The following is a 113552-nucleotide window of genomic DNA, read 5'->3' on the forward strand; positions in this document are numbered from 1 at the left end:
TCGAGGTGCAGCTCGTCTCGCTCTCTTGCGTCGATTTCGACGAGCGCTCGGTGGTCGACCAGCAGATCAAGGGCTTCTTCGTCGATACCGACGGCAAGAAAGGCCTTTCGGGCAAGGTCGTCACCCGGGCCGGCGCGGCGCTTGCCCGCAGCTTCATAGCGGGAACTGTCAGCGGCATCACGCAGAGCGTCGAGAACACGTTCGGCGACACCTCGACCTCGGCGCTCGGGACCATCAGGACTCTCGACGCCGGGGACGCCGCAAAAGCGGGCATCGCCGGTGGCCTCTCCAAATCGTCCGACAAGCTCACCGATTTCTATCTCGATCTCGCCCGCCAGGCCGGCCCTGTCGTCGAGGTGGGCGCCGCCAAGGATGTCGTCGTGGTCATCCAGGAAGGCGTCGCACTCGAGATCAAGCCGACCGCCGGCGCCAAATTCTGACGCCTTGAACCTCCCGTCAAAGGAGTTTGCATCATGCCCTCTCCCGATTTTATCCAGCGTTCCGGTGCCCGCAGCGCGATCGCGCTGACCCTTCTTGCCCTGCTCCCCGCCTGCACGGCCATCGGTTCGGCCATGTCCCCCTATCCCGAGAAGTTCAGCTGCAAGAATAGCGACCATGGCCAGTGCATCCATCCCGATCGCGCCTATGCCGACGCAGTTGCAGGGCGATCGTCCAGGTCCGATCCACAGGTGACCAACAGCAAAAGGCAAGCGACCACGGGCGGCACAGGTTCCGGGCAAAAGGCAAAGACGAGCCCCACGCCCTATCTTGGCTATCGCGCGAGCGTCTATCAGGAGCTGCAGGGGCTGGTCGAAGCGCCCGTCACCCCGATGCTGCGGCCTGGGCGCACGATCCGCACGCTCATCCTACCCTATGCCGATCGCGAGCGGCCAGATCGCCTCTACATGCCACGCTATGTCTATTCGATCCTCGACAAGCCTCAATGGGTCGTGGGCGACTATCTCGTTACCCCGGCGAGCGCTGACACGCGGATGCCAGTTCTCGAGCAAAGTCGGGACAAGCCAGGCCTCGTTCCCGAGAGCGACATTCCCGCCCCGCCCCAGGGAGAGGGCCAATGAGAGTGCCCGGAACACGCCATGGCGGCGGCATGACGCGCACGCGCCTGCGTCAGAGCGTTGCACGCGACGCCTATTCCGACTTCCTGCCGATGGTCGCATGGGTCGAGGAGGAAGAGGCGTTCCTCTGCATTGATGATGGCTGGGGTCAGGCCTGGGAACTCGTACCGAGCGCCTATCTCTTTGCCCATGTTCACCAGGCGCTACTGGGTCTCTTCAACATCCACTTCGCGCCCGGCACGGTCGTCCAGCTCCATTGTTTTGCCGATCCGCTGATCGATGCGGCCCTCGACGCCTATCTCGATCTCAAGACCCGCCCCGATCCGCTGATCCAGGCCTCCGCCAGGCGGACCAGCGAATATCTGCGCGAAGGGACGCAAGGGCTTGCCGCCCTCCACGGCATACCGATCCGCAATTTCCGCGTTCTTCTGTCGATCAAGACGCGGCAACCTCTGGGAGCAGATCTTCGCCGGCAGATCGAGGAGCAGCTCTCCAAACTCGGCATCATACGCTTGTCGCCTGAGGCACTGACGAGCTTCTACCGCCGCATTTTCAACGGCGTCTTTAGTGCAGCACCTGGCGTCTTCGCTAAAGGTGATGCTGAGCACCCCGCGCGCCCGGTCCGGAAGCAGATCATCGATGCAGGGCCGGACCTTCTGTTCGAAGGCCCCGAGCTTTTCCTTGGCAATCAGGTCGCCCGCTGCCTGACGCCCAAGTCGCCACCACGGCGTCTCACCGCCGAGCGCTGCAACCGCCTGCTTGGCGGCATGCGGGGCGCTGCCGAGGATAGCGACCAGATTGGCGGCCCCTTCCTCTACACATTGAACATCCTGTTCGACCATTCGGCCTTCGAAATTCACAAGCGTGCGCAGATTCTCTCCGCGCAGAAGGCCGCCGGCAGCTTCGCGGTCGAGGTAGGCAAGCAGATCGAGGAGATAGGCTGGGTACTGGATGAAGCGGGCAACAGCCGCTTCGTCTCGGTGGTCCCGATTGTCTGGGTCTTCGGCCGCGACAGTGCGCAAGCCCGCGAAATGGCGGCACGGGCCAAGCGGCTCTGGGAGAGCGAGCCGCTTCCCTGGATGATGCAGGAGGAAAGCTATCTTAACCCCATCCTGCTGCCGATGGCGCTTCCCTTCGGTTTCTATCCTGACAGGCGCACGACCCGGATGCTCGAACGCGATCTCCCGATGCCGGCCAAGGCCGCTTCCCTTCTCGCGCCCGTTCAGACCGACTTTCGCGGCGGCGGGCGCCCTGCCCTCCTCTATGCCGGACGCAAGGGACAGCTCATCACACTCGATCTCTTCGACCCGCGCATCAACAATTATAATTTCATCGTCTCGGCCGAAAGCGGGGCAGGCAAAAGCTTCCTCCTCAACAATCTTTGCCAGCAATATTATGCGCAAGGCGCGCTCATCCGCATCATCGATATCGGCGGCAGCTACAGGAAACTCTGCACGCTGTGTTCAGGGCGCTATATCGACATTGGCGAGGAGGCGCTGGTCCTCAACCCCTTCGACATGGGCTTTGCATTGGATGGCGACGATCGCCAGTCGGCGATCAGCATGGCGGTCGCGATCGTCGCCGAAATGGCCAATGCCGCGACCCGCAGGGGCGTTTCGACCTCGGAATGGAATCTCCTCAAATCCGCCGTTCAGTGGACCGTCGACAGCGGTCGGGCGGAGGCCGGGATCGATGCGGTCCGCAAATGGCTGGGCGCCTATCCCGCCTTTGCGACAAGTGATCTCGACCGGGTCGATCATCTGGTGCCGATGGCGCGTGAGCTCGCATTCAACCTGCGGGATTTTGCCAGTTCGGGCGCCTACGGCCATTATTTCAACGGCCCCTCGACCTTCGACATCTCCTCTGACGAGTTCGTGGTGCTGGAGCTTGAGCGCCTGAAAGCCATGCCCGACCTCTTCAATGTCATCGTCATGGTGGTCGTAAATGCGGTCAGCCAGGAGCTCTATCTCTCCGCGCGCGACAAGCCCCGGTTTGTCCTGTGCGATGAAGCCGCCCAGTTCATGACCCGCACCGATGGCCAGGATCTTTCACGCCTCGCCGAGGTCTTTGGCCAGGGCTACAGGCGCGCGCGCAAATATCAGGGAAGCTTTGGAGTTGTTCTCCAGTCGATGAACGACCTGCTGCTTTTCGGCGGCACCGGCCAGGTCATCCTTGAAAATGCCGCGACCCGCTTCCTGCTCCAGGGATCGACCTACGACCGGGCCGTCGAGAGCAAGATTCTCGATTATTCCGGCTTCGTCCTCGATCTCCTGAAGTCGGTCCGGAACAACAAGCCGCATTATTCGGAAGTTTTCATCGACTCGCCGCTTGGCCTCGGCATCGCGCGCCTAGTCGTCGATCCCTTCTCCTATTGGATCAATACCAGCGCACCGCAGGAAGTGGCCGCCTTCGAGGCGCGCATGAGGGCGGGCCGCACGCCGCTGGAGGCCGTCTGCAATCTGGCTGGCGTCGATGCGGCCGAAATATTGGGCGCGCCACGCTCGCCTTTGCCGTCTCGGGAGGATCGGTGATGAGCCAGCAACGCGCACCCGGCAGCCAGCCGCAGTTCGATTTCGAGCATGATCCTGCACTGGAGGCCTTCATCGAAGACCGGGCGGAACGCATCGCCCGGGAGCAGGCTTTCGTCTGGCGTTTCCGCCTCGTCACGATCGAGACGCTGATGATGGGCGCCCTTGTGCTGGCAGCTGGCCTGGCGTTGGGCCAGCCCGCCTTTCTCGTCCTGCGAGCGTCCGTCATGGTAGCAGCGGGCTGTTTTGCCAGTGGTATCCTCCTGCTCAGCCTCAGCGGTGTAGCCGACCGCGGTGTGACCCACATTCGTCGGTGGAGGGACCGCAAATGAAGGGTCTTCTCTCTGCAACGCCTGCTCCAGGGCCCATCCGCCTGCTTGTGGGAACGCAGCTCATGCTCCTGATCCAAACGCTACTGGTGTTCGAAGCGTCCGAGAATTTGCCTGGCGGGCTTCAGGCACTGCTGGTCATGAGCGGAGTCCTTGGCCTTTCGGCCCTGATCGTCGCCATGCGGGGACCAGCCGGGGAACAGACTGATGAACAGGGCAAGGAATGGTGGAGGCGCCGCCATGGACGCTGATCCACGCTTTCCCCATCGCGCCAGGCACGCGCTTATCGGCGCGCTGATGCTTGGCCTGGCCGTCCAGCCAGCAGCAGCAGCCAGTTCCACAATCGGGCGGACCTGGCCGATAGCCGAACCCGACGCCTTGGCAGAGATCGAGGCCCGCGTGGCGCGGGTGCCAGATATGGCCTCGCAATTCGGTCCGCGCTCCACCTGGACCGCGATGCAAGCGGCAGAGCTTGGCTCAGCCACAGCCGATCGGGTGCGAAGCCTTGTTCCCTTCTATACGGTCGAAGAGGATATCCGGCTCCCCGATGGGCGGACGCTTTACCCCAAGGGCTTTACTTTCAATCCCCTCGACTATGTGTCGCTGCCCCAGCGGCTTGTCATCGTCCACCCGCGCGACCTCGGCTGGGCTTTGGTCAAGGCGCGCTTTACCGACTTCATCCTGCTGACCGCGGGCGACGCGCTCGACCTGTCCGAGAAGACCGGACGCGCGCTCTTCATTTTGGAGGAGCGGGTCAAGGAGCGCCTTGGGCTCACTGTTGCGCCGGTCATCGTCGCGCAGGAAGGCAAGAAGCTGGTCCTCAGCGAATATGCGCTGCCTCTCTCCTCTCACGGGAGCGGAAAGCCATGAAGCGGTCACGCCTCCTTCGCGCCGCCGCCCTTTCCCCGGCATTGGCGCTGGCATTGGCGCTGGGCGGCACAGCAGCGCCCGCCAAGGCCTCCAAATGCGAGGCCGGCACCATTTTCAATCCGATGACGAAGGTGCGCTGGACCTGCATCTTCCCGATCACGATCGGCGGCGTGCGCGTGGGTTCCTTCGACAAACTCGACAAGGAACTGGACGCGCAATCGGCTTCCAAACCCCTGTGCGCCTGCCGCAACGGCGCAACCTTCTGGTTTGGCGTCAAGGTCAGCTTCTGGTCGCCCAACCGCATGATCGATGTCGTGACCGAGCCTGGCTGCATGATGGCGCTGGGCGCCGATCTCCTGCCCACCGGGGGAAAGCTGCAGGGCAGCCAGAGCAGCATTGCCGACGGCACCAGCAGCCAGAAAATGTTCGCGCAGATGCATTATTACATCGCGCCTGTCTGGGCGATGCTCGACATGTTCACTGATTTGCCCTGCGTCCAGGATGACGGCTTTGACGTCGCAATGATGACCGAGCTGCTCCCCACCTGGCAGTCAGGGACGCTCGGCGCGATCATCCAGCCTGAAGCGATCCTTTTCGGCAATCCGGCAGCAGGCCTTGCCTGCATGGCTGATAGCGCGGCAGCCGCGGCCGGCAAGGTCATCGACCCGCTCTTCTGGTGCATGGGTAGCTGGGGTGCGACCTATCCTGTCGCGGGCGACATTCATTTTGGCGACAGCGTAGAGGCGTGGGCGGGTCTTGCCGCACGCGGCACATTCATGATGGGAAGGCTTGGCGCGCTCACCATCAGTTCCGCCGACGGCTGCTCGTTCAAGGCACAGCCGATCTGGACCAAGAGCCGTTACAAGCTCCAGATCATGGAGCCCGTCAAGGGCGGCAAATGCGTCAATATCGGGCGGCCGGGGGCACTTTGGTCCAGCGGCAAACACGCGCCGGGCAAGGACAATGCCCAGTTCATGCTGTTCGAAAAGGCGATCTGCTGCGCGGGGGTCTTGACCCCATGAGCCAATCCCTCTCCCCATGCCCCCCAGCGATCCGGCATCGTAAATGGTCTGCCCGCCAGGACCATAGTGGCCTGACTGGACGCTGCGAGGCCGGAGCGATGCCGGTGCGCCCCGGCGTCGCTCCAACCCCCAAGTCCCAGGATCGAACTCCTCGAGATTTTAGTTTCTCCCAAAGCGCAGCCTGTTTGGCAGGCGGCGCCAAGGGGGAAGGTCAGCACGGCCGGAAGATACCCCCGGTCGGAATGGGTCAGCCCCTCTCCACGCCACATCCCGGCTTCGGCCGTGCTGACCATAATAAGCGGACGCGGTGCCTTCCTGTGCCTGCATCGCGTCCCGCAAGGCGCTGGCTTTCGATTCTGCTTCCGCCTTCAGACGACCGCCCCCACCCGGCCGCGGGAGCCGGAGTCATGAGACGTTCCTTTTGCCTGCCTCTCTGCGGCCTGTCTCTCTGCGGTTTGGCGCTGAGCGCCGCGCTGCCGGCACCGGCGCTCGCCCAGGATATGGACGTGCGCGCACGCGCAGCAGCAGCGGCCTCTCGCGCCAGATCAAGCGACAGCGAGGCAATTTCTCAAAACTATCTGACGCCCGGCCTTTCCAATCAACCGATCACCACCGTCGACGGTGGACAGAGTTTTGCCACCAGCCTCTCCTGCCAGAAGAGCGCCACGATGCTGGAGCTCCTGGCGCAGCCCGGCAGCAGCGGCGATATCACCCACCTTACCATCACGCGGGACAAGGATCTGGATGGGAGCTTTGACAGCAGCCTCACTGTCCCCATGCCCATCTCGGGCATCTGCGCGAACGGGATCATCTCCTGCGAGGCAGGCACATGGAAACAGTGCAATGCCTTCAAATGGGATGTGAGCGCCGCGGGAGATCTCAAGCTTACGCAAGCCGATCTGTCCGACCTTTCCGGCTGCTACTGCGTCAACGCCAGCTGCGGGTCCAACCTTGTTTCCGGCAACCTCTCCTCAGTCCTCAAGGATCTGGGCGGCGGGGTCATCGGCGCGCTCACGACCGCCGATCCCAGGATCGGGGTCTCGCAGGCCAGCATCGAGGGCCCGGTCATCCGCTATGTCGGCGCGCAGACCACCGCCTGCACCACCAGTCCCAGCGTTTCGGCAACCGCCTACAGGGCCGAACCGAACGCGATCAGCAGCGACGCCTATGATGCCTCCCAGGCAAGTTCCGTCTTTACCGCGCTGTCCGCTTCAGCCGCGGGAAGTGGCAAGTCCGAGCTGACCAGCAGTTGCACCATCGAGCGGGAGATCACGGTCAAAAGCTGGGACTATGACGACATTCTCGCCGTCAGCGGGTCGATAACATCGGTGACAAGCTGCGGCGCCAACTGCCGACGCTATCAGATCCGCGGGGCCGGATCGTGCGGTGCCACCCCGCCCATCTACACCGCGACCTTCGATCCAGTGGCGCCCGATCGGATCGTCTCTGCCCGCATCGTCGAGATGGGCGCGGACGACTGGGTCCAGGCGCGGGTCAATGGCGAAATCGTCGGCTATGCCGGCAAGCGACAATGGCTAGGCACAGGTCTACCGACTGGCGATTGCCGGATCAGCGACGATCCCTGGTATAATCGCAATCCCATCGACATCACCGCCCAGATGAAGGCGGGTGCGACCACCGTCGGCGCCAGGGTGAGAGGCGGTGGCGGTGGGAACTGGGGGTATGTCACGGTCGAGGTGAACGTCGACACCGCCTGCGAGGTCAGCGAACGGCTGGTCGATCTTTGCGCCGGCTATGGGGCAAACGGCGCCTGCCGGCTGATAGCCGAGGATGTGGACGGCGTCGAAACCGTCCGCAATGGGGTCAATACCGGCCTCAAGCCTCTGCCGCAGACCCGTTTGTTCGGGACAGGTAGCTGCACCTATCAATATGCGCGCGACTTTTTTCTGCGCAGCCGCCGTTATAGCTGCATCACCGACAGAGCGGGCCAGAGCCAGCCTGACCTTTCCCGCGCAGCCTATATCATTGATCATTCGACCGAGACGATGATCGCAGATCGCATCGAGGCTGCCGACGGGTCTGTCAGTGCAACGACGAGGGCTTTTTCCATGCCCGATCGCCCGACCGTCTCGTCCTGCGAGGCAATCTGCAAGACCCGGGCGCCCAAGGCCAACAGCGGTGTGGCGCCCGATGGCGCGGTCGCGCAAAGGCAGAATGACCCGACCGGTTGGGACAGCTTCTATCATATCTGCTCGACCGATTCCGTCTGTCCGCTGGGAGAGGGAGAGGAGATCGTCTCCGGCTGCGGCTGTATCGACGATTTCCCCGAGGCGGTGGTCATGATGCAGACCGTCCGGCTTGCCGGATCGGACCTTGCCTGCACGGCGGCGTCCCAATGAAAGGGCGCGCCTCCATGTGGCTTGGGCTGGCAGCCCTCCTCCTCACGCCTTGCGGGGTCGCCCACGCAGCGCAGATCTGCGCCATCGACCTCAACGGCAATGGCGACGCGGCGGATGAAGGCGAGATGGCGAGATGCGTCGCAATGGCGGACGGCGCTGTTCAATGCCCGATCGAACAGACGAGCTGCGTTGCCGACACCTCCGGTCAATATAGCTGCCCTTTGGGCGCGGCCTATATATGCCTGACGCCCACAGTCGGCGGCACGCCAAGTTGCTCGCCTGCGACCTGCATCAATACCGATGCGACGCCTACTGAGGACGAGACGCTTGTCGATGATCCTGGCCCTGCCAATGACGGGCCGGTTGACGCCGACGGTAATTGCTTGGGGACGATCGAGATATTCGGCGGCCGGGCGCTGCGTTGCCGCCCGCCCGGCGCCAGCGTCACTTTCCAGAATTGCTGCAAGGACAAGGGCGAAATCGTGAAGGACGGGATGGGCGGCTCGCTCTCCTCGATCACCACCAAAATCGCCATCGCCAAGGGCGTCTTCACCGGCATGAAGGCCGCTTACACCGCCTTCAAGGCAGGCGCCACAGCGGCTGAGGCCGCAAGCGCGGGCGCCAACGCCATCATCGTGGGGATCGATCCAACATCCATCGCGATCAGCCTCGCGATCAACTTCATGATGGAGGTGCTGCTCCAGGGCTGCGACAGCCAGGATATGGAAACGGGCATGCTGCGTGGCTCGGGCATGTGTCATGAGGTAGGCAGTTATTGCTCGTCCAGCATTCTGGGGGTCTGCATCCAGAAAGCCAGAGGCCATTGCTGCTTCAACACGAAATTGGGGCGCATCATCCAGGAGCAGGGACGCCCGCAACTCGCGGCCTTCAATGAGATTGGCTGGGGTACGGCTAAAGACCCCTACTGTCGGGGCTTCTCGGCCGAGGAGTTCCAGGCGCTCGACTTCAGCCGGATGAATCTCTCCGAATATTATGCGGACATCCAAGCCCGCGCGCAGTCCGACATCGAGATCGATATGGAGGATAAGGTCGATGCCTATCTCAGCGTCATCAAGCCCTGACCGCAGATCGGCGCTCGCCGGCGCTCTCCTGCTATTGTGTCATGTGTCGGTTACCGCCGCGCAGGAAGCCCCCCTCGACCGTCTGGCCGACGCGATGGAAAAGCGAAAGCCGGCCAAGACCGTCGGCCCTTCCTATCTGCCAGCGCCGACGCCTGCAATGAAGCGACGGGCCTTTGAAGCCATGCGAAGGCGGGTCCAGGCACCCGCCCTCGAAGTCCGGGCAAATGCGGCTCAAGCCGCAGCACGCGAAGGCCTTGCCGTGAGCCAAGAGGCCATGAACGCGCGCATCTATCAGGCCCTCGGCCTCGCGGCCCCGGGGCTTCAGGATGAGGTCGCGCCAATCCCTACAAGGCAACCCAAAATGGGCTTTGTTCCCCTGCTCTTCGCCTCATCGTCCATGCCAGTCGAGACCCTGCGCACCTATGCCGTGCAGCTTGAGCGGGTCGGCGGCGTGATCGCTTTCCGCGGCATGCCCGGCGGCATGAGACAAGTCGCGCCAATGGCCGAGTTGACCGCAAAAATGCTGCGGATCGATCCGGGCTGCGAGGGCCCCGCCTGTGCGATGCGCGACGTTCAGGTCGTGGTCGACCCCATCCTCTTCAGGCAGCACGGCGTTGGGCGCGTTCCTGCCTTCGCCATGGTGCCGGGCGATCCCACCCAACCCTATTGTGAGCGGGAGGATGAGGCAGGTCCACGCGCCTCACACCTCATCTATGGCGATGCAGCGCTTTCAGGGCTCGTCGAGGAATATGCGCGCCTGGGCGGCAAGGAGGAGGTCAGCGATGCTGCGGCTCGTCTTTCTCGGCGCTAAGGGCCTGTGGCCTCGCATCAAGGCACTCCCGCGCGAAGCGGCCGCGGCACTTGGCGGCAGAACCGGAGATCAACCCGCCAATCCGCGTCGTTTCCTCGCCTCCCTCGCTATCGTGGTGCCGATCGCCTGCCTCACCTGGACCGCCATACCAGCCGTCACCATCGTCATGAGCCCATCGATCGACGCATGGGCGGTCCGCGAGGCACCGGGGCCAATCCGCAAGGGCGATCTCGTGATGTTCGAACTCTCCCATCCGATCGCGGGTCCGCATGCCGTCAGCGTCACCAAGCGCGCGCTCTGCCTTCCTGGCGAACGCCTCCGCGAGGTCGAACGGCGCTCAATCCATGACGGCGCAGTGACGGGAAGCCTCTATTATTGCGGTGCCCATTATTTAGGAGCCAGCCGTCCCTTCGGGCGAAGAGGCCAGCGGCTCGATCACCTGCGCTGGGGCGACCACCCGTTGCCATCGGGCTATATCTATGTCGGCTCAGATCATCGCGACGGCTTTGACAGCCGCTATTTTGGCCCTGTGCGGATCGAGCGTCTGACGCGGATGGAGCGCGTGCTGTGAAGCACGTCCTCAAGGCATGGGCGTCGCTGGCAGCTTTGCTCATCGGCAGCCCGGCTGCTGCGCAGGCCGACCCGGTGAAGCGTGGCTTCTGGTGGTATGCGCTGCCCAAGCCCACCAACGAGGCAGAGGAGGCGCCCCCCGAGCCGCCGCTCATTCCGCCCATGGCGGAGCTTGCGCGCTGGAGCCCGCCGCGGATCGCCAAGCTCATCACCGAGCAACGCGATTATGCTGCAACCGTCCTCACCGTCGATGCCGTCGCTGACTTCTGGCGTCTCCAGGACTTTGCCCGCCGCAAGGCCCGGGCCTTCGCGGGCGTGACCCAGCTCGCGCTTCTCACCCATCCTGAACTGAGCGCGCGCAGCGCCTATCCGGTGGTGGGCGACGCGCGCGACGCCCAGGGCGCGCAGAAAGATGCGGCGCGGCGCGCCTATCTCCGAGCGAAGGGCAGTGAGTTCGCGCTCGTCATGTTTTCGCGCGCCAGTTGCGGATATTGCCGCGTCCAATGGCCACTCATCCAGCGCTTTCAGGATGAAATGGGCTGGCAGGTCAGTGCCCAGGATCTCGACCGCCGTCCGGACCTCAAGGCGAGGTTCGCGGTCGAGGTGACGCCCACGACCATGATCATTCGTCGCGGCACAAACCAGCGGATGGTGATCGCCAATGGGGTCGAGGCCTATCCCAACCTCATACAGACAGCCTATCAGGCGGTAAAATTGCTCTCTGGCGACATCAGGCCCGAGCAATTCCTGACCGGGGTGAGAACGGCGGAGCAATATTCGACCACGGTAGCGGCGGGATAGTCCTGCTGCGGGCGGCGTAAAAGTCGTCCACCTTGAAGCCTTTCTGCCGAGTCAGGGAGGTGTGGGGATCTACAGCGTGGAACTTTATCTTCAGGTCCGTCTGGCTTGCGCGGATGGCATGAGCCAACGGGCGGCGGCGAAGCGTTTCAATGTGTCGCGCGAAACGGTACGCAAGATGCTGTCGTTTTCATCGCCGCCGGGTTACCGGCGCCAGTCCGTACCGCAGCGCCCGAAGCTGGACGGGTTTGTGGCGATCATTGATGGATGGCTTGAGGGTGACCGCAGTGTCCCGCGCAAGCAACGCCATACGGCGAAGCGGGTATTCGACCGTTTGCGCACCGAGCATGGTTTCACCGGCGGCTATACGATCATCAAGGATTACATCCGGGAGCGCGAACAGCGCAGCCGGGAGATGTTCGTGCCGCTGGCGCACCCTGCGGGAGATGCGCAGGCCGATTTCGGGGAAGCGCTGGTGGAGATCGGCGGGGTGGAGCAGAAGGCCTACTTCTTCGCGCTCGATCTGCCGCACAGTGATGCCTGCTATGTGCGGGCCTATCCGGCGGCGGTGGCGGAGGCCTGGGTGGACGGACACGTGCATGCCTTCGCGTTTTTCGGCGCGGTACCGCGCTCGATCGTCTATGACAACGATCGCTGCCTTGTGACGAAGATCCTGCCCGACGGCACGCGGCAGCGTGCCACGCTGTTCAGCGCTTTCCTGTCACATTACGTGATCCGCGACCGCTATGCTCGCCCGGGCAAGGGGAACGAGAAAGGCAATGTGGAGGGGCTGGTAGGCTATTGCCGGCGCAACTTCATGGTGCCGATCCCGAAGTTCCCGACCTGGGAGGCGTTCAACCTGTGGCTGGAGGAGCAATGCCGCAAGCGCCAGCAGGACAAGGTGCGCGGGCAGAGCGAGACGATCGGTGAGCGGCTGCAGCGCGATCTCGCGGCCATGCAGCCTCTGCCCGCTACACCCTTCGAGGCCTGCGATCAGAAAGGCGGGCGGGTCTCCTCGCAATCCCTGGTGCGCTACAGGACCAACGATTATTCGGTTCCGGTGGCCTGGGGCCATCAGGAGGTCTGGATCAGGGCCTATGTCGATGAGGTGGTGATCGGCTGCCGCAGCGAAGTCATCGCCCGTCATCCTCGTTGCTATGCCCGCGAGGAGGTTGTCTTCGACCCGCTCCATTATCTCCCGCTGATCGAGCAGAAGATCAACGCATTCGACCAGGCTGCGCCTTTGCAGGGCTGGGACCTGCCCGAAGCGTTCACGACACTGCAGCGGTTGATGGAAGGGCGCATGCACAAACATGGCAGGCGCGAATATGTGCAGGTACTGCGCCTGCTGGAAACGTTCACCCTCGCCGATCTCCAGGCGGCGGTCGAACAGGCCATCGATCTTGGCGCCATCGGCTTCGATGCCGTCAAGCACCTCGTCCTGTGCCGGATCGAACGCGTACCGCCCAGGCTGGACCTGGACGTCTATCCCTTCCTGCCACGCACCACGGTCGAGAAGACCTTTGCCAGAGCCTATCTGAGCCTGCTCTCCGACCGGCAGGAGGCCGCATGAGCGATCAGGCCCCGGAGATCCTTCTCGCTCACCATCTCAAGGCGCTCAAGCTGCCTACGTGCCTGCGTGAGCATCACAAGCTCGCGCGGCAATGTGCCGCTGAAGGCGTCGATCATATCCGCTTCCTCGCCCGCCTCGTCGAGATGGAAATGATCGACAGGGAGCGTCGCATGGTCGAGCGGCGCATCAAGGCCGCGCGCTTCCCCGCCGTCAAAAGCCTCGACAGCTTCGACTTCGCCGCCATCCCCAGGCTCAACAAGATGCAGGTGCTCGAGATGGCGCGCTGCGAGTGGATCGAGCGGCGTGAGAACGCCATCGCTCTGGGGCCATCAGGCACCGGAAAGACGCACGTAGCGTTGGGGCTCGGACTGGCAGCATGCCAGAAAGGACTGTCGGTGGGCTTCACCACCGCGGCAGCGCTGGTCAGCGAAATGATGGAGGCCCGCGACGAGCGCCGTCTTCTGCGCTTCCAGAAGCAGATGGCCGGATACAAGCTGCTCATCATCGACGAACTGGGCTTTGTGCCGCTCTCCAAGACCGGCGCCGAACTGTTGTTCGAGCTGATCTCCCAGCGTTACGAACGCGGCTCCACCTTCATCACCAGCAACCTGCCCTTCGACGAATGGACCGAAACCTTCGGATCTGAGCGTCTCACAGGCGCGCTCCTCGATCGCCTGACCCATCACGTCAGCATCCTCGAGATGAACGGCGAAAGCTATCGCCTCGCGCACAGCCGGGCCCGCAAGGCCAAAACCAGACCCTGAAAATTACACCAATGCCGGGGGGAGTGGCCCTCGGGCTACGCCCTCACGCCACTCCCCCCGGCATGTAACACGATGGCCTGGTTTTACGCCGCCGAATGGCCGACTTTTGCTCCGCCGTTGACACCGGGGCCGGTGAAGAAGGTGGATTCTTCGACGCGCTGGCCAATGGCCCGGTGGCTGCGAGCGATCCATCGATCGAGACGGATCGGGGCGCACCATGACATTCCGCGCAGCGCTCGCCCTCTGCGTCATGGCCATCACTGCTGCGCCGCTTGGGGCAGCAAGCCCGAGCCGGGCAGATGCTGCGCGAGCAGCCATACATCCGGTCGCAAGCGAGGCTGCGATGCGCCGATGGCTCGGCCGGGTTCCGCGCACCACCGACTATCCACCCGATTTCGAAGCGACCATGCGCGGTCAGGGATCGGCAATCCTCATCGAGATGAGCAGTTCGCCCGGCTGCCTGCCCTGCGGCGATCTTTGGGGCAAATTCGCCAGATTGAAGGCACGGTACGGGATCTCCGTCCGCACTATCGCTAAGAGCGAAGCCATGCTTCGGTCCGGGCGGCTTGGCCTTCCATGGATTGGCCATCCGGTCGCCTGGCTGCGGCCGGTTGGCGATCCCAACCGTCTAATCCCCATCGCTGTCGGCACCGACCTTGAGGCCAATCTCGCACGCAACATCTACCTTGGCGTCAAGATGCAGACCGGCGTCCGACCGGCCGTTGGCGTGCGTGCCATGGCCAAATTTACCGGGATCGTGGGCGCTGGCGAATCTTCAGGAGCGCAGCCATGAGCCGGGCGATCTGGCCGCTGTCAGTGGCGCGCGAGCAGATCCTGGCCGGCTGCCTGAAGCGGCATGACGGCGATATCGCTCGACATGGGATAGATCTCCGTCCCGGGATAGATAACGAACCGACGCGCAGGCCGCAGATCCTCGCAAGCATGATGAAAGCCGCGCTCGACCTTGGGTGCGAGGCTACGCTTGATCTCATAGACCCACAGTTCGCCGCCAGGCAGGGTGATGAGCAAATCAATCTCTGCGCCTGCCGAGGTCCGGTAAAAATTGGCGACGCTGCCTTCAGGCGCTGCGGCAATAAGAGTCTCGATGGCGAAGCCTTCCCAACTCCCGCCTACCACGGGATGGCCAAGGATCGCCTCCTCATCCCCAAGCCCAAGCAGGGCGTGGACGAGGCCGCTGTCCCTGACATAGATGCGCGGCGATTTGACGAGCCTCTTGGCACTATTGCTGTGCCAGGGTTCAAGGCGGCGGACGAGCAACAGGTCGACGAGAAGGTCAAGATAATTGGCGACGGTCTTGGAATCCAGGCCGAGGCCGCGCGCGAAATCCGCTGCGTTAAGCAAACCCGACTGATGATGCGCAAGCATCGTCCAGAAGCGTCGCAGCGTCTCTGCTGCGATCCTTGGGCCAAGCATCGGAACGTCCCGCTCCAGATAGGTCCGGATGAAGTCCTGCCGCCAGCGCAGGCTCGAACGATCGCTGCGTCCCAGAAAGCTGTCCGGGAATCCGCCCCGGACCCAGAGGCGGTTCATAGCCTGCGCATCGATCTCGAGCGCATCGAGTGGCCCCATTTCAAGATAGCTGACTCGGCCGGCCAGGCTCTCGCCCGACTGGGCCAGCAGATCGATCGATGCGGAGCCCAGGAGGAGGAAACGCCCGGACTTGAAGCCGGCACGCCTGCCCTTGTCGATGAGACCGCGCAATGTCTGGAAGAGACCAGGCAGACGATGAACCTCATCCAGGATCACCAGCTTGTCCTGATGCCCCGAGAGATAAAGTTCGGGATCGCTCAGTTTTGCCCTGTCCGCCTCGGATTCAAGGTCGAGATAGATGGAAGGGACAGTCTCCCCAATCTCCAGGGCAAGGGTGGTCTTGCCCACCTGCCTTGGCCCAAGCAGCGCCACAGCTGGAGATTCGCTCAGGCGTTCAGTCACGCGCGTTGCGATACGACGGTCTATCATCCTAGCATTATTGGAAATCAATTCCTGATTTGCAAGGTTAATTTCTCGAAAAAGTTCCGGGAATGGCGGCCCGGGTCTCCCTTTACCCTTTTGTCCTGGAGACTTCCGCCATGCAACGTCCCAACAACCGCTGCCTGATTTCGGCCTTTTTTCTTCTCGCAGCCTGTAGTGGCAGCGCGCCCGCCTATGCCCAGAGTTGGGCAGAGCATTGGTTCGATAATGTGACCTATACCAGCCCTGGCAGCTTCGAGGACCAGACACGCGGCTATGTCACCGCCGGCGGCATGTCGGGCCGGGTCGACGTCCATGATGACTATCTGATGAGCCTGACACTTCCCAAGGTGAAAGCAGGCTGCGGCGGCATCGACATGTTCCTTGGCGGCATGTCCTTTCTCGACCCCGATTATCTGGTCGAGAAACTCGAAAGCATCCTTCAGGCGGCTCCCGCCGTCGCTTTTCAATATCTGCTCGAAACGCTCGACGAGAAAATGGGAAACATCATTTCGAAGATGGAAGCGGCTACCAATTACCTCAATTCCATCCAGGTCAATGACTGCCGCCTCGCCAACCGCATGGTCCAGATCGCCAAGGGCGATGACAATATGTCAGGCATCATCGAAGAAATGACTGGCTACAAGTCGGTAAAGGCCGGCCTCTCCAAAAGCTACCAGCAGAGCCGCGAGAAGATCCAGTCCAATCGCAATAATCCGACCGAGGATCTGAAGGACGCACTCGCCAACTGCCCAGCCGACGTCACCGACATCTTCAAGACTGGCTCCCTCCTCGCCCATGCCGCCGCCCGGGTCGGCGCCTCGGACTGGGCAGGCGTCATGCGGGCGCGGGTGGGCGACGTCTACATGCGCTGGGACGACAATGACAAGGTCCCGCTCTTCTCGGCCATCCCTGCCTGCGCTGCCCAGGACAGCGATTCACCTGACGATTTCCTGAGCGGCCGCGTGATGCGCCGCGCGCTCAATGTGCCTGCGACCAGTGCCGATTGCACCCAGGACGGTGGCAAGGGCGCGCTCAGCCTGACGCGCGAGCGCATGACAGGGATCGCGGAGAAGATCAGGACCCGCGCGGCCCTGACGGCAGAGGAGCGGCAGTTCGTCGCCAATGTCCGAACCTTGCCCGTTTATCGCATGCTCGAATGGGGCGTGCGGCAGGATGTTGTGGACTCGGTGATTGGTGACACCGACGATCTGGTGGCGCTGACCCTCGCCTATCAGATGCTCAACGACCTGACCCGCAGTATCGACTTCGCGCTCTCCAACGCGGAGCGAGGGACGACGGCAGCCGGCGCGGCTGACAGCAGCAGCGTCAATATCTGCCAGACCCGCATTCTCACCAAGGGTATCGAGCAACTGCGAGAACTCCGCGAAGAGGTGCTGCGCCAGCGCGCGCAGATGCGGCAATCCTACCTCGCCGCCCTCTCCCAGACGAACCTCTCGACCAGCTATGCCGGCCTCATCCGCCAGCGCGACAAGGATGCGCGCGATGCCGCCGGCGCCGCCGCAAACCGCAACCGCTGATCCGAAGGCCTGCTCCATGCGCAAAGCCCTCCGCACTCTTGCTGCCCTCGCTGCCCTTCTCCCCACCGCCCCGGCGCTGGCGCTGGAGGCGAGCTTTCATACCTATGACGGCTTTGCCGAGACGGTGGATGCCTTCCGCCTCGTCTCGATGATCTTCACCGATCCGCGTTACGAGACGCTGGTCCTGATCATAGCGGTGGTCGGCCTGGCGCTGGGCGCGGTCCTCGCCATGATCCGGGGCACCGGCATGGGCCTTGTTGCTTTTGGCCTTCAGATGCTTGCCGGGATCGGCCTCTTCGTCGGTCTCGTCGCGACCACTGGAACCGTCCATGTCTACGACCGGGTCCGCAATGCTTACCAGCCGGTCGGCGATGTCCCCAATCTCATCGTTCTGGTCGCAGGCGTCACCAATATGACGGAGCGCGCGCTCGCCGAGACCATCGACGACAATGTGCTCGATCCCCACGCCAAGCTCGAATTTGGCGCGGGCGGCCATGCGTTTGATCTTTTCCTCAATGCCGTCTCGCCGCGTGGCCCGATGACCGACGCCTTTCTCGACGCGACGATCAAAGATTATGTCCGTCAATGCTATCCGGTCGCGCGGGTGTCGCCCGCCTACGGGATCGACGACGATCAGCTTTTCCGCACCAGTTCCGATCTCCCTGCTGCCTTCGCCGCCATGGCAGGGCCCGCAACGTTCAGCACGGTCTTCACCGCAGCGGACAAGGGCGGCACGACGGTCAGTTGCGAGGAAGCCTGGCAGCATATCTCCGAGCGCCTGTCCGACGCCGCTATGTTCGAGAGCTATTCCGCTCAGGTCTGCACCCGGACCGGCTATGACATTGCTAAGCCGGATCAACTCGCCCGCTGCCGATCAAACCTGGCGGAGATGGGCGACATGATGCTGGGAACGCCACTCACCGCCCAGGCCTTCCTCACCAACATCCTTCTTGGCAACAGCGTGGGGGACGTTCTCTTCGAGGATAGCCCAGCGACTGCCTCCCGGGTCATGGCCAACAGGGCGATGGTCTCGAGCGGCCTTGCGACCATGTCGACGGCCAACGAATGGATGCCGACGATCCGCGCGACGGTGTTCGGGATCATGCTGTTCATGATGCCGATAGCGCTGCTCTTCATCCTGACGCCCATAAACCTGCGAGTTGCGAGTTTTGCTCTCGGTCTATTCGTGTTCGTCGCGCTCTGGGGCGTTATCGATGCCGGCATCTACCAACTGACCCTCGGACGCGCGATGGCGGTTCTGGCCGAGATGCGCTCGAACCATCTCGCCGCCAATGCCTGGATGCTGGCCCCCTCCTCCGCCATGAAGGCCCTTGCCATATTCGGGAGTTTTCGAACCGCCGCTGCGGGGCTGGCCGGTGCCTTCGTGTTCACCGTCTTCCGCTTTTCGGGCAATGTCTTCTCCGCCTTCACCAGCGGTTCGCTTGGGGCGCAGGCCCAAGGTTCCGCCGCTGCCGCCAACGTCTCGACGTCGGAAGGCTACGCCTCCGCGCTGGAAGCGCAGGCATCCGCCATGGGCACAGGCGCCCGCCGTGGCGCGGCCTCGGGTTTTGGCGACTTTGGCGAGCGCTCGAGCTTTGCCGCCAATCGCGGTTTTGGCGCAGCCGGCGCGATCGGCGCAGCCCATGGCGACGGTAGTCCAGGCGGCACCGCAATGGCGCTTGGCGGAATCGACGCGGCACGTGAGCTGGGCGGCCTCGCCCCGGCGCTGACGGGCAAGGATCTCAGCGATCCAGCTACGGCAAGCGCCGTGCGCGCAGCCGCTGCGACAGGCGCGATCCACAGTTTCGCCGAGAAAGATGCCCTGCGAAAACTCGGCACCGGCTATTTTGGCGGCGGGGAAGCGGGGGAAAAGACGTTCGCCGGTTTCACCCAAAATCTGGTCCAGTGGCGGGCCTTCGGCGACACCCGCGCCTATGGCATGATGATGCAGGGCGCGACGCGCCATTTCGAGCGCGCCGGCTACTCAGGCGAGGATGCCCAGTTGAAGGCCAGCGGCGTGATTGCACAAGCCAGCGCCGATCCGACCTTCGCTAAACTGATCGCGAACAGCTTTGCCCAGGAACAGATGTTGCGCAACGACCTGACCCAGGCTCAGGTCCAGGTTGGCGCGATGGAAGGCCGCCGCGATTATGCGGGTGACCAGGTCGCATCGGTCGAACGGGGCAATGTCTCGACCGAACAGGCGCACCGCACCGGAGGCAATGAAGGTCAGCGCCAGGCGGCAGCCATGCTTGGATTGCCGGTCGATGAAATGAGCCGCCGCATCTCCTTCATCAATGCGCTCTCCGGCGAAGCGCGCTCTTCCGCCATCACTCAACTCTCCCGCGAGACGGGTCGCAATGAGGCGCAGGTCGCGCGGGCGCTGGAGACCTATCGAGCGTCCACCGAGCTCGGGACGGCTGATGGCGCCACGGCCGAGGCGGCCCGGGAAGGCACAAGTGTCTACGGTCGCACCCGGGAAGCCGCCGGCTATGATTTTGCGGAACGGTCGGGCAAGCTCGATGCCCAGCGTGAGGTCGGACATGACGGGACGCGGGAGGCGGCACGGATTGGGGAGCAGCGTCGGCAATCTGAAAATTTCGGCTTTGCCGAGGGCGCGGCTGCCGCAGGCGTATCGACGCGAGAAGCCGCACGGCTCGACAGCTTCATCCGGACACTGACCGACACATCGGGCAATCAGGTTGATATGGCCGAAGGCGGCGCGGAAGGCATCGCCGACCGCGCGCGCAACGCCCGCCTCACTGGCATCGTGGACAAGGAGCGCCTCACCCGTATGCAGTCGCTCCTCCGCGCGAACGGTATCGACCTGAGCAAGCGCCAGATCGCGATGGACCAGAATGGCGATTTCAGCCTCAACCTGACACCGGCAGCGGCCGCCCAGATGTGGCAGGCCGGTCTCCTCAATGAAAGCCAGCTAGGCGCTGTGGCCAATGGCGGTCACGCCCGCTTCAGCCTTGCCCATAATGATCTTCTCGTCTCCAGCAGCGCGGGCTTCGAGCAATCGGCACGCAACGACAGCAGCACGCGGTTCGAGGCCGGCAAACAGGCTGGGCCCGATACGATCGAGCATTTCATGGGCGGAGGGGCGGAAGGCCGCGCCGCCATGGCCAACTGGCTGCGCGGTGGGTTCGAGATGGACCGCAAGGGCGATTGGCGGCTCAAGCCCCAGGTCGCCGATACCCTGCAGCGCGACGTTCAGGCTATTATGGCGCAGACCGGCTGGGAGCGGAATATTTCGCGATCGGCACAGGATCAGACGGCATTCGGCATTTCAGTAAAAGGCGAAATCGGCGGCGGTGCCGTGAGCGGCGCCCCCCTTGGCAAAGCGTCAGCCCCGTCTCGAGGCGCTACCGGTCGAAGTGGAGGCTCCATAGGTGCCTCGTCACAGGAAAGCAGCATCACAAGCGAGACAGCCAACTCTCAGCTAAATGTCGTCAATTACGATGTGCGCGAAGCGATAGCGAAGGCAGAGAAAGCAGCATCCCGATCGGCAAATCCAAGCGCAGAATTCGCAGATCAGCTATCATCTGAGATTCTGGGTCCCCAGGGGCTCCGTAACCGGTATCTCGGCGAGGCGGACAGCAGACGAGGGACGACAGACCTGACCGCTCCGATAAACTCGATCGAACAAGCGTCTATCCTCCGTAGTGGCGGCTTTTCGAACGATCTAGATAACGGGCCAGCGGATGGAAACTCCGCCTTTAAGAAGCGCGATTGATATAGGCTGCGTTCAACGGATTGAGGGTATTACCGACCCAAAGTGTTCCAGAGCGGGGATCCAAAGGATCGAATTCGCACGGCATTCCCGACGGCCCGTAGCTGTCAGCGCCGAGAAACATCTCATCTGCGACTTCGGCATCACTGTCGGCATGAGACTGCGCGGCCAACCACTCACGGAAGAAGCCGAAACACAGGATGAATGCGACGAGAGGCGGGAAAAAGAAGATCGTCAAAAACCCGGCTGCCGCTGAGCCGTAGAAATCGCCGAGTCGCTGCACGTGCTCACTGGCAGCCATTCCGCCCCAATAGAGCGGAACAGCGGACCACCAGAGCTTCGCGTAGACTGGACGCCATAACCAGTCGCCGATCCTAAGTGGTCGACTATCGGCTAAACCGGGCCTGTCCTGATCTGCATTCGGCATAAGTTGTTCCTTGTAGACAACATATCACCCTGACCGCCTCACGAAAGCGGAAATGCCTCAATTTTTGTGGGTTTTCCACCGTTTCACCTAGCAACCTCCCCTCAGTCCGCTCATCGCCTCGTCGGAGTAATCGTCACCGGGCGAGCGCCGCAAACATTGAGATCATGACTCAAGCCAGCTTGATACGTGGTGCGAACTGAAGCATAATTTCCGACGGCGGGCAGACCTTCATCAAGAAGGATGCTCAATGACACGTGAACGTTATCCAAACTCAGAGCCAGACCCCTCATATCGGGATCGAAGGCGCCAGACGGATCGGCTTTTGAGGCTGAAGGCGGTCATTTCGAGGACCGGCATGCCGATATCGACGATCTATCGTCGCGAGCTCGCAGGCCGGTTCCCTAGACGCCTGCGCATCGGTGTTCGGGCGGTTGCCTGGTATGAGAGCGAGATCGAGGAGTTCATCGCGAACCCTATGGGATATCGGCCCTCGAACAGTCCTGCGAGGATCGAACTTCGCGGCTATTTGCCACCAAGCCAAGCCTGATCCGGAGGCCGGCGTTGTTGTATCGGTCGCTCCCATACAGCCGATGGGAGCGACCGGCACATTCAGGCCGCCGTGTCTCCCTTCAGGCTCGTCTCCCGCGATAGAAGTTCGTGAGGAGACACCAGTCCCTCGGAAATCATGTCAGCCCACACCTGATGGAGCGAGGTCCGCGGCCTTCGATAACGCGATCGATTATAGGACCATTCCGAAGCAGAAACGCCTTCAGGAACGTGCGCCAGGATCATGTCGATGACCATCCGATCGCCGTCGCGTTCAAGATCGGCGGCCCGTTCATTCATGATCGTCGAGAATGATGAACGCCAACCATGAGGCACCATCTGGCCTTGATACCGTCCCCCTGCCATGCGCTTGTACATTGTGCTGAGCGCTGCATCCGACATGGGTTGCCTCCAGCCTTTCGCGCTCGGAAACAGGATCGGAAGGCTTCCTGTGATCATCCGAATAATTCTGAGCACTTCGACGGCTTGATGGCAGAGAGGGACGTCGTGCCCGAAGGCTGGATTTTCCTTGTCCTCGACGACAAGTTTCATCCGGCTCGCCGGGATACGCCAGATCGGTTGATCTGGCGGTGTATCAGGATCGTCCCAATCTATTCCCTGAAACTCCGACCATGGTGCTGCCCGCAGGACGCCAACGCGCACCAGGGTCAGGCCCAAAAGCCGGGATGCCAGTTTCGTCAAAAGATTCGAGGTTGATCGATCGACACAGCGCTGGAACTCGATGATATCAGCGACCTCGGTCAGCGCGGGCTGACGTCGCCCCCGCCGCGCGGGCTTCAATGCGCTTTTGATCTCATCGATCTCCATGAGGATGGGGAGCTCGACAAGCCTCTCTCCCTTTGCCCGTTTGAAGATGCTATGGACATAGCCGCGCACACGCTTGGCGGTCTCGATCGATCCTCTCGCCTCAATCCTTCGCAGCGCGCGCAAGATCGCCTCGCTTTCTATGTCGCCGACTGGAATGCTTCCAAATTGCGGAAAGAGATCGCGGTCCAGCCGATTCTTGACACGCGTGTAATTCGAAAGCGACCAAGTCGGTTTCATGTCTGCGAGCCATTCGTTGCCGAGCTTGCGGAACGTCGCCTCCGATGCCGCCCGGCGCTGCATCTTCACCTTCTTCTTCTCGATGGCAGGGTTTTTGCCCTGCGCGAGAAGTTCGGCGGCCTTTGTGCGAGCCTCCCGCGCCGCGACCAAACCGAGGTCGGGAAACTTACCCAGGGTCAAAAGTCGCTCACGCTCGCCGAAGCGATATTTAAAGCGCCATGACTTTCCTCCCGCCGGCGAGACGATCAGGAACAAGCCTTTCGAATCAAACAATTTATAATCCCGCGATGTGGGCTTGGCGTTTGCAATCTTATTATGTGTGAGTGCCATCGGAAAAATACCCCAAAATCGGAGCTCCGATACCCCCAAATCTACCCCTCGATTCGTGAACAGTTTCAAACTGCTACGGACTATTCTGAACGCTCATGGCTGTATAATCCTTTGTTTTACAAGGGATTATTGATAGCATGGAATAGTGCTGGATGGTAGTTTTGGTGGGCCCGGCAGGACTTGAACCCGCAACCTATCCGTTATGAGCGGACAGCTCTAACCAATTGAGCTACAGGCCCCACCTGCGCTGCCGATAGGCAGCATCACGCCGCTTGGCAAGCCCGTCCGCGCATAGGGACTGCGGCAATGAATTGATCCAGGCTGGCGGCGGTAACGCCGCGGCGCTCCAGATGGGTCAGCACGCCGTCCCACCAGCGGTAAAAGGTCGTCCGATCGCCTTCAGTACGGACATAAGGCGTATGTCCAGGCTCCAGCGTGGGCGAATGGAAGCTGAAATTCAGCACGCGCACGCCTTCATCGATCAGCGCGTCGATCGCCGATATCGCCTCATGCAGCGGCACACCTTCAGGCGTCAGCGGGATGCGGCTGAGCATCCGGGCGCGCGACAGGGCTCCCGCCAGCGGCCCCATCGCCTGCGCCGCGCGATACAGGCGCTCGCCGCCGCCGCGCAGCAGCCCGGCAAAGGCCGTGGACAGCGGCAATTCGATCAGCGACCGGGTCGGTCCCGCCCAATAAGGATGTTGCGGCAGGCCATGGAAATCGGGGCCATTCTGGTGGCTATAGTCGAACCGGCTGCGGACCGAACTGTCGAGGCGAAAGCCCGCCTCCTCCAGCAAGCGTGCGCTGCTGGCGCCAACGCCATAGCGCCCGGCGCGATAGGCGATGGGGCGACGGCCGAACCGTTCCTCGATGCGCTGGCAGAGCGCCTCCAGCTTGGCGCGCTCGATCGCTTCAGGGAGGAAGCCGACATAGCTGTTGGCCGCGTTCACATCCTCCACATGGGGCGGATTGACCCAGGGGTGGAGGTGCGCGCCGATATCGGCCGCGCCATCATTAACCCATTGTCCCATCATTGCGGCCGCCGCATCGCTGTCGATCACTGGATAATCGGTGACATAGATAGGCTTGACCCCAGCGGCGGCGAAATAGGCCTGACCGCGCGCCATGCCCGGCAGGGCCGTGACGCGATTGCTGGCGCGGCTGAACGGCGCATCCCAGTCAAACTCTTCCTCGGTATCGACGAACAGCATGAAACGGGCGCCGAAGGCGGGATCGAGGGCGATCATGTCCTGCGCCAGCGGCGGCCGGAGCAGATTGCCATCATGAAGTTGAGCAGTCATGTCGCATCTCTATCGCTCAATGGTTGCGATAGGGTTTCCCTGCCCCCTTCAGACTTGGCCTCATGCCTAGCCCTTCAGGCGTGATCGGCCAGACCGCTGGCGACCGCGACCGCGGGGATGGTCAGCAGCAGCCGTCCCGGCTCAATCGTCAGTCCGCCGCCGCACGTGGCGGCCAGGCCGCGGATCAGCCGCAGCGAAAAGCCCAGGCCCAGCAACGGACCATCGACCCAATCGCCGCTGGCGTCATAGCCCGGATCTAGCAGTTGCGCCTCGTCCATGCCGACCAGGGTGGAGGGGCGGTCGATCGCGAAGACAACCCGCCCGGCCGCGCCGTCCGGCTGAAACCAGCAGGCGCCAGTCACCGGTTCGGCGACCGGCGCGACCGAAATGGCGGTGCGCAGCAGATGCTGCACCATCCGTTCGCCCTGCACCGGATCGATCCGCACCTGCGGCAGGCCTGGTGCGATGGCGATGTCGATGCCGACGGCGCCCTGATCGGCAAAGCGCGTCGAGATCTGCGTCACCAACAGCGCCGGGTCGATAAGCTGGGGCATGGTCGCGCCGTCGCCGCGCGACACCCTGGCCGCCAGATCCAGATCGTCGAACGCCGCGAGCAGGTGGCGCGCATCAACCGCGATCTTGCCCGCCATGTCGCGATATTGGATGCCGGCCGCGCCGAACAATTCCTGTTCGATGATCTCGGCAAAGCCCAATATGGCGTTCAGGGGCGTGCGCAATTCATGGACCAATTGCCGCAACGAGTCGGCCGACAGTCCGGCAATGGCCATGGCTGCGGGCTTGGGTTCGCTGGCGACTTCATGCAGGAAAGGACGGCGCGCCTGTCCGCGATAGCCCTGGAAACGGCCTGAGCGGGTGTCGAAAAAGGGCGTTGCGGACAGACGCCACTCGCCCGCCATAGCCCCGCCGACGATAGTATAGCGCCCATTCTGGAAGCCGCTGCGGCGCGCGAAAGCGCCGGCGACATGGGCGTCGGGTCCGCTGCCGCCTTCGAGCGCGACATCGCCCAGCATCAGCCCGATCAACGCCGCGCGCGGTCCCTGATCGATCCACAGGATGATGCCCTCTGCATCGGTTTCGAACGTGAAGTCGCGGGGCGCGGCCTCTCTGTCGGGAAAAGCGTCGCCATTGGCGGCTTCGGGCGGCTTGCGCGCGCTTGTGAAGCGCGCAATCCGATCGACCAGGTTGCGGATCTGACCTTCGTCGCCCGGTTGCGGGCGAAGCGGCGTCACCTTCGCGGATGCCCTTGGCTCGACGGGCGAGGGATCAGGTTTCGCCAGCATCTCCGGCGTCAGGATCATGTCGCTGTTGCCGATCATGTCCTGCCGCGCGGTGGACAGGACCAGATCATGCGCGCCGAAGGCTTCGAGCGCCTGCCGCGTTGCCGGACCGATATCGCGCCGACCGCGCAGCACGCCGCGCGCCGTGGGCGTCAGATGCGGCAGCAGGTCGATCCAGGCCGTTTCCGGCAACTGTGCCCGCGCCGTGGCGGCGGCGGCGATCGAGGGCCGATCATTGGCGAAGAAGGCGACCAGGCTGGGCGAGCGCAGGCGACCGCCCAATTCCACGACCGTCGCGATTCGTTGCGTTTCAGTCAGTTGCGGCCGTAGCGCGGACAGCCGGTCGAGCAGCGCGCCACGCGCCGACGCGGCCATGGCGGGCCGATCCGGCCTATCGCGCTGGGCAAGGAGGTCGACACATTGGCGCCACAACGTCACCGCGCCCAGCCCGCTACGGTCCTGCGCCGCCAGCACTGTCTGCATGAGATCGTCGAAACGCACCAAAATCCCCAAATCATGCGGGTTATCAGCCTGTGCCCCGCAGCGCACGGATACGGCCCCGGTCATCGATAGGCGCTCCACGCGGAAAGGAAAAGGCCCCGATGCCGCGAACGAAAGCGATCGTCGCATAGTGGGACAATTGCATTGCCCTGAAACATTATTATGATGGGTCGCATAAACAGGACAGGAAATAAGCGAAATAATGGCCGGCCCCAATATCGACGACATCGACATGCAGATTCTGGGCGAACTGCAACAGGACGGCAGGATGACCAATGTGGAATTGGCACGCAAAGTCGGCCTGACGGCGCCCCCCTGCCTGCGTCGCGTGCGCGCGCTGGAGGAAGCCGGCGCGATCAAATCCTACCATGCCGTCGTCGATCCGGCGATGCTTGGCTACACCATCACCGTGTTCGCCATGGTCAGCCTGAAAAGCCAGGCGGAGGCCGATCTGAAAGCGTTTCAGGACCATGTCGCATCGCTGCCCGAAGTGCGCGAATGTCACATGCTGAACGGCGAAATCGACTTCATCCTGAAAGTGGTGGCGCGCGACTTGCAAAGCTTCCAGCAGTTCCTGACGTCGAAATTGACGCCAGCGCCCAATGTGGTCAGCGTCAAGACGTCGCTCACCATCCGCACATCAAAGAACCAGCCCGGCGTCCCCCTGCCCGTCTGAACCCGGACGGCGCAGGGGGTCCGGCGCGTCAGCCGACCTTGCGATCCTGATGCTGCGCCCAGGCGGTCCAGAAACCCGCGATTGCGGTCCAGGGACCACTGACCCGCGCCAGGGTCGCCTGGGCGCTGGGCAGGTCGCCGGACCGGGCCAGCGCCACGCCCAGCCGCGCATTGGCGCGCCCTTCGTCGATCCCGCCCTTGCTCAGCGCCAGCCGATATTGTTCGACCGCCTGCGGGAATTGGCCTAGCGAGAAATAGCTGTCCGCGACGGCCAGCGCATCCTTGCCATTGCCTGCCACCGCCGCTTTTTTCGCAATTGCGGGCAGAGCGACGATTTCCTTCGTCGCCTTGGGTGTAACGCTCTTGAGCAACTGGCTGGTCACGCTCTGGGTCGGAGTCAACTTGCCCGCCTTGCGGCCGGATTCGATGATCGCCTTGGCTTCGGAATAATAGCCTGATTTCTCCGCCGCCTGCGCATAGGCCTGATAGTCGCGCTCGCTCGCCATCGCGCCATTGGCCGCCTGCAGACGGTAAAGATCGAGCTGCAGTTGCGGCTCCAGTTCAGCGGCCGATTGGTAATTAACCAGCGCGGATCGCCATTCTTCCTTGCCATCCCGCTGGTTCAGCCGGTCGCGATAGAGTTGCCCGACTTCAGTCCAGTCACCGGCCTGATAGGCCATGGAGATCGCCCGATCGATCCAAGCCAGCGGCACCGGCTGACCCGACGCTTTGTGGCGGGCTATGGCTTCCTGCACGAAGGGGCGGGCGTCCTTGGGCTTGTTGCGGCGCAATGCGATATCAGCGCGCAACATGGTTGCGTCGATGCCGTCATACCCCAGCGTCTTGGCGTAATCGAGCTGCGCGGTGGCGTCCGTATAATTGCCGACCATGTAGGACAAATAGGCCGCGACATAGCGCAACCGCGGCGCTTCGCTGCGCGGCAGGGCCGTGGTCTTGAACAGGTCGGTCAGGGCGATACGTTCGGCCTGCACGTCGCGGCGTTGCGCGGCGAGTTGGAAGCGCATGCCTGCCGCCACATAAGATTCAAAATCATTGGTGGGGATGAGCGATGCGATGCGGGCGCTCGCCGTCGCCACATCACGCGCCTTGAGCGCCGCTTCGGCCGCTTGCGCGCCAGCGCGAAAACCGTCGGACATTTCGATCGGCGGGCCGACCACGGCCGGCGCTTTCTTCTTTGCTGCCACAGGCGTTGCGACGACCGCAATGGCGGCCGCCAGCGCCGCCAGCGGCAGGCGGGAAATCTTGATATCGATGCGCATGGGCCGCCCCGGCTCCCCCGAAAATATAGTCTTCAAAGCCCATGGGCGCGCGGCCAGCACGCGCCCATGGATAATCATCAGGCCCCCTTGGTGCCCAGATAGGCAAGCCACAGGCCAGCGACCTGCTTGCGCGAACCGGCCTGCACCGCTTCAAACGCGGCCTTGGCGCCAGCCGTGTCGCCGCCCAGCGTCTTGGCGATGCCAAGTCGCGAATTAATCTCGTCCGCTTCCACGCCGCCCTTCTGCTTGGCGAGTTCGAACATGGCCGCAGCCTTGGCGTAATCGCCATAGCCAAGATAAGCGTCGCCGGTGGCGGCTGCGATCTTGCCGTTGGCAGCCTTCTGCGCGTCGGCTTCGGCCGCACCCAGCGTGCTCTTGTCGCCTGCGATCTTCGGCACGGCGGTCTGATAGACGTCAGCGCCCTGGGTCGCGTTCAGCACGCCCTTGGACCGGCCAGCGTCAATGGCGGTCTTGACCTCGCCATAAATGCCGGTCTTCGAGGCCATTTCGGCATATTCGGTATAGTCGGCCGCAATGACCAGGCCGCCCGAAACCGACAGAAGACGCAGAACGTCAAGATTTTCGCGGTTCGAAATATTGGGGTTGGCGCGCTGGAACAGGCGCACCAGTGTCCGCAGATTCTGACCGCTCGGTTCAGCCTGATAGGCCATCTTCGCCCATTCGGTCACGTCCGGCAGCTTGGCCGCCTCGGCCCGGCTGACGCCGATCTGATACCATTGGGCCGGAACCTGCTGGCCCGCCGCCTTCATCGCATCAGCCGCGGCCTTCAGCGCCGTCAGACCCTGCTGATTGAAGCCGCGCGCCGGCTCGACCGAACCATTGCCGGTGCCCGCCTTGCCGAAATAGGCCTGGGCGATGGTGGGCTGCACCGATTCCGCTTTGTATCCGGCGGCAAGCGCCGCCTGGCCGCGCTGGATCGCCACGTCGTAATTCTTCGCGGCCATCGCCTGATCGGCGGCGATCGCATTGAACTGGCCTGCCTGTTCAGGCGGGGTCAGGCCGCTATCGAGCATCTGGTTGAGCGCTTCGCTCTGCAAGGCCGTGTCCTTGGCGGCGATCGAGGTGTTCAGCTTGATCGCGCCGATCTGATATTTGTCGTCATTCGACGTGGCCTTGCTGTCCGCTTCGGCCAGTGCGGCTTTGGCGCCCGCAAAATCCTGCGCTTCGGAAGCCTTTTGCGCGGTTTGCAGCGCCTTGATGACGTCAGGCGACACGTTGAGCTTCGGGCCGGCCTTCTTCTCTTCCTTCTTCGCAGCGAAGGCAGGGGCGCTGATCGCGCCACCGGTCATAGCCAAAGCCAGCGCGAGCGCCACCGGGGTAACAAAACGCATGATCCTCATCTCCTTTGCGCGCCTGACGGGGGAACAGCAGGCGACCTTTCGCGGTTGAGCGCCGATTAGGGGACGGCGCGTGAACGGCCATTGAACAAGCCGATATCGTCAGATTTTGCAACCGTTATACAGCCGCTTCGTTCCACTTGCGAACATATCCACTCCCCATAGCGCCCTGGTTGCACATGCGGGCGCGCGGGCGTGGCCAAGGGGTGACAGATTTGTTTCGCTCAGCTAGGGGTTGAGCAACAGAATCCATCCTGAAAAAGAGAATCGCATTGACCGACGAGACCGTCCTCGCCGACCCTTCGGATATCAGCCCCATCTCCATCGTGGACGAGATGAAGGCAAGCTATCTCGACTATGCCATGTCCGTCATCGTGGCCCGCGCCCTACCGGACGTGCGCGACGGGTTGAAGCCGGTTCATCGCCGCATTCTCTTCTCTGCCCAGGAATCGGGCTTCGTCTACAACCGCCCCTATCGCAAGTCGGCCCGTCTGGTCGGTGAGGTGATGGGTAAATATCACCCGCATGGCGACAGTTCGATCTACGACGCCTTGGCACGCATGACTCAGGACTGGTCGATGCGGGTTCCGCTGATCGACGGTCAGGGGAATTTCGGTTCCATGGACCCCGATCCGCCAGCGGCCATGCGCTACACCGAAGCGCGCCTGGCGAAGGTCGCGACGGCGCTGCTGGACGATCTCGACAAGGACACGGTCGACTTCACGCCCAACTATGATGCATCGGAAAGCGAGCCGCAGGTTCTGCCCGCGCGATTCCCCAATTTGCTCGTCAATGGTGCAGGCGGCATCGCGGTCGGCATGGCGACCAATATCCCGCCGCATAATCTGGGCGAAGTGCTGCGCGCCTGCCTCGCCTATATCGACAATCCCGGCATCACGACCGACGAACTGATCGCCATCGTCCCCGGTCCCGATTTCCCCACCGCGCCGCTGATCCTGGGCCAGTCGGGCGCGCGCAGCGCCTATCATACCGGCCGCGGCTCCATCATGATGCGCTCGCGCCATGTGGTCGAGGAAGGGCGCGGCGACCGCCAGTCGATCGTCCTGACCGCCATCCCCTATCAGGTCGGCAAGAACGGCCTGGTTGAAAAGATCGCCGAAGCCGCCAAGGACAAGCGGATCGAAGGCATCAGCGACATTCGCGACGAGTCCAGCCGTGAAGGCGTGCGGATCGTCATGGACCTGAAGCGCGACGCGACCCCCGAAGTCGTGCTGAACCAGTTGTGGCGCAACACGCCGGCCCAGTCGAGTTTCCCGGCCAACATGCTGGCGATCCGCGGCGGTCGCCCCGAATTGCTGGGCCTGCGTGAGATCATCGAAGCCTTCGTCAAGTTCCGCGAAGAGGTCATCACCCGCCGCACCAAGTTCGAACTGAACAAGGCGCGCGACCGGGCGCATATCTTGCTGGGCCTGGTCGTCGCGGTCAGCAATCTTGACGAAATGGTCAAGATCATCCGCGGATCGTCCAGCCCGGCCGAAGCCCGCGAAAGGCTACTGGCGCGCGAATGGCCGATCGGCGAGATCGCCCCCTATCTGCGCCTGGTCGAAGCGATCGAGACGGATGTCCATGGCGACATCTACAAGTTGAGCGACATTCAGGTCCGCGCGATCCTGGACCTGCGCCTGCATCGCCTGACCGCTCTGGGCCGCGACGAAATCGGCAAGGAACTGGCCGAACTGGCCGAGGCGATCGCCGAATATCTCGCCATATTGGGCGACCGGGTGAAACTCTATGCGGTGATGCGCGAAGAGTTGGAGGCGATCGAAAAGGAATTTGCGACCCCGCGCCTGTCGGAGATCACCGCCGCCGCCGACGGCATCGAGGACGAGGATCTGATCGAGCGCGAGGAGATGGTCGTCACCGTCACCGTGCAGGGCTATATCAAGCGCACCCCGCTCGAAAGCTTCCGCGCTCAGGCGCGCGGCGGCAAAGGCCGGTCCGGCATGGCGACCAAAGATGAGGACGCCGTCACCGAAATGTTCGTGACGTCGACCCATACGCCGGTGCTGTTCTTCTCAACCGCCGGCAAGGTCTATCGCATGAAGGTGTGGCGCTTGCCCGAAGGCGGCCCGGCGACGCGCGGTCGGCCGATGGTCAACCTGCTGCCGCTCGGCCCCGGCGAAACCATCCGCACCGTGCTGCCGCTGCCCGAAGACGAGGATAGCTGGAAGGATCTGCACGTCATGTTCGCGACAGCGAACGGGACAGTTCGACGCAACAGCATGGACGCCTTCGCCAATGTGCCAAGCAACGGCAAGCTGGCGATGCGCTTCGATGAGGGTAGCGAAGATCGCCTGATCGGCGTGGCGCTGCTGACCGAAGAGGATGACGTTCTGCTCGCTACCCGCCAGGGCAAGGCGATCCGCTTCGCCGCGACCGACGTGCGCGAATTCCAGAGCCGCACTTCCACCGGCGTGCGTGGCATGACGCTCAAAAATGATGACGAGGTGATCTCGTTGTCGATCCTGCATCGGTCCGGCGCGGAGCAGGAACAGCGCGAGGATTATCTGCGTTTCGCCCCGTGGAAGCCGGAAAAGGAGGGCGAAATGGCCGATCAGGCCATGTTCGTCCATATGCGGGAAAATGAGCAGTTCATTCTGACCGTCTGCGCCAATGGCTATGGCAAGCTGTCGTCCGCCTATGACTATCGCCGCACCGGGCGCGGTGGTCAGGGCATCACCAATATCGACAATATCGGCCGCAACGGCCCCGTGGTCGCCAGCTTCGCCGCTACCCAGGCCGATCAGTTGATGCTGGTCACCGACCAGGCGAAGTTGATCCGTATGGGCCTCGACAGCCTGCGCGTCATCGGCCGCAATTCGGCGGGCGTCCGCCTGTTCGATGTGGCCAAGGACGAACATGTCGTGAGCGCCGCCAAGATCGAGGAAAGCGAGGAGGCCGAACCGACCGAGGCTACGCCGGTAGCATGAGCGACCTGTTCGCCTACAAGGTGCTGACGGCGGAGCAATATGAACAGTTCAAGGCCGACGGCGTGTTCAAAGGCGCGCCGATCGACCTGACGGACGGTTATATCCATATGTCGACCCGCGACCAGGCGGCCGAGACGGTGGCCAAGCATTTTGCCGGGCAGGACCGGCTGGTCATGCTGATGATCGATCTGGCGCCGTTCGGCGATACGATCAAATGGGAGGAATCGCGCGGCGGCGCGCTATTCCCCCATCTCTATGCCGACCTGCCGATCAGCGCGGTTGCGGGCAAGGTCGTGCTGCGCATCGGCGACGATGGGCGGCACCAGTTTCCGGCAGGATTTTGATCCGCCGGCATGTGTTGATCAGGGGACGCGCTGCATCCCCGTTACGCGGCCGCGACTGACCCGATAGTCCCAGCCGCCCCAGCGGATATGGTTGGACATGACGGCCATCGCCTGCACCGCCAGATGCGCCCATGTCACAGCGAAGGGCGCCACCATATCCCATAGCAGCGATCGCCGCGCCTTCACCGCCTGTTTCGGCTCCAGCACCGCGCCGATGATCGATCGCCGCACCAGCGCCCGGCTCCACGCAGCGCCATAGCCGATCGCGACCGCGATCCAGCCGCCCCAGCCCAGCGCCCAGGCCCAAGCGGCCGCCTGCACCGCGACCACGCCGGTTGCCAGGCCCCACATGCCGATGCTGTTGGTGGCGATATGACGGTACTGGCGAACGCCGAAATCCAGCAGGTCGGCGATGCGCCCTTCCAGCGGACTCGCCACCAGCAGGTCGCGCACCGGCCGCAGCCGCAATTGCGCGCGCCAGCCCGCCAGCCCGATCGTCATGTCGTCGGACAGGCGACCGGCCAGCGCCGCGCCCAGGTCCAGCCGATCCGCCACCGCCCGCGTCAAGGCCATGGCCCCGCCCCAGGGCATGGTCGCGCTGGCGAACCGCGGCAGCGTCGCCAACTGCAACTCGACCGCGCCGACCAAGGTCGCCACCGCTCCGCTTTCCGGCAGCAGCAGGCGATAGCCAGTGACGATGTCGGCTTTTCCCCGCACCAGCGGGAAAAGCAGCCGCCCGACCAGCCGCGTCGGCGGCTCGATATCGGCGTCGATGAAGACCAGGTAGCGATCGTCGGCACGCAACGCTCGCAGGGCCGCGCGCAACTTGTGGACCTTGCGTCCTTCATCCTGCGCCATCCCCGCTGCGACGAGTTGCACCCAGTCGCCCTCCCGCGCTCGCAATGCCTCGGCCGCCGGGCAGGCGCCCGACGTCGCCAGCAACAGGCGGAACGGCGCGCTTTGCGCCTTCAACCGCGCGATCAATTCATCGCCGCCATCCCAATCGTCACGGACGCTGAGGATCAGCACGACGCCATCGGGCGCTTCCTCTTTCCGGTCCTTGGGCAGGTTGCGCCCATAATTGACGACGCCCAACACAGTCAGCGCCTGTAACAAGAACCAGACCCACAACATCATCACAACGCCCACGCCTCTTTACCGTCATGCACGCTGCTGTATGACGCTTGGGCGATGCTCTCCAACCCCTTTCTCTTCATCGTGATGCGGTTGCTGCCCGCCCGCCTGGCCTCCTGGTTCGGGGGCTGGCTGTCGGCCCATGTCGCACGCCGCAATATGAAATTGCGCGACGCGCGCGCGCGCGCCAACCTCGCCCTTTTGCGCCCCGACCTACCCGATGCCGATCGGGAAGCCATATTGACACGCCGCTGGACGAATATCGGACGCACCATGGCCGAACTCGCCAATATCGATCGGCTGGTGAACGACGCTCATGTCACCGTAATCGACCGGGTCGGGTACCAGGCGGTTTTGGAAGGTCCCGGTCCCATGGTCGCCTTCACCTGCCATCTGGGCAATTGGGATCTGCTGGCCGCCTATATCAAATGGTCGACCGACCGACCCGGCCTTGGCGTCTATGAAGACCCCGAAGACCCCAGGATCGCCGCCCAACTCAAAAGGGCGCGCTCCAGCTATATGGGCGAAGCGATCGGCGGCGGCGGCGCGGCACGCGGCGTCCTTAAGCACCTGACCCAAAAGGACCGGGCGACCCTCTATATATTGGCCGACGAACGACGCGAGCGTCAGGTCTGGTTCCCCACCTTCGGCCGGTCGATCGAGCCGTCGGGCAACCTGTCGATCGCGCTGCGCCTGGCGCGCAAGGTCGGCGCGCGCTTCCTGCCCTTTTATCTGGTGCGCACAAAAGGCCCGCATTTTGCGCTGCATTGGCATCCGCCGCTCGATCCTCGCGACATGAGCGACGCGGATATCGTCGCGACGCTCGACCGTTTCCTGGGCGCAGCCTGCATCGCCCATGCCGACCAATGGCTGGCGCTGCATGATATGGACCTGACCGCGACCGCCATGTGACTTGCGCGCGCTTCCCCGCTAAAGCCCGCAGCATGTCCCGACTCGCGATCAAGATTTGTGGTCTGTCCACGCCCGAAACGGTGGGCGCGGCGGTCAGCGCCGGGGCGAGCCATATCGGGTTCGTCCATTTCGCCAAAAGCCCGCGCCATGTGGAGGCCGACCAGATTCGCGGCCTGGCCGCCCATGCCCCGGCCCATATCGAAAAGGTCGCGGTCGTCGTCGATCCGACCGACGAGATGCTGGGCGAATTGGTCGGCGCCGGCGCCCTCACCGCGCTGCAATTGCATGGCAAGGAAAGCCCGCAGCGCGTCGCCGCCATCCGCGCGCGGTTCGGCCTGCCGGTGTGGAAGGCGATCGCGGTAAAGACCCGCGCCGACATCGATAGCGCCAGCGCTTATGTGGGCGCGGCCGACCTGTTGCTGTTCGATGCCAAGACGCCCGACGGCGCGGCGCTGCCCGGTGGCATGGGGCTTCGCTTCGACTGGACGCTGCTGCGCGGGTTGGCCATCCCGGCGCCATGGGGGCTTTCAGGGGGGCTTTCGAGCGACAATGTCGTCGAGGCGATCTGCATCAGCGGCGCGCGCCTGATCGATATTTCGTCCGGCGTCGAGAGCGCGCCGGGCATCAAGAGTGTGGACAAGATCATGGCCTTCTGCAAAGCGGTGTCCGCATGTTGACGCAGACATCCCTCGTGATGCGCATTGGACAACGATGGCGCTGATCGCTTCCCTTTCATCGAAGCGAACGCCCTATTTTGTCCCGGAAAGACTGACACCATGACCGACACACTGAGCTTGCCCAACAGCCTGCGATCGCAGCCCGACGCCAGCGGCCATTTCGGCGCGTTCGGCGGCCGCTACGTCGCCGAAACGCTGATGCCACTGATCCTGGAACTGGAGAAGGTCTACAAGACCGCCAAGGCCGATCCCGCCTTCGACGCCGAGTTCGCCGAATTGTTGCGTAGCTATGTCGGCCGCCCCAACCCACTTTATTATGCTGGGCGGCTGACCGAGGCGCTCCGCGCCAAGGCTCCCGCAGGCAAGGGCGCGAAAATCTACCTGAAGCGCGAAGAGTTGAACCATACCGGCGCGCACAAGATCAACAATTGCATCGGCCAGGCGCTGCTCGCCCGCCGCATGGGCAAGAAGAAAGTCATCGCCGAAACCGGTGCAGGCCAACACGGCGTCGCGACCGCGACCGTCGCCGCCCTGTTCGGCATGGAATGCAAGATCTTCATGGGCGCGAAGGATGTCGAGCGGCAGAAGCCCAACGTCTTCCGCATGAAGCTGCTGGGCGCGGAAGTCATCCCGGTTCATTCGGGGTCGTCCACGCTCAAGGATTCGATGAACGACGCCCTGCGCTACTGGGTGTCGAACGTGCATGATACTTTCTACATCATCGGCACGGCGGCCGGCCCGCACCCCTATCCCGAACTGGTCCGCGATTTCCAGTCGATCATCGGCAAGGAAACCCGTGCGCAGATCATGGAGGCTGAAGGTCGCCTGCCCGACATGCTCATCGCGCCGGTCGGTGGCGGCTCCAACGCCATCGGCCTGTTCCACCCCTTTCTGGACGACCCAGAAGTTGCGATGATCGGCGTGGAAGCGGCCGGCGAAGGGCTGGACGGGAAACACGCCGCCTCGCTGGCCGGCGGCGTGTCGGGCATCTTGCACGGCAACCGCACCTATCTGCTCCAGGACGAAGACGGCCAGATCACGGAAGCGCACAGCATTTCTGCTGGCCTAGACTATCCCGGCATCGGGCCGGAACATAGCTGGCTGCACGAGATCGGCCGGGTCCAATATATGCCGATCAAAGATGAAGAGGCGCTGACGAGCTTCCAGACGCTCAGCAAGCTGGAAGGAATCATCCCCGCGCTCGAATCCGCCCATGCGGTTGCCGCCGCCGAACAGATCGCACCGACGCTAAATGCCGACAAGATCATCGTCATCAACCTGTCGGGCCGGGGGGACAAGGATATCTTCACCGTCGCCGACGCGCTGGGAGTGGAGATGTGAATATGGACCGTCTGGCTTCCCGCTTCGCCGCTTGCAAGGCGCAGGGCCGCGCCGCGCTCATCACCTTCGTCACCGCTGGCGACCCTGATGTCGCATCGACCCCCGCCATCCTCGATGCGCTGGTCGCGGGCGGCGCAGACATCATCGAACTGGGGATGCCCTTCACCGATCCGATGGCTGATGGTCCGGCGATCGAACTGGCGAACCTGCGCAGCCTGGGGTCGGGCACGAAGACCAAGCATATCTTCGCCCTCGCCGCCGATTTCCGCGCGCGTCATGCCGACACGCCGATCGTCCTGATGGGCTATGCCAATCCGATGCTGATCCGCGGCGCCGACTGGTTCGCCGATCAGTGCAAGGCGGCTGGCGTCGATGGCGTGATCTGCGTCGATATCCCGCCGGAGGAAGATGCCGAGATCGGCCCTGCCCTGCGCGCAGCCGGCGTTCACCTCATCCGCTTGGCTACCCCCACGACCGACGCGGCGCGTCTGCCCGCGGTGCTCGATGGCGCCAGCGGCTTCCTCTACCATGTCTCGGTCGCGGGCATCACCGGCAAGCAATCGGCGGCGCAGGCCAATATCGAAATCGCCGTCGATAAGCTGAAGGCCGCCACCGACCTGCCGGTCGCGGTCGGCTTTGGCGTACGCGGGCCGGAACAGGCTGCCGCCATCGGCCGGATCGCCGACGGCGTGGTCGTCGGCTCGGCCATCGTCGATATCATCGGGTCGCATGGCGACGCCGCCGCGCCCTTCGTCCAGGACTTCGTCGCCACGCTGCGCGACGCCCTTCATATTCGGGAGACCGCCGCATGAGCTGGATCAACCGCGTTCGCAACGCCCTGCCCTTCACCAAGAAGGAAACCACCGCCGAAACGCTGTGGCACAAATGCCCGTCCTGCAACGAGATGATCTTCATCAAGGAATGGGAAGAAAATCTGTCCGTATGCCCCCGCTGCGATCATCATGGCCGCATCGGCCCGTCGGAACGGTTCGAACATATATTGGACGCCGGCTTCATCCTGCTGCCGACGCCGCATGTGCAGGAAGACCCGCTTAAATTCCGGGATTCCAAACGCTATCCCGACCGGATCAAGGCTGCGCGCGCGGCGACCGGGGACCAGGACGCGCTCATCAACGCGCGCGGCGCGATCGACGATGTGCCGCTGGTGATGGGCGTGCAGAATTTCGCCTTCATGGGCGGCTCCATGGGCATGGGCGTGGGCGCGGCCTTCATCCAGGGCGTCAACGATGCGATCGCCCATAAATGCCCCTATGTCATCTTTACCGCCGCCGGCGGCGCGCGGATGCAGGAGGGTATTCTCTCCCTGATGCAGATGCCGCGCGCGACCGTGGCGATCCAGAAGCTGCACGCGGCTGGCCTGCCCTATATCGTCGTGCTGACCGATCCGACCACCGGCGGCGTGACGGCCAGCTACGCCATGCTGGGCGATATCCAGATTTCCGAACCCAATGCCCTGATCGGCTTCGCGGGCCAGCGCGTGATCGAAAGCACGATCCGCGAAAAGCTGCCCGAAGGCTTCCAGCGCGCCGAATATCTGCTGGACCACGGCATGATCGACATGGTCGTTCATCGCGGCGAACTGCGCGACACGCTGGCGCGTGTGATCGGCTATCTGACGCCCCGCGCGGCGGATTGAACCAGCGCTCGCGCTAAAGGGGGACGGGCGCGCCATGGCCGACCATGCGGTTTCGGACGATGCACAAGTGCAAGCGCAACTCGACCGGCTCTGGTCGCTCTCGCCCGGCGCGGACATATTGGGGCTGGAACGCATCACCCGACTGCTGGAGCGGCTGGGCGATCCGCACCGCGCCCTGCCACCAATCTTCCATGTCGCGGGCACCAACGGCAAGGGATCGACCTGCGCCTTCCTGCGCGCGGCGATGGAAGCGGACGGCAAGACGGTCCATGTCTTCACCTCCCCGCATCTCGTGCGCTTCAACGAACGCATCCGCGTGTCGGGCCAGCTCATTTCCGACGCGCTGCTCGCGCGTTATCTTGAACGGGTTCTTGATATCGCGGAAGGCGTCAACGCCAGCTTCTTCGAGGTAACGACGGCCGCCGCCTTCCTGGCTTTCGCCGAACATCCTGCGGACGCCTGCATCATCGAAGTGGGCCTGGGCGGCCGGCTCGACGCGACCAATGTCATCGTCGACCCGGCGGTATGCGGCATCGCCCAGCTCGGCATCGACCATCAGGCCTTTCTCGGCGACACGCTGGCCCAGATCGCCGCGGAAAAGGCCGGCATCGCCAAGGCCGGCGCAGCGCTGGTGACGCAGCGCTACGCCGAATCGCTCTTCCCGGTGATGATGGACGCAGCCGCCCGCGCGTCCACCCTCTGGGTCGGCCAGGGCGATGGCTGGGACGCCGCCGTCTATCGCGACCGGATGCATTATCGCGACGAGCAGGGCCGATTGGAAACCCCGCTGCCGCGCCTGGCCGGCGCGCATCAGGTGCAAAATGCCGCGCTCGCTTTCGCCATGCTACGCCATCAGGACGCGGTGCCCTTGTCCGAATCTGCGCTCAAGGCCGCGCCGCTCTGGGCGCATTGGCCCGCGCGATTGCAGCGACTGGACCGGGGGCCATTGCTGGACGCCCTGCCGCAGGACGCCACCGCCTGGCTCGATGGCGGGCATAATGCCGGCGCGGGCGAGGCGATCGGTGCCTTCTTCACCACAGACCGGCTGGAGGGGCACAAGCTCCATCTCGTCATCGGCATGTTGGCGAACAAGGAAGTGGACGCCTTCCTCGCCCCCTTCGCGGGCAAGATCGCGCATATCCATGCGCTCCCGGTGCCGGGCCACGACCATCATCCGGCCGATCGCTTCACGGCCATCGCCGCCAAATGGGGCATCGGTTGCACCGCCCATGATGACGCGCGCCAGGCCATCGCTGCAATTGCCACAGAGTGCGCGGCTTCCGGCGACGACGCGCCCAAGCTGCTGATCGGCGGTTCGCTCTATCTGGCCGGCGAAATTTTGCGACTGAACGAGCAATTGCCCGACTGAATAGACTTGCGACTGACTCGCAATAGCGTAGGATAGCCTCTGACCTATGCAGAAGGCGCGATTCTATGACTTATGGAGAGACTTCCCCCCTCGACCTGCCCCGGCCCATTCCGGGCGGCTATGGCAATCGCCTCTTCCTGTTCGTGATGCGCCGGATGGCCACCGCTGGGGTCAATGACGCCCACGCCGCCAATGCGATGCTAGGCGCGTTCGGCCGGAGCTATCGCCGACCGCTGGTGCTGATGCGCGCGATGATGCTGGAACTGGCGCGGGCGTCGAGCCGCAAGATATTGGTCGCGCCCTGCTGCTGCGCGCGCATGACCGCCGACGAAGCGCTGATGATGCAGGCGACGGGCGACGCGCTGCGCGATCCCAACGCCGCCTATGAGCAGGTGAGCACCTTGCTGGGCAATGATCATGCGCTGGGCGCCCTCACCTGCCTGCAGGCGGTGGCGCAGGCGCATTGCGACCTGGGCCGGCCGCTGGACCTTTACGCGGCAGGCTGATCGCCGGGTTCGGTCGTAGCCGCGGTGCCGACGCTGGCGTCGATCAGGCCGGCGCGCATCATCAGCCAGAAGAGCAGGATGCCCGGCACGGCGAGCGCGGTCGTCAGCAGGTAGAAATCGACATAGCCGAAGCGCTCGATCAGGCCGCCCGCAGTCGTGCCGGTCAGGAAACGCCCGACGATACTGGCCGCCGCCGAGATCAGCGCATATTGCGCGGCGGTGAAGCGCAGGTCGCACAAGGCAGAGAAATAGGCGACGACCGTGACGCCGCCGATGCCGCTGGCGATATTTTCGAACCCGATCGCCCCGGCCATGCCCCAATTGCTCTTCCCCAACGCGGCCAGCGCGGCGAAGCTGAAATTGGACACGCCCATCAGGACAAGGCTGAACAGCACGGATCGTTTCATGCCCATGCGGGCATAGAGGATGCCGCCGATGAAGATGCCGATCAGATAGGCCCAGAAGCCGATGCCGACATCGTAGATGACGATCTCGTCATTGGTGTAGCCCATATCGTCGAACAAAAGCCGAAAGGTCAGGTTCGCCAGCGTGTCGCCGATCTTGTGCAGCAGGATGAAGAGCAGGACTAGGAGCGCGCCCTTGCGCCGGAAAAATTCGAGCAGCGGCCCGGTGATCGACGCCATCACCTCCCCCATGCCGCGCCGGACGACAGGATCGCGATGCCGTTCCGGTTCGCCGAGAATGAGGCCAGTCAGCATCGCTGGCAACGCAAAGGCGGCGCAGGCGAGATAGGCGCCTTGCCAGCCGACCCGAGCCGCGAGAATCAGCGCTAGAGAACCGGCCGCCACCGATCCGATGCGCCAGCCATATTGCGACATGCCCGATCCGACGCCCAGTTGTTCGGGCTTGAGCGTTTCGATGCGATAGGCGTCGATCACGATGTCGTAAGTCGCGCCCGCCGCCCCGACAAGAATGGCGGCATAGGCGGTCTGCAACAGGCTGGATGTCGGATCGACCAGCGCCAGATTGGCGACCGCCGCCATGACCAGAGCGCCCGCCAGCAGCAGCCAGGACACGCGCTGCCCCAGCCGCCCGATGATCGGCAGCCGCACGCCATCGACCACCCAGGCCCATAGCCATTTGAGATTATAGACGAGGAACGCCAGGGTGAAGGCGGTAACGGCCTTCTTGTCGATGCCGTCCTGCGCCAGACGCGTGGTCAGCGTCGCGCCGATCATCGCATAAGGAAAGCCTGACGAGACGCCCAGGAAAAAGGCCGCCAGCGGCGCCTTTTCGACATAGGGTTTCACGGCGTCGAGCCAGCTGCTGCGGCCCTCTATGGCGTCGGTCATTTTGGCGTGCGTCCCCGGTGGCGTCGAATTGCGCGCCACCATATGGCCTGATCGCCGCCAGGCAAGCGTCCTGTGCGCCGATCAGCCCGCGCGCGCGAACAGGCTGAGCCCCGGCGGCAGCTTGGGCCGCCTTGCGCCGCGCAACTGCGCATCGACGACGCCGATCGCCGCGACCAGATCGCGCGGCGCATAGGGCTTGGCGAGGCAGCCCACCGCCAGAGCGCGCGCCTCCATCGGGCAGCGGGCGGTGACGAACAGGACCGGCAGGCCCAGCGCTCCAGCGTGACGGGCGACGTCGATGCCGGTCTTCTCGCCATGCAGGGCGACGTCTGCGATCACCAGGTCCACGCCGCCGCCGTCCATGACCCGCACCGCATGGTCATGATCGTCCACCGTCGCCGCTATCCGGTAGCCCGCCTGCTCCAGCGCATGTTCGTTATCGAAGGCGACCAGCGCCTCATCCTCCACCACCAGCACGGTGCGGATCGCCTTACGGCGCGACAGGTGCGCGCCTCCCTCTTTCACCAGCCCGAAAAACATTTGCCGATCCGCCCTGATTCCGCCATGCACCCGATGAAACGCCGCGCCCCCGCACCGGGTTGCCTGCTGGGAGGCATAGCCCCCTCGCCCAAGCGCCGGAGCGGCACATTTCAGCCTGTTGCTGGCTTTGCACCAATATGGGAAGTGCCAGTGCCCATGAAAAGGAACCCGCCCTTGGAACCGCCGAAAAAATCAGGACCGCCCCGCAGGGCAGGACCAGGCGGCCCGAAACGTCCCGCCGGCCCCGGCCGGAGCGGATCGGGCGGGCGTCCCGGCGCGCCCACTGGACGTGGCGCTGCGCCGCGTCAGGGGGATGGGCGACAGGATGACGGGCGGCGGAGCGAGAGCCGCCGGGGCGACGCCAAGCCGCGTTTCGAGAAGAAGGACGATAGCCGGACGGATCGGCCGAGCGGCGGCAGGACTCGCCCCGATCGGGCCAAGGCCGACGGCGCACCATCGCGCCCTGCACGCAGCGCGGGGCCACGCGACACCATCGACAAGCCGCGCTCCCCCCGCAACGAAGGCGAACGGACTGATCGTCCCCGGACGGATCGGGGTCGGCCTGATCGCGCCCGACCCGATCGCGCAGGGGGCGATGCGCCTCGCTTCGGCGCCGCCAAATCCTATCCGCCGCGCAAGCCGCGGGTCAAGGGCGCTGCGCCGGTCCATGCCGCCAATCCGCACCCGGCCCGCGCCGCGGCGGCGAGCGACGGCAAGGGCGAGCCGCAGCGCATCGCCAAGCTGCTGGCCCGCGCCGGGGTCGCTTCCCGCCGCGAAATCGAGCGGATGATCAAGGAAGGGCGCGTTTCCAAGGACGGCGTGGTGATCGATACGCCCGCGACGCTGCTGACATCGCTGCATGGCGTGACCGTCGATGAGGTGGCGATCGCGGCGCCCGCGCCGATGCGCCTGTTCCTGTTCCACAAGCCGACCGGCTTCCTGACCACCGAGCGCGATCCGGCGGGGCGGCCGACCATCTATGACCGGCTGCCGCCGGACCTGCCACGGCTGATGCCGATCGGCCGGCTGGACATGAATACCGAAGGCCTGCTGCTGATGACCACCGATGGCGGTTTCAAGCGCGAGATGGAACTGCCCGCGACCGGCGTGCCGCGCACCTATCGCGCCCGCGCCTTTGGCGAGGTGAGCCAGCAGCAGTTGGAGGATCTGTTCGATGGGCTGGAGATTGACGGCATCCGCTATGGCGCGATCGAGGCCAATCTGGAGCGGCGCACCGGGCGCAACCAGTGGATTGAAATGACCCTGACCGAAGGCAAGAACCGGGAAGTGCGCCGCGTGCTCGAACATCTGAACCTGAAGGTCAACCGGCTGATCCGCACCAGCTATGGCCCTTTCTATCTGGGCGACCTGCCGGTCGGCGCGGTGGAGGAGGTGCGGCAGCATGATCTGGAACTGTTCCGCAAGAGCCTGAAGGACCTGAAATGAGGATCATTTCGGGCCAATGGCGCGGACGACCGCTGACCGCGCCCAAGGGCGACGCCACCCGGCCTACGGCGGACCGAACGCGCGAGGCGCTGTTTTCGATGCTGACCAGCCGGCTGGGATCGTTCGAGGGGCTGGCCGTGGGCGATTTCTTCGCCGGATCGGGTGCGCTGGGTTTTGAGGCGCTGTCGCGCGGCGCGGCCTCCTGCCTGTTCGTCGAGCAGGACAAGCCGGCGCTGGACGCGATCCGCGCCAATGGCGACCGGCTGGGCATCCGTCCTGACATCCGGCCGTCCAGCGTGCTGTCGCTGGGGTCGGCGGCCAAGCCGCTCGACCTCATCTTCATGGACCCGCCCTATGGCACCGGCGCAGGCCAGGTTGCGCTCGACAAGCTGGGACGGCTGGGCTGGACCAATGCCGCGAGCTGGATCAGCATCGAAACCGACAGGCGCGAGGATGTGGTCGTGAAGGGTTTTACCATCGACACGGTCCGCGATTGCGGCAAGGCGCGGATCACGCTGTTGCGGATGGACGACTGACGCGATCGTCCGGCCGGTCAGGCTGTGAGCAGGCCTGACCACCCTTCTTTCGTTTCGAACGAAATGGGATCAGGCCGCCGCTGCATAGGCTTCGGCCTCCTGCGCGATCAATATGTCGGCCAGAAACTGATAGGCTTCGCCCCATGCCGCCAGCACCGCGTCGGTGGCGACCTGCTCGCCCAGCACGTCGCGGATGGCGGGAAGTAGCGCGGCCGCGACCTTGGGATAATGTTCGGGCTTCACGCCGGTATCGACATGACGCGCCACCATGCGCGCCACCGCGCCGCCCAGCACCTCCAGCCGGTCGATATTCTCCGCATAGCCCAGGATCGCCGCAGCCAGCCGCCTGGGCTGCTCGCCGCTATCCTGCGCCGCCTGATCGAACATCGCCTTCACTTCGGCATCCTGGAACAGGCGGGCATACATGGCGGTGGTGATCGCCACGCCGTGCTGGCGCAGCGCCGGGCCGGTGGATTTTACGATGGCGATGGTGTGCGGAGACAGCGAGTTGGACATCTGATTGACCTTTTCCTGAGTCGATAAGATGCATTTAATTTACGCCTTTAAAGGAGTAAATAATATATGTTTGAAGCGCGACCCCGCGCCGGTATCGGATGACGCCATGCAATTGACCCGTCACACCGACTATGCGCTGCGCGTGCTGATCCACCTCGCCGTCGCGCCGACGGGACGGGCGACGATTCCGGAGATCGCCGATGCCTATGGATTGTCGCGCAACCATCTGATGAAGGTGGTGCATCACCTGGCGCAGGGCGGTTTCATCGCCACCCAGCGCGGACGGGGCGGCGGCTTCGCCCTGGCGGACGCACCGGAAGCCATGAGCATCGGTGCGGTGGTCCGGCATAGCGAGCCGGACATGAAAATGGCGGACTGCGCAAATTGCGCGATCCGCCGGGCTTGTGGCCTGACCGCCATATTGGCGGAGGCCACCGGCGCGTTCATGGCCGTGCTCGATCGCTATAGCCTGGCCGATGCGGCGCGCGATCGGGGCGGGCTCGCGGCGTTGATCGCCGCCCTGCCCGCGCCGACGCCGGCGGTCAGCGACGCTTGCGCATCTTCCCGGCCTCGCCCGGATTGACGCAACTGTCCTGGACCGTGCGAGAGCAGCGCGGATAGTCCTTCGCCTCTGTCGGCGGCGGCGTCATGTTGCCGCCGACCGTCACCGGATTGGCGGAGGAGCCGACTGGGGCGGCCGGGTTATTGGGCACGCCCGCGGGCGCGGGGACCATGCCGGGGTCCGCCGGGACCGCGCCTGTCGGCTGGCCGGCATTGGGATCGCTTTGAGGCGGGGTCGCAGGCATGGCGGGGCTGGCCGGTGCGGCAGGCGCGGGCGGGGTCGACATGCCCGGATCGCCGGGCGTCGCGGGGGCTACAGGCTCGGCGGGGGCGGACGGCGGCGTGGCCGTCGGATCGGCGGGTGCGGGCGCATCGGCGGGCGGTGGCGTCATGGCGTCACCGGGCGGTTGGCTGCTTGGCGCTGGCGTGTCCTGCGCGACGGCTATGCCGCCCAAAGTGGTGAAGCTCAGCATCGCGACGCCGGCCAGCATGATGGATTTCATCGGGATCATCCTTTCCTATATTCTTCGACCCGCAGGTCGCCCGCTTCTGAGACGGACAGCCGAAGAACCGGTTTTGGGACATCCCCGTTCCGCAGCCGCGACCAAATGTGGCCCAGGCGCGGCCAGATGAACCGAACGGGGGGTTAGGGACCGTCGGGATAGCGATCATATTTCGGCAGTTCGTGCGCCGTCGCCATCCATGGCACGGCGTCGGCCATCTGGACATGCCCCTCCGGCGGCAGCGCCGCGGCATCGTCCAGCGTAGCACTCTGGATGTCGATCGCGCCGGGGAAGATGACCGGATTGGTATAGAACAGACCAGTGCCGCATGTGCCGCAGAAATGCCGGGTCGCATTGTCGGACGACTGGTAGCGGACGGGATCGCCGATGATCGTCACGGCGTCTTGCGGGAACAGCGCCCAGCCCACCATCGGCGCGCCGGCACTGGCGCGGCAGTCGCTGCAATGGCAGATGGCGCTATAGGCCGGTTCGCCGGTCGCTTCATAGCGTATCGCCCCACATTGGCATCGTCCCGTCACCATCCGCTTGCTCCCTTGCATGATTCGCCTTTTGTTCTCATAGAAGCCCAGTCACCGCAAGAGGCGCGCCCCTTGCCCCCGATCCACCCCATGCCTAGTTGTCCAGCCATGACAGTCCCTGCCCCCTCCCCCAATGATCCGCCCTATCTCGACGGGCTCAATCCGCCCCAGCGGGAGGCGGTGCTGACGACCGAGGGGCCGGTGCTGGTGCTGGCGGGCGCGGGCACCGGCAAGACGGCGGCGCTGACCGCGCGGCTGGCGCATCTGATCGGCACGCGCCGGGCCTGGCCGTCCGAGATATTGGCGGTGACCTTCACCAACAAGGCTGCGCGCGAGATGCGGGCGCGGGTCGGCCGGATGATCGGCGACGCGGTGGAGGGGATGCCCTGGCTCGGCACCTTCCACGCGATCGCGGCGAAGATGCTGCGCCGTCATGCCGAACTGGTCGGGCTGCAATCCAATTTCACCATCCTCGACACCGACGATCAGTTGCGGCTGCTCAAGCAGCTCATCCAGGCCGAGGGCGTCGATGAAAAGCGCTGGCCGGCGCGGCAACTGGCCGGGCTGATCGACCAGTGGAAGAATAAGGGCTGGACCCCGGAGGATGTCGGCGCGGGCGAGGCGGAAAGCTATGCCCATGGCAAGGGGCAGAAGCTCTATGCCGATTATCAGGCGCGCTTACGTCAAGTGAATGCCTGTGATTTCGGTGACTTGCTGCTGCATGTTCTGACGATATTGAAGAAGCATCGCGACGTGCTGGCGCAATATCAGGAGCGGTTCCGCTATATCATGGTGGACGAATATCAGGACACCAATAGCAGCCAGTATCTGTGGCTGCGGCTGCTGGCGCAGACGCGCAAAAATCTGTGCTGCGTGGGCGACGACGACCAGTCCATCTATTCATGGCGCGGCGCGGAAGTCGCCAATATCCTGCGGTTCGAAAAGGATTTTCCGGGCGCGACGATCATCCGGCTGGAGCAGAATTATCGCTCCACGCCGCACATATTGGGCGCGGCGTCCGGGGTGATCGCCGAAAATGGCAATCGCCTCGGCAAGACGCTGTGGACCGACATCGACGTGGGCGAAAAGGTGCAGGTCATCGGCGTGTGGGACGGGCCGGAGGAAGCGCGGCGGGTCGGCGACGAGATCGAAGCGGTCCAGCGGAGCGGCGGATCGCTGGACGAGGTCGCGATCCTGGTCCGCGCCCAGCACCAGACTCGCGAGTTCGAAGATCGCTTCATCCAGATCGGCCTGCCCTATCGCATTGTCGGCGGCTTCCGTTTCTACGAGCGCGCCGAAATTCGCGACGCGCTGGCCTATTTGCGGCTGGTCAACCAGCCCGCCGACGACCTGGCGTTCGAGCGGATCGTCAATGTGCCCAAGCGCGGGCTGGGCGACAAGGCGGTGGAGAAATTGCACCGACTGGCGCGGGCGGAGGGCATACCACTGGCGCTGGCGGCCGCGCGCATCCTCGACACCGACGAACTGACCCCGCAGGCGCGGCGATCGCTGGGCAGTTTCATCGGCGATCTGGCGCGCTGGCGCGACCGGGCGACGCAATTGCCCCATGCCGAACTGGCGCGGCAGATATTGGACGAGAGCGGCTACACCGCGATGCTACAGGCCGAACGTACGACCGAGAGCGCCGGGCGGCTGGAAAATCTGTCCGAACTGGCCCGTGCGATGGAAGAATATGAGACGCTGGGCGCGTTTCTGGAGCATGTCAGCCTTGTCATGGACAATGAGGCGCAGGCGGAGTCCGCCAAGATCACGATCATGACCATCCATGCCGCCAAAGGGCTGGAATATGACACCACATTCCTGGTGGGGTGGGAGGAAGGCGTCTTCCCGTCGCAGCGGGCGCTGGACGAAGGCGGGCTCAACAGTCTGGAGGAGGAACGGCGGCTCGCCTATGTCGCGATCACGCGCGCACGCAAGCGCTGCACCATCATCCATGCCGCCAATCGCCGCATCTATGGCCAGTGGACCAGCAGCATCCCGTCGCGCTTCGTGGGCGAATTGCCGCCCGAACATGTCGAATCGGAAAGCAGCATGAGCGGCGGCGCGTCGCTATGGCGCGCCAACTGGTCGGAACGCGACGACCCCTTCGCCAATGTCGCGCGGGGCAGCGGTCGGGGTCCGGGCTGGCAGCGCGCGCAGACGAGCGGCCAATTCAGCCGGGAGCCGGTGCGGATCGTGGAGGCGCGGTCATCCGCCGTATCTCTGGGCAACAAGGGTCGCGACGACATGCGCGTGGGCCTGCGCATATTTCACCAGAAATTCGGTTACGGCACCGTCGCGGAGATCGAGGGCAACAAGTTGGAGATCGATTTCGAGACGGCCGGGCGCAAGCGCGTGATGGACAGCTTCGTTCAGCCCGCCTGAGGGCGATGGACGTCTGTCGTGGCGGACCTCGTCGGGTGCGCCAGGATGTTGGCGGACAGGAGGGCGCTGACGTCGCGCGCGAAGCCTTCGATGACCGCGACCGTCGCGGGATCGCTGATCAGGCGCGGCATGGGATCGATCGCGCAGAGCGTGCCGTAGAAGCTGCCGTCCGCCAGGATGACCGGGAAGGACACATAGCTTTTGAAGCCGTAGAAGATCGGGACGGGATGCTTCTGCCACGCGATATCGGCATCGACATGGTCGATGACCACATAATTTTCGGTCTGGCGGATTTCCTTGCAGATCGTCATCTGCATATCCAGTTCCGCGCCAGGCTCCAGACCGAAGGCGATCTTGTCGAGCACCTGGCAGGCGATCCAGCGATCCTCGGTCACGCGCGCCACCGCCGCAAAGCCCATATGCGTCACATCGCATAGCTGCGTCAGGATGGCGCGAATCGCGTCGTCGTCGCCCTGTTCGGCGGCCTGGATGGCCAATTCGTCCTTCATGTCGCAGCGATGGCAGGAAAAATCCGCCTTGACGAGTCTCGCGCGCAATGAACGAGCAACATCGGGATATAGGAATGAGGGGACGCCCCTCGCTTGCGCTCAGGCATTTTTCGGGAAAATGTCCCCGGACATTGTCTTGTTCCGAAAAATTGGTGGAGCCTAGCGGGATCGAACCGCTGACCTCCTGCATGCCATGCAGGCGCTCTCCCAGCTGAGCTAAGGCCCCATCATGCGCGGCCTGGCCGCAATCATATGGTCAGACCATGTCCGGCAATGCCGTCGGCCGTCTATATTTCCTGGCAAGTCGGCTGCGCCTCCCGGAGGATGGACGCCCCTCACTTGCGCTCAGGCATTTTTCGGGAAAATGTCCCCATGGGCATTTTCCTGTTCCGAAAAATTGGTGGAGCCTAGCGGGATCGAACCGCTGACCTCCTGCATGCCATGCAGGCGCTCTCCCAGCTGAGCTAAGGCCCCGTCACCAATGAAGCGCCGTTGGGTCCGGCGCCTTGGAGGTCGCTGCCATTAGGTGGCGGCAATCCCATTGGCAAGAACAAATTTCAGTTAATTGTCGTCGCTGTCGTCATCGGTCGCGGCATCGACGCCCAGATCATCGTCGCCGCCCAGATCGACATCATTGTCCGGCGAATCGTCGTCGTCATCGACGTCGATGTCCAGATCGTCGTCGGCCGTTTCCAACTCGCCGTCGGCGGTCTCGATCACCTTCTTGGGCGCCGCTTCCTCATAAGGCAGCGGCTGCTTCGACTTCAGCACAGGCTCAGGTTCCCAGGCGCTGCCGCAATTGATGCAGGTTACCGGATCATCCTTGCCCAGGTCGTAGAAGCGAGTCGCGCATTTCGGGCAAGTCCGCTTCGTGCCCCATTCAGCCTTCACCATGTCCGGCCTGTTCCTTTATTCGATGCTCTAACAGATACTCACACGGCACAACGCTTGTTGCCCGCGAAACGTGGCGCGCCTTGCCATAGCAGGATCGCGCTGTCAAAAGCCGGGCGCATTTTTTCGGTTCCAGGATAATGGATACCCCGTGACCCATATAGACGACCAGCCCACCCCGATGACCTTCGCCGCCGCGCCGCCGCTGGCGGGCAGCGTGACCGTGCCGGGCGACAAGAGCATTTCCCACCGATCGCTGATGCTGTCGGCGCTGGCGATCGGACATAGCCGGGTCGAAGGGCTGCTGGAAGGCGAAGATGTGCTGGCCACCGCCGCTGCGATGCGGGCGATGGGCGCGACCATCGAGCGTGATGCCGATGGCGTCTGGCATATCCATGGCGTGGGCGTTGGCGGGTTGCTCCAGCCGGAGACGGCGCTGGACATGGGCAATAGCGGCACCTCCACGCGCCTGTTGATGGGGCTACTGGCCAGCCATGACCTGACCGCGACCTTCGTGGGCGACGCATCGCTCAGCAAGCGCCCTATGGCGCGCGTGACCGGGCCATTGTCGCGCATGGGGGCGAGCTTCACGTCCGGCCCCGGCGACCGCCTGCCGCTGACGATGAAGGGGGCCTGCCCTGCCGTCCCTCTGGACTATCGGCTGCCCGTAGCTTCGGCGCAGGTCAAGTCGGCGATCCTGCTGGCCGGCCTCAACACGCCGGGCATCACCCGCGTCGTCGAGCCGATCCCGACCCGCGACCATAGCGAACGGATGCTCAAGGGTTTCGGCGCGGACCTGAACGTCGAGGTAGAAGCGGACGGCACGCGGATCATCACCCTGGTCGGCGAGGCGGAATTGCAGCCGCAGCAGATCGTCGTGCCGGGCGACCCCTCCTCCGCCGCCTTCCCGATGGTCGCCGCTTTGCTGGCGCCGGGATCGCGGGTGACGATCGCCAATGTGGGCCTCAATGCGACGCGCGCCGGCCTTATCGACCTGCTGCGCGAAATGGGCGGATCGATCGAGATCATCAATGCGCGCGAAGTCGGCGGCGAGCCGGTCGGCGACCTGATCGTCACCGCATCGACGCTCAAAGGCGTGGAGCCGGACCCGGCGCGCGCGCCCAGCATGATCGACGAATATCCGGTCGCTTTCATCGCCGCCGCCCTGGCGGAAGGGCGCAGCGTCTTCCGCGGGCTGGAGGAACTGCGAGTCAAGGAATCGGACCGCATCGCCACGATGGCGCAGGGGCTGCGCGCGATCGGCGTGCGCGTCGAGGAATTTGAGGACGGCATCGTCATCGAAGGCAGCGGCGGCGCGATGCTGACCGGCGGCGGACCGATCGCGACCCGGCTGGACCATCGCATCGCGATGAGCTTCGCGGTCGCGGGCCTCGTGTCGAAGGATGGCGTCACCATCGACGACATGCGGCCGGTGGCGACCAGCTTCCCGACCTTCGTGCCGCTGCTCAGGCAATTGGGAGTAATCGCATGACATTCGATCTGGCTAACGTCGTCGGGCTGATCGGCAGCGCGCTGATGGTCGTCGCCTATGCCTATAGCAATATGGCGCGCACCCTGAATTTCGTCATTTTCAACCTGATGAACCTGGCAGGCGCGCTGCTGCTTATCTGGTCGTTGACGGTGCATTTCAATCTGGCGTCGATGGCGCTCGAAGTGGTCTGGGCGGCGATCGCGCTGCTCGGACTGGGCAACGCGCTGAGGAAGAAACAGCCATGATCATCGCCGTCGACGGACCCGCTGCATCGGGCAAGGGCACCATCGCCAAAGCGCTGGGCCGCCATTATGGGTTGCCGGTGCTGGACACCGGCCTGCTGTATCGCGCGGTCGGCCTGTCGGTACTGAAAGCCGGCGGCGATCCCGATCAGGAGACGGATGCGCTGGCTGCGGCCGGATTCGATGATGCGATTCTGGCCGATCCTGCGTTGCGGAGCGAAGCGGTCGGCTCCCTCGCCTCGCGCGTGTCCGTGCATCAGAGCGTGCGCGACGCGCTGGTCCAGCGGCAGCGCGATTTCGCCACCCAACCGGGCGGCGCCATCCTGGACGGGCGCGATATCGGCACGGTGATCGCGCCCGACGCCGACGCCAAGATCTTCGTGACGGCCAGCGTCCATGTGCGTGCAGAACGCCGGTTCAAGGACGCGCTCAGCCAGGGCGGGCACCCGGACATGGATAGCCTGATCGCCGACATCCAGGCCCGCGACACGCGCGACATGAGCCGCGACCATGCCCCACTTAAAGTCGCACAAGGCGCAGACTTGCTAGATACGAGCGATTTGACTATAGACGCGGCCGTCCAGCGGGCGATTGCGCTTGTGGACGCCCAGCTTGAAGGTCGCTCCAGAAGTTGACCCGTCAAGGCGCGCGGTTGTTCCGGGCGCCCTTTTCGCTTTTCAAGGCAGCGCGTTCACAATCCTCTAACGCGCGGGATATGTTCAGAATATTCGGTTCTGAACATGTTTTGGCCAAAGACCATCGGATACAACCGGTTGGCCAGCAATGACGAGTGAAGGACTAACCATGGCCTCTACGGCATTTCCCACGCGCGACGATTTCGCCGCGCTTCTCAATGATTCTCTCGGTGGTGAAGACGGCGGCTTTGAAGGCCGCGTCGTCAAGGGCACCGTTACCGCCATCGAAAACGACCTGGCCGTCATCGACGTAGGTCTGAAGTCCGAAGGCCGCGTGCCGCTGCGCGAATTCGCAGCGCCAGGCCAGAAGGCTGACCTGAAGGTCGGCGACGAAGTCGAAGTCTATGTCGACCGCGTCGAAAACGCCCATGGCGAAGCCATGCTGTCGCGTGACCGCGCCCGCCGCGAAGCCGCCTGGGACAAGCTGGAAGCCGAGTTCACCGAAAGCGCGCGCGTCGAAGGCGTCATCTTCGGCCGCGTCAAGGGCGGCTTCACCGTCGACCTGGACGGCGCCGTGGCGTTCCTGCCCGGTTCGCAGGTCGACATCCGCCCGGTGCGCGACGTCACCCCGCTGATGGACATTCCGCAGCCTTTCCAGATCCTCAAAATGGATCGCCGCCGCGGCAACATCGTCGTGTCGCGTCGCGCCATCCTGGAAGAAACCCGCGCTGAACAGCGCAGCGGCCTGATCCAGACGTTGGCCGAAGGCCAGATCATCGAAGGCGTCGTCAAGAACATCACCGACTATGGTGCGTTCGTTGACCTGGGCGGCATCGACGGCCTGCTGCACGTCACCGACCTGTCGTACAAGCGCATTAACCATCCCAATGAGATGATCAACATCGGCGACACCGTTCGCGTGCAGATCATCCGCATCAACCGCGACACGCAGCGCATCTCGCTCGGCATGAAGCAGTTGGAGAGTGATCCGTGGGAAGGCGCCGCCGCCAAATATCCGATCGGCGCCAAGCTGTCGGGCCGGGTCACGAACATCACCGAATATGGCGCGTTCGTCGAACTGGAGCCGGGCATCGAAGGCCTGGTCCATGTCAGCGAAATGTCCTGGACCAAGAAGAACGTCCACCCCGGCAAGATCGTGTCGACCAGCCAGGAAGTCGAAGTTCTGGTTCTGGAAGTCGATCCCGAAAAGCGCCGCATCAGCCTTGGCCTCAAGCAGGCCCAGAGCAATCCGTGGGACAGCTTCGCCGAACGTCACCCGATCGGTTCGACCGTCGAGGGCGAAGTCAAGAATGCGACCGAGTTCGGCCTGTTCATCGGCCTGGACGGCGACGTCGACGGCATGGTCCACATGTCCGACATCGCCTGGGGCATTTCGGGCGAAGACGCGCTGGCGCTGCACCGCAAGGGTGAGGCCGTTTCGGCCGTCGTTCTCGACATCGACGTCGAGAAGGAGCGCATCAGCCTGGGCATGAAGCAGCTTGAGCGTGGCGGCCCGGCCGCTGGCGGCACCGCTGCTGCGGCTGCCGGCCTCAACAAGAACGCGATCGTCACCGTGACCGTTCTGGAAGTCCGCGACGGCGGCCTGGAAGTCCAGGCTGGCGAAGACGGCGCAGCCGGCTTCATCAAGCGCAGCGACCTGGGTCGCGACCGCGACGAGCAGCGTTCGGAACGCTTCCAGATCGGCCAGAAGTTCGACGCCATGGTGACCGGTTTCGACCGCGCCAAGAAGCCGACCTTCTCGGTCAAGGCGATGCAGATCGCCGAAGAGAAGCAGGCAGTCGCACAATATGGTTCGTCCGACAGCGGCGCGTCGCTGGGCGACATCCTGGGCGAAGCGCTCAAGGCGAAGAGCGAAGGCTAAGCCTTCCTGTCCTTCGACAAATGAAAAGCCCGCCGGACCCATGTCCGGCGGGCTTTTTCATGTCCATGATGCCATCGTCCTTTTGGAAACGTAACGATCTTGATGTTGCCCGATTGTCAACGCCTTGCGGAACCTCTATGCAGGACATGGGGCACGGCAGAGGGGCGCTGGAGAACCAATGATCCGTTCGGAACTGATCCAGAAGCTGGCCGAGGAAAATCCGGGGCTCAGCCTGCCGGAAGTGGAAAAGATCGTCGATCTCTTCTTCAGGGAAATTGTCGACCGGCTTTCCACCGGCGGCCGCGTGGAATTGCGCGGATTCGGTGCTTTCACCACGCGCGCACGCGACGCGCGCACCGGGCGCAACCCGCGCACCGGGGAACAGGTGCCGGTATCCGCCAAGCGGGTGCCCTATTTCAAGCCGGGCAAGGAAATGCGCGAACGGTTGAACGGCAAGGACGACGTCTGAGTCCATCCATCGTGTCGATCCATGGCTTGACCTGCCGCGCGCCAGCCGTCAGGGGAGACGCTGTCCAACGGCATTATGGGCGGACGTGGCGAAATCGGTAGACGCAGCGGACTTAAAATCCGCCTTCCCCTGGAAATGCGGGTTCAAGTCCCGCCGTCCGCACCATCCTCGATAATCGGTTTTTTCAACCAAAAGACTGGATATTGCGGCCCGCACCCGTAAGGATGGCGGCATGGCCGGTGCGATCAATCCCAATAGTTTCAGCGACTCTCTCGTCATCCTGGGGGCGGCGGGGCTCGTCATCCCCGGCTTCGCGCGATTGCGCATCAGCCCTGTCATCGGGTTCATCCTGGTCGGCCTGGCGGTCGGTCCGGCGGGGCTGGGATCGCTGGTCAGCCAATATCCCTGGCTCTACCATGTCACCATCTCGGACGGCGAGGCGATCGAGCCTTTCGCCGAACTGGGCGTCATATTATTGCTTTTCTCGATCGGCCTGGAACTGAGTTTCCGGCGATTATGGACGATGCGCGCGCAAGTGTTCGGCGTAGGCGCGACCGAACTGATCGGCGGGGCGCTTTTGATCGCGACCGGCCTCTATCTGCTGGGACAGCCGACCGCCGGCGCGATCGGCCTGGGCCTGGCGCTGGCGCTGTCGTCCACGGCGGTCGTGCTGCCGATGGTCGGTACGCAGAGCGCGGTCGGTCGCGCGGCCTTCTCCATGCTGCTGTTTGAAGATCTGGCGTTGGTCCCGATCATCTTCATGCTGGGCGCGCTCGCCCCATCCGTGGCCGCCAGCCCCGACGGCGCATGGAGCGAGATGGCCAATACGCTGATGAAGGGCGGCATCACCATCGCAGTGATGTTGGTGCTGGGCCGGTTGGTCCTGCCCCATATCTTCAGCCAGGCGGCGCGGACGAAAAGCCCGGAGGTGTTCCTGGCGGCCAGTCTGCTGGTCGTGATCGTCTCCAGCCTCGCCACCTCGATAGCGGGCCTCTCCCCGATCGTCGGCGCGCTGCTCGCCGGCATATTGATCGCCGAAACCGACTATCATAGCGAAGTCGAGGTGATGACCGCCCCCTTCAAGGGCCTGGCGCTGGGCGTGTTCCTGATTACCGTGGGCATGAGCCTCGACATCCGCGTCATCCTGGCCAACTGGCCCAGCCTGCTGCTCGCCGTGATGGGCGTGGTGCTGGCCAAGACGGTGGTGACATCGGCGCTGCTCTATCTGTCCGGCGTGCGCAAGGGCGTGGCGCTGGAGGTCGGGGTGCTGATGTCCAGCCCGTCGGAAACCACGCTGATCGTGTTGTCGACGGCCGCGGCGGCGCAATTGATCCTGCCGTCCACCGCCGCCTTCTGGCAGATCGTGACCGCCATCGGCCTGACCATCACGCCGCTGCTGGCGCGGATCGGCCATGACGTCGCCCGGCGGCTGGAAATGGCGATCGGCGAGGAGCGGATCGAGGCGACCGAGGATCATGTCGAGGCGGCGGCGGTCGTCATCGGCTTCGGCCGTGTGGGCCGCATGGTGTGCGACTTGCTCAAGGCGCACAAGCAGCGTTTCGTCGTGGTCGAATCCGACCCCGATGTGGTCGCGGAGGCGCGGCGGCTGGGCTATCCGATCCTGTTCGGCGACGTGGCGCGGGTGGAGATGCTCGACCGGCTGCGGCTGGGCCATGCCCGCGCGCTGATCCTGACGATGGACGATCCGGTCCTGTCGGTCCGCGTCACCAAGCGAGTGCGCGGATGGGTGCCCGACCTGCCGATCATCGCGCGCGCGCGCGACACCGATCATGCCGCACAACTCTACAAGGCCGGGGCGAGCGACGCGGTGCCCGAAACGCTGGAGAGTTCGCTGCAACTGGCCGAGACGGCGCTGGTTGATCTGGGCGTCGCCATGGGGCCGGTGATCGCATCGATCCACCAGACGCGCGAGGATCTGCGCGTCGGCATCAAGGAAGCGGCGCAGATGGAAACCGCGCCCAAGCTGCGGCGGCTGCGACCGGACGAGGTGGGCTAATCCCCCTCCTCCGGCGGGCTGAAGACCGACCAGCCGGTGCGCCGCGCCAAGAGTTCCAGCGCCTGGGTGCCAAGGCAGCTATTGCCGTTTTCGTTCAGGCCCGGCGACCAGACCGCGATCGATGCGCGGCCCGGCACGATGGCCAGAATACCGCCGCCCACGCCCGATTTTCCTGGGATGCCGACGCGGAAGGCGAAGTCGCCTGATGCATCATAGTGGCCGCAGGTCAGCATCAGCGCGTTGATGCGCCGCGCGCGGCTGGGCGAAACCACCCTGCCCCCGTCCGGGTGTCGGCCGTCGAGCATCAGATAACGGCCCGCCAGCGCCAGTTGACGACAGCTCATCTCGATCGCGCATTGGTGGACATAGCTGCCGAGCACCAGATCGACAGGATGGCGGACATTGGAGAAGGCGCGCATATAGTTGGCGAGCGCCATGTTGCGATAGCCGGTGGCGGTTTCGGACGCCGCGACATCCTCGTTGATGGCGACGGTGTCGTCGCCGCTGAGATAACGCACGAAGCGCAGCATCTCGCCGATGGCGACGCGCGGCTGGTGCCCGCCCAGATTGACGTCGGACACGACGATGGCGCCGGCGTTGATGAAGGGATTGCGCGGGATGCCCTGCTCCCGTTCCAACTGGACGATGGAGTTGAAGGCGTTGCCAGACGGTTCCCGCCCGACCCGTTCCCAGAGCTGGTCGCCGACCTTGCCCAGCGCCAGGGTCAGGGCGAACACCTTAGACACCGACTGGATCGAAAAGCCGGTGTCGGCGTCGCCGCCCGTCAGCAAATCGCCATCCGCAGTGGCGATGGCGATCGCAAATCGGGCGGGATCGACCTTGGCCAGTTCGGGAATATAGTCAGCGACCTTGCCACGATCGGTCGCTTCACCCATCTGTGCGACGATATCTGCGATGATGGTCGAAAGCGCCGGCTTCATGCTTGTCCCCAGTCCAGCCGCAGCGCCTGCGGGCGTTGCGCGCCGGTCAGCCCTTAGCGATCGTCATTCGATCCAGATATCATCATTGCTGACATAAAGGATATTCTTGCCGCAAAAATTGATCGGCCGCGTCGTGCGGCCACCGCCGGCGAAGGTGACGCGAACGGTGTGGGTGCAGGTCGTGCCAGTGGAGAAATTCATCTGGCGGAACAGATTGGCGGCGAGCGGCCCGCTGGTGCGGAACCAGTTGGCGCTGGGCGTGCCCGAAGCGCCCATCATGGCGAATTCGACGATCGATTCGCTGCTGGCGTTGAACAGGCGGAAGGCGAGGTCAGCCTTGACCGCCGCGCTGCGCGCCGCATCGCGGCTCCCGGCCCGCTCTGCCGCGGCGCGGGCGCTGGCGCGGGCATCCCCGCCGGCGGGCATGGGGGCACTACCGGCCACCCGCGCCGACGCAGCGCGGGGCACCCGCGCCATGGACTGGCCGGTATAAGGCGTGCAACTGCCGGAGAAATTCGCCAGCGAGCCGGTGATGCGCAGGGTGCCGGTTTCACGGTTGAGCGACATGACCGGACTGAACAACCAACCGAAATAGACTTTGCCGGCGATCATCGACGGCGTCACTTCCAGCTTCTTGATTTCGTGCCAGCCGCGCTGGTCATCGTCACCCAACATCGCGTCGGGGATCAGCGCTTCGCCGCTATCGCCCGCGACCTTGATCCGAATGGCGTCGTCAAAGGGCACGCGACGGCTGTTGGACTGATTCTTCATCGTGCCGTCGGACTGTCGCACCTTAATCTGGGTGGTGACGAAGCGATCGCCCCGCCCACGGCAGAACAGATCGACGGTCGATACGGACGGCGCGGCTTGCAGCCCGATCGCGGCGACGATCGATGCGCTCAAGATGATGGCAACCACAATAATTCCCCCCCAGACACAAACCCAGGCAGGGTTCATGCGACAGGTCAGGACAATGACAGAAAAAAGCGGACCGGCAAATAATTCAAGAGCATGAGGCCATGATATTCGGCGGCCTCACCCTTCATTTGATGTACGACGTCATTGGGATGACGAATTGGGATAAAGTCGCCACCGGCCCCGGATCAGGCCGGAACTTTGGCCAGCGCCTCCTTGACCGCATCGATCGCCGCCGCCGCCTTGTCCCCATCCGGGCCGCCGCCCTGTGCCATATCGGGACGGCCGCCGCCGCCCTTGCCGCCCAGCGCTTCGACGCCGACGCGGACGAGATCGACCGCGCTGATGCTGGCGGTCAGATCGTCGGTCACGCCGACCGCGATGGTGGCGCGGCCTTCGACGACTGCGACGATTGCGGATACGCCGCTACCCAAAGCCTTCTTGTTGCCGTCCACGATGCCGCGCAGTTCCTTGGGATCGAGGCCGTCGATGACCTGGCCCAGGAAGCTGACAGCACCGACCTGTTCGGGACCGGCCGGGGCTGCGCCCGATCCGCCGCCAAGGGCCAACGCCTTCTTCGCTTCGGCGAGGTCGCGTTCCAGCTTTCGGCTCTGTTCGACCAGCGCGGTGATGCGGGCCAGCACATCTTCGGGCGACGTCTTGAGCGCGGCGGCCGACTGGCGCAGCTTGTCGTCGCGATCGACCAGCCACAGGCGCGCGGCCTCGCCGGTCAGCGCCTCTATCCGGCGGACGCCGCTGGACACGGCGCTTTCCGACACGATCTTGAACAGGGCGATGTCGCCGGTCGCGCGGACATGGGTGCCGCCGCACAGTTCGACCGAATAATGATGCTCGTCCCCCTTGCCCATGGAAAGGACGCGGACTTCATCGCCATATTTTTCGCCGAACAGCGCCATCGCGCCCGCGCCGATCGCGTCGTCGGGCGTCATGAGGCGGGTCGTGACCTCCTCATTATGACGGATCTGCGCGTTCACATCCGCTTCGACCTTCGCAATCTGCGCATGGGTCAGGGCTTCGGGATGCGAGAAATCGAAGCGCAGGCGCTCGGCCGCGACCATGCTGCCCTTCTGCGTCACATGGCCGCCCAGTTCCTTGCGCAGGGCTGCGTGCAGCAAATGGGTGGCGCTATGGTTGGCGCGGATGCGGTCGCGGCGTTCGACATCGACGGTCAACTGGACGGTGTCGCCCACCTTGACGCTGCCCGCGTTGATCGTCGCCTGATGGGCGTGGAGGCGGCCCAAGGGCTTGGACGTGTCGGCCACTTCGGCGGACAGACCGCCAAGCGAGGCGATCGTGCCCGCGTCGCCATTCTGGCCTCCGCTTTCGCCATAGAAGGGCGTCTGGTTGGTGATGATCGCGACCGTGTCGCCGACGGTGGCGCTATCCACGCGCACGCCGTCCTTGACGATGGCCTGCACTTCGCCTTCGCCCTGGGTGGAGGCGTAGCCGACGAACTCGGACGTGCCGAAAGTTTCGGCGATGTCGTACCAGATTTCGTCCGACGCCTTTTCCCCGGAGCCCTTCCAGGCGGCGCGGGCGGCGGCCTTCTGCTCCGCCATCGCGGCGTCGAAGCCGGCGCGATCGACCAAAAGCCCCTGAGTGCGGAGCGCATCCTCGGTCAGGTCATAGGGGAAGCCGTAGGTGTCGTAGAGCTTGAACGCGGTTTCGCCCGGCAACGTCGCGCCTTCGGCAAGGCCGGTGGTCGCTTCATCGAGCAGGCGCAGGCCGTTTTCCAGCGTCTTGCGGAAACGGGTTTCCTCGCGCAGCAGGGTTTCCTCGATCAGCGGCTGGGCGCGGACCAGTTCGGGATAGGCGCCGCCCATTTCCGACACGAGGCTGGAGACGAGGCGATACATGAGCGGGTCTTTCGCGCCGATGATGTGCGCATGGCGCATGGCGCGGCGCATGATGCGGCGCAGGACATAGCCGCGGCCTTCATTGGCGGGCAGCACGCCGTCCGCGATCAGGAAGCTGGTCGAGCGGAGATGATCGGCGATGACGCGGTGGCTGGCCTGAAATTCGCCATCCGTCGCGGTGCGGGTGATCGCGCCGGACTCCGCGATCAGCGCCTTGAACGTGTCCGTATCGTAATTGTTGTGCACGCCCTGCATGACGGCGGCGATGCGCTCCAGACCCATGCCGGTGTCGATCGACGGCTTGGGCAGTTCGCTGACGATCTCGTTGGCTTCCTGCTCATATTGCATGAAGACGAGGTTCCAGATCTCGACGAAGCGGTCGCCATCTTCCTCCGGCGAACCGGGAGGGCCGCCCCAGATATGGTCGCCATGGTCGTAGAAGATTTCCGAGCAGGGACCGCAGGGGCCGCTGTCACCCATCGCCCAGAAATTATCCTTGGTCGGGATGCGGATGATGCGATGGTCGGGCAGGCCGGCGATCTTCTTCCACAGGTCGAACGCCTCGTCGTCCGTGTGATAGACGGTCGCGGTCAGTCTGTCCGCGGGCAGGCCCCATTCCTTGGTCAGCAGGGTCCAGGCGTGGGTGATCGCCTGTTCCTTGAAATAGTCGCCGAAGCTGAAATTGCCCAGCATTTCGAAGAAAGTATGGTGGCGCGCGGTGTAGCCGACATTGTCGAGGTCGTTATGCTTGCCACCGGCGCGGACCGATTTCTGGCTCGACGTCGCGGTCTTGTAGGGGCGCGTTTCCAGACCCGTGAAGACATTCTTGAACGGCACCATGCCGGCGTTCACGAACATCAGCGTCGGGTCGTTGTGCGGCACCAGCGGCGCGGACGGAACGATGGTGTGGCCGTTGGCCCCGAAATAGTCGAGGAAAGAGCGGCGAATGTCGTTGGTCGAGGTCATGGGGGCGATTTAGTGGGAAGCGGCCCGCCGCACAAGCGGGGGATTTCATCGCGCCGCCAACAGTTTTGCGACCTAGCCTCCTCTTGCCCTTCCACCCACCAACTGCCTAAAGCCCCTGGCTAGACGACGCTTCCAGTTCAAAGCATCGGCCGGGACAGGAGCTGGCGGTTCCCGATTAACCGAACCGGCGACATCTCCCGACATGGTCGACGGGTCATCACCCTCTACACTTTCATTGTCGCCGCCAACATTTGCGGCGTCCATTTCGGCAAAATTATAGTGCTGGCTGCAATAACCCAGCCCTTTATGGAAGCGCACCTTCGCCAGATGCGGGTGAGTAGAGAAGAAATAGGGTTCGGTCGTCTGCGGACAAAAATGTCCGACCAAGCTTTGCCGCGTCAATTGCGGGTTGGTGATCGCCGAACCACCATGTGCAAGATCCGCATGCCAGACCAGAATATCGCCTTTTTTGGCCAGAAAACATTCAACGCCCTTGGCACTTTTCTGCGCGTTCTCTACCAGATGCGCGCCCCAAAGATTGTGCGTTTCCTGGCCATCTTCATCCATGCTCCAATGTTTTCGATCGCCGCCGAAATTCCAGTCGGGCAAGCGATGCGAACCAGGCGCATAGAATAGTTCACCCGACCCCGGTTGAACGTCTTCCAGCGCGATCCAGCAGGCAGCCAGTTGCAGAGGCTGCTGCACGACGACATAGGCTGTGTCCTGATGCAGACCCTGCTGCGAACCCTGATCGAAACTCAGGCTCTGGAACAACAGCGGATCAGCGTCGAATATCAAACGAAGAAAATCGAACAATGCGGGGACATGAAATAAATCAAGCGCCTGCGGCAGCGCAACAAATGCATCCAGGACGCGTCCGCCCATGCGATCGGCGGGATGATCCAGACGCTTGGTGATATAATCCCGGTGACTTTGATAAATGATATCAGAGTTGCCATCGCGAAAGGACGTCTCGATGCGTTGCTGAAAAGCATCGACGAGTTCGTGCGAAGCCGCACCCTCCAAAATAATATAGCCGTCGGACGCGAATTTCTCGACCTGCGCCTTTTGTTGCAGGTTCAACCCTCGCGCCTGTATCTCTTGCTGCCAGTCCGATCGATCAATCCATAGACCGCCATATTTTGAATGAAACGACGGGACTTCTTCCTGCATAATCCACCATCCTAATCAAAGGCTAACAGCCCGATCCGAAAATTTCTGAATAATACCAGTATGTTGTGATTGGCTACGTTGACATTCGGCTCACGCCTCGTTGCGAAGAGATGGAGTGAATGGTGGCATGGACTGGTATTGCCCGGCGAGAGCATAGCCGGGCGGGATTGCGATATCCATCGGATACGAGAGATGCGGGGTGGGGGCTGGCAGCGCCATTTGCGCCTCCGGCAAGGCGTGGAGGTCGACCTCGATCGGCAGACATGCGCGAGGTTTTTGAACGCGATGCTCTACATCGCCGCAAACGGGTGCGCGTGGCGACTTTTGCCCAAATGCTTCCCACCAGTATCGACGGTTCGGCGCTACGTCCCTATCCAATCGGCTGCTCGATCGACACAGGCGGCCTCGAAAACCACGCCGGTCCCTGGGCCGTCATGTGGAAGCAATCCTCCATCCGCACGCCCATCACCCCCGGCAGATACAGGCCCGGCTCGTTGGAGAAGCACATGCCGATGTCCAGCTTCGTGGTTTCGCCGTGGACGAGGTTGACCGGCTCATGCCCTTCCATGCCGATGCCATGGCCGGTGCGGTGGGACAAGCCGGGGAGCGCGTAGTCGGGGCCGTAGCCCTGTGTCTCATACCAACCGCGCACTGCGTCATCGACCGATCCCGCCGGAACGCCGAGCTTCGCCGCCGCGAAGGCCATCGTCTGCCCCTCCGACACGTCGTTCCAGACCTTGCGCTGCTGGGCACTGGGGGCCGCGCCATAGACGAAAGTGCGGCTGATGTCGGACTGATAATCCTCGACCGTGCAGCCGCAATCCATCAGCACCACCTCCCCTGAGCGGACCGTCTGCGGCTTGCCCGATCCATGCGGATAGGCGGCCGCTTCACCGAGCAGGACGAGGTTGAATTCCACCTGCCCGCCCAGTTGCTTCGTCGCGGCGCTCATCAGCGCGCCGATGTCGGCGGGGGTCATGCCGGCCTTCACCTGCGGCCAGGTCCAGCGATAGGCGGCCATGGTGACGTCAGCGGCGGTCTGCATCAGTGCGACCTCGGCCTCCGTCTTGCGCATACGGATGGCGCGGGTGACAGGGTCTTTCACCAACGTCGCGGCGGGCAGCGCAGCCTTGACACCATCGACCGCGAAATAGCGGACCGTTTCCTCGATGCCAATGCGCCCCTTGGCCAGTCCCTTCACGGTCAGGTAATCGGCGATCGGCGCATAGGGGCTTTCGTGCTCCTGCCAGACGCGAACCTCCGCGCGGACGGAGAGCGATTCGTCGATAGAGGGTTTCTCGAAAAAGGGACAGACGACCAAAGGCGTACCGCTGGCCGGGATGACCAGTGCAGTCAGACGTTCCGACCGGCGCCAACGGATGCCGCTATAATAGATGAGGCTGGCGCCCGGCTCGACCAGCAGGGCGTCGATGCCGGCCGCCTGCATCATCTTCTGCGCGCGAGCAAGACGGTCCGCGCGCTCGGCCTTTCCGATCGGCGCAACACCGCCGGTCAGGGATTTGAGCGCTTCGCTCGCCTTATCCTGCGCAAAGAGGCGCGGGCTTATCAGCGATGTGGCGAGGCCGACGGCGGCGGTGCGCAGCAGGGTGCGGCGGTCTGGATGATAGGCGTTTCTGCTCATATTGTTTCCACGGCTACGTCGGCCAGATGGCTAACGCAGCCGGCGTGCGATCACAACAGCCGTCTCCCCTATCGGTGCGCAATCCACCGGGTCTGCACGCTGTCAAGCCTTGCCATCCTCCACTGGCCCTGCGAGGGCGTGTCTCAAACGGTAATATTCGGAGTCACGGCCGCATGGCAGAGCAGCTTTTTCTCAATTGGCCCAGCAACCGGCAAATTCCGCCCATGCCGATGCTGTGGAATGACGGACTGACTCATGCGATCGACCAAAATCATGCAGTGAAGCTGGACGCGCCGTCGGCAAGCATCTGGGCGTTCGAGGATGCGCAACTGATCGGCCCATGTATCCCGCCGGTCCTGCAAAGCCTGTCGGATGCCATGAAAAATGCGCTGTTTCCCGGCTATATCACCCGCAAATATGCCGACCAAAGCTATACGGGCCAGTTTCTGCAAGGCGGCGGAGAGCATAGGACGATCGACACCGCCTGGACGGTCTGGAACTATAATTGCGTCATTTACGGCCATTTCCTGCTGGAGGTGATGCCCCGCCTGCTGGTCATGCGCGCGGCGCACCGTGACAATCCATCGCTGGCCGCCATCCCGATCATCCTGCCCTCCAACGCGCCTTCCTATGCGCTCAAATGGATCAGCCTGCTGCTGCCCGACTTCCACGTCGAAACGAAGGCGCTACAGGATGTGCTGACCGTGCGCCGGCTGCTGATCCCCGGCTGGGGCAGTCGCTTCGTCTATTCCGATGTCGTCCAAGACGAACTGGAATTGCTGACGACGCCCTATCGCCAGGAAGGGATCCCTCGAAAGCGCATCTTCGTGGACCGGCGCGTCCAGTCCTATCGTATTCTGGCCAATAGCCAGGCGCTACAGGATATCGCGGCCAGTTACGGCTTTGAAAGTATCAGCCCGGAAAATCTGACGCTGGAACAGCAGATCGCGCTCTTCGCGTCGGCCGACGATGTGATCGGCGAATTTTCCAGTGCGCTGCACAACAGCATCTTTTCGCCCGCCGGATGCCGGGTGATGGCGATGAATTACATCACCGAATGCCAGTCGCGCATCGGCAATTTCCGCAAGCAGCGGGTCGGCTATATATTGCCGCGCGAAGGCCCGATCAGCTTCGATCCCAGCATAAAGGGCGAGCGCCATTTCGAAATAGATCCCGCCACCTTCGAGCGGAAACTGAATATCATGCTGAAGAGACAATAGGGTCAGGCATAGGCATAGGGGCCGCCGGCTGCCAGCGCGGCCGTGTAGGCAGGCCGCGCCTGCATGTCTTCCAGCCAGCGGATCAGATGCGGACGGCTGCTGTCAAGGCCGCCGCGTGCACGCGACGCTTCCAGCGGAAAGCTCATCATCATGTCGGCGGCGGTGAAGGCGTCGCCAGCGAAATAGGGACGGCTCGCCAGTTCCGTTTCGAGCCAGTCGAGATGATCGTCCAGCATCCTTTGCACCGTCGGTCGCGCAGGGCGGCCGAACAGGCCGAGCTTGCCGATGATGAGCAACGCCAGCAGCGGCGGCATCATCGATCCTTCGGCATAGTGCATATATTGGCGATAGCGGATCGCGCCGTCCGCATCGGCGGGCGGGCCGAAGCGGTTGCCGGCGCGGGCGACAAGATGCTCCATGATCGCGCCGGTTTCGATCAGGCGATGGCCGTCCACCTCCACTACCGGCGAACGGCCGAGCGGGTGGATGGCGCGCAGGCTTTCGGGCGCGCGCATCGTCTTGCGGTCGCGCTCGTAGCGGCGGACTTGATAGGGTTCGCCCAGCTCCTCCAGCAGCCAGAGGATGCGCTGCGATCGGCTGTTATTGAGGTGGTGGACGAGGATCGTCATGATGGCTCCCATGCTGCCCGCCGGTGAGGGCGTAACGCAGCATGGGAACCGCCACAACAGGTTTGGAAATGTTATGCGTCCTCCAGCGCCTCCGCCTTCTGTTCCGCGCGGAAGGCGTGGAGCAAAGGTTCGGTATAGCCGCTGGGCTGTTCGACACCCTCGAACACCAGCGCGCGGGCGGCCTGATAGGCCAGGCTTTCGGCTTCGCGGCCGCTCATCGGCTGATAGAGCGGATCGCCGGCGTTCTGGGCGTCGACCTTGGCGGCCATGCGTTGCAGCGCGGCATCGACCTGCTCCGCCGTGCAGACGCCGTGCAACAGCCAGTTGGCCATATGCTGCGAGGAAATGCGCAGCGTCGCGCGGTCCTCCATCAGGCCGATATCGTGGATATCGGGCACCTTGGAACAGCCGACGCCCTGATCGACCCAGCGGACGACATAGCCCAATATACCCTGCGCATTATTATCCAGTTCCTGCGCGATCTCCTCGTCCGAGAAGTTGCGGCCCACCGCGACGGGGATGGTCAGCAACTTGTCCAGCGGCGCGATCGCCTCCGCCTTGCGCTCCGCCTGGCGGGCGAAGACGTCGATGCGGTGATAATGGGTCGCGTGCAGCGTCGCTGCGGTCGGCGAGGGAACCCAGGCTGTGTTCGCGCCGCTCTTTGGGTGCGACGCCTTCTGCTCCAGCATGTCGGCCATGCGATCGGGCGCGGCCCACATGCCCTTGCCGATCTGCGCCCGGCCCGACAGACCACAGGCCAGGCCGATCTGGACGTTGCGATCTTCATAGGCGGCGATCCAGTCGCTCGTCTTCATCTCGCCCTTGCGGATCATCGGACCGGCCTGCATCGACGTGTGCATCTCGTCCCCCGTGCGATCGAGGAAGCCGGTGTTGATGAAGACGATGCGGCCGCGGACAGTCTCGATACAGGCGGCGAGATTGGCCGAGGTGCGGCGCTCCTCGTCCATGACGCCGACCTTGATGGTGTAGCGGGCCATGCCCAGCATATCCTCGATTCCGTCGAACAGGCGGTTGGTGAAAGCCGCTTCCTCCGGCCCGTGCATCTTGGGCTTGACGATATAGACGCTGCCGGCGCGGCTGTTGCCGCCGTCGCGCTTCAAATCGTGGAGCGCGATCAGGCTGGTGACGATGCCGTCCAATATGCCTTCGGGCGCTTCGTCGCCATCGGGCAGGCGGATCGCCGGGCTAGTCATCAGATGGCCGACATTGCGGACGAACAACAGGCTGCGCCCCGGCAGGGTGAAGCGGCCGCCGTCGGGCGCGGTATAGGCGCGGTCGGGGTTGAGCGCGCGGGTCATGGTCGCGCCGCCCTTCTCGAACGTCTCGGTCAGGTCGCCGCGCATCAGGCCCAGCCAGTTGGCATAGGCCGCGACCTTGTCCTGCGCATCGACGGCGGCGACGGAGTCTTCAAGGTCGCAGATCGCGGTCAGCGCGGATTCGAGGATGACGTCGGCTATGCCGGCCGGATCGGTCGCGCCGATCGGATGCGTGGCATCGAAGACGATTTCGATGTGCAGACCATTGTGGCGGAACAGGCGGCCCTTCTCGCTGGCGCCGACATATTGGGTCGGATCGCGCAGGATGATGGCGTCGCTGGACAGGTCGGCCCAGCTACCACTCGCCAGCGGGATCGCATCGTCCAGGAACGCCTTGGCCCAGGCGATGACCTGTGCGCCGCGCGCGGCGTCATAGCCTTTACCGGAGGCCGCACCCGGTATCGCGTCGGTGCCGTAGAGCGCGTCATAGAGGCTGCCCCAGCGCGCATTGGCGGCGTTGAGCAGGAAGCGGGCATTGAGGATCGGGACGACCAGTTGCGGCCCCGCCAACCGCGCGACCTCGTCATCGACATGGTCGCTGCCAATCTGGAACGGTGCGGGTTCGGGGACCAGATAGCCGATCTCGCGCAGAAAGGCCTGATAGGCGCTGGCGTCATGCGGCTGGCCCCGGCGATGGTCGTGCCAGTCGTCTATCTGCGCCTGCATCGTGTCGCGCTTGCGCAGCAGGGCGGCGTTGTCCGGCGCGAAACGGGCGAACAGGTCCGCCGTGCCCGCCCAGAAGACGTCCGGCGCGATGCCGGCGCCGGGCAGCGCGCGGCTGTCAATGAAATCGGCCAATGGCTCGGCGACCTGAAGGCCGGCCTTGTCGATCATGCGGTCGGTCATCGTCTTCTCCTGCTCCATCCTTCGTCCTTCCCGCGCAGGCGGAAAGGACAACTGTTGCGATAGCGATAGCCGATTCCCATTATGCCGTGTATACGCTATTATACGAATACAGTCATTCCTGTGGTGAACGAATATGATGGATCCCGATCATGAACTGTTCGTATGCGTGGTGGACGAGGGCGGACTGGCGGCGGCTGGACGGCGGCTGCATGTCTCGCCCGCGATGATGTCCAAGCGGCTGGCGCGGCTGGAGGAGCGGCTGGGCGCCAAGCTGGTGCATCGCACTACGCGGCGGCTGGCGCTGACCCCGGCGGGCGAGCGGCTCCATGCCGACCTGCGCGGCATATTGGCGGCGCTGGACGAGGCGGAGCGGCGCGTGTCGGGCGCGTCGGCGGTGGCGAGCGGGCCGCTGCGCATCACCGCGCCGACATCCTTCGGGCGGATGCACCTGGCGCCCTATCTTCAGCGCTTCATCGACGCGCATCCCAGGGTGGAGTTGAGCATCGACCTGTCGGACGATTTCAGCGACCTGATCGAGAGCCGCGCGGACCTCGCCATCCGCATCACTGCCGATCCTGGTCCGGGCCTGACCGCGCGCCAGCTCGCCGCCAACCGCCGCATCCTGTGCGCCGCGCCCACCTATCTGGAGCGGTTCGACGTGCCGGAGACGATCGCGGACCTGAAAAACCATCGCCTGCTGGCCGCCGAAGGACAGATGCCCTGGCGACTGGTCGGGCCGAAAGGGCCGGTAGCGGTCGAGGGGCGCAGCCATGTCCGCACCAACAGCAGCGAACTGGTGCGCGAACTGGCGCTGGCGGGCGGCGGCATCGCGCTGCGATCGCTATGGGATATCAGCGCCGCGCTCGACCGCGGCGATGTTCGGCAAATCCTGCCGGATTATGAGGGGTCGACCGATGTCAGCCTGTTCGCCGTGCAACTGCCACAGCAGAATCCGCCTGCCGCGATCACCGCGTTCATCGATTTTCTTGTGACACTTTATGTCCCGAAGCCCCCCTGGGACCGCATTGGGTTGCCCTGACGAAACGCAGTCACTAAGGCGCATCGCATGGACGATAACACCCGCCGCGCCGCTCTCGACTATCATCGCTATCCCCAGCCCGGTAAGCTCCGCATAGAGCCGACCAAGCGCATGGTGAACCAGCGCGATCTGGCGCTGGCCTATTCGCCCGGCGTCGCCGCGCCCTGTGTGGAGATCGCCGCCGATCCCGACAAGGCGATGGACTATACCGCGCGCGGCAATCTGGTCGCCGTCATCTCCAACGGCACCGCCGTATTGGGTCTGGGCGCGATCGGCGCGCTGGCGTCCAAGCCGGTGATGGAGGGCAAGGCCGTCCTGTTCAAGAAATTCGCCGATATCGACGTGTTCGACATCGAACTGGATACGACCGACCCGGACAAGTTCGTGGAAGCCGTGGCACTGATGGAGCCGACCTTCGGCGGCATCAACCTGGAAGACATCAAGGCGCCCGAATGTTTCGCGATCGAAGCGCGGCTGAAGGAACGGATGAACATCCCGGTCTTTCATGACGATCAGCATGGCACCGCCATCGTCGTCGCCGCCGCTGTGCGCAACGCTCTGGTGCTGCAGGGCAAGACGCTGGCCGACGCAAAGCTGGTGACGTCGGGCGCGGGCGCGGCCGCGCTGGCCTGCGTCGACCTGCTGGTGTCGATGGGGCTGCCGATCGAAAACGTCACCATGACCGACAAGGATGGCGTCATCCATTCGGGACGTGAGGGCATGTTGCCCAACATGGCGCGTTATGCCCGCACCACCAATGCGCGCGCCCTGCCCGACGTGCTGCCGGGCGCGAACCTGTTCCTGGGCCTGTCCGCGCCCGGCGTGCTGAAGCCGGAATGGCTGCCGCTGATGGCCGCCAATCCGCTGATCTTCGCGCTCGCCAACCCGGAACCGGAAATCCGCCCGGAGGCCGCGCGCGAAGTGCGTCCCGACGCGATCATCGCCACCGGCCGGTCGGACTATCCCAACCAGGTCAACAACGTCCTGTGCTTCCCCTATATCTTCCGCGGCGCGCTGGATTGCGGCGCGACGCAGATCAACGAGGCGATGAAGGTCGCGGCGGCCGACGCCATCGCAAACCTCGCCCGGATGCCCGCCCATGACAGCGTCGCGCAAGCCTATGGCGGGCGCAGGCTGGTGTTCGGTGCCGACTATATCATCCCCACCCCCTTCGACCCGCGCCTGATCGGCGAGATAGCGGTCGCGGTGGCCCGCGCGGCGATGGAGAGCGGCGTCGCGAAGAAGACGCTGGACCTGGAGGATTACAAGCGCAGCCTGTCGCGCCAGAGCGCGCGGTCGGGCCAGTTGATGCTGCCGGTGTTCGAAGCCGCGCGCGGCACCGGATGCCGCATCGCCTATGGCGAGGGCGAGGACGATCGCGTGCTGCGCGCCATTCGCGACGCGCTGGACGAAGGCATCGTCCGCCCGACCGTCGTCGCGCGCCGCCGCATCCTGGCCCAGAAGCTGCCCGAACTGGGGCTGAGCTTCGACCTGGACCGCGATGTCGAGGTGATCGATCCGGAAACCGACCATCTGGTGATGGGCGAACTGGTCGAGGCTTATCGCACGGTCGCGTCGCGCCGCGGCGTGCCGGCCGACGAAATATTGCGCCACGTCTATCGCCGCCCCACCATCACCGCCGCGATGCTGTTGCAGACCGGGCGGGTCGACGCCGCGCTGGTCGGCGGGCGGTCCGAATATTGGGGGCAGGTCGAACATGTGCTGCGCATCATCGACCGCACGCCCGGCCACAGCCGCGTCTATGCGTTGTCGGGCCTGATCCTGGACGCGGGCGCGCTGTTCATCACCGACACCCATATGGTGCCGGACCCGACGCCGGAACAGATCGCCGAAATGACGTTGCTGGCGGCGACGGAAATCCAGCATTTCGGGCTGACGCCGCGGGCGGCTTTGCTGTCCCACTCCAATTTCGGCGCGTCGCACACCGACAGCGCGCGCAAGATGCGCAAGGCGTTCAAGATCGTGCGCGACGCCGCGCCCGAACTGGCGGTGGATGGGGAAATGCATGCCGACGCGGCGCTCAGCCAGGCGTTGCGCGAACGGCTGATCCCCGATTCGCGGTTCGAGGGGCCGGCCAATTTGCTGGTCATGCCGAACCTCGACGCGGCGAACATCACGCTGACCGCGCTGTCGGCCTCCTCCAGTTCGCCCACGGTCGGGCCGATGCTGATGGGCCTGAGCAAGCCGATCCATGTGCTGACGCCCGGCGTCACCTCGCGCGGCATCCTGAACCTGACCGCGATCGCAGCGGCGGAAGTGGCGCGGGAAGGCTAGGATTAACCTTTGGCGCCTATGCTGACCGGGCATGGAGGCATGAGGATAGAGATGGCGGGTTTCCTGAAACAGGTCGGGCCGAAGCTGGCGATCGGCGGGATAGTGGCGTTGACCGGCCTGGTTGTGTTCGCATCGATCGATCGGCCGGCGCTGGAAGGCCATGCGTCGTCCGAAACGGCGGCCGCGCCCGCCGCTACACCCTCCCCTCCCTCCGTCCCCGCCCCTGCCCCCGCCAAGCCGATCGAGCGGCGCAGCGACCAGGGCATGGCGGTCGATCCGGGCGCGTTGCGGGTCAAGCGCGTGCTCAAGATCGACGGGCCGTTCCGCCATGGCGACTATGCCTGGGACGAACAGGGCGCGCCGGCGACCGGCCCCGTCATCATCACCGTCGATCTGCGCGCGCAGACCCTGTCGGTGTTCCGCGCCGGCTATGAGATCGGCGCGGCGGTGATCCTCTACGGCGCGACCGACAAGCCCAGCCCCAAGGGCGCTTTCCCGATCATGGCGAAACATGCCGATTATTTTTCGCGCACCTATGACAATGCGCCCATGCCCTTCGCGCAGCGGCTGACCAGCGACGGCGTCTTCATCCACGGCAGCGACGTGCAATGGGGCCGCGGCACCCATGGCTGCATCGGCGTGCCTGTCGCATTCGCCAAGAAGCTCTTTGGCGTCACAAAGGTTGGCGACATGGTGGTGATTACCGACGGCAAGATGCTGGACGTCAGCCAGGCGCAGGTGAGCGGGTAGGCCATCCGCTTATTGCGGCGCATCCTCGATCGCGGGCTTGTGGCCCGCGGTCAGCGCGCTGCCGGCCGACGCGGCCATGATGCACGCGATCGCAATCCACTGAAGCGGCGTCAGCCGCTCGCCCAGCACGATAAAACCGGCCAGCGCGCCTACGGCGGGCGACGCGCTGACCAGCAGCCCGAAGACATGGGCGGGCAGGCGCCGCATAGCCTCCATCTCCAGCGAATAGGGCAAGGCGCTCGACAGGATGGCGATGACCAGCCCGACGAGCAGGACGCCGGGCGACAGCAGCGCCGCGCCTGCATGGGCGACGCCCAGCGGCAGGACGAGGATCGCCGCGGCCAGCATCCCCCAGGCGACGGCATCCCCGCCAACGACGCCCGACACCCGCTTGCCCGCCACGATATAGAGTGCCCAGCACAGGCCGGCCGCGCAGGCGAAGGCGACGCCGACCGGATCGAGCGGGGCGTCGCTGCGCAGCGGCAGCAACAGCAGCAGGCCGGCCACCGCCGCCGCCAGCCAGCAGAAATCGCGCGGCCGCCGCGCCCCGAACAGCACGACCGCCAGCGGCCCCACCACCTCGATCGCGATGGCCACACCCAGCGGTATGCGCTCGAACGCCAGATAGATGCACAGGTTCATCAGACCCAGCGTCGCGCCATAGCCGGCCAGCCACCAACCTGCGCCCACAGGCACGGACCACCGCCACGGCCTGCGCAACAGCCACAGCAAGACCGCCGCCAGACTGATGCGCAGCGCCGCGACGCCGGCCGCGCCGAGCAGCGGAAATATCGTCTTGGCGAAGGCCGCGCCGAAATTGACCGAGATGAGCGACGCGAGCACCGCCCCCGCCCCCAGCAGCGCCGCCCTGTCGCCGTCCTGTCCGTCATGTCTGTCCATGTACGGAGCCTATAGACGATCCATCGCGCCAGGCGAGCGGCTTGCGCACCGCCGCACCAATTGCGCCAACCGGCGACGCAAATGCAGAAAACTCATACGAATGCAGGGTTGACCAGCGCTGTCACTAGGCCCATTTGCGATGCTTCCGCACATTTTTGCATTGCAGCATGGAGCTTGCCATGGGCGCTTCCCAGACCGCGCTTCCCCATCAGACGCATCCCGCGCTTGTCCTGTTCGCCCTGGCGGTCGGCGCGTTCGCCATCGGCACCACCGAATTCGCGTCGATGAGCCTGCTGCCCTTCTTCGCCCGCGATCTGGGCATCGACCTGCCGACCGCCGGCCATGCGATCAGCGCCTATGCCCTGGGCGTGGTCGCGGGCGCGCCGGTGATCGCCGCCCTGGGCGCGCGCCTGCCGCGGCGGACGCTGCTGATCGGCCTGATGGCGATGTTCGCGCTCGCCAACGGCTTGTCCGCCCTGTCGCCCAGCTATCATTGGATGCTGCTGTTCCGGTTCCTGAGCGGCGTGCCGCATGGCGCCTATTTCGGCGTCGCGGCGCTGGTCGCCGCCAATCTGGTGCCGATCGAACAGCGCACGCTGGCGATCGCCAAGGTCATGTCGGGCCTGACCGTGGCCACGGTGATCGGCGTGCCCGTCGCCAACTGGATGGGGCAAGTGCTGGGATGGCGCTCCGGCTTTTTCGTCGTGGCGGCGCTGGCCGTGGCGACGGTGACTCTCGTGGCGCTCTACGCCCCGCGCGACGCTGGCGACACAAAAGCCAGCCCGATGCGCGAGTTGACGGCGCTGGCCAGGGGGCAGGTCTGGCTGACCCTGCTGACCGGCGCGATCGGCTTTGGCGGTCTGTTCGCCGTCTATACCTATGTCGCCTCGACCATGATGGAGGTCACCCATGTGTCGGAAAGCTACGTGCCGCTGATCCTGGCGATCTTCGGCATAGGCATGACATTGGGCAATCTGGTCGTCGCCTGGCTGGCGGACAAGGCGCGCAACCGCACCGTCATCGGCGTGTTGCTGTGGAGCGCCGCGTCACTGGCGCTGTTCCCGCTAATGGCCGGCAATATCTGGACGCTCAGCCTCAACATCTTCCTGATCGGCATCGGCGGGGGGCTGGGCACGCCGTTGCAGGCGCGGCTGATGGACGTGGCGGGCGAAGCGCAGACGCTGGCGGCGGCGTTGCACCATAGCGCCTTCAATATGGCCAATGCATTGGGACCGTGGCTGGGCGGCCTGTCGATCGCGGCAGGCTATGGCCTCGTTTCGACGGGCTGGATCGGCGCCGCGCTGGCGCTGGGCGGCCTCGCCGTCTTCCTGCTGGCGATCATGCTGGAACGGCGCGCACCGGGCCTGATCCCCGCCGCCGCCGAATAAGCCGCTTTCGCGCCGCATCGCCGCCGGATATGGCGGTGGCATGAATGATCCGGCGAGAGAGACGAGACTGCAGGAGGCGGCGGTGGCCGCCCTGCGCCGCGGCGATGCCGATGGCGCATTGGCGACGCTGCGCGAGATGGGCGATCCGCCCGCGATGCTGCTGGCGCAGGCGCATAGTCGCGCCGGAGATCTGGACGGCGAAGCGGCGGCGCTGCGGCGCATATTGGACGGCGATATGCGCAACCTGCCGGCGCTGCTCGCCATGGGGCGGAATGCGCTGCGGCGCGACGACGAGCGCGGATCGATAAGCTGGTTCCGCGCGGCACTGGCGCAGGCGGCCGCAACCGGCGCGCCGCCGCAGCTCCAACCGCTGCTCCAACAGGCGCAGGCCAGCGTCGCCCGGTCGAGCCAGCGGTTCGAGGATCATCTGACCGCCGCGATTGCCGACCTGCCGCCCCTGCCCCGCATCGCCCACGCCACCGACCTGCTGCTGGGCAAGCGCGACGTCTATCTACAACAACCCAGCATGTTCTATTTCCCCGGCCTGCCCCAGCGCGCCTTCTACGAACGGAAGGAGTTCGACTGGGTCGCGCCGATGGAGGCGATGACCGATGCGATCGTCGCGGAACTGCACGCAGTGCGCGCGCAAGAGGCGGATTTCGCCCCCTATGTGCAGACCGCCACCAACAGGCCTGCGCCCAACAATCCGCTGCGCGACGATCCCAGTTGGGGCGCGCTCTATTTCTGGCAGGGCGGCGCGCCGGTCGCGGAAAATGCGCAGCGCTGCCCCGCGGTGATGGAGGCACTGGCGCTGGCGCCCATGCCGGTGATCGCAGGCCGATCGCCGATGGCATTATGGTCGCTGCTCAAGCCCGGCACCCATATCCAGCCGCATCATGGCCTGCTCAACACCCGGCTGATCTGCCACCTGCCGCTGCTGACGCCACCCGATTGCACGCTGCGCGTGGGCGCGGAGACGCGCGACTGGCGCCGGGGCGAAATGCTGATCTTCGACGACAGCGTCGAGCATGAGGCGTGGAACCGCAGCGCCGACACCCGCGTCGTGTTGCTGTTCGAAGTGTGGCGGCCGGAGATCGACGCGGAAGAGCGCGAGGCGCTGACTCGGCTGTTCCAGGCGATCGACGCCTTCGGGCCGGCGCAGGTCGATACCGGCGGTTGAACGGGACGCGCCGTCCCGCTATCAGCGGCGCATAAGCACATATGACGCCGAAAAATGGGCAAGAGGATGGCCGGGCATGATCCCAGGAACCTTGCCCACATGACCATCACTGCCCCTTCTCCCCGCCCCCACAGCCTGGCCGAGGACGGCTATGCCATCGCCATCGGCTGCGCCTTCATCGCGCTGGGGCTGATGATGCTGAAGGCCGCCAATCTGGTGACCGGCGGGATGGCGGGGATCGCGCTGCTGCTATCCTATCTGCTCCACTGGTCGCCCGCGCTCCTGTTCCTGCTCATCAACATTCCCTTCTTTCTCTTCGCGGGCCGGGCGATGGGGGTGGCGTTCGGGTTGAAGACGCTGTTCGCCAATGTCGCGATCATGGGCGTGGGGCTGGCCATGCCGGCGGCGCTGCACATCGCGCGGATCAGCCCCTTCTTCGCCGCCCTGTTCGGCGGGTCGATCATCGGCTTCGGCATATTGGCGATCGCCCGCCATGGCGCGGGCGTGGGCGGCGTCGGGGTCGTCGCGCTGATCCTGCAACGGTCGCGCGGCTGGAATGCGGGGCGGACGCAAATGCTGTGCGACATCGCGATCCTGCTGGCGTCCTTGCCGATCCTGAGCGTGGAGCGGTTCGGCCTGTCGATCCTGTCCGCCGCCGCCATCAATGCGGTGCTGATCGTCAACCACCGGCCGGGGCGTTATATCGGCCACTAGAGCGGTTCGCGGTCCGATTGCATCGGACCAGCCACTCCAGATTATTGGATTTACGCGATGTCCGAGTCATCAGATGATTCCATCGGATTAGCAATCGCTCCAAGGCCGCTATCCCTCGCAGAGCGCCTTGCCGTCGCTGTCGCGCGCGCGCAGGGCGCTGGCGGCGTCATTGGCGATGCGTGGGAAGCTAACTCCCTCCAGCGTACCGCGGCCCTCGCACAGGTCCGCACAGGCCATGTCGACCACGCCCGGCAGCGCCACCTGGTCGCCATCATATTGGGCCACCACAATGCAGCGGTCGCCGCCCTTGAAGTGCAGGATCAGCTTGTCGCCTGCCCGCCGCGCCGTCCCCTGCCCGCGGCAGCTCTGGTCCTCGCCGAAATTGGCCTGTAGCCCGAAGCGAAAGGCCGCATCCTTGGCCGGCATGACGCAAAGCAGGTCGCGCCCTGCCTCATGGCTGCGCTGGTATAGGCCTACGGGCGACGTCTTGCCCGTGTCGGTGATCGCCCCGCTTTCGATCGCGGCCCGTTCCAGCCCGGACGCCGGCGCACCACCAGCATCCGATGCGGCTGCATTGGCGGCCGTCGGCGCGCGCTGGCACGCCGCCAGCAGAAAAAGCAGCGCGAGGCTAGCCCGCGGCATTGATGGACGGATCAGCCGCAAGATCGACGGACGTCAGGCCATCCGGCCCGACCCGACGGAAAAAGCAGGACCGCGCGCCGGTGTGGCAGGTCGGGCCGGCCGGGACCGCTTTCACCCAGACCGCGTCCTGATCGCAATCAATGCGGATGTCGCGCACCGCCAGCATATGGCCGGACGTCTCGCCCTTCTTCCACAGCGCCTGGCGGCTGCGCGACCAGAAATGGGCGAGGCCGGTTTCGACCGTCAGCGCCAGCGCCTGCGCATTCATATGTGCGACCATCAGCACTTCACCGTCGGCCGCGTCGGTCACGACAGCGGTGATCAGGCCATGATCGTCATATTTGGGATTAAGGGTCAGCCCCTTGTCGCGCGCATCGGTCATGGGGGCGCTATAGAGCATCGCGCGGACAAGTGGGAACCGCTTTTGCGTATCCGATGATAGGAAAGGCATGACCGTCCCGGCGCGAGACGATCCCCTCGGATCAGGGGGAAAATCAGAAAATGGGGCGATCGACGGGATCCGAACCCGCGACCTCCGGTACCACAAACCGGCGCTCTAACCAACTGAGCTACGATCGCCACAGGGCCTTCCGGCCCGCGAGAGTTGGCCACATATGCGGCCCATTACCGGCCGTCAAGCGAACAAATGCCGCAGGCAATTTTTACCTGCCGTCAAAGGCCGACAGCGCGCAACTGCGCTCTCAAATTGACCAGCGTCCTCTCCGCAACCCTTGGCCGATCCGACGCGGGCTTCCCCTTGCGCAGCCGTTCCCTATCCTTTTCGGGTGGATCGACGAAGCGGACGCGCACAGCGGCATGGCCCTGGGCGCGGATGCCCAGTTGTTCGGCCGCGCCGCGCGACAGGTCGATCACCCGCCCGCGCCCGGCGAAGGGGCCGCGATCGTTGACGCGAACCAGGATGGTCCGGCCGGTATCGAGCGCGGTCACCTCGACATAGCTGGGCAGCGGCAGGCTGGTGTGCGCGGCGGTGATCCATTTGGCGCGGAATCGTTCGCCATTGGCGGTGCGATTGCCCGATTCCGAACCATACCAACTGGCGTAGCCCAGCATGTCATAGGTCGGTTCCGCCGCCGGGACATAGGTCGTGCCGCGCACCTTGTAGGGCGGGCCGATCCTGACCGGCGTATCGCGCACCGGCCGATAGTCGCCGCCGGCGCAGGCGGAGAGCATCGCAAGCCCGCAAATGATCCAGATATATCTGCCCGCGCGTCCCGTCATGCGGCCTTCCTATCGTCGGCAGACGAGCGGGTCGAGGCCGGGTGGGCAAAAAGAAAGGGACAAAAAGGCATGGCGCCTCTTCGTCCCTTCACCTGACGGCATCTTGCGTCGCGGAAGATCGCTTCCTGTCGCCGCATCACTCTCCTGAAAAACTTTCCGGCCGCGATGCCGGTAGGTCGTCAAACGGTGGGCGCCCGCCAGATGACAGGCGCCACGTCCGTTAGTTGACCGAATCCTTCAGGCCCTTGCCGGCCTTGAACTTCGGCTGCGCCGAAGCCTTGATGGTCATCGTCTCGCCGGTGCGCGGATTGCGGCCGGTCGAAGCCTTGCGCTGCGAAACCGAGAAAGTGCCGAAACCGACGAGGCGCACTTCGTCGCCCTTCTTCAGAGCGCCGGTGATGGCGTCGAACACGCCTTCCACAGCCTTCGTCGCGTCATTCTTGCTGAGGCCGCTGCTTTCAGCGACTGCGCTGATCAAATCCTGCTTGTTCATGCCTTGGGAACCCCCTTGTGCTGTTGGTTGATTAGGAATCGCGGCGTAGGCGGCGCAATAAGGCGCGGATTTCTGCGCCTGTCAAAGGGAAAGCGACAAAGCCCTCCGCTTCGATAGAAATTTGCGCCCACCTGCGCGAAATATGCCGAAACCGACGGCAAACCGCCGGTTTCGGATTGGCTTAGTGACGGAGCGCGGGATCGCTGTCGCGGCCGGGCGCATTGCTCGGCTGGGCGGCGAGGTCGTCCTCCTCGGTCCAGGCGATCGCTTCGGGAACCGATGCCAGCGCCCGCGCCAGCACCTCGTCCACATGGCTGACCGGCACGATTTCCAGCCCGTCGCGGATGTTGGCGGGAATTTCCGCTAGGTCTTTCTCGTTTTCCTGCGGGATCAGCACCGTCTTGATGCCGCCGCGCAACGCCGCCAGCAGCTTCTCCTTGAGGCCGCCGATCGGCAGCACGCGCCCGCGCAACGTCACCTCGCCGGTCATCGCTACGTCCTTGTGGACGGGAATCCCGGTCAGGGTAGATACGATGCAGGTCACCATGCCGATGCCGGCCGACGGACCATCTTTGGGCACTGCGCCTTCGGGCAGATGGATATGGATGTCCTTGCGGTTGAAAACGCTGGGCTTGATCCCATAGCCGGGTGAACGCGCCCGGACATAGGAAAAGGCCGCCTGGATCGATTCGTTCATGACCTCGCCCAGCTTGCCGGTGGTCTTGATCATGCCCTTGCCGGGCACTGTCACCGCCTCGATCGTCAGCAATTCGCCGCCCACCTCGGTCCAGGCCAAGCCCGTCACCGCGCCGATCTGATTCTCGTCCTCGCCCATGCCGTGACGGAATTTCCGCACGCCGGCATAATCGGCCAGATTGTCGGGCGTGATGACGACCTTGTCATAAGCGCCCTCCAATATCTTGCGCAGCGCCTTGCGGGCGAGACGCGCAATTTCGCGCTCCAGCGTGCGGACGCCGGCTTCGCGGGTATAATAGCGGATGAGGTCGCGCACGGCGTCCTCCGTCACCACGAACTCGTCGCCCTTGAGGCCATGGGCGTCGATCTGCTTGGCGATCAGGTGACGCTGGGCGATCTCGACCTTTTCGTCCTCGGTATAGCCCTCCAGCCGGATGATCTCCATGCGGTCGAGCAGAGGCTGCGGCAAATTCAGCGAGTTGGCGGTCGTCACGAACATGATGTCCGAAAGATCGACGTCGATTTCCAGATAATGGTCCTGGAACTTGCTATTCTGTTCGGGGTCCAGCACTTCGAGCAGGGCAGAAGCCGGATCGCCGCGGAAATCCTGGCCCAGCTTGTCGATCTCGTCCAGCAGGAAGAGCGGGTTCATCGTCCCCGCTTTCTTGAGGTTGGTGACGATCTTGCCCGGCAGCGAGCCGATATAGGTGCGGCGGTGGCCGCGAATTTCGGCCTCGTCGCGCACGCCCCCCAGCGACTGGCGCACGAACTCGCGCCCCGTCGCCTTGGCGATCGAACGGCCGAGCGAGGTCTTGCCGACGCCCGGCGGACCGACGAGGCACAGGATCGGGCCTTTCAATTTATTGGTGCGCGCCTGCACGGCGAGATATTCGATGATCCGGTCCTTGACCTTCTCCAGCGCGAAATGATCCTCGTCGAGGATGTCCTGCGCCTTCTTAAGGTCGTTCTTGACCTTGCCCTTCTTGCCCCAGGGCAGCCCCAACAGCACGTCGAGATAGTTGCGCACAACGGTCGCTTCGGCCGACATGGGCTGCATACCCTTGAGCTTCTTCAGCTCCGCCGTGGCCTTTGACCGCGCTTCCTTGCTCAGCTTGGTCTTGGCGATCTTCTCGGTCAGTTCGGCGAGTTCGTCGCCCTCCTCACCCTCGCCGTTGCCCAGTTCGCGCTGGATCGCCTTTAGCTGCTCGTTGAGATAATATTCGCGCTGGGTCTTTTCCATCTGGCGCTTCACGCGGCCACGAATCTTCTTTTCGACCTGGAGCACGCCCAGTTCGCCTTCCATGAAGGCGAAGACCATTTCGAGGCGCTTGACCGGATCCGCCTCGACCAGCAGCGACTGCTTGTCGGACACCTTGACGTTGATGTTCGCCGACACGGCGTCGGCCAGGCGACCGGCATCCTCGATCTCGCGCAGCTGCACCGGCGTCTCGGCCGGCAGCTTCTTGTTGAGCTTGGCGTAATTTTCAAACTGTTCGGCGACCGACCGCATCAGCGCGGAGGCTTCCGGCCCTTCCGCGACGATCTCTTCCACATCATCGACATTGGCGACGAGGTAGGTTTCGTGCGCCTCCATCGAATCCAGCTGGGCGCGGTGCTTGCCTTCCACCAGCACGCGGACCGTGCCGTCGGGCAGCTTGAGCAACTGGAGTACGACCGCGACGACGCCGGTGTCGTAGAGCGAATCACGACCCGGATCGTCCTCCGCCGGATCGAGCTGCGACACGAGGAAGATTTCCTTCGAACCTTCCATCGCCGCTTCGAGCGCAGCGACGCTCTTGTCGCGACCGACGAAGAGCGGAACGATCATCTGCGGGAAGACGACGATGTCGCGCAGCGGCAGAAGGGGATATTGCACAGTCATTCAATCTCCGGGGCCGAAGGAAGCGGCCTCTCTACGGTTCATCGCCTTTATGGGGACGCCCGTCGCAGCAATCAATTGCGAGCTGTCATAATGACGAAACGATGAACCGCAGGTGATCGATCCATCGCGTCCGGCATCAGAACGGCAGCTTGAAGCCGGGGGGCAGCGGCAGGCCGGCGGTCATTTTGCCCATTTCGGCATTGCTGATCTCGTCCGCCTTCTTGCGCGCATCATTGAACGCAGCGGTGACAAGGTCTTCCAATATCGGCTTTTCGGATGGAGCCATCAACGTGTCGTCGATCGACACGCCCAGGATGCGGCCCTTGGCCGACGCCCGCACCTTGACCAAGCCGCCACCGGCCGCGCCCTCGACCTCCAGCTTGTCGAGATTGTCCTGCGCACGCTGCAATTCCTCCTGAACACGGCTCGCCATGCCCAGTATTTCGTTCAAGTCCTTCATTGTCCTGCACTCCATTGTTCGGGCCGGTCGGTTTCGACCAACTCCGCTTCGGGGAAGGCGGCGATCGCCGCCTTGACCACCGGGGTTTCCAATATCTCGGCGCGCGCCGCAGCCTTGCCCGCCTGCTCCTGCTCCAACAGCGTCTGATCGCCGCCGCTCTCCGCCAGCGTCACGACCCATCGGGTTCCGGATGTCGCGGCGTTCAGCGCCTGCTCCAGGTCACGCTTGAAGTCGCCATGCGTCCAGGCATGGGTCAGGCGAAGGGCGATATCAGGCGGGCTAAGGGAGACGAGCGCGGCGCAATCATTGAGATGATTGGCCAGCAACGGCTTCTGCCGGTCGATCAGCGCGACGATTTCCTGCATCGTAGCGGGCAGCCGCGCGGCGGGCGCGGAGGACGGCGCGGCAGGCGTTCCACCGGAAGCAGGCGCAACCATGGCGGGCGCCCCATCCCGCAGCATCCGCGCCAGTTCGCCCGGATCGGGCATGGTCGCGGCGTGCATGACGCGCAGCAGCGCCATTTCGCAGCTTTCGATCGGCAGGACGGCGCTGGCCACCTCGTCATGCCCCTTGAGCAGCAATTGCCACAGGCGATGCAGCGGCGCGAAGCCCAGTTGCGCCGCCCAATCGGCCAGCGCCTCCCGCTCCTCGGCCGACTGGCCGGGGCTGGCGATGTCGCGACCGGCCTTCGCCAGGGTCACGGCATGGACCAGCTCCATCAGCCCGCGCATCAGCGCAAGCGGCTCGACGCCCAGCGCATATTGGTCGCGCACCGCGCCCAGCAACGCGCCCGTATCGCCTTCCAGCAGCAGGCCCAGCAGCCGGCGCACCGATCCGCGGTCCGAAAGGCCCAGCATGTCGCGCACCTGCGCGGCGCTGACCATGGGATCGCCGTCCCCCATTTCCGCATGGGCGATCGCCTGGTCGAGGATCGACAGGCCGTCGCGCGCGGACCCTTCGGCCGCCTGCGCGATCAGCGCCAGCGCATCGGGTTCCGCCGCGACGCTTTCCGCCTCGACCACATGCGCGAAATGGCCCGCGAGCAATTCCGCCGGGATGCGGCGCAGGTCGAAGCGCTGGCAGCGCGACAGCACCGTCACCGGCACCTTGTTCACCTCGGTCGTGGCGAACAGGAATTTCACATGGGCGGGCGGCTCCTCCAGCGTCTTCAACAGCGCGTTGAAGGCGTTTTTGGAGAGCATATGGACTTCGTCGATGATGTAGATTTTGTAGCGCGCCGACACGGCGGCATAGCGCACCGCCTCGATAATCTCGCGCACATCGTCCACGCCGGTGTGGCTGGCGGCGTCCATTTCGACCACGTCGATATGCCGACCCTCGGCAATGGCGACGCAAGGTTCGCACACACCGCAGGGGTCGATGGTCGGCCCGCCCTGCCCGTCCGGGCCGATGCAATTCAACGCCTTGGCGATCAGCCGCGCGGTGGAGGTCTTCCCCACCCCGCGCACGCCGGTCATCAGGAAGGCGTGGGCCAGCCGGCCACGCCTGATCGCATTGCCCAGCGTCTGGACCATCGCATCCTGCCCGATCAGTTCACGGAAACTGCGCGGTCGATATTTGCGCGCCAGGACGCGATAGGGCTGCGGGGAATCGGACATAGTCATCGTCTAGCCGTTCGGGTGGCTATTGTCGAAGCTGGATGAAGGTGGAGGGTGGGAGCCGGAACGACCCGTGACGAAATCACTGTGGCTGCTTCCGTCAGGACCTGACCAGGTTCGCGACGATCACGTCCGCCCGACTCCCGGCGCGGCATATGGCGAAAGGGGACCGGGATGGCAAGGGGGCTTAGGCTATACATGTTCCCGCCTTCGCGGGAACATGCCACATATTATTCCAGCCCGCTCTTCTGCGCCTTGCCCACGAAATCGAGCGCGGCGCGCGCGGTTTCGGCGATCGCGGCCTCGGCCTTCTTCGCGTCCACCGTTGGCCGGTCGAGATAGATGGCCAGGACATATTCGTCGCCATTGGGCGCCTTCACCAGCGCCACGTCATTATAGGCGGTGCCGCAACTGCCGGTCTTGCTGCCCGACGTCCAGCCTGCGGGCAGCCCCGCCTTGATCCGCTTGTCGCCGGTGCTGCTGGCGTTGAACCAACTGCGCAGGCGATTAACGCTCGCGGGTTTCATGTCGCGAAAGAAGAGCCGGCCCATCAGCCCGGCCATGGCGGCCGGCGTGGTGGTGTCGCGTGGATCACCCTCCGCATTTTCATTGAGCGTCGGTTCGGTGCGGTCGAGCCGGGTCGTGGCGTCGCCATGGGCGCGCATGAACGCCGTCAGCCCCTCCGGCCCGCCCAGCATCGGCAGCAGCAGGTTGGCGGCGCTGTTGTCGCTCACCTCGACCGCGGCCTGGGCCAGTTCACCCATGCTCATGCGGCCGCGCTTCTTGTTCTTCTTCACCACCGGAGCGTAATCGAGGATGTCGTCGCCGCTGAAGGGGATTTCGCCTTCCAGCCCGAACTTGCCGCCTTCCGCGCCGATCAGCACGGCGGCGGCCAGCGGCGCCTTGAAGGTCGAGCACATGGCGAACCGCTCGTCGCGGTTGAAGCCCAGCAGCAGCGCGCCACTCCGATCGACCAGCGCGACGCCCAGCCGACCGCCCGTCTCCTTCTCGATCTCCGCCGGGTTGCGCACCGACGTCAGCGCCGATTGCGGCACCAGATAGCGCGGCGCAGGCGGCAACAGAGAATCGAGCCGTCCGGTCGGTTCGGGCGGCTTGGCGGACGTCGTCTTCTTATCAGCGGCGATCGAAGGCGCCGCCAGCAAGGCCAGCGTCGCCAGAGCAGTCAAATTCTTCACGGTCACATGCCCTGCATATTGTTGAATTCACCGGGAATACGGACCGTCAGCCGGTCCATCTTGTCGTCAATGATGATCTGGCAGGACAGGCGGCTGGTCCGGGTGGCGGCGGCGGCGAGGTCGAGCATATCCTCTTCATCCTCGCTGGCGCGCGGCAGGCGCGCGAAATCCTCTGCATCGACGACGACATGGCAGGTTGAACAGGCCATCTGCCCTTCGCATGTGCCCTCCAGCGGCTGACCTGCGGCTTGGGCGATATCGAGCAGCACCGATCCGGCGGGCGCGTCAACCTCCTGTCGTCTCTCGCCATCGGCGCTGATGAAGGTGACCCTGGTCATGCTAATGCGTGCGCTCCCTTTTACGGCGCCGCTTGTGCGGCTGCCGCCTCATTCAATGCTTCTGCCGCCCTCTCCAACTCTTCCCGGCTTGTGTAGCGGCCAAAGCCGATCCGCACCGATCCGCGCGCCTGGGCATCGGTCAGCCCCAGCGCGCGCAGGACATGGCTAGGCCGCCCAGACCCGCTTGCGCAAGCGCTACCGAGCGAAAAAGCAACATTGCGACAATCCGACAACAGCCGCGCGCCATCTATGCCGTCGCGGCGCAGGTTCAGATTTCCGCGATAACGCGCCGTTTGCGACCCGTTGAGCGTCCAGTCCGCAAACAATGTGGCGGCCAGCGCGGCGAGGCTTTCCACATGGGCGCGGTCGCTGTCCGCCCGCTCGCGCATCAACCGCGCCGCAACGCCGAATCCGGCGCAGAGCGCAGGCGATAGCGTGCCGGACCGCAGCCCGCCTTCCTGTCCGCCGCCATGGATCAAGGACGTGGGCCGCACGCCGTCGCGCAGCCAGAGCGCGCCCACGCCCTTGGGACCATGGATCTTGTGCGCGCTGATTGCGACCATATCGCAGACGGAAGGGATCGGGATGCGGCCATAGCCCTGCACCGCATCGCACAGGAACAGCGCGCCGGCCCGGTGCGCCAGGTCGGCGAGGGCGGCGACCGGCTGGATCACGCCGATCTCGTTATTGACCAGCATGGCGACAACGAGTGCGACACCTGGAACGATGGCGCGGGCGGCGTCCTCCAGATCGACGATGCCGTCCGGCCCGACCGGCAGGACGGTCACATCCCGCCCGGTCCGGCGCATCGCCTCTGCCGTATCCAGCACCGCGGCATGTTCGGTCGCGATAGTGACGATGCCGCCCGGCGGCGCGCCCTGGATAGCGATGTTGAGCGCTTCGGTCGCGCCGGAGGTGAAGATCAATTGGCCGCCGGGCGGCAGCAGCCCGGCGATTGCGTTGCGGGCCGCCTCCACCTGCGCGGCAGCGGCGCGGCCCAATCGATGGGTGCTGTGCGGGTTGGCGAACTGGTCGCGCAGCAACGGCGCCATCGCGTCAAAGGCTTCGGGCGCGAGTGGGGTAGTCGCCTGATAATCCAGGTAAATCATTGACTTGCCCGTTCCGCCATACTTTTCCAGACTGCGATAAACCTGTCCATGTCGCTGTCGCATGTTTGCGGGCCGAAGCTGACGCGCACGACCTCCGCCGCGGCCGCCTCGTCCCAGCCCATCGCACCCAGCACATGGCTGGTCTTGAGCGAGCCGGACGAACAGGCGCTGCCTGCTGAGACGGAAATGCCGGCCAGGTCGAACTGGATCAACTGCGCACGGGCCGACAGGCCGGGCATACGGTAGCTGGCAATGACGGGCAGGCGCGGCGCATCGGGCGCCACGATGATGCCGCCCGCCGCCTCTATCCCTGCGTCCAGCCGGGCGCGCAGGGCGGCTGCGCGGGGCAGCCAGTCCTCCCGCGCCTCCAGCGCCGCCGCCATGGCAAGGATGGCGGGCAGATTTTCGGTCCCGGCGCGATAGCCCTGCTCCTGCCCGCCGCTCGGCTCGATCAGCGCCAGGTCGCACAGCAGCAGCGCGCCGATGCCGGGCGGGCCGCCGAATTTATGCGCGCTGATCGCGATCATGTCCGCGTCGGGCAGCGGCAGTTTGCCCGCGCTCTGGGCGCAATCGGCGAACAGGATCGCGCCGTCGCGATCAATCCGGTCGAGCGGCTGGATGACGCCGGTTTCATTGTTGACGTGCTGGATGGCGAGGAGTGTTCCTACCCTTGCTTGATCGTCATCCCCGCGAAGGCGGGAATGACGAAGAGAAAGGGCGAGACCAGCTGAAGTGACCGCCAGCCGATCCGCGCCCTTCGTCACGCGCAGCACCGCGTCATGTTCGACCGGCGATGTGACGACCCGCCCGGCCTTCGTGCGCAGCAGGCCGATGGCGATCGCCTCGCTCGCGCCGGAGGTGAAGATCACATGGCCATTCCAGCCCAGCGCCGCCGCGATGCGCGCACGCGCATCCTCCAGCTTGGCGCGGGCGGCGCGGCCGTCGGCATGGGGGCTGGACGGGTTGGCCCAGTTCGCCATCGCTTCCATCATCACGTCGCGCGCTGCGGGCAGCATCGGCGTGGTCGCGGCATGATCGAGATAAAGGCGGTCGGCGGCCAAGCGGCGTTACTCATTGATTGCGGAAATGGCGGCGGCTTCTATATAGGCGGTCTGCCGCGCAGCGCCAGCAATAGCATTTGCCTATGCGACTGTCTGTGCGATCCGCATCCATTCGCCGCCAGCCTATCCGGGCATGGTGGCCCAGAACGATAACAGGTGCCATGCCCGACGTCATTTTCCCCGGACCCGAAGGCCGCCTCGAAGGCCGCTTCAGCCCCCCGCCCCGCCCGCGCGCGCCGGTCGCCATGATCCTGCACCCCCATCCGCAGGCCGGCGGCACGATGAACGACCGCATCACCCAGGCGCTCTACAAGACCTTCGTGAAGCGCGGCTTCGCCGTGTTGCGCTTCAACTTCCGCGGCGTCGGCCGCAGCCAGGGCACATTCGACAATGGCATCGGCGAATTGTCCGACGCGGCGGCCGCGCTCGATTGGGTGCAGAGTTTTCATCCCGAAGCCCAGACCACCTGGATCGCGGGCATGTCATTCGGCGCATGGATCGGTATGCAATTGCTGATGCGCCGCCCGGAAATCCGCGGCTTCATCTCGGTCGCGCCGCCCGCCAACATGTACGATTTCTCCTTCCTCGCGCCCTGCCCCTCGTCGGGCATCATCGTGCAGGGCACGTCTGACGAAGTGGTGACCGCCAGCGCGGTGCAGAAGCTGGTCGACAAGCTGCGCACGCAAAAGGGCATCACCATCCATCATGACGAAATTCGCGGCGCGAACCATTTCTTCGAGCATGAACTCGACCAGTTGATGAAATCGGTCGACAATTATCTCGACATGCGTCTGTCACCGGACTCCCCGATCCGCTGAGCGATCGGGAAGTCGACGAACGAGAAAGGCCGCCCGCTAGGCGGCCTTTTTTTGTGTCATGTGAGGCTGGGAGGGGTGGATTTCCGCTATTCCCCTCCCGCCAGCGGGAGGGGGAAGATGTCCGATGCTGGTCGATTGCGGCCAACCGCTTTTACGTCCTCCCCTATATCTGCCGCTTGGCATCGAAGGGCGCGACGATCTTGCAGCGGTAGGCGCGCACTTCGTCGATCAGGCCGGTGTGCAGTTCGGTCGACAGGACCAGGGTCGACCGGTCCAGCCGCTCCAGCCGCCGCATGTCGCTGAGGAGGCCGCTGAACATCCCTCCGCCCTGCTGGACCAGGGTGATCGTCGCATCGTCCTGCGCCGCGATCTTGTTCCAGCCCTGGCCGCCTTCGCGCCACCGGCCAGCGGTGAAATCGATCACGATTTCCCGCACGGATCGGTCGTCGGCGGTACAGGACAGGCCGCGGATCTCCGCCGGAGCAGGCGGCACGGGCGAAACGGCCGGCGGCGGCGCTGGCGGCGCAGCATGGCCTGGGGCGGCAAGGCTGGAGGTCGCAATCAGGCAGCCAAGCGCTGTCAGGATGGTCGAGGCCGATCGGTTGAGCATGGCCTCGATCCTACCAGACATGCAGGACGCAGGATACCGGGTAGCGCAAGCCGCGCCCAGCCACCGCCCAAAGCGCCCTTTACCCCGGCCCATAATTTCCCGCTTGGCGCGCCGTCCGGCTGACGATAGCGGCTTGCGCCATGTCCGATGCGCCGAAACATGACGTTCGCCTGATCTGGAGCCGCTATTACAGCGCCTTCATCCCCGCCGGTCCGCCGGGACCGGGCTTCCTTGAGCGGCTAAAGGCGGCGAGTGGGGCGATCGGGGGGATCGCGGTGACCGGGCTGCTGTGCGGGCTGATGCTGGGCAATGGTCTGGCCCATCCGCTGCTGGTCGCACCGATGGGCGCGTCGGCGGTGCTGCTGTTCGCGGTTCCCGCCAGTCCGCTGGCCCAGCCCTGGCCGGTGCTGGGCGGCAACGTCATTTCCGCGCTGGTCGGTATCTTCGTGGCGAAGGCCGTTCCCGATCCCACCTTCGCCGCCGCGCTGGCGGTGGGCGCGGCGATCGCCATCATGTCGCTGCTCCGCTGCCTCCACCCGCCCGGCGGCGCGGTGGCGCTGTCCGCCGCGCTGGGCGTAAAGGGGGTGGCGAGCAGCTATCTGTTCGCGCTGGTGCCGGTGGGGGTGAACACCCTGCTGCTGCTGGTCGTGGCGGTCCTGTTCCATCGCATCGCCGGTCACAATTATCCCCATGTGGCGCCCAAAGCACCCGCCCCGCACGGCACCGCCGATCCCGCGCCGCTGCTGCGCGCCGGTCCGAGCGCGCAGGACGTGGCCGACGCGGTGCAGGGCTATGGCGATGCGCTGGACGTGGACCAAGCGGACCTGCGCCAGTTGCTGGCGGACGCCGAACTGCGCGCGGCCGAACGGCTGCATGGCGCGGTGCCCTGCGCGCAGATCATGGCGCGCGACGTGATCCATGTGCCCGCCAGCCAGCCGCTGCGCCAGGTGCGTGCGCTGATGCTTATGCGTGGCCTGTTGTCGCTGCCGGTGCTGGACGATGCAGGGCGGGTGCAGGGAATCATCGGCGCGCTGGACCTGAGCCGAGAGGGTGAGCGCGCCGGCGACATCGCCCGCCGCGCGCTGCTGGTCCATGCCGACACACCGGTCGCGCGGCTCATCGGCCCCCTGAGCAGCGGCGCGCGCCATGCCGCCATCGTCGTGGATGCCGACCAGAGATTACAAGGACTGGTGACGCAGACCGACCTGCTGGCGTCGCTGGCGCAGCGCTCTATTTCTGCTCCAGCGCCGACAGGTCCGGCCCCGGAATAGCGCTGATCGCGACGTTGCCGAACATGACAATCCCCGCAAGAATCATCAGGCCGCCGCGCTTGCGGTCGCCTTTCTTCACGATCGCGTAAACGCCGCCGCCCGTCAGCAACATGCCCGCGAGCATCAATATGGATAAAATCGTGCCAGCCATGGGCGTTGCCTTAAGCGCCAAGCTCGACGGTGGCAATTGCCGTCCTGTCCCCCTATGAGGCGCGCAGAACGAATCACCCCAGGAACGCAGGGGCCGCGCCTTATGAAAATCGCCATCGCTTCCGATCATGCCGCCACCGACCTGAAGGCGGAGCTTGCCCAATGGCTGCGCGACGAGGGCCATGCGGTCGCCGACCTTGGCCCCGCGACCGCCGACCGCGTCGATTATCCCGATTATGGTTACAAGCTCGCGACAGCGGTCGCGTCCGGCGCGGCGGAGCGCGGCATCGCGCTGTGCGGATCGGGCATCGGCATATCGATCGCGGTCAACCGCAACCCGGCCTGCCGCTGCGCGCTGGTGGGCGAGCCGCTGTCGGCCGCCCTGTCGCGCGAACATAATGACGCCAATGTCCTCGCCATGGGCGCCCGCCTGACCGGCGTGGACATGGCGAAAGCCTGCGTCACCGCCTTCCTCACCACTGATTTCGGCGGTGGCCGCCATGCCGGCCGCGTCGAAAAACTGTCCCAGCCCGCGCTCTGAAAGGAAGTTTCGATGAGCACAGACACCCTCGCCCCCGCCATCCGCCAGGACGGCTTCTTCAGCGAAGCCCTCGCCAGCGCGGACCCGGAAATCTTCGGCGCTTGTCGCAATGAGCTGAAGCGCCAGCAGGACAAGATCGAACTGATCGCGTCCGAGAACATCGTGTCGAAGGCGGTGCTGGAAGCGGCCGGTTCCATCTTCACCAACAAATATGCCGAAGGCTATCCGGGCAAGCGCTATTATGGCGGCTGCGAATATGCCGATGTGGTCGAGACGCTGGCGATCGAACGCGCGAAAGAGCTGTTCGGCGCCAACTTCGCCAACGTCCAGCCCAATAGCGGCAGCCAGATGAACCAGGCGGTGTTCCTGGCGCTGCTCCAGCCGGGCGACACCTTCATGGGCCTCGACCTGTCGTCGGGCGGCCATTTGACGCACGGGTCGCCGGTCAACATGTCGGGCAAGTGGTTCAAGCCGGTCGCCTATGGCGTGCGCGCGGACGATCATCTGATCGATATGGACGAGGTCGCCCGCATAGCGCGCGAATGCAAGCCAAAGCTCATCATCTGCGGCGGCACGGCCTATTCGCGCGTGTGGGACTTCAAGCGCTTCCGCGAAATCGCCGACGAGGTTGGCGCCTATCTGCTGGCCGACATGTCGCACTTCTCCGGCCTGGTCGCGGGCGGCGCGCATCCCTCGCCCGTCCCTTACGCCCATGTCACCACCACCACGACGCACAAGTCGCTGCGTGGCCCGCGTTCAGGCATCGTCCTGACCAATGACGAAGCGATCGCCAAGAAGATCAACAGCGCCATCTTCCCCGGTATGCAGGGCGGCCCGCTGATGCACATCATCGCGGCCAAGGCGGTGGCGTTCAAGGAAGCGCTGACGCCCGAATTCAAAGCCTATGCCCATCAGATCGTCGCCAACGCCCGCGCGCTGAGCGAGACGCTGGCCGATGCCGGCCTGTCGATCGTGTCGGGCGGCACCGACAATCATCTGATGCTGGTCGACCTGCGCGCCAAGAACACCACCGGCAAGGCCGCGGAAAAGGCGCTCGATCGCGCCTATATCACCTGCAACAAGAACAACGTGCCGTTCGACACGGCCAGCCCGTTCGTCACGTCGGGTGTCCGTTTGGGCACGCCTGCGGGCACGACGCGCGGCTTCCGCGAGGAAGAATTCCGCGAAATCGGCCGCCTGATCGCCGAGGTCGTGGAAGGCCTCAAGCGCAATGGCGACGAAGGCGATGGCCAGGTCGAGCAGCATGTGCGGGAAAAGGTGCTGGGCCTGACCGCGCGCTTCCCGATTTATTGACCCACACACCGTTCGCCCTGAGCGAAGTCGAAGGGCTTCACTGAACGAAGTGAAGTACCTTCGCTTCGCTCAGGCGACGGCTTCGACAGGCTCAGCCCGAACGGAGTGATATAATCCCATGCGCTGCCCTTTCTGCGCCCATGAAGACAGCCAGGTGAAGGACAGCCGGCCGACGGAAGATGGCAACGCCATCCGCCGCCGCCGCCAGTGCGAAGCCTGCGGCGCGCGCTTCACCACCTTCGAGCGCATCCAGTTGCGCGACATCTGGGTGGTGAAGAGCGAGGGGCGCAAGGAAGCGTTCGAGCGCGACAAGCTGGCCCGCTCCATCGGCATCGCCTGCCGCAAGCGGCCGATCGACCCTAGCCGCCTGGAAAAGCTGATCTCCGGCATCCAGCGCCAGTTGGAAACCAGCGGCGACAGCGAAGTCCCCGCCCGCGCGATCGGCGAAATGGTGATGGAAGGGCTCAAACGCCTCGACAGCGTCGCCTATATCCGCTTCGCCAGCGTCTATAAGGACTTCACCGACGCCAAGGATTTCGAGGAATTTGCAGGAACGGTGAAGGAAGTCGGGCGGGAGTGAGTTCTTACCTAATTCCTCTCCGTTCGGTTCGAACGAAGTCGAAGGCTTCTCTTCCCTCCGCCGTTCGTCCTGAGTAGCCATTGAGCGAAGTCGAAATGGCGTATCGAAGGACCATAGAATGACGTTCCATGCCTATATGTTGCGATGCGCAGACGGCAGCTATTATCTGGGGCATACAGATAATCTGGAGCAACGTGTCGCACAGCACCATTCAGGGGACATTCCTGGATATACGCAGAGCCGTCGCCCGGTCGCTCTGATCTGGAGCCAGGATTTCGGCACACGAGACGAAGCGCTTTCCGCCGAACAACAAATTAAGGGCTGGTCGCGAAAAAAGAAGGAAGCGTTGATCGTCGGAGATTGGGACGCAATCCGAAAGGCGGCGCGCAAATCCTTCGATACGGGGCTTCGACAAGCTCAGCCCCTACTCAGGATGAACGGAAATATGAACGAAGTTGCCCCCCTCCCCCCCGTCATCGTCCCCCCCGTCATCGTTCTGGTCCGCCCGCAACTGGGCGAGAATATCGGGAAGGCCGCGCGCGCGATGCTGAATTTCGGGCTGACCGACATGCGGCTGGTGACCCCGCGCGACGGCTGGCCCAATCCCGATGCCGGCCCGGCGGCGGCCGGCGCGGACTTCATCCTCGATAAGGCGCAGGTGTTCGAAACGCTGGCCGATGCGGTCGCGGACTGCGCGCATGTCTATGCCACCACGGTCCGCAAGCGCGGCGTGACCAAGCCGGTCGTGACACCGGAGGAGGCCGCGCGCGAAATCCATACAGCGCAGGGCCGCGCCGCCTATGTCTTCGGGCCGGAGCGGTCGGGACTGGAGACGGAGGATGTCGCGGTCGCGCGCAAGATCCTGACCGTGCCGATCAACCCGGAATTCGGGTCGCTCAATCTGGCGCAGGCGGTGATCCTGTGCGCCTATGAATGGTCGAAACAAGCCGATCTGGCACAGCCCACCATCACCGATCTGGGCGAACCTGCGCCACAGGCGGAACTGGAGGGCATGATCGAGCAGCTCGATGCGCTGCTGGTGAAGGTCGGCTATTTCTTCCCGCCCGACCGCGCCGGCGCGACCCGACTGACGCTGCGCAACCTGCTGACCAAGCCGGGCTGGAACCATCTGGAGGTACGGACGCTGCGTGGCGTGCTGTCGCATTTGAACCGGCCACGCGAACGCTGAATGCCCCCCTTCCGGGCAATTTACCCCCGCGTCCGGTCAAACTCCGCCATTTCATAAGCGATAGACGCTTCGACCAGCTCTTCCCACATCCCCGCGATCAGGTCGCAGGGCACGCCCAAAGCCTCAGCCTCGGCGCAGGCATTGGCGATCACCTCCGCCTTGCGCGCTTCGTCGCGCACGGCGCTGCGGTTCGGCTTTATCCGGGCGGCGGCGCGCATATGGGCGAAGCGCTGGGCCAGCAGGGCGACGATCTGGCGATCGAGATTGTCGACGCCGGCGCGCACCTGCGCCATGGTGGAATAATGTTCGGGAGTCATGCCTGCGGAATTAAGCTGCCGCCGCCATCGTGTCGAGACTTGACTCGCCGGCCTCTTCTGGTCATAGGCGCGCCTTCGCAATTGGCTCCGCATCCCGGTGAAGCGGTGGCCCTGCCCCTGAGCGATCAAACGCAAAACGGACGTAGGCGATACCGGGAATCACGTTGTTAGCAATTACTAGGAATTATCTATGACGAAGCGCACCAGCGCCAAGTACAAGCTCGACCGTCGCATGGGCGAGAATATCTGGGGCCGCCCCAAGTCGCCTGTCAACAAGCGCGAATATGGTCCCGGTCAGCACGGCCAGCGCCGCAAGGGCAAGATGTCCGACTACGGCATCCAGCTGCGCGCCAAGCAGAAGCTCAAGGGCTATTATGGCGACATCACCGAGAAGCAGTTCAAGAAGAACTATTTCGAAGCCAGCCGCATGAAGGGCGACACCGGCCAGAACCTGATCGGCCTGCTGGAGCGTCGCCTGGACGCCGTCGTGTACCGCGCCAAGTTCGCGCCGACCATTTTCTCGGCCCGTCAGATCGTGTCCCACGGCCACATCTATGTGAACGGCGTGAAGTGCAACATCGCGTCGCGTCTGGTGAAGCCGGGCGATGAAATCACCCTGGGCAAGAAGGCGCAGGAAATGGCGCTGGTTCTGGAAGCGCAGAACCTGCCTGAGCGTGACATCCCCGACTATGTCGCCCCCGACGGCGCCGCCAAGGTCAGCTATGTCCGCGTGCCCACGCTGGACGAAGTGCCTTACCCGGTGAAGATGGAACCGAACCTGGTCGTCGAATTCTATTCGCGTTAATCGGTTTTCCGAGCATAGCTACAAAGAAGGGCGGCCCTGCAAAGGAGCCGCCCTTCTTCTTTGCCCTAACGCTACAAGGGAAAAGGTCGCCCCCGTTGCCCGTCATTTCCGGCCGCCAGCAGGAAGTCGGCGCTCTTCTGCAGCATGTCCGCGCGTGCGTCGCTGTCGACCAGGCTATGCTCCAATCCGTCATAGATGACGAGTTGGCTGCGCTTGCCGCGCCCTCCAGCTTGCATTGGCAACCACCTTGCTTGCCCTTCTTCCCGCGCGGTGGCATCACTTGATCATTCGTACAATAAAGGGTGACTTCCATGCGTAGCTCCATCGCGGCGATCGCCGCCGTTCTTGCCCTGTCGGCCTGCGCGACCGACGGCGCCGACACCCCGCCCACCGCGGCATCCGCCACGCCGCCTGCCGCAGCTACCGCAGAACCGTCGATCGATACGATGAAGCGACTGGTGCAAGAGCTGTCCTCCGACGCCTATGAGGGCCGCGCGCCAGGTTCGCCCGGCGAGGAGAAAACGCTGGCGCTGCTGGCCGCGGAATTCGGCAAGCTGGGCCTCAAGCCCGGCAACAAGGGCAGCTGGTTTCAGGACGTGCCGCTGGTCGAGATCAATGCGAAGAATGTCTCGCCGCTCAGCTTCACCGGGGGCAAGAGCGCCGTCACCGCCGCCTATGGCCCGGAAATGGTGATCGGCACCTATCGCACCACCCAGCCGAAGATCGCGATCAAGGACAGCCCGGTGGTGTTCGTGGGCTATGGCATCAACGCGCCCGAAAAGGGGTGGAACGACTATGCCGGGCTGGATGTGAAGGGCAAGACGGTCATCATCCTGGTCAATGATCCCGATTATGAGACGCCGGGGTTGTCCGGCCCGTTCAATGGCCGGGCGATGACCTATTATGGCCGCTGGACCTATAAATATGAGGAAGCCGCGCGGCAGGGCGCGGCCGCCGCGATCATCGTGCATGACACTGTGCCGGCCGCCTATGGCTGGAATGTCGTGCAATCGAGCTGGACCGGAGCGCAGCATGTCGCCGACAGCGCCAACGGCAATGCCGGACAGAGCCAGGCGATCGGCTGGATTCAGAAGGAAAAGGCCGCCGCCCTGTTCGCCAGCGCGGGCCTGAACCTGGACGCGCAGATGGCTGCGGCGAAAAAGCCGGGCTTCAAGGCGGTGGCGCTGACGGGCGTGAAGGCCAATGTGTCCTTCGACAACGACCTGCGCAAACATATGTCGAAAAATGTCGTGGCGTTGCTGCCGGGCAAGACGCGGCCGGACGAATATGTCCTCTACAGCGCGCATTGGGATCACCTCGGCCATTGCCAGGCGGCGCCCGACGGCGACGACATCTGCAATGGCGCGGTGGACAATGCCACCGGCACGGCGGCACTGGTGGCGCTGGCGCAGGCCAATGTGCAGGCCGGGCCGACCGACCGCAGCCAGGTGTTCCTGGCGGTGACGGCCGAGGAATCGGGGCTGCTGGGATCGGCATATTATGGCAACAATCCGGTCTTCCCCTTCGCCAAGACGGTGGGCGGCGTGAACATGGACGCCTTGAGCGTCGCGGGCCTCGCCAGGAATGTCGTGGTGATCGGCAAGGGCAAGTCGCAGCTTGACGCCTATCTGGACCGGGCGTTGAGCGCGCAAGGCCGGGTATCGACGCTGGAGCCTACCCCGGAAAAGGGCTTCTACTATCGTTCCGACCATTTCAGCTTCGCCAAGCACGGCTTGCCGATGCTCTATTTCGAGGGCGGCGAGGATCTGGTGAAGGGCGGCGCCGCTGCGGGATTGGCCGCGGCGGAGGATTATACCAAGAACCGCTATCATGGCCCCAAGGACGAATATGATCCCAATTGGGACTGGACCGGGGTGCTGGCGGACCTGAAGCTCTATTACAGCGTAGGTCGCGACCTGGCGACCACGACCGACTGGCCCAACTGGGTGGACGGCGACGAATTCCGCGCCATTCGCGACAAGGATCGCGCGGGTAAGTAGAGGGAAGCGACCTATTCCCCGGCCGGGGAATAGGTCCAATTCTGCGCCTGGCTGCCATCCATCCTGGCGGTTTCCGCCATCAGCAGCCGCCCCTCGCGCCAGTAGCGGATGCGCTGGGGATAATCATGGTTCGGGTTGGCGAAGCTTATATCCCGCACCCCTTCCGCGACGACCGGGAAGATCGTTGCTGGCCCGCCTTCGGGCGCACCGTGGAAAGCCAGCGATCCGTCGGCCGCGCGCACGATGCGCATGACCTCCCAAGAGCGCAGCGTTTCCCCGCGTCCTGTTCGCCCGACGCCGATCATCGTGCCGCCACGCGGCAGGGTCCACACCTCCTCGGTCCAGCGATCGTCTCTCTGTTGCAGCCATTCGCCGGTCAGCCAGTCGGGCAACTCACCCGAATTGCTAATGGTTGGCAGCACCAGCAGCAGCGCCGCGGCAAGGATCGAAACTTGTCTCTTCATGATCTTCGCCCTCTGTCCACACGCTATCTGGCACGCTATGGAGCGCGCGCAACCCCCGCTATCACGGATCGGCGCCCTGCCGAGCAAGGATAAACGCCATGACTTTCCGTATGCCCGCCGAATGGGCGCCGCATGACTGGACCTGGATCGGCTTTCCGACCAACCCCGCCGAATGGCCCGGCGCGTTCGAGGAGGCGCGCGAACAGATCGCCGCCTTCGCCAGCGCCCTCCATGCCGACGGCAAGGGCGAGGAGGTGCGCCTGGTCGTCGCCAATGAAGCCGACGCGATCGCCGCTCGCGCGTTGGTGGCGCCGGGCGTATCGGTCATCGTCCACAGGCTGGGCGACGTATGGCTGCGCGACACCGCGCCGATCGCGGTGCTGAACGGCGCAGGGAGTCGCGCACTGGTCGATTTCGGCTTCAACGGCTGGGGCGGCAAGTACCGGATGCCGGGCGACGAGGATATCGGCGCGCGGCTGGCTGCGACCACCGATATGCCCGTTTCCACCCAGCATTGGGTGTTCGAAGGCGGCGCGATCGACACTGACGGCACCGGCCTGTTCGTGACGACCGAACAATGCCTGCTGAACCCCAATCGCAACCCGGACCTGGACCGCGGCAAGATCGAGACGCTGCTTGCCGGCGCGCTGGGCCTGTCGGACATGCTGTGGCTGGGCGACGGTTTGCTGAACGATCATACCGACGGCCATGTCGACAATCTTGCCCGCTTCGTCGCGCCGGGCAAGCTGGCGCTGCCGATCGCGACGACCGACGACGATCCCAATGCGGCCCTCTATGCCGACGCCCGCGGCCGCGCGAAGGCGCATGGCGTCGACGTGGTGGACGTCCCCTCCCCCGGCCTGGTGCTGGTGGATGGGGAGGCGATCCCGGCCAGCTACATGAATTTCTATGTCGGCAACGCCGCCGTCATCGTGCCGATCTATGGCCAGCCCAATGATCAGGCTGCGCTCGATGCCTTCCGCCCTTTCTTTCCGGGCCGGGATATTGTCGGGCTGCGCAGTGACGCCATATTGTCCGGCGGCGGCAGCTTCCATTGTTGCAGCCAGCAAATGCCATCCGTCTGATAGATTCAGGGACAGACATGACCAAAGTGACCGTAGCCGCGCTGCAACTCAGCTTTTCCGACGATATGGGCGAGAATATCGCCAAGGTTGCGGACCATGTGCGCAAGGCCGCCAGCCGCGGCGCGAAGATCATCCTGCCGCCCGAACTGTTCGAAGGGCCGTATTTCTGCCGGGTTGAAGACGAAGCGCTGTTCGCCAGCGCCCAGCCGATCGACACCCATCCCGCGGTGCAGGAAATGCGCAAGCTGGCGAAGCAACTGGGCGTCTATATCCCCACCAGCTTTTTCGAGCGCGACGGCCATCATCATTACAACTCGCTCGCGATGATCGATGACGCGGGCGAGATTATGGGCGTCTATCGCAAGAGCCATATTCCCGACGGTCCGGGCTATGAGGAAAAATATTATTTCCGCCCCGGCAATACGGGGTTCAAGGTGTGGTCGACCAAATATGGCACCATCGGCGTCGGCATCTGCTGGGACCAATGGTATCCCGAAACCGCGCGCTGCATGGCGCTGATGGGGGCGGAGATGCTCTTCTACCCCACCGCGATCGGCTCCGAACCCTATGACAGCGAGCTGGATACCAGCCGCATGTGGCGGCGGGCGATGATCGGCCATGCGGTCAGCAACTGTATGCCGGTGATCGCCGCCAACCGCATCGGCGACGAGGACGGCCAGCTCTTCTACGGCCACAGCTTCATCACCGACGAATGGGGCGATTTCGCCGCCGAAGCCGATGCGAAGGACCAGGGCGCGCTGGTGGCGACGCTGGACCTGGCCAAGGCGCGCATGCATCGCGCCGGCATGGGCTTCTTCCGCGATCGTCGGCCGGAGCTTTACGGCCGGATCACGCAGGATATCTGAATGGATGCGATCGATCAGCCTGACGATCTCAGCCGGCCGCAAAAGAGGCTGCTGAAGCGCTTATATAATGGGCGGACCGTCCCGGTCATGGCGGACGATCGCCCCTTCCTCCGCTATAAGGATGCGGCGCTCTATCTGCTGTCCCTACCCAGCGACGCGCGCGAGACCGCCTATACCCAGATGAAGGCGCAGGCCAGGGATGGCGTTCGATAGACGCGCGCCACCTCTATGTGCTGGCGCTGGGATCGAACCGGCCGCTGTCCGCCCGCCGCGCGCCCGCGCGGCTGCTGGCGGAGGCGATAGCGCTGATCGGCGAACAGGCGCGGGTGCTGCGCATCGCGCCCACGCTCTCCACCCCGCCGCTCGGCCCGTCGGCCCGCCGCTTCGCCAATAGTGCGATTCTGGTCGAAAGCGCGCTGTCCCCGCCCGCGATGCTGGCAATGCTTCAGCGCATAGAAAACAGGCTGGGCCGCCGCCGCTATCGCCGCTGGGGCGCGCGCAGCCTCGATATCGACATCATCCTCTGGTCGGGCGGCCGATGGCGCAGCCGGACGCTGACCATACCCCATGCCGCCTATCGCACCCGCAGCTTCGTCCTGACCCCGCTGCTGGCGGTGGCACCGGACTGGCGCGACCCGCATCTGGCGATCACCGTCCGCCATCTTCATGCGCGACTGCAAAAAGCCGCGCCAAAGTGTTGACCATCCGCCCCGCCGCCTTTAGGGCAGCCTCCACCGCTTCGGGGGTCCATAGCTCAGTCGGTAGAGCAACTGACTTTTAATCAGTAGGTCGCTGGTTCGAACCCAGCTGGACTCACCATTTCCCGTGATGGGCGCATCTTCATTGGCGCCCTGCCGCCGCTGTATTAAGGCGAGGCGGAACCGGAGCGCGCCGATGACCATCATCCTTTCGACAACACCGATCTATCAGGGCTGGCTCAACCTGCTGCTGGTGGCGATGCGAGCACCCGATGGCGCGGCGTTCGATCGGCATGTCGTGGAGATGCGCCGCGCCGTCGCCATATTGCCCTATGATCCCGATCGCCGGGTCGCGCTGGTCGTGTCGATGCCGCGCACCCCGGTCATGCTGGCGGGATTGCCCGACATGCTGGAGCCGATCGCCGGCATATTGGAGGATGAACCCGCCAATTGCGCCCGGCGCGAGGCGCTGGAGGAAGCGGGCGTCCGGCTGGGCGATCTCTTTCATCTCGGACAAATCTGGAGCATTCCCAGCGTCGTGACCGAGAAGATCGACTATTATCTGGCCGAATATCGCGCGGAGGACCGTATCGCCGCGGGCGGCGGGCTGGCCGAGGAGCAGGAACATATCACCGTCCACGAACTGCCGCTGGACGATCTTTGGACGCGGTTCGCCGACAAGCGGATCGGCGACGGCAAGCTGGCGATCACGCTGATGGCGTTGCGGCTGCGGCGACCGGACCTGTTCAGCGTGCCGGTCGCCTGATCGCCACCGCGCGCGCCGCCACTTCGACCGCATCATCGGGCAAATGGAAGCGGCAGGGTTGCGCGGCGCCATTGACGCAGATCGCGACCCCGCTCGCGCGATAGCGCAGCGTCAGGCGGCGGCGTGAGGGGTCTTCCCACTGGCCGACGGTCAGCGCCCGCCCATCTTCGTCCAGCCATTCGACGTCAGCGTCGGACAATAGCACCACGCCGCGCAGATCGGGCAGCTGCGCTCGCAGCGCCGCCAGCGCGAAGCTATGCGCCTCCAGATCGCGATTGCGCCCGTCCCAATCGATCCATCCGATCGCATTATCCTGCGCATAGGCGTTGTTGTTGCCGTGCTGGCTGCGGCCAAACTCGTCACCTGCGGTCAGCATGATCATACCGCGTGATGCGAACAAAGTGGACAGCAGCGCCTTGCCGTCGCGGATCCGCGCGGCCTGCACCGCCGGGTCGTCGCTCGGTCCCTCCACGCCATTATTCCAGCTGAAATTCTCGCCATGGCCATCGCGATTCTGCTCGCCATTGGCGTCGTTGCGCCGCTGTTCATAGGCGGTCAGGTCGGCCAGGGTGAAGCCGTCATGGGCCGCCAGGAAATTGACGCTGCGGGTCGCGCCATCGCTGAAAATGTCTGATGACCCAGCCAACCGCGTCGCGAATGCCCCCAACGTTCCCCCATCGCCGCGCCAGAAACGACGCATGTCGTCGCGATAACGGTCATTCCATTCCAGCCACCCCTCGCCGAAATTACCCAGTTGATAGCCGCCCGGCCCGATGTCCCAGGGTTCGGCGATCATGATGCGGTCCGCCAGCAATGGATCTGCGCGCATCTCATCTAGCAGCGGAGCGTGGGGATCGAAGCCGTCCGCCATCCGCCCCAGCGCAGGGCCAAGGTCGAAACGGAAACCGTCGATCCCGGCCTGCGCCACGAAGTAGCGCAGCGAATCGAGGATCAGGCGGCGCGCAACCGGCGCGTTGCAGGCGATACTGTTACCCGTGCCGGTGTCGTTGACCAGCCGCCCATCGGCTTCATGGCGGAAATAACCGCGCGCATCCAGCCCGCGCAGCGACAGGGTCGGCCCTTGGCAGTCGCTTTCGCCGTCATGATTATAGACCATGTCGAGGATCACGCCGATCCCGGCCTGATGCAGCGCCGCCACGGCTCCACGCAACTCCGCCATGCCGCCCGGCGCCAACCGCGGATCGATCGCGAAATAGCTGACCGGATTATAGCCCCAGGCGTTGGTGAGGCCGAGCGGCCCCAGATGCCGCTCGTCGATCCAGGCATTGATCGGCATCAGCTCGATCGCCGACACATGCAGGCTTTGGAGATGCGCGATCACCGCCGGATGGGCGAGCGCGGCGATGGTGCCGCGCTGCGCTTCCGGCACATCGGGATGCAGCATGGTGAAGCCGCGCACCTGCACTTCGTAGATCAGCCCGCCTGACGCGAAGCGGGGCGGTTCCGGAGGCGGCGGCTCGACGGCCGCCGCCACGACGCCCTTGGGCACCAGCGGCGCGGTGTCGCCCCCCTGCCCACGCCGCGCGCCCAGCGCCGGATCATAATGGAACGCCCGGTCGATCGCCGGCGCATAGGGATCGAGCAGCAGCTTGTCGGGATCGAACCACAGGCCCGCGCCCGGATCATAGGGACCATCGGCGCGCAAGCCATAGCGCGCGCCCGCGCCGACGCCTGCGGCCTCGCCATGCCAGCAGCCGTCCGCATCGCGCAGCATCGGCAGGCGGACCTCGCGATCGTCGCTATCGAACAGGCAAAGCCACAATTGGGCCGCGTCGGGGGACCAGACGCAAAAACGGGTGCCGCTTGGCCCCACCAACACGCCCGGCTTCACGCCGCCTCCGCCATCAGCGCACGATAAAGGTCGGCATATTTCGCCGCGCTATGGCGCCAGGAGAAGTCGGCGCGCATTCCGGCGCGCTGCATCGCCTGCCACGCCAGCTTGTCGCCGTGCAGATCGATCAGCCGGTTGATCGCGCCATGCAGCGCCAGCGGATCGGACGGCATGAAGACGATGCCCGTCGCCGCGCCTGCGCCCACCGCGGCCTCATTGGCGTCGATCACCGTGTCCGCCAGCCCACCGACCCGCGCCACCACCGGCACGCAGCCATAGCGTAGCGCATACAACTGGGTCAGGCCGCACGGTTCGAAGCGCGAGGGGATCAATATAGCGTCGCCACCCGCCTGCATCAGGTGCGACAGCGGCTCGTCATAGCCGATCTGCACGCCGATCCGCCCCCGATGCCGGTCCGCCGCGCCCAGCAGCGCGCCTTCCAGCGGATGATCGCCCGATCCCAGCACGGCCAGCTTGCCGCCCATCGCGACCAGATGTTCGGCCGCGTCGATCATCATGTCCATGCCCTTCTGCCAGGTCAGGCGACTGACGATGATGCAGATCGGCGCGCCGTCATGGTCCAGCCCAAAACGCCGTTCGAGCGCGCGGCGGTTCGCCGCCCGGCCGCCCAGTGCGCGCGCGCTGTACGGCTTGGCGATCAGGCCGTCGGTCGCCGGGTTCCAGATGTCGGTATCGACGCCATTCAATATGCCGTGCAGCCGGTCGACCCGGCCGTTGATCAGGCCATCCAGCCCCATGCCATGGACCGCGGACCGGATTTCCTGTGCATAGGTTGGGCTGACCGTGGTGATCGCGTCGGCCGAAACAAGGCCCGCTTTCAGATAGCCGGTGCCGCCATAATATTCGACGCCGTCCACGCCCCAGGCTTCGGGCGGCAGACCAAGGTCGGGGAAGATGCCCGCGCTATATCGCCCCTGAAAGGCCAAATTGTGGATCGTCACGACCTTGGGCACCTGCGCCGCCGGGCCGAAACGCATATAGGCGGCGGTCATCGCCGCCTGCCAGTCATGGACATGGACGATGTCGGGCCGCCAGCCCTTCACCCCGTCCGCCGCGATGTCCGCCCCTGCGCGCGACAGCGCGGCGAAGCGCCGCCAATTGTCGTTCCAGTCATTGCCGCCATGATCGCCATAGGGGCCGCCTTCGCGCGCGAAAAAGTCCGGCGCGTCCAGCACCAGCAAATCCAAGCCATCGACCGTCGCGGCCAGCACGCTGGCGCCCGCTCCGAACAGGGCGTCGTAGCGGCGCACCGCTTTCGCCTTGCCCAGCCGGGCGATGACAGCAGGATAGCCGGGCACCAGCGTGCGTACCTGCACCCCCTGCCCCGCCAGCGCGCCGGGCAGCGCGCCCGCGACATCGGCAAGCCCCCCGGTCTTGATCAGCGGATAGATTTCGGATGCGACCGACAGCAGCTTGATCGTCATGGCGCGGGTCAGGCGACCAGCCGGTCGATCATCGGCTGCGTCACCAGGCATATGCCGCTGTCGGTGCGGCGGAAACGCTGCGCATCCTCTTCGGGATGTTCGCCGATGATGAGCCCCGGCGGGATGATGATCCCGGAGTCGAGCACGCATTTATGCAGCCGCGCCCCGCGCCCGATCTCGCAATCGGGCATGATGACGCTTTCCGTCACCGACGAGAAGCTGTGGGTGCGCACCCCCGAAAACAGCAGGCTGCGATGCAGCGAGGAGCCGGACACGATACACCCGCCCGCCACCAGCGAGGATGTGGCCGAACCCCGGCGACCATCTTCGTTATGGACGAACTTGGCCGGCGGCGTGACTTCCGAATAGGTCCAGAGCGGCCAGCTGCGATCATACAGGTCCAGGCTGGGCACCACGTCGGTCAGGTCGACGCTCGCCTGCCAATAGGCGTCGATCGTGCCGACATCGCGCCAGTAAGGCTCCAGCTCGCTTTCGGCGCGGACGCAGCTGCTGGAGAAGCGATGCGCCACCGCTTTACCATGCTTGACGATATAGGGGATGATGTCGCCGCCGAAATCGCGCTTACTCTTGGGATCATCGGCGTCGCGGCGAAGCTGTTCGATCAGGAATTTGGTCTGGAAGACGTAGATGCCCATCGACGCCAGCGCCATGTCCGGCTGGCCGGGAATGCCCGGCGGGTTTTTGGGCTTTTCGATGAAGTCGGTGATGACGTCCTTCTCATCGACATGCATGACGCCAAAGCCGACCGCCTCCATCCGTGGCACCTCCAGGCATCCGACGGTGACGTCCGCGCCACTGTCGACATGCTGTTGCAGCATCAGCTCATAGTCCATCTTGTAGACATGGTCGCCGGCCAGCAGCACCATATATTCGGGCGCATAGCTTTCGATGATGTCGATATTCTGGAACACCGCATCGGCGGTGCCTTCATACCACTGGCTTTCCGACACGCGCTGGCTGGCGGGCAAGATGTCGAAGCTTTCATTGCGCTCGGGGCGCAGGAAGTTCCAGCCGCGTTGCAGATGCCGGATCAGCGAATGGGCCTTATATTGGGTCGCAACGCCGATGCGGCGGATGCCGCTGTTGAGCGCATTGGACAAAGCGAAATCGATGATCCGCGCCTTGCCGCCGAAATGGACGGCGGGTTTCGCGCGCTTGTCGGTCAGTTCCGCCAACCGGCTGCCACGTCCGCCGGCCAGCACATAGGCCATGGCGTCACGCGCGATCGGCTGATGTCTCGTCTGCATTAAGCCTCTCCTTGCGTTGCCCGCTATCGCCTGCACATGACTGCCTGCACGCGCCGTCCGTGTTCAATAATCCAATTCCAGCATCAAGGTTGCAAAGGGCGGGATGGTGATGTTCGCCCATCCTTCCTCGTCCGCCTGCACCTGTCCCATATTGCCCGCGCCGCCGCCGCCATAATCGGCCGCGTCGCTGTTCACTATTTCCCGCCAGCGCCCGCCCGACGGCAGGCGTATGCGATAGCCATGGCGGAGCATCGGGGTGAAATGGCTGATGATGACGATCGGCCGGACGCCGGGCGCGCGCCGTTGCCAGGCGAAGATCGAATCCGCCGCGCCATCCACCAGCACCCATTCGAACCCTTCCGGCTCACAATCGCGCTCATGCAGCGCCGGGCGGGAGCGGTAGAGATGGTTGAGATCGCTCACCAGCCGCTGCACGCCCAGATGCGGGCCATGGTCGAGCAGATCCCAGTCGAGCGGGCGCTCCTCGCTCCATTCGTCGCGCTGGGCGAATTCCTGCCCCATGAACAGCAGCTTCTTGCCGGGATAGCCCCACATAAAGCCATAATAGGCCCGCAGCGTCGCGAATTTCTGGGCATCGTCGCCCGGCATCTTGTGCAACAGCGACGCCTTGCCATGCACCACCTCGTCATGGCTCAGCGCGAGCACGAAATTTTCGGTAAAGGCGTAGAGCAAGCCGAAGGTGATATCGTCATGATGATGGGCGCGATGCACCGGGTCGCGCTGCAGATAGCGCAGCGTGTCGTGCATGAAGCCCATATTCCATTTGAAGCCGAAGCCCAGCCCGCCGGTGTGGACGGGTTTCGACACGCCGGGCCAGCTGGTCGATTCCTCCGCAATGGTCACGATGCCGGGCTGCGCGCCATACAGCGCCTTGTTCATCTGCTGAAGGAAGGCCACCGCCTCCACATTTTCCCGGCCGCCATGGTCGTTGGGCACCCATTCGCCGGGCTTGCGCGAATAATCGAGGTAGAGCATCGAGGCGACCGCGTCGACGCGCAGGCCATCGACATGATAGCGTTCGGCCCAGAACAGCGCATTGTTGACCAGATATTGCGATACTTCGCGCCTGCCGAAATTATAGATGGCGGTGTTCCAGTCGGGGTGGAACCCCTTGCGCGGGTCGGCATGTTCGTAGAGCGCTGTCCCGTCGAAATGCGCCAACCCATGTTCGTCGGTCGGGAAATGCGCCGGCACCCAGTCCAGAATGACGCCGACCCCCGCCCGATGCGCCCCGTCCACAAAGCGCGCGAACCCCGCCGGATCGCCGAACCGCGCGGTCGGCGCATACAGGCCCAGCGTCTGATATCCCCAACTGGGATCATAGGGATATTCGCTGATCGGCAGAAATTCGATATGGGTGAAGCCCATGCCGACGACATAGGGGATCAGGCGGTTGGCCAGTTCGTCCCAACTGAGAAAATCGCCCGCGTCGTCGCGCTGCCATGACCCGGCATGGACTTCGTAGATCGACACGGGCTGACGACGCGCGTCGGTGGTGCGCCAATGTTGGCGATGCCGGTCGTCGCCCCATTTGTGATCCAGCGGCGGCGCGACGATCGATGCGGTGGAGGGCCGCAATTCGCTCTGGAAGGCATAGGGATCGGCCTTGAGCGGCAGGCGCACGCCGTCCGCGCCGATGATTTCGAACTTGTACGCGCTGCCAGGCCCAACTTCGGGCAGGAAAATCTCCCACAGGCCCGCATCGACGCGACGACGCATCAGACCGCGCCGCCCATCCCAGCGGTTGAAGTCGCCCACCACCGACACGCGCCGCGCATTGGGCGCCCAGACCGCGAAATGCGTGCCCTCGACCCCCTCATGAGTCATGAAATGGGCGCCCAACTTGTCGAACAGGCGGCCGTGCGATCCTTGCGCCAGATAATGATCGTCCATCGGCCCCAGCACCGGCCCGAAGCCATAAGGATCGACCAACGCATAGCTGCCGCCATCCCCAAAGGTGGCGACATAGCGCAGCGGCTGGCGCTTGCGGATCGCGACCTTGCCGAAGAACAGCCCGTCGCCATGGACCTGCGCCAGATCGCCGACCGGTTTGCGGTCCAGCGTCTGCGCCGTCACGCTGACCGCTTCGGGCATCAAGACGCAGGCGGTGAAATCCTTGTTCGCCGGATGCACGCCAAGCGTGGCGAAGGGATCGTCGTCAAGGCCCGTGACCAGCCGGTCGATCTGTTCCGGCGTCAACGCCACCCTATCCCTCGCTTACGCTCATGACGTGATCTTCCAGATGTCGGCCGCATATTCGCGGATCGTGCGGTCGGACGAGAACCATCCCATGCGCGCGACATTGTGAATGGCCTTCTTCGCCCAGAGCGACTGGTCCATCCAGAGCGCATCGACCTGACGCTGGGCCGCGGAATAGCTGTCGAAATCGGCCGCGACCATGAACCAGTCATGATCATATAATCCCTGCACCAACCCCTTGTAGCGGTCCGGGTCGTCGGGCGAAAAGACGCCGCTGGCGATCGCATCGAGCGCCTGCCCCAGTTCGCGGCTCTGACCGATCACATCGCGCGGGACATAGCCGCTGGCGCGCTGGTCGTTCACCTCCTGCGCCGTCAGGCCGAAGATGATGATATTATCCGCGCCCACATGATCGCGCATTTCGACATTGGCGCCGTCCAGCGTGCCGATGGTCAGCGCGCCATTGACCGCGAACTTCATGTTGCCGGTGCCGGACGCTTCCATGCCCGCGGTCGAAATCTGTTCGGAAAGGTCGGCGGCTGGGATCATCACCTCCGCCATGGATACGTTGTAATTGGGCACGAATTGCAGCTTGAGCAGCCCTTGCACCGCCGGATCGTGATTGACCGCGCGGGCGACATCGCCGGCCAGTTTGATGATCAGCTTGGCGTTATGATAGCTGGACGCCGCCTTGCCACCGAACAGCTTGGCGCGCGGCACCCAGTCCTTTTCCGGGTGCGAGCGGATCTGGTCGTAGAGCGACACGGCCTCCACGATGTTGAGCAGCTGGCGCTTATATTCGTGGATGCGCTTGATCTGGATGTCGAACAGCGCGGCGGGGTCGATCCGGGCATTGAACCGCTTGCGCAGCAAGTCCGACAGGGCGCCCTTGTTGGCGCGCTTCACCGCCAGGAACTTCTCCTGGAACCCGCTGTCGTCGGCAAATCCGTCCAGATCGCGCAGCGCTTGCGCGTCGTCCAGGAAACGGTCGCCGATCGCCTCGCGGATGAGGCCGGTCAGACCTGGATTGCACTGCATCAGCCAGCGGCGGAAAGTGACGCCGTTGGTCTTGTTGTTGATCCGCGTGGGATAGAGTGTGTGCAGGTCGGCAAAGACCGTGACCTTCATCAGATCGGTATGCAGCGCCGACACGCCATTGACGCTGTGCGACCCGGCGAAGGCGAGGTTGCCCATGCGCACGCGCCGGTCGCCGCCTTCGTCGATCAGCGATATCGTGCCGATCGCATCGTCGGTGAACTGCCCGGATCGCCGGGCCTCCCCCAGCAGGCGGCTGTTGATCGCATAGACGATCTGCATATGCCGGGGCAGCAGTCGTTCGAACAGCGGCACCGGCCAGCTTTCCAGCGCTTCGGGCAGCAAGGTGTGGTTGGTGTAGCTGAAGGTGCGCCGGGTGATGTCCCACGCCTCGGCGAAATCCACGCCATGATCGTCCAGCAGGATGCGCATCAGCTCCGCCACCGCCACTGCGGGATGGGTGTCGTTGAGCTGGATCGCCGCCTTGTCCGGGAGGGTCAGGATGCTACCGAAATATTGGATGTGCCGCCGGACGATGTCCTGCAACGAGGCGGAGGAGAAGAAATATTCCTGCCGCAGCCGCAATTCCTGCCCCGCCGCGGAACTGTCGGCGGGATAGAGGACGCGGGTCAGCGATTCCGCCCGGTTGCTCTCGGCCAGCGCGCCCATATGGTCGCCGGCATTGAACTTGTCGAGCAGGATAGGATCGATCGGCTGCGCTTCCCAGAGGCGCAACGTATTGATCCGCTTGCCACGCCAACCCGCGATCGGCGTGTCATAGGGGGTGGCGATGACGCGCTCGGCCGGTCGCCAGCGCATCTGGTGCGGCCCGGCATCCTCGCCCTCGGCCGGATCGACCCGGCCGCCAAAGCCGATCTCGTAACTCGCCTCGCGCCGCTCAAACTCCCACGGATTGCCGTGCGCCAGCCAGTTTTCTGGCAGTTCGACCTGCCAGCCGTCGCTGATCTCCTGCCGGAACATGCCGTTCACATAGCGGATGCCATAGCCATAGGCCGGCACGTCGACTGTCGCCATGCTTTCCATGAAGCAGGCCGCCAGCCGCCCCAGCCCGCCATTGCCCAGCGCCGCGTCCGGTTCCAGCGCGGCGATGATGTCGATATCGACCCCCAGAGAGGCAAGCGCCGCCTGCATGTCATCCAGCATTTCCATGTTGGACGCCGCATCGCGCATCAGCCGGCCGATCAGAAATTCCAGGGACAGATAATAAACCCGCCGTCCTTCTTCCTCATAGGTTTTCTGGGTCGAGGTGATCCAGGCGTCGATCACCCGATCACGGATCGCCAGGATGACGGCGTGGAGCCAGTCATGCGGCTTGGCCGCGGCCGCATTCTTGCCGATGCGATAGGTCAGGCGCTCGACAATTTCATGGGCCAGGACTTCCGGGTCCACCTGCCGCGGTGCGGGTATGGGAAGCTTGGTCTGGCCCTTGAGATTCACAGGCGCGGTCCCCCTTCGCTGAGTCGGACCCGATGATGACACAGCCCCCCGCGCCGCGCCATGCACATTTTTGCAGCGCAGCAAGAAATATCGGCTGTTTTCAGCCGTTTTCGCTGGAACCTTGCGCCGTTATCGCCGTAGAACCGCCCCTGCCACGCCGACGCGCAGTTCGGCGCGCACCGGATAGGTGCTGGATGGCAGATGCTGGGTCATGAAAATGCCGATCAGCCGTGCGAGGGGATCGATCCAGAAATAGGTCGAAAAGACGCCGCCCCAATAATATTCCTGGCTTTCCATGCCCATGGCGAAGCCCAGGCCAAAGCCGACGTCCTGATAATCCGCTTCGCTGAACATCGCGCTGGACATGGTGGACAGGTCGCCACCGCCCGGCAACTGGTTGCTGCGCATCTGCTCCACCGTCTCCGCCGCCAGCAGCCGCACGCCGTCCAACTCGCCGCCGCGCAGCAACATGCGGGCGAAGCGATGATAGTCCGCCGCCGACGAGACCAGCCCGCCGCCGCCCGACAGGAAACGCCCCGTCCGCCGCCAGCCGCTGCGCGCGCCGATGTCCGCGATGGCAAGGCCGCCCGCCTCGTCCAGCCGCCAGGCGTCCGTCATACGGTCCGCCTTGTCATCGGGCAGGACGAAAGTCGTATCGACCATGGCCAGCGGATCGAAGATGCGGGTGCGGAACACCGTCTCCAGATCCATGCCCGACAGTCGCTCCACCACCACGCCCAGCACGTCGGTCGACACCGAATAATTCCAACGGTCGCCCGGCGAAAATTCCAGCGGCAGGGTGGAAAGGTCCGCGACGAACTGGTCGGAGGTCCGCTTCTGCTGGAACTCGTCCAGGCCCAGCTTGCGATAGCGCGCGTCGATCGGGGTCTGGCGTTGCAGGCCATAGGTGAGGCCCGACGTATGCCGCAGCAGGTCGATCATCAGCATCGCCCGTTTGGGCCTGGCGCGATTGGCCTGCCCCACGCGCAGGTCGGCAAATTCGGGGATGACGTCGGTGACGGGCGTATCGAGCGCGACCCTCCCGGACTCCACCAGCATCATGAAGGCCACGGACGTGACCGGCTTGGTCATCGACGCGATGCGAAACAGCGCGTCGTCGCGCAGCGGTTCGCCGGTCGCCCGCGCCGCGCCGCGCGTCACCGCCACCAGCGGCCGTTCGTCGCGCGACAACAACAATTGCATGTGCGGCAGCTTGCCGGTCGCCAGATAGGTGCGGTCCAGAAAGCCGACCAGCGCCTCCAGCCTGTTGGCGTCCATCCCCGCGGCCTGACACGCCGCCCTGTCTACACCATCCGTCATGCCGATCCTCTTGTCGTGCCGGTCCGCGCTAACCCAGCGACGCCGACAGGTAAACAGCTTGGCCGTTGCCAAGACCCCACCCGCCCCTCTATGGCAACGCGCCAGAACCGCTTACACTGGACCACCACAGGCATGGCCACCGGCCTCTCCGCAATCTTCATGGCCAACCGCGCCGCCCTGCTCCGCTTTCTGCGCGCGCGTGGGGCGGGCGAAGATGCCGAGGATCTGTTGCAGGATATGTGGATGAAGCTGGAGGCCAAGGATCTTGGCCCGGTGTCCGATCCGCTGCCCTATCTCTATCGCATGGCCAATAATCTGATGCTGGACCGTTATCGCTCCGCCACCCGGCGCGAGCGGCGCGAACAGGATTGGGCGGAGGGCGCGGGCGGCGTGATGGCCGACCCGACCGAAGATATCGCCGTCGACGACCGCATGGTCCTCAACGAACAACTCGACCAGGCCCGCGCGGTGCTGCGCGACCTGGGGCCGCGGGTCGAAATGGTGTTCCGCCGCTTCCGGATCGAGGGAGTCGGCCAGCGCCTGATCGCCGACGAACTGGGGGTTAGCCTGACCACGGTGGAGAAGGACTTGCAAAAGGCCTATCGGGCGATGCTGACGCTCAAGCAGACACTGGATACGGAATGAGCAGGCTGGCGGCGTCTGCCCTAGTACGGGGCGCAAAAGAAACGGGGCTGGAGCCATGATGAACGAGGAAGCGCTGGGCTGGGTCGTCCGCACGCGCGATCCCGACTTTGCCGATTGGGACGGCTTCACCGCATGGCTGGAGGCTGATCCTGCCCATGCGTCGGCCTATGACGCGATGATGCTGGCCGACAGCGAGTTGGACAGCATCCTGCCGCCCGAACCCGTCGTAATGCCGGTCGCGGCGAACGATCCGGGCGTGCGCACGCGCCGCCCGCTGCGCTGGATCGGCGGCGGCGCGATTGCCGCCGCACTGGTTGCGACTGTCTCGATCGCGGTCCTCAATCGCAGCGATATCTACAGCGTCACCACCCGCCCCGGCGAAACCCGCGTGATCGCACTGGACGACGGCACCACCGTCGAACTGAATGGCGGCACGACGATGCGCTTTGACCGGAAGGACGCGCGCTTCGCCGCGCTCGATATGGGCGAGGCCGCCTTCACCGTGCGCCATGACGTCGCCAACCCGTTCCGCGTGACCGTGGGCGATACGGTGTTCGAAGATGCCGGCACGATATTCAACATCGTCCATACCGACGCCGCGACCCGCATCGGCGTGTCCGAAGGCAAGGTGATCTACAATCCGCAGGCCGAAGCGATCGCCCTGCCCGCCGGCCGCGCGCTGGCGGAAGATGCGCAGGGCCTGCGCGTCATGGACATCGCCCCCGCCGCGGTCGCCAGTTGGCGCCAGGGCCGGCTGGTCTATGCCAATGCCGCCGTGGGCGACATCAGCCAGGATATCGGCCGATCGCTGGGCGTCACGCTGACCGTGACGCCGGGCGCGCGGGCGATGCGCTTTACCGGCACGATCCGGCTGGACCGCGATCCGGCGCTGTTCTTTGCGCAGGCCGCGCCGCTGATGGGGCTGACCGCCGTGCGGCGGGGCGATGGCTGGCTCTTGCAGGAAGGGCCGACTAAGGAAGGGAATGGGCCGCAGAGCTGACCTCCTTATCGTCACCGCCCCCGCAATCGCGATCGTCTTAGCGACGGCAACGCCCGCATCCGGGGCGGAAAGACAGGCTATCAGCATCGCCCCCGGCAGGTTGGGCGAG

106 protein-coding genes, 6 tRNA genes, 1 other RNA gene and 2 pseudogenes (2 of these 115 cut by a window edge) are annotated in these 113552 nt (G+C 64.5%); 65 read left to right on the plus strand and 50 right to left on the minus strand.

Annotated elements, in window-relative coordinates; all coding sequences use genetic code 11:
- The 16 genes and pseudogenes from V473_RS09050 to V473_RS09120 form a co-directional block, all read left to right on the plus strand.
- On the plus strand, window positions 1–440 hold the end of the coding sequence (locus V473_RS09050) for a TraB/VirB10 family protein (protein ID WP_244884357.1). The gene continues 946 nt to the left of window position 1, outside the view; 440 of the gene's 1386 nt are visible here — the last part of the coding sequence; its start codon lies beyond the left edge, outside the window; its stop codon occupies window positions 438–440.
- A 33-nt stretch (window positions 441–473) separates the two neighbouring features.
- Window positions 474–1079: a TraV family lipoprotein gene (locus tag V473_RS09055; protein ID WP_066602858.1), complete on the plus strand. Its 606-nt coding sequence runs from the start codon at window positions 474–476 to the stop codon at window positions 1077–1079.
- The gene (locus tag V473_RS09060) at window positions 1076–3607 is read left to right on the plus strand and encodes a TraC family protein (protein WP_066602861.1); all 2532 of its coding nucleotides are present in this window, start codon (window positions 1076–1078) and stop codon (window positions 3605–3607) included. The genes V473_RS09055 and V473_RS09060 overlap by 4 nt, the downstream gene beginning before the upstream one ends.
- Window positions 3607–3936 carry a hypothetical protein gene (locus V473_RS09065; RefSeq protein WP_066602864.1) on the plus strand — a complete coding sequence of 110 codons (330 nt, stop codon included), beginning with the start codon at window positions 3607–3609 and terminating at the stop codon, window positions 3934–3936. The genes V473_RS09060 and V473_RS09065 overlap by 1 nt, the downstream gene beginning before the upstream one ends.
- Complete coding sequence (locus V473_RS09070) at window positions 3933–4184, plus strand: hypothetical protein (protein ID WP_066602866.1); 252 nt, start codon at window positions 3933–3935, stop codon at window positions 4182–4184. The genes V473_RS09065 and V473_RS09070 overlap by 4 nt, the downstream gene beginning before the upstream one ends.
- A gap of 46 nt (window positions 4185–4230) precedes the next feature.
- On the plus strand, window positions 4231–4803 hold the full coding sequence (locus tag V473_RS09075; RefSeq protein ID WP_148648386.1) for a conjugal transfer protein TraW: 573 nt from the start codon (window positions 4231–4233) through the stop codon (window positions 4801–4803).
- The gene (locus V473_RS09080; RefSeq protein WP_148648353.1) at window positions 4800–5825 is read left to right on the plus strand and encodes a TraU family protein; all 1026 of its coding nucleotides are present in this window, start codon (window positions 4800–4802) and stop codon (window positions 5823–5825) included. The genes V473_RS09075 and V473_RS09080 overlap by 4 nt, the downstream gene beginning before the upstream one ends.
- A gap of 407 nt (window positions 5826–6232) precedes the next feature.
- Complete coding sequence (locus V473_RS09085; RefSeq protein WP_066602870.1) at window positions 6233–8185, plus strand: hypothetical protein; 1953 nt, start codon at window positions 6233–6235, stop codon at window positions 8183–8185.
- Window positions 8186–8199: 14 nt separating this feature from the next.
- The gene (gene traN, locus V473_RS09090) at window positions 8200–9267 is read left to right on the plus strand and encodes a conjugal transfer protein TraN (protein WP_244884358.1); all 1068 of its coding nucleotides are present in this window, start codon (window positions 8200–8202) and stop codon (window positions 9265–9267) included.
- A 43-nt stretch (window positions 9268–9310) separates the two neighbouring features.
- Entirely contained in the window at window positions 9311–10078 is a 768-nt protein-coding gene (locus V473_RS09095) for a type-F conjugative transfer system pilin assembly protein TrbC (protein ID WP_330219413.1), read from the plus strand.
- Entirely contained in the window at window positions 10050–10649 is a 600-nt protein-coding gene (locus tag V473_RS09100; protein WP_066602875.1) for a S26 family signal peptidase, read from the plus strand. Before V473_RS09095 ends, V473_RS09100 begins: the two co-directional genes overlap by 29 nt.
- Window positions 10646–11449, plus strand: coding sequence for a conjugal transfer protein TraF (locus V473_RS09105; RefSeq protein ID WP_066602876.1), 804 nt, complete (start codon window positions 10646–10648; stop codon window positions 11447–11449). Before V473_RS09100 ends, V473_RS09105 begins: the two co-directional genes overlap by 4 nt.
- A gap of 76 nt (window positions 11450–11525) precedes the next feature.
- Complete coding sequence (istA, locus tag V473_RS09110) at window positions 11526–13019, plus strand: IS21 family transposase (RefSeq protein WP_011950768.1); 1494 nt, start codon at window positions 11526–11528, stop codon at window positions 13017–13019.
- A complete protein-coding gene (gene istB / locus V473_RS09115) occupies window positions 13016–13783 on the plus strand; it encodes an IS21-like element ISSsp5 family helper ATPase IstB (protein ID WP_007686288.1) in 768 nt (255 codons plus the stop codon). Before istA ends, istB begins: the two co-directional genes overlap by 4 nt.
- A 122-nt stretch (window positions 13784–13905) precedes the next feature.
- Window positions 13906–14004 (plus strand): annotated as a pseudogene (locus V473_RS24620) (conjugal transfer protein TraF); the annotation flags it as partial.
- A gap of 122 nt (window positions 14005–14126) precedes the next feature.
- Window positions 14127–14576: a hypothetical protein gene (locus V473_RS09120; RefSeq protein WP_330219414.1), complete on the plus strand. Its 450-nt coding sequence runs from the start codon at window positions 14127–14129 to the stop codon at window positions 14574–14576.
- A gap of 20 nt (window positions 14577–14596) precedes the next feature.
- On the opposite strand, the gene V473_RS09125 is transcribed toward V473_RS09120, so the two are convergent.
- Entirely contained in the window at window positions 14597–15736 is a 1140-nt protein-coding gene (locus tag V473_RS09125; RefSeq protein WP_244884359.1) for an ATP-binding protein, read from the minus strand.
- Window positions 15737–15873: 137 nt separating this feature from the next.
- On the opposite strand from V473_RS09125, the gene V473_RS09130 reads away from it, so the two are divergent.
- Complete coding sequence (locus V473_RS09130) at window positions 15874–17295, plus strand: conjugal transfer protein TraH (RefSeq protein ID WP_066602885.1); 1422 nt, start codon at window positions 15874–15876, stop codon at window positions 17293–17295.
- Between the two features lie 16 nt (window positions 17296–17311).
- Window positions 17312–21034, plus strand: a complete 3723-nt coding sequence (locus V473_RS09135) for a conjugal transfer protein TraG N-terminal domain-containing protein (RefSeq protein WP_066605400.1) — start codon at window positions 17312–17314, stop codon at window positions 21032–21034.
- On the opposite strand, the gene V473_RS09140 is transcribed toward V473_RS09135, so the two are convergent.
- A complete protein-coding gene (locus V473_RS09140) occupies window positions 21018–21458 on the minus strand; it encodes a hypothetical protein (protein WP_066602887.1) in 441 nt (146 codons plus the stop codon). The genes V473_RS09135 and V473_RS09140 overlap by 17 nt on opposite strands.
- Window positions 21459–21705: 247 nt before the next feature.
- Between V473_RS09140 and V473_RS24545 the strand changes: the two genes are divergently transcribed.
- The gene (locus V473_RS24545) at window positions 21706–22005 is read left to right on the plus strand and encodes a helix-turn-helix transcriptional regulator (protein WP_082679050.1); all 300 of its coding nucleotides are present in this window, start codon (window positions 21706–21708) and stop codon (window positions 22003–22005) included.
- A 62-nt stretch (window positions 22006–22067) separates the two neighbouring features.
- Here V473_RS24545 and V473_RS09145 read toward each other — a convergent pair whose 3' ends face one another.
- The 4 genes from V473_RS09145 to V473_RS09160 form a co-directional block, all read right to left on the minus strand.
- Window positions 22068–23399 (minus strand): tyrosine-type recombinase/integrase, encoded by a 1332-nt coding sequence (locus tag V473_RS09145; protein WP_066602889.1) that lies wholly within the window; start codon window positions 23397–23399, stop codon window positions 22068–22070.
- Between the two features lie 162 nt (window positions 23400–23561).
- A tRNA-Ile gene (locus V473_RS09150) sits at window positions 23562–23638 on the minus strand.
- 24 nt (window positions 23639–23662) lie between these two features.
- On the minus strand, window positions 23663–24700 hold the full coding sequence (locus tag V473_RS09155) for a polysaccharide deacetylase family protein (protein ID WP_066602893.1): 1038 nt from the start codon (window positions 24698–24700) through the stop codon (window positions 23663–23665).
- A 74-nt stretch (window positions 24701–24774) separates the two neighbouring features.
- The gene (locus V473_RS09160; RefSeq protein WP_244884418.1) at window positions 24775–26481 is read right to left on the minus strand and encodes a sensor histidine kinase; all 1707 of its coding nucleotides are present in this window, start codon (window positions 26479–26481) and stop codon (window positions 24775–24777) included.
- 220 nt (window positions 26482–26701) lie between these two features.
- Between V473_RS09160 and V473_RS09165 the strand changes: the two genes are divergently transcribed.
- A complete protein-coding gene (locus V473_RS09165; RefSeq protein WP_066602894.1) occupies window positions 26702–27175 on the plus strand; it encodes an Lrp/AsnC family transcriptional regulator in 474 nt (157 codons plus the stop codon).
- A gap of 28 nt (window positions 27176–27203) precedes the next feature.
- Here V473_RS09165 and V473_RS09170 read toward each other — a convergent pair whose 3' ends face one another.
- Window positions 27204–28454 carry a tetratricopeptide repeat protein gene (locus V473_RS09170; RefSeq protein ID WP_066605403.1) on the minus strand — a complete coding sequence of 417 codons (1251 nt, stop codon included), beginning with the start codon at window positions 28452–28454 and terminating at the stop codon, window positions 27204–27206.
- Window positions 28455–28531: 77 nt separating this feature from the next.
- Window positions 28532–29806 carry a hypothetical protein gene (locus V473_RS09175; RefSeq protein WP_066605405.1) on the minus strand — a complete coding sequence of 425 codons (1275 nt, stop codon included), beginning with the start codon at window positions 29804–29806 and terminating at the stop codon, window positions 28532–28534.
- Between the two features lie 278 nt (window positions 29807–30084).
- Here V473_RS09175 and gyrA point away from each other — a divergent pair, with 278 nt between their 5' ends.
- Together gyrA and V473_RS09185 are read left to right on the plus strand one after the other, a co-directional pair.
- A complete protein-coding gene (gene gyrA / locus V473_RS09180) occupies window positions 30085–32763 on the plus strand; it encodes a DNA gyrase subunit A (protein ID WP_066602901.1) in 2679 nt (892 codons plus the stop codon).
- Window positions 32760–33107, plus strand: a complete 348-nt coding sequence (locus V473_RS09185) for a DUF952 domain-containing protein (protein WP_066602904.1) — start codon at window positions 32760–32762, stop codon at window positions 33105–33107. Before gyrA ends, V473_RS09185 begins: the two co-directional genes overlap by 4 nt.
- A gap of 18 nt (window positions 33108–33125) precedes the next feature.
- On the opposite strand, the gene V473_RS09190 is transcribed toward V473_RS09185, so the two are convergent.
- Complete coding sequence (locus tag V473_RS09190) at window positions 33126–34244, minus strand: glycosyltransferase (RefSeq protein WP_408021492.1); 1119 nt, start codon at window positions 34242–34244, stop codon at window positions 33126–33128.
- Between the two features lie 54 nt (window positions 34245–34298).
- Between V473_RS09190 and V473_RS09195 the strand changes: the two genes are divergently transcribed.
- From V473_RS09195 to V473_RS09225, 7 genes are all read left to right on the plus strand, one after another.
- Entirely contained in the window at window positions 34299–35153 is an 855-nt protein-coding gene (locus V473_RS09195; protein WP_066602907.1) for a lysophospholipid acyltransferase family protein, read from the plus strand.
- Between the two features lie 32 nt (window positions 35154–35185).
- Window positions 35186–35830: a phosphoribosylanthranilate isomerase gene (locus V473_RS09200; protein ID WP_066602908.1), complete on the plus strand. Its 645-nt coding sequence runs from the start codon at window positions 35186–35188 to the stop codon at window positions 35828–35830.
- Window positions 35831–35929: 99 nt separating this feature from the next.
- Window positions 35930–37171 (plus strand): tryptophan synthase subunit beta, encoded by a 1242-nt coding sequence (gene trpB, locus V473_RS09205; RefSeq protein WP_066605409.1) that lies wholly within the window; start codon window positions 35930–35932, stop codon window positions 37169–37171.
- Window positions 37172–37173: 2 nt separating this feature from the next.
- A complete protein-coding gene (gene trpA / locus V473_RS09210) occupies window positions 37174–37983 on the plus strand; it encodes a tryptophan synthase subunit alpha (protein ID WP_066602910.1) in 810 nt (269 codons plus the stop codon).
- Window positions 37980–38828, plus strand: coding sequence for an acetyl-CoA carboxylase, carboxyltransferase subunit beta (gene accD, locus V473_RS09215; protein WP_066602911.1), 849 nt, complete (start codon window positions 37980–37982; stop codon window positions 38826–38828). Before trpA ends, accD begins: the two co-directional genes overlap by 4 nt.
- Window positions 38829–38862: 34 nt before the next feature.
- Window positions 38863–40197 (plus strand): bifunctional folylpolyglutamate synthase/dihydrofolate synthase, encoded by a 1335-nt coding sequence (locus V473_RS09220; RefSeq protein ID WP_066602912.1) that lies wholly within the window; start codon window positions 38863–38865, stop codon window positions 40195–40197.
- 65 nt (window positions 40198–40262) lie between these two features.
- Window positions 40263–40703, plus strand: coding sequence for a DUF6628 family protein (locus V473_RS09225; RefSeq protein WP_066602915.1), 441 nt, complete (start codon window positions 40263–40265; stop codon window positions 40701–40703).
- On the opposite strand, the gene V473_RS09230 is transcribed toward V473_RS09225, so the two are convergent.
- Entirely contained in the window at window positions 40688–42016 is a 1329-nt protein-coding gene (locus V473_RS09230) for an AmpG family muropeptide MFS transporter (protein WP_066605411.1), read from the minus strand. The genes V473_RS09225 and V473_RS09230 overlap by 16 nt on opposite strands.
- Before the next feature lie 81 nt (window positions 42017–42097).
- On the minus strand, window positions 42098–42556 hold the full coding sequence (locus V473_RS09235) for a response regulator (protein WP_066602917.1): 459 nt from the start codon (window positions 42554–42556) through the stop codon (window positions 42098–42100).
- A gap of 492 nt (window positions 42557–43048) precedes the next feature.
- On the opposite strand from V473_RS09235, the gene V473_RS09240 reads away from it, so the two are divergent.
- On the plus strand, window positions 43049–44002 hold the full coding sequence (locus tag V473_RS09240; RefSeq protein WP_082679124.1) for a pseudouridine synthase: 954 nt from the start codon (window positions 43049–43051) through the stop codon (window positions 44000–44002).
- A complete protein-coding gene (gene rsmD / locus V473_RS09245) occupies window positions 43999–44538 on the plus strand; it encodes a 16S rRNA (guanine(966)-N(2))-methyltransferase RsmD (protein WP_066602921.1) in 540 nt (179 codons plus the stop codon). Before V473_RS09240 ends, rsmD begins: the two co-directional genes overlap by 4 nt.
- Before the next feature lie 69 nt (window positions 44539–44607).
- Here the strand turns inward: rsmD and V473_RS09250 are convergent, their stop codons facing one another.
- Window positions 44608–45054 carry a globin domain-containing protein gene (locus V473_RS09250; protein WP_066602923.1) on the minus strand — a complete coding sequence of 149 codons (447 nt, stop codon included), beginning with the start codon at window positions 45052–45054 and terminating at the stop codon, window positions 44608–44610.
- Between the two features lie 106 nt (window positions 45055–45160).
- Here V473_RS09250 and V473_RS09255 point away from each other — a divergent pair, with 106 nt between their 5' ends.
- Complete coding sequence (locus tag V473_RS09255) at window positions 45161–45637, plus strand: RrF2 family transcriptional regulator (protein ID WP_066605420.1); 477 nt, start codon at window positions 45161–45163, stop codon at window positions 45635–45637.
- Here V473_RS09255 and V473_RS09260 read toward each other — a convergent pair.
- Together V473_RS09260 and V473_RS09265 are read right to left on the minus strand one after the other, a co-directional pair.
- Complete coding sequence (locus V473_RS09260) at window positions 45597–46118, minus strand: Fe-S oxidoreductase (RefSeq protein WP_066605425.1); 522 nt, start codon at window positions 46116–46118, stop codon at window positions 45597–45599. The two genes, V473_RS09255 and V473_RS09260, sit on opposite strands and share 41 nt — an antisense overlap.
- 143 nt (window positions 46119–46261) lie before the next feature.
- On the minus strand, window positions 46262–46660 hold the full coding sequence (locus V473_RS09265; protein WP_066602926.1) for a GFA family protein: 399 nt from the start codon (window positions 46658–46660) through the stop codon (window positions 46262–46264).
- Window positions 46661–46765: 105 nt separating this feature from the next.
- On the opposite strand from V473_RS09265, the gene V473_RS09270 reads away from it, so the two are divergent.
- Window positions 46766–49042, plus strand: coding sequence for an ATP-dependent helicase (locus tag V473_RS09270; protein ID WP_066602930.1), 2277 nt, complete (start codon window positions 46766–46768; stop codon window positions 49040–49042).
- Here the strand turns inward: V473_RS09270 and V473_RS09275 are convergent.
- The 4 genes from V473_RS09275 to V473_RS09290 form a co-directional block, all read right to left on the minus strand.
- Entirely contained in the window at window positions 49030–49551 is a 522-nt protein-coding gene (locus V473_RS09275) for a GAF domain-containing protein (RefSeq protein ID WP_066602934.1), read from the minus strand. The genes V473_RS09270 and V473_RS09275 overlap by 13 nt on opposite strands.
- 150 nt (window positions 49552–49701) lie before the next feature.
- A tRNA-Ala gene (locus V473_RS09280) sits at window positions 49702–49777 on the minus strand.
- 172 nt (window positions 49778–49949) lie between these two features.
- A tRNA-Ala gene (locus V473_RS09285) sits at window positions 49950–50025 on the minus strand.
- Between the two features lie 87 nt (window positions 50026–50112).
- Window positions 50113–50445 (minus strand): TIGR02300 family protein, encoded by a 333-nt coding sequence (locus V473_RS09290; RefSeq protein ID WP_066602936.1) that lies wholly within the window; start codon window positions 50443–50445, stop codon window positions 50113–50115.
- Between the two features lie 148 nt (window positions 50446–50593).
- On the opposite strand from V473_RS09290, the gene aroA reads away from it, so the two are divergent.
- The 7 genes from aroA (at window position 50594) to V473_RS09325 (ending at window position 57179) form a co-directional block, all read left to right on the plus strand.
- Window positions 50594–51934, plus strand: a complete 1341-nt coding sequence (aroA, locus tag V473_RS09295) for a 3-phosphoshikimate 1-carboxyvinyltransferase (protein WP_066602939.1) — start codon at window positions 50594–50596, stop codon at window positions 51932–51934.
- On the plus strand, window positions 51931–52179 hold the full coding sequence (locus tag V473_RS09300) for a CBU_0592 family membrane protein (protein WP_066602941.1): 249 nt from the start codon (window positions 51931–51933) through the stop codon (window positions 52177–52179). Before aroA ends, V473_RS09300 begins: the two co-directional genes overlap by 4 nt.
- Window positions 52176–52811, plus strand: coding sequence for a (d)CMP kinase (gene cmk / locus V473_RS09305; protein ID WP_066602944.1), 636 nt, complete (start codon window positions 52176–52178; stop codon window positions 52809–52811). Before V473_RS09300 ends, cmk begins: the two co-directional genes overlap by 4 nt.
- A gap of 169 nt (window positions 52812–52980) precedes the next feature.
- On the plus strand, window positions 52981–54693 hold the full coding sequence (gene rpsA / locus V473_RS09310) for a 30S ribosomal protein S1 (RefSeq protein ID WP_066602946.1): 1713 nt from the start codon (window positions 52981–52983) through the stop codon (window positions 54691–54693).
- Window positions 54694–54871: 178 nt separating this feature from the next.
- Window positions 54872–55162, plus strand: a complete 291-nt coding sequence (locus V473_RS09315; protein WP_066602948.1) for an integration host factor subunit beta — start codon at window positions 54872–54874, stop codon at window positions 55160–55162.
- 79 nt (window positions 55163–55241) lie between these two features.
- Window positions 55242–55327 (plus strand) — tRNA-Leu (locus V473_RS09320).
- Between the two features lie 67 nt (window positions 55328–55394).
- The gene (locus tag V473_RS09325; RefSeq protein WP_066602949.1) at window positions 55395–57179 is read left to right on the plus strand and encodes a cation:proton antiporter domain-containing protein; all 1785 of its coding nucleotides are present in this window, start codon (window positions 55395–55397) and stop codon (window positions 57177–57179) included.
- Here the strand turns inward: V473_RS09325 and V473_RS09330 are convergent.
- From V473_RS09330 to V473_RS09345, 4 genes are all read right to left on the minus strand, one after another.
- Window positions 57176–58120, minus strand: coding sequence for a glutaminase (locus tag V473_RS09330; protein ID WP_066602951.1), 945 nt, complete (start codon window positions 58118–58120; stop codon window positions 57176–57178). The genes V473_RS09325 and V473_RS09330 overlap by 4 nt on opposite strands.
- A gap of 63 nt (window positions 58121–58183) precedes the next feature.
- Window positions 58184–59038 carry a hypothetical protein gene (locus V473_RS09335; RefSeq protein WP_066602953.1) on the minus strand — a complete coding sequence of 285 codons (855 nt, stop codon included), beginning with the start codon at window positions 59036–59038 and terminating at the stop codon, window positions 58184–58186.
- 185 nt (window positions 59039–59223) lie between these two features.
- Window positions 59224–61878, minus strand: coding sequence for an alanine--tRNA ligase (gene alaS, locus V473_RS09340; protein ID WP_066602955.1), 2655 nt, complete (start codon window positions 61876–61878; stop codon window positions 59224–59226).
- 72 nt (window positions 61879–61950) lie between these two features.
- Complete coding sequence (locus V473_RS09345; RefSeq protein WP_066602956.1) at window positions 61951–63051, minus strand: phytanoyl-CoA dioxygenase family protein; 1101 nt, start codon at window positions 63049–63051, stop codon at window positions 61951–61953.
- A gap of 119 nt (window positions 63052–63170) precedes the next feature.
- Between V473_RS09345 and V473_RS22895 the strand changes: the two are divergent.
- Window positions 63171–63417 (plus strand): annotated as a pseudogene (locus tag V473_RS22895) (transposase); the annotation flags it as partial.
- A 4-nt stretch (window positions 63418–63421) separates the two neighbouring features.
- Here the strand turns inward: V473_RS22895 and V473_RS09350 are convergent.
- Window positions 63422–64693 carry a M24 family metallopeptidase gene (locus V473_RS09350; protein ID WP_066602959.1) on the minus strand — a complete coding sequence of 424 codons (1272 nt, stop codon included), beginning with the start codon at window positions 64691–64693 and terminating at the stop codon, window positions 63422–63424.
- A gap of 173 nt (window positions 64694–64866) precedes the next feature.
- On the opposite strand from V473_RS09350, the gene V473_RS09355 reads away from it, so the two are divergent.
- Window positions 64867–65913 (plus strand): glycosyltransferase family 61 protein, encoded by a 1047-nt coding sequence (locus tag V473_RS09355; protein ID WP_066602961.1) that lies wholly within the window; start codon window positions 64867–64869, stop codon window positions 65911–65913.
- Between the two features lie 2 nt (window positions 65914–65915).
- Here the strand turns inward: V473_RS09355 and V473_RS09360 are convergent, their stop codons facing one another.
- On the minus strand, window positions 65916–66542 hold the full coding sequence (locus V473_RS09360; protein WP_066605426.1) for a glutathione S-transferase family protein: 627 nt from the start codon (window positions 66540–66542) through the stop codon (window positions 65916–65918).
- A 71-nt stretch (window positions 66543–66613) separates the two neighbouring features.
- Window positions 66614–68725 (minus strand): malate synthase G, encoded by a 2112-nt coding sequence (locus tag V473_RS09365; RefSeq protein WP_066605427.1) that lies wholly within the window; start codon window positions 68723–68725, stop codon window positions 66614–66616.
- A gap of 133 nt (window positions 68726–68858) precedes the next feature.
- Between V473_RS09365 and V473_RS09370 the strand changes: the two genes are divergently transcribed.
- From V473_RS09370 to V473_RS09380, 3 genes are read left to right on the plus strand one after another with little or no spacing between them, the layout of a single operon-like run.
- Entirely contained in the window at window positions 68859–69764 is a 906-nt protein-coding gene (locus V473_RS09370) for a LysR family transcriptional regulator (protein ID WP_066602963.1), read from the plus strand.
- A 27-nt stretch (window positions 69765–69791) separates the two neighbouring features.
- The gene (locus V473_RS09375) at window positions 69792–72059 is read left to right on the plus strand and encodes an NADP-dependent malic enzyme (RefSeq protein ID WP_066602966.1); all 2268 of its coding nucleotides are present in this window, start codon (window positions 69792–69794) and stop codon (window positions 72057–72059) included.
- Window positions 72060–72098: 39 nt separating this feature from the next.
- The gene (locus V473_RS09380; protein ID WP_408021493.1) at window positions 72099–72809 is read left to right on the plus strand and encodes a L,D-transpeptidase family protein; all 711 of its coding nucleotides are present in this window, start codon (window positions 72099–72101) and stop codon (window positions 72807–72809) included.
- A 9-nt stretch (window positions 72810–72818) separates the two neighbouring features.
- On the opposite strand, the gene V473_RS09385 is transcribed toward V473_RS09380, so the two are convergent.
- Window positions 72819–73709 carry an EamA family transporter gene (locus V473_RS09385; RefSeq protein ID WP_066602970.1) on the minus strand — a complete coding sequence of 297 codons (891 nt, stop codon included), beginning with the start codon at window positions 73707–73709 and terminating at the stop codon, window positions 72819–72821.
- 179 nt (window positions 73710–73888) lie between these two features.
- Here V473_RS09385 and V473_RS09390 point away from each other — a divergent pair, with 179 nt between their 5' ends.
- From V473_RS09390 to V473_RS09400, 3 genes are all read left to right on the plus strand, one after another.
- Window positions 73889–75097 (plus strand): MFS transporter, encoded by a 1209-nt coding sequence (locus tag V473_RS09390; protein ID WP_129926288.1) that lies wholly within the window; start codon window positions 73889–73891, stop codon window positions 75095–75097.
- Window positions 75098–75137: 40 nt separating this feature from the next.
- Complete coding sequence (locus V473_RS09395; protein ID WP_066602975.1) at window positions 75138–76277, plus strand: aspartyl/asparaginyl beta-hydroxylase domain-containing protein; 1140 nt, start codon at window positions 75138–75140, stop codon at window positions 76275–76277.
- A 99-nt stretch (window positions 76278–76376) separates the two neighbouring features.
- Window positions 76377–76991 (plus strand): YitT family protein, encoded by a 615-nt coding sequence (locus V473_RS09400; protein WP_066602978.1) that lies wholly within the window; start codon window positions 76377–76379, stop codon window positions 76989–76991.
- A 108-nt stretch (window positions 76992–77099) separates the two neighbouring features.
- Here the strand turns inward: V473_RS09400 and V473_RS09405 are convergent, their stop codons facing one another.
- From V473_RS09405 to V473_RS09465, 13 genes are all read right to left on the minus strand, one after another.
- A complete protein-coding gene (locus tag V473_RS09405; RefSeq protein ID WP_066602981.1) occupies window positions 77100–77633 on the minus strand; it encodes a hypothetical protein in 534 nt (177 codons plus the stop codon).
- Window positions 77620–78015, minus strand: a complete 396-nt coding sequence (hisI, locus tag V473_RS09410; protein ID WP_066605429.1) for a phosphoribosyl-AMP cyclohydrolase — start codon at window positions 78013–78015, stop codon at window positions 77620–77622. Before hisI ends, V473_RS09405 begins: the two co-directional genes overlap by 14 nt.
- Before the next feature lie 120 nt (window positions 78016–78135).
- A tRNA-His gene (locus tag V473_RS09415) sits at window positions 78136–78212 on the minus strand.
- 93 nt (window positions 78213–78305) lie between these two features.
- Complete coding sequence (locus V473_RS09420; protein ID WP_082679052.1) at window positions 78306–78872, minus strand: septal ring lytic transglycosylase RlpA family protein; 567 nt, start codon at window positions 78870–78872, stop codon at window positions 78306–78308.
- A gap of 220 nt (window positions 78873–79092) precedes the next feature.
- Window positions 79093–79365, minus strand: coding sequence for an HU family DNA-binding protein (locus V473_RS09425; RefSeq protein WP_024019962.1), 273 nt, complete (start codon window positions 79363–79365; stop codon window positions 79093–79095).
- A gap of 181 nt (window positions 79366–79546) precedes the next feature.
- A complete protein-coding gene (lon, locus tag V473_RS09430) occupies window positions 79547–81943 on the minus strand; it encodes an endopeptidase La (protein WP_066602986.1) in 2397 nt (798 codons plus the stop codon).
- A 136-nt stretch (window positions 81944–82079) separates the two neighbouring features.
- Window positions 82080–82403 carry a YbaB/EbfC family nucleoid-associated protein gene (locus V473_RS09435; RefSeq protein WP_066602991.1) on the minus strand — a complete coding sequence of 108 codons (324 nt, stop codon included), beginning with the start codon at window positions 82401–82403 and terminating at the stop codon, window positions 82080–82082.
- Entirely contained in the window at window positions 82400–84022 is a 1623-nt protein-coding gene (locus tag V473_RS09440) for a DNA polymerase III subunit gamma/tau (protein WP_066602996.1), read from the minus strand. Before V473_RS09440 ends, V473_RS09435 begins: the two co-directional genes overlap by 4 nt.
- A 50-nt stretch (window positions 84023–84072) precedes the next feature.
- Window positions 84073–84170, minus strand: an RNA gene (gene ffs, locus V473_RS09445) — signal recognition particle sRNA small type.
- An 82-nt stretch (window positions 84171–84252) separates the two neighbouring features.
- Entirely contained in the window at window positions 84253–85218 is a 966-nt protein-coding gene (gene blaSGM / locus V473_RS09450; protein ID WP_082679053.1) for an SGM family class A beta-lactamase, read from the minus strand.
- Window positions 85219–85220: 2 nt separating this feature from the next.
- Window positions 85221–85556, minus strand: coding sequence for a 2Fe-2S iron-sulfur cluster-binding protein (locus V473_RS09455; protein WP_066603001.1), 336 nt, complete (start codon window positions 85554–85556; stop codon window positions 85221–85223).
- Window positions 85557–85576: 20 nt separating this feature from the next.
- Window positions 85577–86665 carry a cysteine desulfurase family protein gene (locus tag V473_RS09460; protein ID WP_066603004.1) on the minus strand — a complete coding sequence of 363 codons (1089 nt, stop codon included), beginning with the start codon at window positions 86663–86665 and terminating at the stop codon, window positions 85577–85579.
- Window positions 86662–87726, minus strand: a complete 1065-nt coding sequence (locus tag V473_RS09465) for a cysteine desulfurase family protein (protein WP_066603008.1) — start codon at window positions 87724–87726, stop codon at window positions 86662–86664. Before V473_RS09465 ends, V473_RS09460 begins: the two co-directional genes overlap by 4 nt.
- A 161-nt stretch (window positions 87727–87887) precedes the next feature.
- Between V473_RS09465 and V473_RS09470 the strand changes: the two genes are divergently transcribed.
- Window positions 87888–88544 (plus strand): alpha/beta hydrolase, encoded by a 657-nt coding sequence (locus V473_RS09470; RefSeq protein ID WP_066603011.1) that lies wholly within the window; start codon window positions 87888–87890, stop codon window positions 88542–88544.
- Between the two features lie 163 nt (window positions 88545–88707).
- Here V473_RS09470 and V473_RS09475 read toward each other — a convergent pair whose 3' ends face one another.
- Window positions 88708–89154 (minus strand): hypothetical protein, encoded by a 447-nt coding sequence (locus V473_RS09475; protein WP_066603012.1) that lies wholly within the window; start codon window positions 89152–89154, stop codon window positions 88708–88710.
- A gap of 140 nt (window positions 89155–89294) precedes the next feature.
- Between V473_RS09475 and V473_RS09480 the strand changes: the two genes are divergently transcribed.
- The gene (locus V473_RS09480) at window positions 89295–90425 is read left to right on the plus strand and encodes an HPP family protein (RefSeq protein ID WP_066603015.1); all 1131 of its coding nucleotides are present in this window, start codon (window positions 89295–89297) and stop codon (window positions 90423–90425) included.
- Here the strand turns inward: V473_RS09480 and V473_RS09485 are convergent.
- Window positions 90385–90576: a hypothetical protein gene (locus V473_RS09485; protein WP_066603018.1), complete on the minus strand. Its 192-nt coding sequence runs from the start codon at window positions 90574–90576 to the stop codon at window positions 90385–90387. The genes V473_RS09480 and V473_RS09485 overlap by 41 nt on opposite strands.
- Window positions 90577–90678: 102 nt before the next feature.
- On the opposite strand from V473_RS09485, the gene rpiB reads away from it, so the two are divergent.
- From rpiB to V473_RS09505, 4 genes are all read left to right on the plus strand, one after another.
- On the plus strand, window positions 90679–91116 hold the full coding sequence (gene rpiB / locus V473_RS09490) for a ribose 5-phosphate isomerase B (RefSeq protein WP_066603021.1): 438 nt from the start codon (window positions 90679–90681) through the stop codon (window positions 91114–91116).
- 12 nt (window positions 91117–91128) lie between these two features.
- Complete coding sequence (gene glyA / locus V473_RS09495; RefSeq protein WP_066603023.1) at window positions 91129–92430, plus strand: serine hydroxymethyltransferase; 1302 nt, start codon at window positions 91129–91131, stop codon at window positions 92428–92430.
- 118 nt (window positions 92431–92548) lie between these two features.
- Window positions 92549–93010 carry a transcriptional regulator NrdR gene (gene nrdR, locus V473_RS09500; protein WP_056681966.1) on the plus strand — a complete coding sequence of 154 codons (462 nt, stop codon included), beginning with the start codon at window positions 92549–92551 and terminating at the stop codon, window positions 93008–93010.
- Window positions 93011–93128: 118 nt separating this feature from the next.
- The gene (locus V473_RS09505) at window positions 93129–94199 is read left to right on the plus strand and encodes a TrmH family RNA methyltransferase (RefSeq protein ID WP_082679054.1); all 1071 of its coding nucleotides are present in this window, start codon (window positions 93129–93131) and stop codon (window positions 94197–94199) included.
- A 20-nt stretch (window positions 94200–94219) separates the two neighbouring features.
- On the opposite strand, the gene V473_RS09510 is transcribed toward V473_RS09505, so the two are convergent.
- On the minus strand, window positions 94220–94516 hold the full coding sequence (locus V473_RS09510) for a chorismate mutase (RefSeq protein ID WP_066603025.1): 297 nt from the start codon (window positions 94514–94516) through the stop codon (window positions 94220–94222).
- A gap of 190 nt (window positions 94517–94706) precedes the next feature.
- On the opposite strand from V473_RS09510, the gene rpsD reads away from it, so the two are divergent.
- Complete coding sequence (rpsD, locus tag V473_RS09515) at window positions 94707–95321, plus strand: 30S ribosomal protein S4 (RefSeq protein WP_066603027.1); 615 nt, start codon at window positions 94707–94709, stop codon at window positions 95319–95321.
- 71 nt (window positions 95322–95392) lie between these two features.
- Here the strand turns inward: rpsD and V473_RS23515 are convergent, their stop codons facing one another.
- Window positions 95393–95557, minus strand: a complete 165-nt coding sequence (locus V473_RS23515) for a hypothetical protein (RefSeq protein WP_330219415.1) — start codon at window positions 95555–95557, stop codon at window positions 95393–95395.
- Window positions 95558–95632: 75 nt separating this feature from the next.
- Here V473_RS23515 and V473_RS09520 point away from each other — a divergent pair, with 75 nt between their 5' ends.
- Complete coding sequence (locus V473_RS09520; protein WP_066603030.1) at window positions 95633–97321, plus strand: M28 family peptidase; 1689 nt, start codon at window positions 95633–95635, stop codon at window positions 97319–97321.
- 11 nt (window positions 97322–97332) lie between these two features.
- On the opposite strand, the gene V473_RS09525 is transcribed toward V473_RS09520, so the two are convergent.
- Window positions 97333–97785 (minus strand): DUF6265 family protein, encoded by a 453-nt coding sequence (locus V473_RS09525; protein ID WP_066603033.1) that lies wholly within the window; start codon window positions 97783–97785, stop codon window positions 97333–97335.
- Between the two features lie 98 nt (window positions 97786–97883).
- Between V473_RS09525 and V473_RS09530 the strand changes: the two genes are divergently transcribed.
- The 6 genes from V473_RS09530 (at window position 97884) to V473_RS09555 (ending at window position 101200) form a co-directional block, all read left to right on the plus strand.
- On the plus strand, window positions 97884–98870 hold the full coding sequence (locus tag V473_RS09530) for an agmatine deiminase family protein (RefSeq protein WP_066603036.1): 987 nt from the start codon (window positions 97884–97886) through the stop codon (window positions 98868–98870).
- 17 nt (window positions 98871–98887) lie between these two features.
- Window positions 98888–99736 (plus strand): N-carbamoylputrescine amidase, encoded by an 849-nt coding sequence (gene aguB, locus V473_RS09535; protein WP_066603038.1) that lies wholly within the window; start codon window positions 98888–98890, stop codon window positions 99734–99736.
- Complete coding sequence (locus V473_RS09540) at window positions 99737–99949, plus strand: hypothetical protein (protein ID WP_066603044.1); 213 nt, start codon at window positions 99737–99739, stop codon at window positions 99947–99949. It begins immediately after the preceding gene.
- A 17-nt stretch (window positions 99950–99966) separates the two neighbouring features.
- Entirely contained in the window at window positions 99967–100437 is a 471-nt protein-coding gene (folK, locus tag V473_RS09545; RefSeq protein WP_244884362.1) for a 2-amino-4-hydroxy-6-hydroxymethyldihydropteridine diphosphokinase, read from the plus strand.
- 42 nt (window positions 100438–100479) lie between these two features.
- Window positions 100480–100555 (plus strand) — tRNA-Lys (locus tag V473_RS09550).
- A gap of 75 nt (window positions 100556–100630) precedes the next feature.
- Entirely contained in the window at window positions 100631–101200 is a 570-nt protein-coding gene (locus V473_RS09555; protein ID WP_066603053.1) for an NUDIX domain-containing protein, read from the plus strand.
- Here V473_RS09555 and glgX read toward each other — a convergent pair.
- From glgX to V473_RS09585, 6 genes are all read right to left on the minus strand, one after another.
- On the minus strand, window positions 101181–103052 hold the full coding sequence (gene glgX, locus V473_RS09560; protein ID WP_244884363.1) for a glycogen debranching protein GlgX: 1872 nt from the start codon (window positions 103050–103052) through the stop codon (window positions 101181–101183). The genes V473_RS09555 and glgX overlap by 20 nt on opposite strands.
- The gene (glgA, locus tag V473_RS09565) at window positions 103049–104497 is read right to left on the minus strand and encodes a glycogen synthase GlgA (protein ID WP_066603059.1); all 1449 of its coding nucleotides are present in this window, start codon (window positions 104495–104497) and stop codon (window positions 103049–103051) included. The genes glgX and glgA overlap by 4 nt, the downstream gene beginning before the upstream one ends.
- A gap of 8 nt (window positions 104498–104505) precedes the next feature.
- Complete coding sequence (gene glgC / locus V473_RS09570; RefSeq protein ID WP_066603060.1) at window positions 104506–105765, minus strand: glucose-1-phosphate adenylyltransferase; 1260 nt, start codon at window positions 105763–105765, stop codon at window positions 104506–104508.
- 63 nt (window positions 105766–105828) lie between these two features.
- Window positions 105829–107991 (minus strand): 1,4-alpha-glucan branching protein GlgB, encoded by a 2163-nt coding sequence (gene glgB / locus V473_RS09575; protein WP_066603062.1) that lies wholly within the window; start codon window positions 107989–107991, stop codon window positions 105829–105831.
- 18 nt (window positions 107992–108009) lie between these two features.
- Window positions 108010–110478: a glycogen/starch/alpha-glucan phosphorylase gene (locus V473_RS09580; RefSeq protein ID WP_066603063.1), complete on the minus strand. Its 2469-nt coding sequence runs from the start codon at window positions 110476–110478 to the stop codon at window positions 108010–108012.
- A gap of 129 nt (window positions 110479–110607) precedes the next feature.
- The gene (locus tag V473_RS09585) at window positions 110608–111798 is read right to left on the minus strand and encodes a serine hydrolase domain-containing protein (RefSeq protein WP_066603064.1); all 1191 of its coding nucleotides are present in this window, start codon (window positions 111796–111798) and stop codon (window positions 110608–110610) included.
- Window positions 111799–111930: 132 nt separating this feature from the next.
- Here V473_RS09585 and V473_RS09590 point away from each other — a divergent pair, with 132 nt between their 5' ends.
- The 3 genes in view from V473_RS09590 to V473_RS09600 are tightly spaced (at most 55 nt apart) and all read left to right on the plus strand, a layout consistent with a single transcriptional unit that may run on beyond the window.
- A complete protein-coding gene (locus V473_RS09590; protein WP_066603067.1) occupies window positions 111931–112443 on the plus strand; it encodes an RNA polymerase sigma factor in 513 nt (170 codons plus the stop codon).
- 55 nt (window positions 112444–112498) lie between these two features.
- Complete coding sequence (locus tag V473_RS09595; RefSeq protein ID WP_066603070.1) at window positions 112499–113443, plus strand: FecR family protein; 945 nt, start codon at window positions 112499–112501, stop codon at window positions 113441–113443.
- Window positions 113427–113552 carry the 5' end (the start) of a TonB-dependent receptor gene (locus V473_RS09600; protein WP_066603073.1) on the plus strand. It continues 2322 nt past the right edge of the window, so only the first 126 of its 2448 coding nucleotides appear in the window; the start codon lies at window positions 113427–113429; its stop codon lies off the right edge, out of view. Before V473_RS09595 ends, V473_RS09600 begins: the two co-directional genes overlap by 17 nt.

It is taken from the genome of Sphingobium cupriresistens LL01 (assembly GCF_001046645.1).
Lineage (GTDB): Bacteria > Pseudomonadota > Alphaproteobacteria > Sphingomonadales > Sphingomonadaceae > Sphingobium > Sphingobium cupriresistens.

What these genes read in the sequence shown, in the direction of transcription:
- V473_RS09525 (WP_066603033.1), bottom strand. Translation starts at nt 97,785, where the DNA reads ATGAAGAGACAAGTTTCGATCCTTGCCGCGGCGCTGCTGCTGGTGCTG.
- rpsA (WP_066602946.1), top strand. Translation starts at nt 52,981, where the DNA reads ATGGCCTCTACGGCATTTCCCACGCGCGACGATTTCGCCGCGCTTCTC.
- V473_RS09355 (WP_066602961.1), top strand. Translation starts at nt 64,867, where the DNA reads ATGGCAGAGCAGCTTTTTCTCAATTGGCCCAGCAACCGGCAAATTCCG.
- V473_RS09595 (WP_066603070.1), top strand. Translation starts at nt 112,499, where the DNA reads ATGATGAACGAGGAAGCGCTGGGCTGGGTCGTCCGCACGCGCGATCCC.
- V473_RS09330 (WP_066602951.1), bottom strand. Translation starts at nt 58,120, where the DNA reads ATGAAGCCGGCGCTTTCGACCATCATCGCAGATATCGTCGCACAGATG.
- alaS (WP_066602955.1), bottom strand. Translation starts at nt 61,878, where the DNA reads ATGACCTCGACCAACGACATTCGCCGCTCTTTCCTCGACTATTTCGGG.
- glgA (WP_066603059.1), bottom strand. Translation starts at nt 104,497, where the DNA reads ATGACGATCAAGCTGCTGTCGGTCGCATCCGAAATCTATCCGCTGATC.
- V473_RS09255 (WP_066605420.1), top strand. Translation starts at nt 45,161, where the DNA reads ATGCAATTGACCCGTCACACCGACTATGCGCTGCGCGTGCTGATCCAC.
- V473_RS09360 (WP_066605426.1), bottom strand. Translation starts at nt 66,542, where the DNA reads ATGACGATCCTCGTCCACCACCTCAATAACAGCCGATCGCAGCGCATC.
- V473_RS24545 (WP_082679050.1), top strand. Translation starts at nt 21,706, where the DNA reads ATGACACGTGAACGTTATCCAAACTCAGAGCCAGACCCCTCATATCGG.
- hisI (WP_066605429.1), bottom strand. Translation starts at nt 78,015, where the DNA reads ATGACCGATGCGCGCGACAAGGGGCTGACCCTTAATCCCAAATATGAC.
- V473_RS09420 (WP_082679052.1), bottom strand. Translation starts at nt 78,872, where the DNA reads ATGACGGGACGCGCGGGCAGATATATCTGGATCATTTGCGGGCTTGCG.
- V473_RS09230 (WP_066605411.1), bottom strand. Translation starts at nt 42,016, where the DNA reads ATGACCGACGCCATAGAGGGCCGCAGCAGCTGGCTCGACGCCGTGAAA.
- V473_RS09075 (WP_148648386.1), top strand. Translation starts at nt 4,231, where the DNA reads ATGCTTGGCCTGGCCGTCCAGCCAGCAGCAGCAGCCAGTTCCACAATC.
- V473_RS09175 (WP_066605405.1), bottom strand. Translation starts at nt 29,806, where the DNA reads ATGCGTTTTGTTACCCCGGTGGCGCTCGCGCTGGCTTTGGCTATGACC.
- V473_RS09145 (WP_066602889.1), bottom strand. Translation starts at nt 23,399, where the DNA reads ATGGCACTCACACATAATAAGATTGCAAACGCCAAGCCCACATCGCGG.
- V473_RS09085 (WP_066602870.1), top strand. Translation starts at nt 6,233, where the DNA reads ATGAGACGTTCCTTTTGCCTGCCTCTCTGCGGCCTGTCTCTCTGCGGT.
- V473_RS09370 (WP_066602963.1), top strand. Translation starts at nt 68,859, where the DNA reads ATGATGGATCCCGATCATGAACTGTTCGTATGCGTGGTGGACGAGGGC.
- V473_RS09505 (WP_082679054.1), top strand. Translation starts at nt 93,129, where the DNA reads ATGACGTTCCATGCCTATATGTTGCGATGCGCAGACGGCAGCTATTAT.
- V473_RS09235 (WP_066602917.1), bottom strand. Translation starts at nt 42,556, where the DNA reads ATGTTTTTCGGGCTGGTGAAAGAGGGAGGCGCGCACCTGTCGCGCCGT.
- V473_RS09325 (WP_066602949.1), top strand. Translation starts at nt 55,395, where the DNA reads ATGGCCGGTGCGATCAATCCCAATAGTTTCAGCGACTCTCTCGTCATC.
- traN (WP_244884358.1), top strand. Translation starts at nt 8,200, where the DNA reads ATGTGGCTTGGGCTGGCAGCCCTCCTCCTCACGCCTTGCGGGGTCGCC.
- V473_RS09265 (WP_066602926.1), bottom strand. Translation starts at nt 46,660, where the DNA reads ATGGTGACGGGACGATGCCAATGTGGGGCGATACGCTATGAAGCGACC.
- V473_RS09070 (WP_066602866.1), top strand. Translation starts at nt 3,933, where the DNA reads ATGAAGGGTCTTCTCTCTGCAACGCCTGCTCCAGGGCCCATCCGCCTG.
- V473_RS09530 (WP_066603036.1), top strand. Translation starts at nt 97,884, where the DNA reads ATGACTTTCCGTATGCCCGCCGAATGGGCGCCGCATGACTGGACCTGG.
- trpB (WP_066605409.1), top strand. Translation starts at nt 35,930, where the DNA reads ATGACCGACACACTGAGCTTGCCCAACAGCCTGCGATCGCAGCCCGAC.
- aguB (WP_066603038.1), top strand. Translation starts at nt 98,888, where the DNA reads ATGACCAAAGTGACCGTAGCCGCGCTGCAACTCAGCTTTTCCGACGAT.
- V473_RS09380 (WP_408021493.1), top strand. Translation starts at nt 72,099, where the DNA reads ATGAGGATAGAGATGGCGGGTTTCCTGAAACAGGTCGGGCCGAAGCTG.
- V473_RS09100 (WP_066602875.1), top strand. Translation starts at nt 10,050, where the DNA reads ATGCTGCGGCTCGTCTTTCTCGGCGCTAAGGGCCTGTGGCCTCGCATC.
- V473_RS09060 (WP_066602861.1), top strand. Translation starts at nt 1,076, where the DNA reads ATGAGAGTGCCCGGAACACGCCATGGCGGCGGCATGACGCGCACGCGC.
- V473_RS09270 (WP_066602930.1), top strand. Translation starts at nt 46,766, where the DNA reads ATGACAGTCCCTGCCCCCTCCCCCAATGATCCGCCCTATCTCGACGGG.
- V473_RS09590 (WP_066603067.1), top strand. Translation starts at nt 111,931, where the DNA reads ATGGCCACCGGCCTCTCCGCAATCTTCATGGCCAACCGCGCCGCCCTG.
- V473_RS09225 (WP_066602915.1), top strand. Translation starts at nt 40,263, where the DNA reads ATGACTTATGGAGAGACTTCCCCCCTCGACCTGCCCCGGCCCATTCCG.
- lon (WP_066602986.1), bottom strand. Translation starts at nt 81,943, where the DNA reads ATGACTGTGCAATATCCCCTTCTGCCGCTGCGCGACATCGTCGTCTTC.
- V473_RS09395 (WP_066602975.1), top strand. Translation starts at nt 75,138, where the DNA reads ATGAATGATCCGGCGAGAGAGACGAGACTGCAGGAGGCGGCGGTGGCC.
- V473_RS09160 (WP_244884418.1), bottom strand. Translation starts at nt 26,481, where the DNA reads ATGCAGACAGTGCTGGCGGCGCAGGACCGTAGCGGGCTGGGCGCGGTG.
- V473_RS09460 (WP_066603004.1), bottom strand. Translation starts at nt 86,665, where the DNA reads ATGATTTACCTGGATTATCAGGCGACTACCCCACTCGCGCCCGAAGCC.
- V473_RS09585 (WP_066603064.1), bottom strand. Translation starts at nt 111,798, where the DNA reads ATGACGGATGGTGTAGACAGGGCGGCGTGTCAGGCCGCGGGGATGGAC.
- V473_RS09390 (WP_129926288.1), top strand. Translation starts at nt 73,889, where the DNA reads ATGGGCGCTTCCCAGACCGCGCTTCCCCATCAGACGCATCCCGCGCTT.
- V473_RS09275 (WP_066602934.1), bottom strand. Translation starts at nt 49,551, where the DNA reads ATGAAGGACGAATTGGCCATCCAGGCCGCCGAACAGGGCGACGACGAC.
- V473_RS09510 (WP_066603025.1), bottom strand. Translation starts at nt 94,516, where the DNA reads ATGACTCCCGAACATTATTCCACCATGGCGCAGGTGCGCGCCGGCGTC.
- V473_RS09470 (WP_066603011.1), top strand. Translation starts at nt 87,888, where the DNA reads ATGCCCGACGTCATTTTCCCCGGACCCGAAGGCCGCCTCGAAGGCCGC.
- V473_RS09345 (WP_066602956.1), bottom strand. Translation starts at nt 63,051, where the DNA reads ATGCAGGAAGAAGTCCCGTCGTTTCATTCAAAATATGGCGGTCTATGG.
- V473_RS09455 (WP_066603001.1), bottom strand. Translation starts at nt 85,556, where the DNA reads ATGACCAGGGTCACCTTCATCAGCGCCGATGGCGAGAGACGACAGGAG.
- cmk (WP_066602944.1), top strand. Translation starts at nt 52,176, where the DNA reads ATGATCATCGCCGTCGACGGACCCGCTGCATCGGGCAAGGGCACCATC.
- V473_RS09165 (WP_066602894.1), top strand. Translation starts at nt 26,702, where the DNA reads ATGGCCGGCCCCAATATCGACGACATCGACATGCAGATTCTGGGCGAA.
- accD (WP_066602911.1), top strand. Translation starts at nt 37,980, where the DNA reads ATGAGCTGGATCAACCGCGTTCGCAACGCCCTGCCCTTCACCAAGAAG.
- V473_RS09200 (WP_066602908.1), top strand. Translation starts at nt 35,186, where the DNA reads ATGTCCCGACTCGCGATCAAGATTTGTGGTCTGTCCACGCCCGAAACG.
- V473_RS09315 (WP_066602948.1), top strand. Translation starts at nt 54,872, where the DNA reads ATGATCCGTTCGGAACTGATCCAGAAGCTGGCCGAGGAAAATCCGGGG.
- V473_RS09400 (WP_066602978.1), top strand. Translation starts at nt 76,377, where the DNA reads ATGACCATCACTGCCCCTTCTCCCCGCCCCCACAGCCTGGCCGAGGAC.
- V473_RS09120 (WP_330219414.1), top strand. Translation starts at nt 14,127, where the DNA reads ATGCGCCGATGGCTCGGCCGGGTTCCGCGCACCACCGACTATCCACCC.
- nrdR (WP_056681966.1), top strand. Translation starts at nt 92,549, where the DNA reads ATGCGCTGCCCTTTCTGCGCCCATGAAGACAGCCAGGTGAAGGACAGC.
- V473_RS09190 (WP_408021492.1), bottom strand. Translation starts at nt 34,244, where the DNA reads ATGATGTTGTGGGTCTGGTTCTTGTTACAGGCGCTGACTGTGTTGGGC.
- V473_RS09475 (WP_066603012.1), bottom strand. Translation starts at nt 89,154, where the DNA reads ATGCTCAACCGATCGGCCTCGACCATCCTGACAGCGCTTGGCTGCCTG.
- glgC (WP_066603060.1), bottom strand. Translation starts at nt 105,765, where the DNA reads ATGCAGACGAGACATCAGCCGATCGCGCGTGACGCCATGGCCTATGTG.
- V473_RS09555 (WP_066603053.1), top strand. Translation starts at nt 100,631, where the DNA reads ATGACCATCATCCTTTCGACAACACCGATCTATCAGGGCTGGCTCAAC.
- glyA (WP_066603023.1), top strand. Translation starts at nt 91,129, where the DNA reads ATGAGCACAGACACCCTCGCCCCCGCCATCCGCCAGGACGGCTTCTTC.
- V473_RS09250 (WP_066602923.1), bottom strand. Translation starts at nt 45,054, where the DNA reads ATGTCCAACTCGCTGTCTCCGCACACCATCGCCATCGTAAAATCCACC.
- V473_RS09220 (WP_066602912.1), top strand. Translation starts at nt 38,863, where the DNA reads ATGGCCGACCATGCGGTTTCGGACGATGCACAAGTGCAAGCGCAACTC.
- V473_RS09155 (WP_066602893.1), bottom strand. Translation starts at nt 24,700, where the DNA reads ATGACTGCTCAACTTCATGATGGCAATCTGCTCCGGCCGCCGCTGGCG.
- V473_RS09540 (WP_066603044.1), top strand. Translation starts at nt 99,737, where the DNA reads ATGGATGCGATCGATCAGCCTGACGATCTCAGCCGGCCGCAAAAGAGG.
- V473_RS09170 (WP_066605403.1), bottom strand. Translation starts at nt 28,454, where the DNA reads ATGCGCATCGATATCAAGATTTCCCGCCTGCCGCTGGCGGCGCTGGCG.
- V473_RS09435 (WP_066602991.1), bottom strand. Translation starts at nt 82,403, where the DNA reads ATGAAGGACTTGAACGAAATACTGGGCATGGCGAGCCGTGTTCAGGAG.
- V473_RS09440 (WP_066602996.1), bottom strand. Translation starts at nt 84,022, where the DNA reads ATGTCCGATTCCCCGCAGCCCTATCGCGTCCTGGCGCGCAAATATCGA.
- istB (WP_007686288.1), top strand. Translation starts at nt 13,016, where the DNA reads ATGAGCGATCAGGCCCCGGAGATCCTTCTCGCTCACCATCTCAAGGCG.
- V473_RS09185 (WP_066602904.1), top strand. Translation starts at nt 32,760, where the DNA reads ATGAGCGACCTGTTCGCCTACAAGGTGCTGACGGCGGAGCAATATGAA.
- V473_RS09425 (WP_024019962.1), bottom strand. Translation starts at nt 79,365, where the DNA reads ATGAACAAGCAGGATTTGATCAGCGCAGTCGCTGAAAGCAGCGGCCTC.
- trpA (WP_066602910.1), top strand. Translation starts at nt 37,174, where the DNA reads ATGGACCGTCTGGCTTCCCGCTTCGCCGCTTGCAAGGCGCAGGGCCGC.
- V473_RS09300 (WP_066602941.1), top strand. Translation starts at nt 51,931, where the DNA reads ATGACATTCGATCTGGCTAACGTCGTCGGGCTGATCGGCAGCGCGCTG.
- V473_RS09290 (WP_066602936.1), bottom strand. Translation starts at nt 50,445, where the DNA reads ATGGTGAAGGCTGAATGGGGCACGAAGCGGACTTGCCCGAAATGCGCG.
- rpiB (WP_066603021.1), top strand. Translation starts at nt 90,679, where the DNA reads ATGAAAATCGCCATCGCTTCCGATCATGCCGCCACCGACCTGAAGGCG.
- V473_RS09485 (WP_066603018.1), bottom strand. Translation starts at nt 90,576, where the DNA reads ATGGCTGGCACGATTTTATCCATATTGATGCTCGCGGGCATGTTGCTG.
- V473_RS23515 (WP_330219415.1), bottom strand. Translation starts at nt 95,557, where the DNA reads ATGCAAGCTGGAGGGCGCGGCAAGCGCAGCCAACTCGTCATCTATGAC.
- V473_RS09065 (WP_066602864.1), top strand. Translation starts at nt 3,607, where the DNA reads ATGAGCCAGCAACGCGCACCCGGCAGCCAGCCGCAGTTCGATTTCGAG.
- V473_RS09385 (WP_066602970.1), bottom strand. Translation starts at nt 73,709, where the DNA reads ATGGACAGACATGACGGACAGGACGGCGACAGGGCGGCGCTGCTGGGG.
- rsmD (WP_066602921.1), top strand. Translation starts at nt 43,999, where the DNA reads ATGAGGATCATTTCGGGCCAATGGCGCGGACGACCGCTGACCGCGCCC.
- rpsD (WP_066603027.1), top strand. Translation starts at nt 94,707, where the DNA reads ATGACGAAGCGCACCAGCGCCAAGTACAAGCTCGACCGTCGCATGGGC.
- V473_RS09350 (WP_066602959.1), bottom strand. Translation starts at nt 64,693, where the DNA reads ATGAGCAGAAACGCCTATCATCCAGACCGCCGCACCCTGCTGCGCACC.
- V473_RS09480 (WP_066603015.1), top strand. Translation starts at nt 89,295, where the DNA reads ATGTCCGATGCGCCGAAACATGACGTTCGCCTGATCTGGAGCCGCTAT.
- V473_RS09130 (WP_066602885.1), top strand. Translation starts at nt 15,874, where the DNA reads ATGCAACGTCCCAACAACCGCTGCCTGATTTCGGCCTTTTTTCTTCTC.
- V473_RS09405 (WP_066602981.1), bottom strand. Translation starts at nt 77,633, where the DNA reads ATGCCGCGGGCTAGCCTCGCGCTGCTTTTTCTGCTGGCGGCGTGCCAG.
- V473_RS09140 (WP_066602887.1), bottom strand. Translation starts at nt 21,458, where the DNA reads ATGCCGAATGCAGATCAGGACAGGCCCGGTTTAGCCGATAGTCGACCA.
- V473_RS09520 (WP_066603030.1), top strand. Translation starts at nt 95,633, where the DNA reads ATGCGTAGCTCCATCGCGGCGATCGCCGCCGTTCTTGCCCTGTCGGCC.
- V473_RS09135 (WP_066605400.1), top strand. Translation starts at nt 17,312, where the DNA reads ATGCGCAAAGCCCTCCGCACTCTTGCTGCCCTCGCTGCCCTTCTCCCC.
- V473_RS09195 (WP_066602907.1), top strand. Translation starts at nt 34,299, where the DNA reads ATGCTCTCCAACCCCTTTCTCTTCATCGTGATGCGGTTGCTGCCCGCC.
- V473_RS09260 (WP_066605425.1), bottom strand. Translation starts at nt 46,118, where the DNA reads ATGAAATCCATCATGCTGGCCGGCGTCGCGATGCTGAGCTTCACCACT.
- V473_RS09375 (WP_066602966.1), top strand. Translation starts at nt 69,792, where the DNA reads ATGGACGATAACACCCGCCGCGCCGCTCTCGACTATCATCGCTATCCC.
- V473_RS09365 (WP_066605427.1), bottom strand. Translation starts at nt 68,725, where the DNA reads ATGACCGACCGCATGATCGACAAGGCCGGCCTTCAGGTCGCCGAGCCA.
- V473_RS09055 (WP_066602858.1), top strand. Translation starts at nt 474, where the DNA reads ATGCCCTCTCCCGATTTTATCCAGCGTTCCGGTGCCCGCAGCGCGATC.
- V473_RS09080 (WP_148648353.1), top strand. Translation starts at nt 4,800, where the DNA reads ATGAAGCGGTCACGCCTCCTTCGCGCCGCCGCCCTTTCCCCGGCATTG.